At 71.3% G+C, this 110,848-nt stretch carries 109 protein-coding genes and 1 riboswitch (1 of these 110 cut by a window edge); of the genes, 57 read left to right on the top strand and 52 right to left on the bottom strand.

Annotated features, from left to right (window positions below; translation table 11 throughout):
• Window positions 1-5, bottom strand: partial view of a GNAT family N-acetyltransferase gene (locus tag ACFSDF_RS00545; RefSeq protein WP_167000602.1) — the 5' end (the start) only. 526 nt of this gene lie to the left of the window's left edge; the window shows 5 of its 531 coding nt (coding positions 1-5); it begins with the start codon at window positions 3-5; its stop codon lies off the left edge, out of view.
• Between the two features lie 58 nt (window positions 6-63).
• On the opposite strand from ACFSDF_RS00545, the gene ACFSDF_RS00540 reads away from it, so the two are divergent.
• Window positions 64-738 carry an alpha/beta hydrolase gene (locus ACFSDF_RS00540; protein WP_167000600.1) on the top strand — a complete coding sequence of 225 codons (675 nt, stop codon included), beginning with the start codon at window positions 64-66 and terminating at the stop codon, window positions 736-738.
• Window positions 739-758: 20 nt separating this feature from the next.
• Window positions 759-1,988 carry a putative protein N(5)-glutamine methyltransferase gene (locus ACFSDF_RS00535; RefSeq protein ID WP_243842824.1) on the top strand — a complete coding sequence of 410 codons (1,230 nt, stop codon included), beginning with the start codon at window positions 759-761 and terminating at the stop codon, window positions 1,986-1,988.
• Here ACFSDF_RS00535 and ACFSDF_RS00530 read toward each other — a convergent pair.
• Window positions 1,973-2,563 carry a DUF1707 SHOCT-like domain-containing protein gene (locus ACFSDF_RS00530; RefSeq protein WP_377155627.1) on the bottom strand — a complete coding sequence of 197 codons (591 nt, stop codon included), beginning with the start codon at window positions 2,561-2,563 and terminating at the stop codon, window positions 1,973-1,975. The two genes, ACFSDF_RS00535 and ACFSDF_RS00530, sit on opposite strands and share 16 nt — an antisense overlap.
• Before the next feature lie 59 nt (window positions 2,564-2,622).
• Here ACFSDF_RS00530 and ACFSDF_RS00525 point away from each other — a divergent pair, with 59 nt between their 5' ends.
• Both ACFSDF_RS00525 and ACFSDF_RS00520 read left to right on the top strand, forming a co-directional pair.
• The gene (locus tag ACFSDF_RS00525; RefSeq protein ID WP_167000597.1) at window positions 2,623-3,135 is read left to right on the top strand and encodes an NUDIX hydrolase; all 513 of its coding nucleotides are present in this window, start codon (window positions 2,623-2,625) and stop codon (window positions 3,133-3,135) included.
• A 33-nt stretch (window positions 3,136-3,168) separates the two neighbouring features.
• Window positions 3,169-3,660: a hypothetical protein gene (locus ACFSDF_RS00520; protein ID WP_167000595.1), complete on the top strand. Its 492-nt coding sequence runs from the start codon at window positions 3,169-3,171 to the stop codon at window positions 3,658-3,660.
• On the opposite strand, the gene ACFSDF_RS00515 is transcribed toward ACFSDF_RS00520, so the two are convergent.
• On the bottom strand, window positions 3,608-4,561 hold the full coding sequence (locus ACFSDF_RS00515) for an AraC family transcriptional regulator (protein ID WP_167000593.1): 954 nt from the start codon (window positions 4,559-4,561) through the stop codon (window positions 3,608-3,610). The two genes, ACFSDF_RS00520 and ACFSDF_RS00515, sit on opposite strands and share 53 nt — an antisense overlap.
• Before the next feature lie 122 nt (window positions 4,562-4,683).
• Here ACFSDF_RS00515 and ACFSDF_RS00510 point away from each other — a divergent pair, with 122 nt between their 5' ends.
• The gene (locus ACFSDF_RS00510) at window positions 4,684-5,514 is read left to right on the top strand and encodes a Rossmann-fold NAD(P)-binding domain-containing protein (RefSeq protein ID WP_377155624.1); all 831 of its coding nucleotides are present in this window, start codon (window positions 4,684-4,686) and stop codon (window positions 5,512-5,514) included.
• A gap of 111 nt (window positions 5,515-5,625) precedes the next feature.
• Here ACFSDF_RS00510 and ACFSDF_RS00505 read toward each other — a convergent pair whose 3' ends face one another.
• The 6 genes from ACFSDF_RS00505 to ACFSDF_RS00480 all read right to left on the bottom strand — a co-directional run bounded on the left by ACFSDF_RS00505 (window position 5,626) and on the right by ACFSDF_RS00480 (window position 13,939).
• Window positions 5,626-8,724, bottom strand: coding sequence for a M14 family metallopeptidase (locus ACFSDF_RS00505; protein WP_377155622.1), 3,099 nt, complete (start codon window positions 8,722-8,724; stop codon window positions 5,626-5,628).
• 101 nt (window positions 8,725-8,825) lie between these two features.
• Window positions 8,826-9,476 carry a response regulator transcription factor gene (locus ACFSDF_RS00500; protein WP_377155620.1) on the bottom strand — a complete coding sequence of 217 codons (651 nt, stop codon included), beginning with the start codon at window positions 9,474-9,476 and terminating at the stop codon, window positions 8,826-8,828.
• Window positions 9,473-10,621: a sensor histidine kinase gene (locus ACFSDF_RS00495; RefSeq protein WP_167249707.1), complete on the bottom strand. Its 1,149-nt coding sequence runs from the start codon at window positions 10,619-10,621 to the stop codon at window positions 9,473-9,475. The genes ACFSDF_RS00500 and ACFSDF_RS00495 overlap by 4 nt, the downstream gene beginning before the upstream one ends.
• Window positions 10,618-11,778, bottom strand: a complete 1,161-nt coding sequence (locus tag ACFSDF_RS00490; RefSeq protein WP_377155617.1) for a hypothetical protein — start codon at window positions 11,776-11,778, stop codon at window positions 10,618-10,620. The genes ACFSDF_RS00495 and ACFSDF_RS00490 overlap by 4 nt, the downstream gene beginning before the upstream one ends.
• Window positions 11,779-11,888: 110 nt before the next feature.
• Window positions 11,889-13,244 carry an FtsX-like permease family protein gene (locus tag ACFSDF_RS00485; RefSeq protein ID WP_167000583.1) on the bottom strand — a complete coding sequence of 452 codons (1,356 nt, stop codon included), beginning with the start codon at window positions 13,242-13,244 and terminating at the stop codon, window positions 11,889-11,891.
• Window positions 13,241-13,939, bottom strand: coding sequence for an ABC transporter ATP-binding protein (locus tag ACFSDF_RS00480; RefSeq protein WP_377155615.1), 699 nt, complete (start codon window positions 13,937-13,939; stop codon window positions 13,241-13,243). The genes ACFSDF_RS00485 and ACFSDF_RS00480 overlap by 4 nt, the downstream gene beginning before the upstream one ends.
• 269 nt (window positions 13,940-14,208) lie before the next feature.
• Between ACFSDF_RS00480 and ACFSDF_RS00475 the strand changes: the two genes are divergently transcribed.
• Window positions 14,209-14,634 carry a hypothetical protein gene (locus tag ACFSDF_RS00475; RefSeq protein ID WP_167000580.1) on the top strand — a complete coding sequence of 142 codons (426 nt, stop codon included), beginning with the start codon at window positions 14,209-14,211 and terminating at the stop codon, window positions 14,632-14,634.
• Window positions 14,635-14,646: 12 nt separating this feature from the next.
• Here the strand turns inward: ACFSDF_RS00475 and ACFSDF_RS00470 are convergent, their stop codons facing one another.
• From ACFSDF_RS00470 to ACFSDF_RS00445, 6 genes are all read right to left on the bottom strand, one after another.
• Complete coding sequence (locus ACFSDF_RS00470; RefSeq protein ID WP_377155612.1) at window positions 14,647-15,267, bottom strand: dihydrofolate reductase family protein; 621 nt, start codon at window positions 15,265-15,267, stop codon at window positions 14,647-14,649.
• Window positions 15,267-15,773 carry an SRPBCC family protein gene (locus ACFSDF_RS00465; protein WP_377155610.1) on the bottom strand — a complete coding sequence of 169 codons (507 nt, stop codon included), beginning with the start codon at window positions 15,771-15,773 and terminating at the stop codon, window positions 15,267-15,269. Before ACFSDF_RS00465 ends, ACFSDF_RS00470 begins: the two co-directional genes overlap by 1 nt.
• Window positions 15,773-16,117 carry an ArsR/SmtB family transcription factor gene (locus ACFSDF_RS00460; RefSeq protein ID WP_377155608.1) on the bottom strand — a complete coding sequence of 115 codons (345 nt, stop codon included), beginning with the start codon at window positions 16,115-16,117 and terminating at the stop codon, window positions 15,773-15,775. The genes ACFSDF_RS00465 and ACFSDF_RS00460 overlap by 1 nt, the downstream gene beginning before the upstream one ends.
• Window positions 16,118-16,156: 39 nt before the next feature.
• Window positions 16,157-17,824: an ABC-F family ATP-binding cassette domain-containing protein gene (locus ACFSDF_RS00455; protein ID WP_243842823.1), complete on the bottom strand. Its 1,668-nt coding sequence runs from the start codon at window positions 17,822-17,824 to the stop codon at window positions 16,157-16,159.
• 144 nt (window positions 17,825-17,968) lie between these two features.
• Window positions 17,969-18,592, bottom strand: a complete 624-nt coding sequence (locus ACFSDF_RS00450; protein WP_167000574.1) for a DUF1707 SHOCT-like domain-containing protein — start codon at window positions 18,590-18,592, stop codon at window positions 17,969-17,971.
• A 63-nt stretch (window positions 18,593-18,655) separates the two neighbouring features.
• Window positions 18,656-19,363 carry a GAP family protein gene (locus tag ACFSDF_RS00445; protein ID WP_167000573.1) on the bottom strand — a complete coding sequence of 236 codons (708 nt, stop codon included), beginning with the start codon at window positions 19,361-19,363 and terminating at the stop codon, window positions 18,656-18,658.
• 138 nt (window positions 19,364-19,501) lie between these two features.
• Here ACFSDF_RS00445 and ACFSDF_RS00440 point away from each other — a divergent pair, with 138 nt between their 5' ends.
• Entirely contained in the window at window positions 19,502-20,218 is a 717-nt protein-coding gene (locus ACFSDF_RS00440; protein ID WP_377155605.1) for a ZIP family metal transporter, read from the top strand.
• Between the two features lie 15 nt (window positions 20,219-20,233).
• Here the strand turns inward: ACFSDF_RS00440 and ACFSDF_RS00435 are convergent, their stop codons facing one another.
• Both ACFSDF_RS00435 and ACFSDF_RS00430 read right to left on the bottom strand, forming a co-directional pair.
• Complete coding sequence (locus ACFSDF_RS00435) at window positions 20,234-21,142, bottom strand: formylglycine-generating enzyme family protein (protein WP_243842822.1); 909 nt, start codon at window positions 21,140-21,142, stop codon at window positions 20,234-20,236.
• Between the two features lie 52 nt (window positions 21,143-21,194).
• Complete coding sequence (locus tag ACFSDF_RS00430; RefSeq protein ID WP_377155603.1) at window positions 21,195-23,267, bottom strand: PhoX family protein; 2,073 nt, start codon at window positions 23,265-23,267, stop codon at window positions 21,195-21,197.
• A 203-nt stretch (window positions 23,268-23,470) separates the two neighbouring features.
• Between ACFSDF_RS00430 and ACFSDF_RS00425 the strand changes: the two genes are divergently transcribed.
• Together ACFSDF_RS00425 and ACFSDF_RS00420 are read left to right on the top strand one after the other, a co-directional pair.
• The gene (locus ACFSDF_RS00425; RefSeq protein WP_167000565.1) at window positions 23,471-25,195 is read left to right on the top strand and encodes a cation:proton antiporter; all 1,725 of its coding nucleotides are present in this window, start codon (window positions 23,471-23,473) and stop codon (window positions 25,193-25,195) included.
• A 20-nt stretch (window positions 25,196-25,215) separates the two neighbouring features.
• Window positions 25,216-25,554 carry a response regulator gene (locus ACFSDF_RS00420; RefSeq protein WP_208322205.1) on the top strand — a complete coding sequence of 113 codons (339 nt, stop codon included), beginning with the start codon at window positions 25,216-25,218 and terminating at the stop codon, window positions 25,552-25,554.
• Window positions 25,555-25,625: 71 nt separating this feature from the next.
• On the opposite strand, the gene ACFSDF_RS00415 is transcribed toward ACFSDF_RS00420, so the two are convergent.
• Entirely contained in the window at window positions 25,626-26,657 is a 1,032-nt protein-coding gene (locus ACFSDF_RS00415) for a LacI family DNA-binding transcriptional regulator (RefSeq protein ID WP_243845055.1), read from the bottom strand.
• A gap of 194 nt (window positions 26,658-26,851) precedes the next feature.
• Between ACFSDF_RS00415 and ACFSDF_RS00410 the strand changes: the two genes are divergently transcribed.
• From ACFSDF_RS00410 to ACFSDF_RS00365, 10 genes are all read left to right on the top strand, one after another.
• On the top strand, window positions 26,852-28,387 hold the full coding sequence (locus ACFSDF_RS00410; RefSeq protein ID WP_167000563.1) for a sugar ABC transporter ATP-binding protein: 1,536 nt from the start codon (window positions 26,852-26,854) through the stop codon (window positions 28,385-28,387).
• On the top strand, window positions 28,384-29,418 hold the full coding sequence (locus tag ACFSDF_RS00405) for an ABC transporter permease (protein WP_167000561.1): 1,035 nt from the start codon (window positions 28,384-28,386) through the stop codon (window positions 29,416-29,418). Before ACFSDF_RS00410 ends, ACFSDF_RS00405 begins: the two co-directional genes overlap by 4 nt.
• The gene (locus ACFSDF_RS00400; protein WP_167000559.1) at window positions 29,415-30,542 is read left to right on the top strand and encodes an ABC transporter permease; all 1,128 of its coding nucleotides are present in this window, start codon (window positions 29,415-29,417) and stop codon (window positions 30,540-30,542) included. The genes ACFSDF_RS00405 and ACFSDF_RS00400 overlap by 4 nt, the downstream gene beginning before the upstream one ends.
• On the top strand, window positions 30,539-31,588 hold the full coding sequence (rhaS, locus tag ACFSDF_RS00395) for a rhamnose ABC transporter substrate-binding protein (RefSeq protein ID WP_167000557.1): 1,050 nt from the start codon (window positions 30,539-30,541) through the stop codon (window positions 31,586-31,588). Before ACFSDF_RS00400 ends, rhaS begins: the two co-directional genes overlap by 4 nt.
• A gap of 94 nt (window positions 31,589-31,682) precedes the next feature.
• Window positions 31,683-32,072: an L-rhamnose mutarotase gene (locus ACFSDF_RS00390; protein ID WP_167249719.1), complete on the top strand. Its 390-nt coding sequence runs from the start codon at window positions 31,683-31,685 to the stop codon at window positions 32,070-32,072.
• 1 nt (window position 32,073) lies between these two features.
• Entirely contained in the window at window positions 32,074-33,237 is a 1,164-nt protein-coding gene (gene rhaI, locus ACFSDF_RS00385; protein ID WP_167249721.1) for an L-rhamnose isomerase, read from the top strand.
• A 5-nt stretch (window positions 33,238-33,242) separates the two neighbouring features.
• Window positions 33,243-35,297 carry a bifunctional aldolase/short-chain dehydrogenase gene (locus ACFSDF_RS00380; RefSeq protein WP_167249723.1) on the top strand — a complete coding sequence of 685 codons (2,055 nt, stop codon included), beginning with the start codon at window positions 33,243-33,245 and terminating at the stop codon, window positions 35,295-35,297.
• A gap of 7 nt (window positions 35,298-35,304) precedes the next feature.
• Window positions 35,305-36,747 (top strand): rhamnulokinase, encoded by a 1,443-nt coding sequence (locus tag ACFSDF_RS00375; RefSeq protein WP_377155597.1) that lies wholly within the window; start codon window positions 35,305-35,307, stop codon window positions 36,745-36,747.
• Entirely contained in the window at window positions 36,747-37,976 is a 1,230-nt protein-coding gene (locus ACFSDF_RS00370; RefSeq protein ID WP_167000547.1) for an alpha-hydroxy acid oxidase, read from the top strand. Before ACFSDF_RS00375 ends, ACFSDF_RS00370 begins: the two co-directional genes overlap by 1 nt.
• A 27-nt stretch (window positions 37,977-38,003) precedes the next feature.
• Window positions 38,004-38,234, top strand: coding sequence for a LuxR C-terminal-related transcriptional regulator (locus ACFSDF_RS00365; RefSeq protein ID WP_167000545.1), 231 nt, complete (start codon window positions 38,004-38,006; stop codon window positions 38,232-38,234).
• A gap of 168 nt (window positions 38,235-38,402) precedes the next feature.
• Here the strand turns inward: ACFSDF_RS00365 and ACFSDF_RS00360 are convergent, their stop codons facing one another.
• On the bottom strand, window positions 38,403-43,067 hold the full coding sequence (locus tag ACFSDF_RS00360; RefSeq protein ID WP_377155594.1) for a family 78 glycoside hydrolase catalytic domain: 4,665 nt from the start codon (window positions 43,065-43,067) through the stop codon (window positions 38,403-38,405).
• 129 nt (window positions 43,068-43,196) lie between these two features.
• Between ACFSDF_RS00360 and ACFSDF_RS00355 the strand changes: the two genes are divergently transcribed.
• The 3 genes from ACFSDF_RS00355 to sigJ all read left to right on the top strand — a co-directional run bounded on the left by ACFSDF_RS00355 (window position 43,197) and on the right by sigJ (window position 45,950).
• Entirely contained in the window at window positions 43,197-44,249 is a 1,053-nt protein-coding gene (locus ACFSDF_RS00355) for a sigma-70 family RNA polymerase sigma factor (protein ID WP_377155592.1), read from the top strand.
• 70 nt (window positions 44,250-44,319) lie between these two features.
• Window positions 44,320-45,069 carry an SDR family oxidoreductase gene (locus ACFSDF_RS00350; protein WP_167000541.1) on the top strand — a complete coding sequence of 250 codons (750 nt, stop codon included), beginning with the start codon at window positions 44,320-44,322 and terminating at the stop codon, window positions 45,067-45,069.
• A complete protein-coding gene (sigJ, locus tag ACFSDF_RS00345; RefSeq protein WP_377155590.1) occupies window positions 45,066-45,950 on the top strand; it encodes an RNA polymerase sigma factor SigJ in 885 nt (294 codons plus the stop codon). Before ACFSDF_RS00350 ends, sigJ begins: the two co-directional genes overlap by 4 nt.
• Before the next feature lie 89 nt (window positions 45,951-46,039).
• Here the strand turns inward: sigJ and ACFSDF_RS00340 are convergent, their stop codons facing one another.
• Entirely contained in the window at window positions 46,040-46,519 is a 480-nt protein-coding gene (locus ACFSDF_RS00340; protein WP_167000537.1) for a hypothetical protein, read from the bottom strand.
• Between the two features lie 97 nt (window positions 46,520-46,616).
• Between ACFSDF_RS00340 and ACFSDF_RS00335 the strand changes: the two genes are divergently transcribed.
• Complete coding sequence (locus ACFSDF_RS00335) at window positions 46,617-47,219, top strand: TetR/AcrR family transcriptional regulator (protein WP_167000535.1); 603 nt, start codon at window positions 46,617-46,619, stop codon at window positions 47,217-47,219.
• A gap of 22 nt (window positions 47,220-47,241) precedes the next feature.
• On the opposite strand, the gene ACFSDF_RS00330 is transcribed toward ACFSDF_RS00335, so the two are convergent.
• Window positions 47,242-48,174: a DMT family transporter gene (locus ACFSDF_RS00330; RefSeq protein WP_167000533.1), complete on the bottom strand. Its 933-nt coding sequence runs from the start codon at window positions 48,172-48,174 to the stop codon at window positions 47,242-47,244.
• A 139-nt stretch (window positions 48,175-48,313) separates the two neighbouring features.
• Here ACFSDF_RS00330 and nhaA point away from each other — a divergent pair, with 139 nt between their 5' ends.
• Window positions 48,314-49,714, top strand: coding sequence for a Na+/H+ antiporter NhaA (nhaA, locus tag ACFSDF_RS00325; protein ID WP_208322204.1), 1,401 nt, complete (start codon window positions 48,314-48,316; stop codon window positions 49,712-49,714).
• Here the strand turns inward: nhaA and ACFSDF_RS00320 are convergent.
• A complete protein-coding gene (locus ACFSDF_RS00320; RefSeq protein WP_167000531.1) occupies window positions 49,682-50,296 on the bottom strand; it encodes a DsbA family protein in 615 nt (204 codons plus the stop codon). The genes nhaA and ACFSDF_RS00320 overlap by 33 nt on opposite strands.
• A gap of 89 nt (window positions 50,297-50,385) precedes the next feature.
• On the opposite strand from ACFSDF_RS00320, the gene ACFSDF_RS00315 reads away from it, so the two are divergent.
• The 4 genes from ACFSDF_RS00315 (at window position 50,386) to ACFSDF_RS00300 (ending at window position 53,589) form a co-directional block, all read left to right on the top strand.
• Entirely contained in the window at window positions 50,386-50,736 is a 351-nt protein-coding gene (locus ACFSDF_RS00315; RefSeq protein WP_167000529.1) for a UBP-type zinc finger domain-containing protein, read from the top strand.
• Window positions 50,737-50,772: 36 nt separating this feature from the next.
• Window positions 50,773-51,324: a TIGR03086 family metal-binding protein gene (locus tag ACFSDF_RS00310; protein WP_167000527.1), complete on the top strand. Its 552-nt coding sequence runs from the start codon at window positions 50,773-50,775 to the stop codon at window positions 51,322-51,324.
• Window positions 51,325-51,355: 31 nt separating this feature from the next.
• Window positions 51,356-52,195 carry a PhzF family phenazine biosynthesis protein gene (locus ACFSDF_RS00305; protein WP_167000526.1) on the top strand — a complete coding sequence of 280 codons (840 nt, stop codon included), beginning with the start codon at window positions 51,356-51,358 and terminating at the stop codon, window positions 52,193-52,195.
• 113 nt (window positions 52,196-52,308) lie between these two features.
• Window positions 52,309-53,589 carry an NAD(P)/FAD-dependent oxidoreductase gene (locus tag ACFSDF_RS00300; RefSeq protein WP_243842818.1) on the top strand — a complete coding sequence of 427 codons (1,281 nt, stop codon included), beginning with the start codon at window positions 52,309-52,311 and terminating at the stop codon, window positions 53,587-53,589.
• Here the strand turns inward: ACFSDF_RS00300 and ACFSDF_RS00295 are convergent.
• Entirely contained in the window at window positions 53,502-54,038 is a 537-nt protein-coding gene (locus ACFSDF_RS00295; RefSeq protein ID WP_167000524.1) for a hypothetical protein, read from the bottom strand. The two genes, ACFSDF_RS00300 and ACFSDF_RS00295, sit on opposite strands and share 88 nt — an antisense overlap.
• A 64-nt stretch (window positions 54,039-54,102) precedes the next feature.
• Window positions 54,103-55,032 carry a DNA-3-methyladenine glycosylase family protein gene (locus ACFSDF_RS00290; RefSeq protein WP_243842817.1) on the bottom strand — a complete coding sequence of 310 codons (930 nt, stop codon included), beginning with the start codon at window positions 55,030-55,032 and terminating at the stop codon, window positions 54,103-54,105.
• 122 nt (window positions 55,033-55,154) lie between these two features.
• Between ACFSDF_RS00290 and ACFSDF_RS00285 the strand changes: the two genes are divergently transcribed.
• The 6 genes from ACFSDF_RS00285 (at window position 55,155) to ACFSDF_RS00260 (ending at window position 61,080) form a co-directional block, all read left to right on the top strand.
• Window positions 55,155-55,979 (top strand): ABC transporter substrate-binding protein, encoded by an 825-nt coding sequence (locus ACFSDF_RS00285; protein WP_208322203.1) that lies wholly within the window; start codon window positions 55,155-55,157, stop codon window positions 55,977-55,979.
• Window positions 55,976-56,872, top strand: coding sequence for a tRNA glutamyl-Q(34) synthetase GluQRS (gluQRS, locus tag ACFSDF_RS00280; protein ID WP_208322202.1), 897 nt, complete (start codon window positions 55,976-55,978; stop codon window positions 56,870-56,872). The genes ACFSDF_RS00285 and gluQRS overlap by 4 nt, the downstream gene beginning before the upstream one ends.
• A gap of 98 nt (window positions 56,873-56,970) precedes the next feature.
• A complete protein-coding gene (locus tag ACFSDF_RS00275; RefSeq protein ID WP_167000522.1) occupies window positions 56,971-58,452 on the top strand; it encodes an NAD-dependent succinate-semialdehyde dehydrogenase in 1,482 nt (493 codons plus the stop codon).
• Between the two features lie 107 nt (window positions 58,453-58,559).
• The gene (locus ACFSDF_RS00270; protein ID WP_167000521.1) at window positions 58,560-59,267 is read left to right on the top strand and encodes a DUF998 domain-containing protein; all 708 of its coding nucleotides are present in this window, start codon (window positions 58,560-58,562) and stop codon (window positions 59,265-59,267) included.
• Window positions 59,268-59,305: 38 nt separating this feature from the next.
• On the top strand, window positions 59,306-59,677 hold the full coding sequence (locus tag ACFSDF_RS00265) for a YciI family protein (RefSeq protein WP_167000520.1): 372 nt from the start codon (window positions 59,306-59,308) through the stop codon (window positions 59,675-59,677).
• A 116-nt stretch (window positions 59,678-59,793) separates the two neighbouring features.
• A complete protein-coding gene (locus tag ACFSDF_RS00260) occupies window positions 59,794-61,080 on the top strand; it encodes an RNA polymerase sigma factor (protein WP_377155583.1) in 1,287 nt (428 codons plus the stop codon).
• Between the two features lie 118 nt (window positions 61,081-61,198).
• Here the strand turns inward: ACFSDF_RS00260 and ACFSDF_RS00255 are convergent, their stop codons facing one another.
• Window positions 61,199-61,636 carry an SRPBCC family protein gene (locus ACFSDF_RS00255; protein ID WP_167000518.1) on the bottom strand — a complete coding sequence of 146 codons (438 nt, stop codon included), beginning with the start codon at window positions 61,634-61,636 and terminating at the stop codon, window positions 61,199-61,201.
• A complete protein-coding gene (locus ACFSDF_RS00250; RefSeq protein ID WP_167000516.1) occupies window positions 61,636-63,240 on the bottom strand; it encodes a phytoene desaturase family protein in 1,605 nt (534 codons plus the stop codon). Before ACFSDF_RS00250 ends, ACFSDF_RS00255 begins: the two co-directional genes overlap by 1 nt.
• A 118-nt stretch (window positions 63,241-63,358) precedes the next feature.
• Here ACFSDF_RS00250 and ACFSDF_RS00245 point away from each other — a divergent pair, with 118 nt between their 5' ends.
• Both ACFSDF_RS00245 and ACFSDF_RS00240 read left to right on the top strand, forming a co-directional pair.
• Complete coding sequence (locus ACFSDF_RS00245) at window positions 63,359-64,804, top strand: FAD-dependent oxidoreductase (protein ID WP_377155580.1); 1,446 nt, start codon at window positions 63,359-63,361, stop codon at window positions 64,802-64,804.
• A 65-nt stretch (window positions 64,805-64,869) separates the two neighbouring features.
• Complete coding sequence (locus ACFSDF_RS00240; protein ID WP_167000512.1) at window positions 64,870-65,247, top strand: VOC family protein; 378 nt, start codon at window positions 64,870-64,872, stop codon at window positions 65,245-65,247.
• Between the two features lie 9 nt (window positions 65,248-65,256).
• Here ACFSDF_RS00240 and ACFSDF_RS00235 read toward each other — a convergent pair whose 3' ends face one another.
• Window positions 65,257-67,239, bottom strand: a complete 1,983-nt coding sequence (locus ACFSDF_RS00235; RefSeq protein ID WP_167000510.1) for an ABC transporter ATP-binding protein — start codon at window positions 67,237-67,239, stop codon at window positions 65,257-65,259.
• A 98-nt stretch (window positions 67,240-67,337) separates the two neighbouring features.
• Here ACFSDF_RS00235 and ACFSDF_RS00230 point away from each other — a divergent pair, with 98 nt between their 5' ends.
• Together ACFSDF_RS00230 and ACFSDF_RS00225 are read left to right on the top strand one after the other, a co-directional pair.
• Window positions 67,338-67,901 (top strand): type 1 glutamine amidotransferase domain-containing protein, encoded by a 564-nt coding sequence (locus ACFSDF_RS00230; protein WP_167000508.1) that lies wholly within the window; start codon window positions 67,338-67,340, stop codon window positions 67,899-67,901.
• 80 nt (window positions 67,902-67,981) lie between these two features.
• Window positions 67,982-69,076, top strand: a complete 1,095-nt coding sequence (locus ACFSDF_RS00225) for a dipeptidase (RefSeq protein WP_243842816.1) — start codon at window positions 67,982-67,984, stop codon at window positions 69,074-69,076.
• Here the strand turns inward: ACFSDF_RS00225 and ACFSDF_RS00220 are convergent.
• Together ACFSDF_RS00220 and ACFSDF_RS00215 are read right to left on the bottom strand one after the other, a co-directional pair.
• A complete protein-coding gene (locus tag ACFSDF_RS00220) occupies window positions 69,060-69,899 on the bottom strand; it encodes an SDR family oxidoreductase (RefSeq protein WP_167000506.1) in 840 nt (279 codons plus the stop codon). The two genes, ACFSDF_RS00225 and ACFSDF_RS00220, sit on opposite strands and share 17 nt — an antisense overlap.
• A gap of 22 nt (window positions 69,900-69,921) precedes the next feature.
• A complete protein-coding gene (locus ACFSDF_RS00215; protein ID WP_255490670.1) occupies window positions 69,922-70,053 on the bottom strand; it encodes a hypothetical protein in 132 nt (43 codons plus the stop codon).
• An 86-nt stretch (window positions 70,054-70,139) separates the two neighbouring features.
• Between ACFSDF_RS00215 and ACFSDF_RS00210 the strand changes: the two genes are divergently transcribed.
• Window positions 70,140-71,105, top strand: a complete 966-nt coding sequence (locus ACFSDF_RS00210; RefSeq protein WP_167000504.1) for a GlxA family transcriptional regulator — start codon at window positions 70,140-70,142, stop codon at window positions 71,103-71,105.
• A 73-nt stretch (window positions 71,106-71,178) separates the two neighbouring features.
• On the opposite strand, the gene ACFSDF_RS00205 is transcribed toward ACFSDF_RS00210, so the two are convergent.
• From ACFSDF_RS00205 to ACFSDF_RS00195, 3 genes are all read right to left on the bottom strand, one after another.
• Window positions 71,179-73,401: a heavy metal translocating P-type ATPase gene (locus ACFSDF_RS00205; protein ID WP_347877909.1), complete on the bottom strand. Its 2,223-nt coding sequence runs from the start codon at window positions 73,399-73,401 to the stop codon at window positions 71,179-71,181.
• Window positions 73,398-73,613 (bottom strand): heavy-metal-associated domain-containing protein, encoded by a 216-nt coding sequence (locus tag ACFSDF_RS00200; protein ID WP_167000502.1) that lies wholly within the window; start codon window positions 73,611-73,613, stop codon window positions 73,398-73,400. The genes ACFSDF_RS00205 and ACFSDF_RS00200 overlap by 4 nt, the downstream gene beginning before the upstream one ends.
• Before the next feature lie 127 nt (window positions 73,614-73,740).
• The gene (locus ACFSDF_RS00195; RefSeq protein WP_167000501.1) at window positions 73,741-74,031 is read right to left on the bottom strand and encodes a metal-sensitive transcriptional regulator; all 291 of its coding nucleotides are present in this window, start codon (window positions 74,029-74,031) and stop codon (window positions 73,741-73,743) included.
• A gap of 61 nt (window positions 74,032-74,092) precedes the next feature.
• Between ACFSDF_RS00195 and ACFSDF_RS00190 the strand changes: the two genes are divergently transcribed.
• Together ACFSDF_RS00190 and serA are read left to right on the top strand one after the other, a co-directional pair.
• On the top strand, window positions 74,093-74,524 hold the full coding sequence (locus ACFSDF_RS00190) for a PaaI family thioesterase (RefSeq protein WP_167000500.1): 432 nt from the start codon (window positions 74,093-74,095) through the stop codon (window positions 74,522-74,524).
• A 78-nt stretch (window positions 74,525-74,602) separates the two neighbouring features.
• Window positions 74,603-74,692, top strand: a riboswitch (ZMP/ZTP riboswitch).
• 71 nt (window positions 74,693-74,763) lie between these two features.
• Window positions 74,764-76,008 (top strand): phosphoglycerate dehydrogenase, encoded by a 1,245-nt coding sequence (gene serA / locus ACFSDF_RS00185; protein WP_279587725.1) that lies wholly within the window; start codon window positions 74,764-74,766, stop codon window positions 76,006-76,008.
• Between the two features lie 3 nt (window positions 76,009-76,011).
• Here serA and ACFSDF_RS00180 read toward each other — a convergent pair whose 3' ends face one another.
• The gene (locus tag ACFSDF_RS00180; RefSeq protein WP_167000499.1) at window positions 76,012-76,698 is read right to left on the bottom strand and encodes an alpha/beta fold hydrolase; all 687 of its coding nucleotides are present in this window, start codon (window positions 76,696-76,698) and stop codon (window positions 76,012-76,014) included.
• Between the two features lie 50 nt (window positions 76,699-76,748).
• On the opposite strand from ACFSDF_RS00180, the gene ACFSDF_RS00175 reads away from it, so the two are divergent.
• On the top strand, window positions 76,749-77,444 hold the full coding sequence (locus tag ACFSDF_RS00175) for a helix-turn-helix transcriptional regulator (RefSeq protein ID WP_167000498.1): 696 nt from the start codon (window positions 76,749-76,751) through the stop codon (window positions 77,442-77,444).
• A 3-nt stretch (window positions 77,445-77,447) separates the two neighbouring features.
• Here the strand turns inward: ACFSDF_RS00175 and ACFSDF_RS00170 are convergent, their stop codons facing one another.
• The 8 genes from ACFSDF_RS00170 to ACFSDF_RS00135 all read right to left on the bottom strand — a co-directional run bounded on the left by ACFSDF_RS00170 (window position 77,448) and on the right by ACFSDF_RS00135 (window position 84,348).
• The gene (locus ACFSDF_RS00170; protein ID WP_208322200.1) at window positions 77,448-77,987 is read right to left on the bottom strand and encodes a DUF1697 domain-containing protein; all 540 of its coding nucleotides are present in this window, start codon (window positions 77,985-77,987) and stop codon (window positions 77,448-77,450) included.
• Window positions 77,968-78,813 (bottom strand): hypothetical protein, encoded by an 846-nt coding sequence (locus ACFSDF_RS00165; RefSeq protein ID WP_167000495.1) that lies wholly within the window; start codon window positions 78,811-78,813, stop codon window positions 77,968-77,970. The genes ACFSDF_RS00170 and ACFSDF_RS00165 overlap by 20 nt, the downstream gene beginning before the upstream one ends.
• Window positions 78,814-78,837: 24 nt before the next feature.
• Window positions 78,838-78,981 (bottom strand): GPGG-motif small membrane protein, encoded by a 144-nt coding sequence (locus ACFSDF_RS00160; protein WP_167000493.1) that lies wholly within the window; start codon window positions 78,979-78,981, stop codon window positions 78,838-78,840.
• Between the two features lie 109 nt (window positions 78,982-79,090).
• Entirely contained in the window at window positions 79,091-79,810 is a 720-nt protein-coding gene (locus ACFSDF_RS00155; RefSeq protein WP_377155572.1) for a L,D-transpeptidase family protein, read from the bottom strand.
• The gene (locus ACFSDF_RS00150) at window positions 79,810-80,853 is read right to left on the bottom strand and encodes a class I mannose-6-phosphate isomerase (RefSeq protein ID WP_377155570.1); all 1,044 of its coding nucleotides are present in this window, start codon (window positions 80,851-80,853) and stop codon (window positions 79,810-79,812) included. The genes ACFSDF_RS00155 and ACFSDF_RS00150 overlap by 1 nt, the downstream gene beginning before the upstream one ends.
• Complete coding sequence (locus ACFSDF_RS00145) at window positions 80,850-81,746, bottom strand: aldo/keto reductase (RefSeq protein ID WP_377155568.1); 897 nt, start codon at window positions 81,744-81,746, stop codon at window positions 80,850-80,852. The genes ACFSDF_RS00150 and ACFSDF_RS00145 overlap by 4 nt, the downstream gene beginning before the upstream one ends.
• Before the next feature lie 44 nt (window positions 81,747-81,790).
• On the bottom strand, window positions 81,791-82,267 hold the full coding sequence (locus tag ACFSDF_RS00140) for a MarR family winged helix-turn-helix transcriptional regulator (protein WP_377155566.1): 477 nt from the start codon (window positions 82,265-82,267) through the stop codon (window positions 81,791-81,793).
• Between the two features lie 38 nt (window positions 82,268-82,305).
• On the bottom strand, window positions 82,306-84,348 hold the full coding sequence (locus ACFSDF_RS00135; RefSeq protein ID WP_167000484.1) for an NADPH-dependent 2,4-dienoyl-CoA reductase: 2,043 nt from the start codon (window positions 84,346-84,348) through the stop codon (window positions 82,306-82,308).
• Between the two features lie 27 nt (window positions 84,349-84,375).
• On the opposite strand from ACFSDF_RS00135, the gene ACFSDF_RS00130 reads away from it, so the two are divergent.
• Window positions 84,376-84,612: an SCO4848 family membrane protein gene (locus ACFSDF_RS00130; RefSeq protein ID WP_167000482.1), complete on the top strand. Its 237-nt coding sequence runs from the start codon at window positions 84,376-84,378 to the stop codon at window positions 84,610-84,612.
• On the opposite strand, the gene ACFSDF_RS00125 is transcribed toward ACFSDF_RS00130, so the two are convergent.
• Together ACFSDF_RS00125 and ACFSDF_RS00120 are read right to left on the bottom strand one after the other, a co-directional pair.
• Window positions 84,584-85,234: a PadR family transcriptional regulator gene (locus tag ACFSDF_RS00125; RefSeq protein ID WP_377155563.1), complete on the bottom strand. Its 651-nt coding sequence runs from the start codon at window positions 85,232-85,234 to the stop codon at window positions 84,584-84,586. The genes ACFSDF_RS00130 and ACFSDF_RS00125 overlap by 29 nt on opposite strands.
• Before the next feature lie 70 nt (window positions 85,235-85,304).
• Entirely contained in the window at window positions 85,305-86,435 is a 1,131-nt protein-coding gene (locus ACFSDF_RS00120) for an FAD-dependent oxidoreductase (RefSeq protein ID WP_377155561.1), read from the bottom strand.
• Window positions 86,436-86,500: 65 nt separating this feature from the next.
• Between ACFSDF_RS00120 and ACFSDF_RS00115 the strand changes: the two genes are divergently transcribed.
• Window positions 86,501-86,896 (top strand): VOC family protein, encoded by a 396-nt coding sequence (locus tag ACFSDF_RS00115; RefSeq protein ID WP_377155559.1) that lies wholly within the window; start codon window positions 86,501-86,503, stop codon window positions 86,894-86,896.
• 11 nt (window positions 86,897-86,907) lie between these two features.
• Here the strand turns inward: ACFSDF_RS00115 and ACFSDF_RS00110 are convergent, their stop codons facing one another.
• Both ACFSDF_RS00110 and ACFSDF_RS00105 read right to left on the bottom strand, forming a co-directional pair.
• Window positions 86,908-87,492, bottom strand: coding sequence for a YdeI/OmpD-associated family protein (locus ACFSDF_RS00110; protein ID WP_167000474.1), 585 nt, complete (start codon window positions 87,490-87,492; stop codon window positions 86,908-86,910).
• Complete coding sequence (locus ACFSDF_RS00105; RefSeq protein WP_167000472.1) at window positions 87,489-88,061, bottom strand: dienelactone hydrolase family protein; 573 nt, start codon at window positions 88,059-88,061, stop codon at window positions 87,489-87,491. Before ACFSDF_RS00105 ends, ACFSDF_RS00110 begins: the two co-directional genes overlap by 4 nt.
• Window positions 88,062-88,120: 59 nt before the next feature.
• Here ACFSDF_RS00105 and ACFSDF_RS00100 point away from each other — a divergent pair, with 59 nt between their 5' ends.
• Entirely contained in the window at window positions 88,121-88,510 is a 390-nt protein-coding gene (locus tag ACFSDF_RS00100) for a YybH family protein (protein ID WP_167000470.1), read from the top strand.
• 3 nt (window positions 88,511-88,513) lie between these two features.
• On the opposite strand, the gene ACFSDF_RS00095 is transcribed toward ACFSDF_RS00100, so the two are convergent.
• Genes ACFSDF_RS00095 through kdpF form a run of 6 tightly spaced genes read right to left on the bottom strand, consistent with a single transcriptional unit; the run spans window position 88,514 to window position 96,183 of the window.
• Window positions 88,514-89,191: a response regulator gene (locus tag ACFSDF_RS00095; RefSeq protein WP_167000469.1), complete on the bottom strand. Its 678-nt coding sequence runs from the start codon at window positions 89,189-89,191 to the stop codon at window positions 88,514-88,516.
• Window positions 89,188-91,734, bottom strand: coding sequence for a sensor histidine kinase (locus ACFSDF_RS00090; RefSeq protein WP_377155556.1), 2,547 nt, complete (start codon window positions 91,732-91,734; stop codon window positions 89,188-89,190). The genes ACFSDF_RS00095 and ACFSDF_RS00090 overlap by 4 nt, the downstream gene beginning before the upstream one ends.
• A gap of 13 nt (window positions 91,735-91,747) precedes the next feature.
• Window positions 91,748-92,395: a potassium-transporting ATPase subunit KdpC gene (gene kdpC, locus ACFSDF_RS00085; RefSeq protein ID WP_377155554.1), complete on the bottom strand. Its 648-nt coding sequence runs from the start codon at window positions 92,393-92,395 to the stop codon at window positions 91,748-91,750.
• Window positions 92,396-92,429: 34 nt separating this feature from the next.
• Entirely contained in the window at window positions 92,430-94,436 is a 2,007-nt protein-coding gene (gene kdpB / locus ACFSDF_RS00080) for a potassium-transporting ATPase subunit KdpB (protein WP_377155552.1), read from the bottom strand.
• Window positions 94,433-96,094, bottom strand: a complete 1,662-nt coding sequence (gene kdpA, locus ACFSDF_RS00075; protein ID WP_167000461.1) for a potassium-transporting ATPase subunit KdpA — start codon at window positions 96,092-96,094, stop codon at window positions 94,433-94,435. The genes kdpB and kdpA overlap by 4 nt, the downstream gene beginning before the upstream one ends.
• Complete coding sequence (gene kdpF / locus ACFSDF_RS00070) at window positions 96,094-96,183, bottom strand: K(+)-transporting ATPase subunit F (protein WP_167000460.1); 90 nt, start codon at window positions 96,181-96,183, stop codon at window positions 96,094-96,096. The genes kdpA and kdpF overlap by 1 nt, the downstream gene beginning before the upstream one ends.
• 143 nt (window positions 96,184-96,326) lie before the next feature.
• Here kdpF and ilvA point away from each other — a divergent pair, with 143 nt between their 5' ends.
• From ilvA to ACFSDF_RS00045, 5 genes are all read left to right on the top strand, one after another.
• Complete coding sequence (gene ilvA / locus ACFSDF_RS00065; protein WP_377155549.1) at window positions 96,327-97,604, top strand: threonine ammonia-lyase IlvA; 1,278 nt, start codon at window positions 96,327-96,329, stop codon at window positions 97,602-97,604.
• A gap of 174 nt (window positions 97,605-97,778) precedes the next feature.
• Window positions 97,779-98,978 (top strand): CaiB/BaiF CoA transferase family protein, encoded by a 1,200-nt coding sequence (locus ACFSDF_RS00060; protein WP_167000458.1) that lies wholly within the window; start codon window positions 97,779-97,781, stop codon window positions 98,976-98,978.
• Between the two features lie 29 nt (window positions 98,979-99,007).
• On the top strand, window positions 99,008-99,856 hold the full coding sequence (locus tag ACFSDF_RS00055; RefSeq protein WP_167000456.1) for a cyclase family protein: 849 nt from the start codon (window positions 99,008-99,010) through the stop codon (window positions 99,854-99,856).
• Window positions 99,849-101,324, top strand: coding sequence for an MmgE/PrpD family protein (locus tag ACFSDF_RS00050; RefSeq protein WP_182397118.1), 1,476 nt, complete (start codon window positions 99,849-99,851; stop codon window positions 101,322-101,324). Before ACFSDF_RS00055 ends, ACFSDF_RS00050 begins: the two co-directional genes overlap by 8 nt.
• A gap of 25 nt (window positions 101,325-101,349) precedes the next feature.
• Window positions 101,350-102,813, top strand: a complete 1,464-nt coding sequence (locus ACFSDF_RS00045; protein WP_167000454.1) for a dihydroorotase — start codon at window positions 101,350-101,352, stop codon at window positions 102,811-102,813.
• Window positions 102,814-102,877: 64 nt separating this feature from the next.
• On the opposite strand, the gene ACFSDF_RS00040 is transcribed toward ACFSDF_RS00045, so the two are convergent.
• Window positions 102,878-103,912: an MDR family NADP-dependent oxidoreductase gene (locus tag ACFSDF_RS00040; RefSeq protein ID WP_167000452.1), complete on the bottom strand. Its 1,035-nt coding sequence runs from the start codon at window positions 103,910-103,912 to the stop codon at window positions 102,878-102,880.
• A 180-nt stretch (window positions 103,913-104,092) separates the two neighbouring features.
• Here ACFSDF_RS00040 and ACFSDF_RS00035 point away from each other — a divergent pair, with 180 nt between their 5' ends.
• The 7 genes from ACFSDF_RS00035 (at window position 104,093) to ACFSDF_RS00005 (ending at window position 110,407) form a co-directional block, all read left to right on the top strand.
• Window positions 104,093-104,917: a VOC family protein gene (locus ACFSDF_RS00035; protein WP_377155545.1), complete on the top strand. Its 825-nt coding sequence runs from the start codon at window positions 104,093-104,095 to the stop codon at window positions 104,915-104,917.
• Complete coding sequence (locus tag ACFSDF_RS00030) at window positions 104,914-105,873, top strand: VOC family protein (protein ID WP_167000448.1); 960 nt, start codon at window positions 104,914-104,916, stop codon at window positions 105,871-105,873. Before ACFSDF_RS00035 ends, ACFSDF_RS00030 begins: the two co-directional genes overlap by 4 nt.
• Window positions 105,874-105,938: 65 nt before the next feature.
• Window positions 105,939-107,249 carry a DUF4437 domain-containing protein gene (locus tag ACFSDF_RS00025; protein WP_167000446.1) on the top strand — a complete coding sequence of 437 codons (1,311 nt, stop codon included), beginning with the start codon at window positions 105,939-105,941 and terminating at the stop codon, window positions 107,247-107,249.
• 98 nt (window positions 107,250-107,347) lie between these two features.
• The gene (locus ACFSDF_RS00020; protein ID WP_243842813.1) at window positions 107,348-108,787 is read left to right on the top strand and encodes an FAD-dependent oxidoreductase; all 1,440 of its coding nucleotides are present in this window, start codon (window positions 107,348-107,350) and stop codon (window positions 108,785-108,787) included.
• A gap of 89 nt (window positions 108,788-108,876) precedes the next feature.
• Window positions 108,877-109,002, top strand: coding sequence for a hypothetical protein (locus tag ACFSDF_RS00015; protein WP_255490669.1), 126 nt, complete (start codon window positions 108,877-108,879; stop codon window positions 109,000-109,002).
• A complete protein-coding gene (locus ACFSDF_RS00010) occupies window positions 108,999-110,027 on the top strand; it encodes a nitrilase-related carbon-nitrogen hydrolase (protein ID WP_167000444.1) in 1,029 nt (342 codons plus the stop codon). Before ACFSDF_RS00015 ends, ACFSDF_RS00010 begins: the two co-directional genes overlap by 4 nt.
• Entirely contained in the window at window positions 110,027-110,407 is a 381-nt protein-coding gene (locus tag ACFSDF_RS00005; RefSeq protein ID WP_167000442.1) for a hypothetical protein, read from the top strand. Before ACFSDF_RS00010 ends, ACFSDF_RS00005 begins: the two co-directional genes overlap by 1 nt.
• Window positions 110,408-110,848: the final 441 nt, after the last annotated feature.

Genomic DNA, 110,848 nt, shown 5'->3' with positions numbered 1-110,848 from the left:
GGCATGCGGTGACCGTACTCGCGGAACGGCGCACGTCGCGGCGTACGCACTACCGTCGGTGACATGCCCGCGCGCCTCCTTCCGGTCCGTGTCCCGCGCTCTGCGACCGGAGCCGTGCTGGTGCTCCACGGCGGCGGCAGCCGCGAGGACGGCGCGGTCGTCAGCCGCTTCCAGCCGTCGGTGGTGCGGATGGTCCCCGTGGCCTGGCGGCTCGCGCGGGTCGGCCACGGAACCCTCGCGGTCTACCGCCTCCTGAACTCCCACCGTGGATGGGTCGAGGGTCAGAGCCCGCTCGACGACGTCCGGTGGGGGCTCGGGGAGATCCGGGACCGCCACGAGGGCGTTCCTGTCGGGCTCGTCGGGCACTCGTTGGGAGGGCGCGCGGCGCTGCTCTCGGCTGGCGAACCGTCGGTCCACTCGGTCGTCGCTCTTGCCCCATGGGTCTACGCCGACGACGGAACGAAGGTCGATCCTCGGGGGCGTCACCTCATGGTCGTCCACGGGACCGAGGACCACGTCTCCGACCTCGGCCGCGCAGAACGGGTCGTCGATGCGTTGCGGCGGTCCGCCCAGGCGGGCCTCGTGCTGGTGGAGGGTGGGACCCACGGGATGCTCCGCCGTCGAGGTCGGTTCGAGTCCCTCGCCGCCGACTTCGTCGCTGCGACGATGCTCGACCGCGCGCCCACCGAGCCTGCGGTGCGTGACGTCCTCGACGGTGCCGCTCGCGTCCTCGTCTGAGCTGCTGGGAGGATCGGTGGATGAACTCGGTTGGCGACGACCTCGTCGCGCGTCTGCGTGCTGTCGGCTCGGTGTTCGCCGAGGACGAGGCGCGCATCCTCACCGCCTCGGCGTCCAGCCCGGTCGAGCTCGAGGAGTGGACGGAGCGTCGCCTCGCGGGTGAGCCGCTCGAGCACGTCGTCGGCTGGGCGGAGTTCGGCGGGCTGCGCATCCTCGTCGGCCCCGGCGTGTTCGTCCCGCGGGTGCGGACGGAGGCCCTCGCCCGCCGTGCCGCCGCGCTGACGGCCGAGGGCGGGAGGGTGCTCGACCTGTGCTGCGGCTCCGGTGCCGTCGGCGCGGTCGTTGCGCAGCTGCGCCCGGACGTCCGGGTCGTGGCCGCCGACATCGAGCCGGCTGCGGTCGCGTACGCGCGCCGCAACCTCCGGCCCGAGGATGTCTTCGAGGGCGACCTGTACGACGCGCTCCCCGACGATCTGCGCGGCAGCATCGACGTGATCGCGGTCAACGCCCCGTACGTCCCGACCGAGGCGATCGCGTGGATGCCGCCCGAGGCGCGCGACCACGAGCCGCTCGTCGCGCTCGACGGTGGAGTCGATGGTGTCGACGTGCACCGGCGGCTCGCCGCCGAGGCCCCGGAGTGGCTCGCACCGGGTGGCCACGCCCTCATCGAGACGAGCACGTCTCAGGTCCCGTGGACGGCGCTGGCGCTGGCCCGCCACGGGCTGCACGCGCACGTGGCCGACCACGACGACGAGATCGGTACGGCGGTGGTGGCCGGGGTCCCCGTACGCCAGGATCTGCCCGTCGAAGCGTTGCCGCCGTTGGAGTTCGCGTTCCCCGGTCCGCTGCGTGACCGGTTGGCAGGGCTCGTGCTGTCCGGTGCGAAGACGACCACGACGTCGTTGGTGGTCGAGCTCTTCGCAGAGGCGGGTGCGGAGCCGGCCGGTGAGCCGGAGGGGATGCCCGCGGTCGGTGAGCGCTGGCGGGTCATCGACTCTGCCGGTGAGACGCTGTGCGTCGTCGAGACCACCGACCTGCGCATCGTGCCGCTCGGCGAGGTGGACCTGCGCCATGCGCTCGACGAGGGGGAGGGCGACGAGACGCTCGCTCAGTGGCGCGCAAGCCACGAGGGCTTCTGGAACGGATCTGACATGCGGGCGTTCCTGGGTGACCCCGACTTCCGGGTCGACGACGAGACGCTGGTGGTGCTGGAGCGGTTCCGCGTCGTCGCCGATCAGCCCTTCTCGTAGAAGTAGGCGTTGCGTGCGACCAGGGTCCCCATCCCGATGCCGCCGGTGACTCTGATCAGGACGCCGTCGGGCGCGGGATCGCCGCCGCGCTTGTTCTTGATCGTCCCCCACCCGCTGCGCAGGTCGTCGACATCGACGACCCATCCCGGCGGCGGGATCAGGACGAGGTTGCCGGTGCCGCCCTTGACCCCGATCTCAACGACGCGGTGCGGGCAGCGGGCCTCACGGAAGTCGAGCTTGACGTTGCCCATCGCTGGCGAGACGGTGATCCGCGGCGGGACCGTCCATGACCCCGAACGCTTGACGTCGCTGAGCATCGCCGTGAGCGTGAGCTCGCCCTGCACCTGAGCCGGCCCCGCCGCGGCGGCCGGTGACGGCAACGGCGTGTCGGTCGGCAGGTCGGCCACGAGTGCCTCGAGGTCTCGGAACGTCTTCGCCTGGTACGTCTGGTCGAGGCGCTCCCCGAGCTCGTCCGGCTCGAGCCGGCCCTCGCTGGCCGCGTCGCGCAGGATGTCGGCGATGCGTTCGCGGTCAGGATCGCTGGCCCGCAGGTCGCGCGGGTCGAAGGGGTCCATGGGCGACACCGTACCCGCGGGTCCTCCACCTCCCGGCGCGGACCTCGTACGCTCGAGGCGTGCCGATCCCTCCGTACGTCGCCGCGCTCCGTACCCGCATCGGGACCGACCTGCTTTGGCTCCCGGGCGTGACGGCGGTGGTGCTCGACGACGACGGCGGCCAGATCCTGCTGGGTCGACGTGCCGACTCCGGCGAGTGGGCACTGCTCAGCGGCATTCTCGACCCGGGTGAGGAGCCGGCCGTCGGGATCGTGCGCGAGGTGCGGGAGGAGACGGGCGTCGACGTCGTGGTCGAGGCGCTCGCGGCGGTGACGGTCACGGAGAGGCTGCGCTATCCGAACGGCGACGAGTCTCAGTACCTCGACCTGTGCTTCGTGTGCCGTCCGGTCGACGCCGAGTCGGCACAGCGCGCTCACGCCGCGGACGACGAGTCGCTCGAGGTCGCATGGTTCGCGGTCGACGAGATCCCCGACGTGTTCGCGGCGACGTCCGCGGTCCGCCTCGACCGCACGCTCGACTTCATGCTCGCGCCTGCCCGCGGCCCGTGGTTCGGCCGCGCTCAGAACGGATGACGCCACGCCCCCTGCCGTGGGAGCATGCCGGGCATGGATCTTCTGACCCGCGTCACGCTCGCTCTGCTCAGCGTCGCGGCCGGGGTCACGATCGTGGTCGTCGGAGCGACGTACCTCGTGATGTCGTGGATGGCCGCGTACGAAGCCTCCGTAGGCGACGTGCTGGGTGGATCGATGTTCTTCGGGTCGGGCAGCGAGGTCGCGTGGCAGGCGACCCTGATCGTGCTCGACTTCTGGGCCCTCGTGGTGCTCTTCCTGCTCCCGGCCGCACGCCGCGTCCCAGGCACGTGGCGGCTCGCGATCGCGGCAATGCTGTGGTTCGGGATCACGAGAGGACTCACGGCAGGACGGCTCGCGTCCGACGCTGTGCTCCCCTGGGAGTCCGCGTTCGCTGTCGTCAACGCTGTTCTGGCGGCGCTCGCGGTGGTCGGGATCGTGCGCGTCTGGCCGCTCGCCCGCGGTCGGGCCGCGCTCACCGAGCCGCGGCTCGCACCTGTCCCTGCGACCGGTACGCCGTCGGACTGAGGCCGCGCTCGCGCGAGAACGCGGCGCTGAGCGCGAACGGAGACGCGTAGCCGACCTCGCGCGCGATCGCGGTCAGCGTCCGGTCCGTCCGCTCGAGCAGGTCGGCAGCGAGCGCGAGTCGCAGGCTCGTCAGGTAGGCCATCGGTGGCTCGCCGACCACCGCAGAGAAGCGTCGCGCCAGCACCGCGCGGGAGACCTGGGTGTGGGCCGCGAGCGACGCGACCGTCCACGGCTCCGCGACACGCCGGTGCAGCTCTTGCAAGGCCGGACCGACGACGGGGTCGGCGGAGGCGCGGTACCACCCCGGAGCCGCGTCCTCCTGGTCGGCGAGCCACGTGCGTACGGCGGCGAGGACGACGAGGTCGAGCAGGCGGTCGAGGAAGACCTCCTGCCCCGGGACGTCGCGCTGCATCTCCGCGCACAGCAGCGCGACGAGGTCGTAGCTCCACTCGCCGCGTCGCAGCACGACGATCGGCGGCAGCGCGCGCAGCAGCCGCTCGCTCACCGCGGACGCGCGCTCGTACGTGCCGGTGACGAGCATCGTCGCGCCGTCGGCCGCGTTGCCCCACGTCCGAAGGCCGAGCAGCATCTCCTCGGACATCGACCGACCGGCGGCGTCGACGCAGTGCTGGCCGGGCTCGACGAAGACCTGCGGAGGTGTCTGCGGGTCGTCGGCGATCGTGTACGGGTCGGGGCCGCGCAGCAGCGCGAGGTCGCCGGGCTCGAGCAGCGTCGGCGCGCCGGTCGCGGTGACGACCCACGCCGACCCTTGCGCGACCACGACGGCCGACAGCGGCGCGCGGTCGCGGATCCGCAGCGACCAGGGCGGCGCGAAGACCGAGCGCAGCAGGAACGCCCCGTCCGCGCGCGGGCCGTCGAGGAGCCCTCCGACGATGTCCACCCGACCAGCGTAGGCGCTCGTGAGACGTTCGCGTATGGAACTGCCCTTGTCAGCCATGGATCGTCTCGGCGCAGTGCAGTGAGATGGAGTCCTCATCAGCCACACCCACCCAGGAGGAACCCATGTTCAGCACTCACGACGCTCCCGTCCTCGTCGTCGGCGGAGCCGGCAAGTCCGCCCGCCGCGTCGCCTCCCGACTCGACTCTCTCGGCGTCCCCGTCCGCGCGGTGTCCCGTACGACGGCCATCCCGTTCGACTGGTCGGACCCGTCGACGTGGGACGCCGCCCTCGACGGCATCACGGCCGCCTATCTCTCGTACGCGCCCGACCTCGCCTTTCCCGGCGCCGCCGACCAGATCGCCGATCTCGCCCGCCGGCTTGCCGACCACCGGATCGAGCGCGTCGTCCTGCTCTCGGGCCGCGGCGAGGCCGGTGCCCGAGCGGCGGAGCTCTCGCTGCTCGACGCCGTTCCGACCGCACGGGTCGTCAGCTGCTCGTTCTTCGTGCAGAACTTCACCGAGGGCGTCTTCGCGTACGACGTACAGGCGGGCGAGCTCACGATCCCCGTCCCTACGGACGTCCCCGAGCCGTTCGTCGACCTCGAGGATGTCGCCGACGTCGCGGTCGCGGCGCTGCGCGACGACACCTATGCGGGTGAGGTGCTCGAGCTGACCGGACCCGAGGCGATGACGTTCGGCGAGGCGTGCGCGTCCGTCGGCGCCGCGCTCGGCCACCCCGTGAGCCTGCGCGCGATCTCCGTCGAGGAGTTCGTGGCGTCCGTCGTTGCGGCGGGCGAGCCTGCCGAGGTGGCGTACGGGCTGGCAGAGCTCTTCGCCGAGGTCTTGGATGGCCGCAACGTCGCCACCACCGCCACGATCGCGCGCGTGCTGGGCCGACCTTCGACGTCCATGAGCGCTGCTGCACAGCGAGACGTCGCCCAGCTCGCGCACTGACGGGACGCAGTTCGTCTGTGCGCCCGACAGACGAGACGGGCGGTGAGCCTGCCGTCACCGAGCTTCCTCGGATGACGGCGGACCCACCGCCCGTTCGCGCTGCGGAGCCGCCTACTCCAGCAGCGCGTCCAGGGACCTCCCGAGGAGGTCGCTCCGTGCGTCGGCGTCGAGGCCCTCGAGCCCGAAGCCGAACAGCACCGAGTCGTCGGTCATGACGGCTGCGCCCTCGTCGACCGACTGCTGACCGCGCTCCCAGTCGTTCGGGTTGCCCGGCGAACCAGCCGGTGCGCCTGGCACCGTCCAGTCACCGAGGTCGGACTCGAACGACGTGTCGCTGACGGTCGCGCCGCCCACGGTGACGCTCGCGTCGTCGATCCACACGCCGAGGTTGGTGGTGCCCCAGTCGGTGGCGTAGACGATCGCGACCTCGACCTCCTGGCCGGCGTAGGCCGACAGGTCGGCCTCCCAGTCCTGCCAGCCGGAAGAGTTGCCGCTGAACGCGTTCCACTCGCCCGTGGTGCCGGTGGGCTCGCAAGCTGCGTTCATGTAGTGGCCAAGCTGCGGATGGATCTCGGCGACCCAGCCCGAGGTGCAGCTGTCACCGGTGCTCTGCGTGGTGTCGGAGGTGCCGCCGGTGTCCGGCAGCGTCGTCCAGTCGTCGGTCCCGACCGGGCGCACCTCGACGAACAGTGCGTCCCAGTCGGCCTCGACGTCGGCACTGAACTTGAAGTCGACCGAGCCCGACGTCGCCCCGGTCAGGTCGACCGTCGTTGCGAGCCGCTTGTACGACTGGTCGGCCGAGCCTGCGCTCATGAACCACTCGCCGGTGTATGGCGAGTACGGGTCGCCGAACCCGCGCAGCCACGACAGCGGAGCGCTGGACGCGAACTGCGGGAACTCGTCGGCCGGCAGGAAGGACGACGTCGCAACGAAAGCGCCCGTGTGGTCCTGCGTCGCGTCGAGCTGGGCGGCGAATCCGGCGAACGGCCCGTCCTCGTCGCCCGACAGCGCGAACGCCGTCCCGTCGTCGCGCGTGCCACCGTTGTCGACGTACTGGTACGACCCCAGCCAGTACTGGAGGAAGTCGTTGCCCATCGGCAGGCACGGGTAGGCGCCCGGCGTCGTGCACGAGCCGGCCGTCTCCTCGTCGGGGTGGTAGTAGTACGAGCCGTCCGCCGCCTGTGCGTAGAGCGCGTACTTGCCGGCGATCAGCACCTTGCCGCCGTCGTTGAGGTAGTCGCGGACCCGGAGCTCGGTGTCGTAGCCCCACTTCGCCGCGGAACCGCCGGGCTGGCCGATGTTGCGCGGGATGATGTCGTTGCCCGTCTGCCAGACGACCGCGTCGTAGTGCGACAGGACGCCGAGGTCGTGCGGTGCCTTCCGGCCGTTGGCGTCGATGTCGTACACGTCGGTGCTGAAGCCGGCATCGTCCAGCGCCGCTGCGTACGCGGCGACGGCGTTCGGTCCGCCGGTCTGGGCCGGTGATGCGCCGGTGTAGTCCTCGGCGGCGAGGATCAGCACGTCACCGCCGATGTCGCTGGCGACCGTGTAGGAGAACGACTCCTTCGCGCTGCGCAGCGGCTTCACGTTGAGGCCGGTAAAGATCACCTCGACCTTGTCGCCAGGCTTCTGTCCCTTCACCGCGGCGCGGTACTCGGCGTAGTGCTTGTCGTTCTCGCCGCCGTACTTCTCGCCGCCCTTCCACTCCTTCATCGGAGTGATGCCGCGGATGCGCCCGTTGATCTTGTACGTCATGAGCAGGCCCTTGAGCTTGCGCTTGGCCGTGACCGCGACGGTCTGCTTCGTGCCGTACGAGGTCGTGAACGCGTCGGGCCGAATGTCCTTGACCCGCTGGCCGATCGAAGACTTCGGGTCGTCCGGGTCGTGCGCCGACTCCGCGAGCGACAGGGCGAACGGGATGTTCTTCTCGAACTCCGCCTGGACGAGCTCCTCGTCGTCCGGGAACGCGAAGACGCTCGTACATGCCTCGGGCTCCCACTCGTCGTCAGGATCGACCGCACTGGCCGTCGCGCAGGTCGCCATCTCCGGCGTGAACGCGAGCGTGCCCTGCTCCTCGTGGGTGTGGCCGTCGGTGTCGCCGTTGGTGGTGTAGAGCTCGGCGGAGATGTCCGGGTCGTATCCGGGGATCGCCGAGTTGGCGTCGTTGCCGGCGAGCGCGGTGTAGATCTCGTCGTCCGGCGTCGGGGTGTCGACCTGCCACCCGGTGCCGTAGAGCAGCAGCTCTGCGGCCGAGTGGTAGTTGACGAAGAACTCGAACCCGACCTTGTCGACAAGGCCGACGGTCGCCTGCGTCTCGGGCTCCGAGGCCGGCTCCGGGCCGCGGTAGGTGTCGCTGAAGGGCTGCGGCGAGCTGCCCTCGTTGTCGTAGCCCCACTTGAACGGGAAGTTGCGGTTCATGTCGACGCCGTCACCCACGGTGACCTGACCGTCGCCGTTGTTGTCCCGCACCGTCTTGCGCCACTCGCGGTTGCCCTCGGTGAAGGTGAAGTCGTAGCCGTCGGGGTTCTGGACGGGCAGGAACCACAGCTCGGTGGTGTCGAGGATCTTGGTGATCCGGCGGTCCTTGCCGTACTGGTCGAGCATGTGGTGCATGAGGCGCTGGACCATCTCGGGCGTGATCCACTCGCGCGCGTGCTGGGCGGCGCCGTAGAGGACGGCCGGCTTGCTGCCGTCCTTGGTCTTGCTCGCGTTCTTGCCGACCTTGACGGCGAGGATGTCCTGGCCGGTGCCAGACTTGCCGGCCTTCACAAGCTTGGTCAGCTTCGGGTAGGCCCGTGTGGTGGCGACCATGTCGTCACGGATGCCGCCGGCCTCGCTGTAGGAGGTGAACACCTCGTAGCCCGCGGCGGACTGGCGTGCGGAGAGGGTGGTGGCCTTGACCCCGTCGATCTTCTTGAGCTTCAGCGGCACGCCCTGTTCCACGAGCTTGGCGGCCTCGCCGGTCGGGAGGACGACCTCGACCTTCGCCTTGCCGTCACCGGTCGGTGCAACCACATCGTGTCCGCGGTCGACCCCGGCCTCGCCGAGGAGGTCGAGTCCCTTCGCGTCGACGGTGGCCGTATAGATCTCGAGGTCACCTGGCGGGGAGTCCGCGGACGGTGACGCCGGTGGAGACGCGGCGGCCGGAACGGCTGCCAGGAGCCCTCCGACGAGTGCGGCGGTGAACACGATCGCTACAGGACGTCTCATGCTGTGCCTCCACGGGGCCAGGTCGTGTCTTGTCCGACACGTACTGCCGAAAATGTTCCAGTGTCGAGGCACCGTGTCAACGGTTGTGGTGAGCAACCTGCCTAGCGGCCCGCGCCGACGAGGCCCGTCTCGTACGCGATCACGACCGCTTGAGTGCGGTCGCGGGCGCCGAGCTTGGCCAGGACGTTGGCCACATGGGTGCGGACCGTCTCGACCCCCACGATGAGCGCCGTGGCGATCTCCGGGTTGGACATTCCCCGCGCGACGAGCGCGAGGACCTCGGCTTCCCGCGGTGTCAGCGCGGGCCCACCGTACGAGATCCGGGCCGTGCCGTGTCGCAGGGCGATCCGGCGTACGGACTCGGGGAACAGCAGGCTCTCGCCGGCTGCCACCGCGCGCACCGCGGCGACGACCTGGTCGGCATCGGCGCGCTTGAGCAAGAACCCCGAGGCGCCGGCTCGCAGCGCGTCGAAGACGTGGTCGTCGCTCTCGAAGGTCGTCACCACCAGCACGCGAGGCGCCGGGTCCAGCGTGAGCACGAGCTCGGTCGCACGGATGCCGTCGACGTCAGGCATGCGCACGTCCATGCACACCACGTCCGGCGAGAGCGACCGGGCAGAAGCCAGAGCGGCCGCGCCGTCGCCCGCCTCACCCACGACCTCGATCTCTGGATCGCTCTCGAGGATCGCCCGCAGGCCCCGCCGTACGAGGGGCTCGTCGTCGACCAGCAGGACCCGGATCGTCCCGTTCATGGTCGTGGCTCCCTGTCGATCCCGAGCGGGACGCGGGCGAGGAGCACCCACGTCGTCGCGTCGACCGTACCGACCTCGAGCTTGCCTCCGAGCAGCGCCACGCGCTCGCGCAACCCGGCGAGCCCGTGGCCGGAGCGTTGCCCGCGAGAAGTGGCGCGGGCCCCGATCCCGTTGCGGACCTCCACGACGAGGGCGGGTCCGAGGTGCGTCGTGAGCACGATCGCCGTGCCGTCGCCGTGCTTGTGCGCGTTCGTGAGCGCCTCTTGCACGATCCGGTATGCCTCGCGCGAGACGAGCGGCGCGATCCCGGCGGGCTCGGCGAGGTCGGCACGGACGTCCGCGCCCGCGGACACGTACGACGCCACGAGCGCCGGCACGTCGGTGAGCCGCTGCTCGGGAAGGCGGGCGGTGGGTTCGTCGCGCAGCACGCCCAGCGCGTGGTCGAGCTCGTCGAGGGCGTCACGAGCGGTCCGCGCGATGATCTCCAACGACTCGGCGGCGTGCTCGGGATCGCGGTCGACGACGCGGCGTCCCGCGACGGCCTGCAGCGAGATCACGCTCAGCGCGTGGCCGATGCCGTCGTGAAGGTCGCGCGCCAGCATGCGCTGACCGTGCTCGCGGCGGATGCGCTGCTCGGCGACGGCAAGCCGATCGGTGTCGGTCGGGCCGAGGCAGACGACGGCGAGCCTGGCGAGGAGGATCCCGAGCGCGGCGACGGCGGCGAGGATCCCGACCACCGCACCCACCGCCGCGTACCAGGGAAGCTCGCTCGCGGCGAGCGGGATGCCGACGACCAGTGCCGTGCCGGTCAGCCCGCCCAGGAGCACGTGGGCGAGCACGAACCAGGTCGTCCGCCAGCGGTGGCGCCGCGGCTCGGCCGGCTCCTCGACCAGCTCGCCGTCGGGGTCGAGCAGGATGCGGGCCGCCGCGACCTCGACGTCGCGCACGCCGGGGAACAGCGACACCGCGACGAGCAGCGCGACCACGAGGACGACGCCGACCACGCCCACGAACACGTGGGCGGTGGTGCGCCCCACGGCGGCGACGCTGAGACCGAGCAGGCCGAACGCCAGGAACAGCGCTGCGCCGATGAGGAGGAAGACCGTACGGAGCAGCGCCGTCCTGATCGCACCGGCTGCGCTCATGCAGCCATCCTGCCGGGCGAGAGGTCCGCCTGCGGAGCGGGCCGGTCGTCCAGGCGGCGTCGACGGACGTATCCCCAGACCGCGACGGTCAGGGCTGGCCCCCACAGCCAGAACGGGAGGAGGAGCAGCATCCACAGCGCTTCGCGGTCTCCGTCGGCGGCCTGTTCGACGGACATCAGCGCGATCGAGGGTGCCGAGGCGGTCAGGACGAACGCGACCGCATAGCCAGGGACTGCCGCGGCCGCGACGGGAACGGCGCGACCCCCCACGGACGGCATCCAGGCGGGAAAGACGCGGCCCCACGGGCGGAGCAGTCCCAGCGTCAGGACCGCACCGCCGAGAGCTGCCGCACCGAGCATCAGCCCCCACAGCCGCATCGACGGATCAAGGTCTGCAGGCGTGATCGGGCCGGTGAAGAGGCTGTCGGGGACGAGCCAGGTGGCACGGATGGCGACGTACGGCAGAGGGCTGAGGATCGCGAGGACCGTGGCGACGGTGGCGACCCGGTCGAGGCGTGCGGACGGGCGTCTCAGCCGTGCGGTGAGCGGTGCCGCGAGGGGGAGCGTGGCCGCCATCCACTGGACGGTCGCGAGGGCGAGGCCCACCAGGAGCCACGGCCGACTCCCGACCCGGGCGAAGCCGCCGCCGAGCTCACGCACCATCTCGCCGACCGCGTCGGGAGCCAGCGATCCCGAGGCGGCTCCCCACCACGCGACCAGGCCGACTACGACGACGGCCGTCGTACGCGCAGCGGTCGATCGGCGCAGGGCCGCGACGAGGAGGGCGATCGCGACGAACGGGATCGTCATCGCGCACACGTAGCCGACGAAGGAGATCAGCTGCGTGTCCATGCACGACAGCGCGAGCACGACGGTGACCGTCGCGGCGGGGACGAGGAGCCGTTGACGTTGCGCCGGCGTACGGGCCTGGCTTCGGAGTGCGGCAGCGACGGCGAGGCCGAGCACCCCGGCCAGCAGGACGAGGGTCGCCGGGAGCGGGCCAGGGAGCAGGGCGACGACGGAGACGCTGCCGGAGCTGGCGTCGAAAGGGTGGGTGTCGGGCTCGACAAGCCACCACAGGGCCAGGGCGGCCGCGAGGGTCGACGTGACGGCGAGTGCGAGGGGTGAGCGGGCGTGGGCGCCGAGGGCGTTGAGCACGAGGACCTCCTGAGAGGGGATCGGGACTCGTCCAGCCTCGCGACGACGCGCACCGCCGGACTCCTCCGTACGGGGGAGACCGGCGGCGTCGGCGGGGGAGATTCGCGGGTTCAGATCACCACGCGGGCAACTCGGCGGGAGCTGGCCGCGCCGGCGAGGACGAGGGTGGTTGCGACCGCCACGCACAGCAGGTACTGGATGACCACCGACGGCTGCGCCACTGGCTGTGTCCCGACGATCGGGACCATCACGAGGAGCACGCAGACCGTCGCCAACCCGACACTGACCGTGAGCGGGACGAGGGTCTCGCGCATCCGTGCGCGGTCGAGCGTGCGAGGGTCGGTGCCGGCGAGGGTCAGTGCGCGGTACTCGGCGTGCTGCTCGATCACGCGACCCGCCTGCATCACCCCGGTCGACACTGCGGCGAGGACACCCGCGATCGCGAGCGTCAGAAGGCCGCCCGTCTTGAGGTCGGCGATGAATGCCGCCTCGTCGACCCGCCCGCTGTCGGTCGGGTCGAGCAGCGAGAACGTGCTCGTCAGGCCGGCGATGAAGGCCGCGAGAGCGACGCCGCCGACCGAGCGCCACGCCGACTTGGGGGAGTCCGCGATCCGCCGTCCGGCGAGCAGGGTGGGTACGGAGCGCGCCGCGCCCGCCGTCATGCGCCCGGCGATCCAGAGGACGAAGGGGCCGACGAGGTTGAGCGTCGCGAACATCGCGAGCAGCAGCGCCACCAGCACCGCGAGCGCGACTCCGGCTGAGCCGCCGGTGAGCTGCGGCGCGACGATGAGGGCGCCGGCGACGGCGAGCATCACGAGGACCCGCACCGCTCGCATGCCCGGCGGCGTGACGCGCTGGGCGACGCCGAGCGGGGTGATCGCCACCCGACGCAGGCTCGCGATCGCCGAGAGCACCGCCACGGCGAGGACGGCCGCGACCGCGCCGATCATGACCGGCACACCGACCCAGAGCTCGGACAGTCCGAAGCTCCGCCCTTGGAAGCGCACTTGTGCGACCGCCGGCACCAGCACCGCGTACCCGACGAGACCGATCAGGGCACCCACCGCCGCCTGGGCCGCGGCGTCGAGGACGGTCAACCCGGTGACCTGGCTGCGGGTCGCGCCGCACAGTCGCAGCGTCGCGAGGCGCGCGTCGCGTCGTGCCGCCGCCATCCGGGCGGCTGCCGCGCCGAGGGTGGCGAGCGGGACGAGCAGGAGGAGCGCCGCGATGCCGGCGAGGAGCGGGTACTGGATCGCGTAGGGGGTCTCGGGGGCCTCGAGCCCGGCCCGGATCCCGTCGGCTCCACCGGCTCGGTCCCAGAACGCTTGGACCCCCGCGATGACGACCAGCAGGACGGCGGTCGACGTGGCGAAGGCGACGACGGCCAGCACCGCGGTGAGGCGGCGCGGATCCTCATCGCCTGCACTCCGGGAACGAAGCAGCGACCACAGGCGCAGCGTCGTCATCGTGTCGCCTCCACGACGTACTCGCCGGTGACTCGTCCGTCGCGCATCGTGATCGTGCGCGCGCAGTGGCGTGCGACGCCGGCGTCGTGGGTCACGACGACGAGCGTGGCGCCGGTGCTGCGGGTTGCCGACGTGAGGACCGAGAGCACCTCTGCGCCCGTCGCCTGGTCGAGCGCCCCCGTCGGCTCGTCGGCGAACACGACACCGGGCGCGCCCGCGAGGGCTCGTGCGATCGCGACACGCTGTGCCTGACCTCCTGAGAGCTCCCCCGGTCGGCGCATCTCCATTCCGCCCAGCCCGAGATGGCCGAGCCACGCCGCGGCGACCCGGGTGGCCTCGACGCGAGACGTCCCGGCGAGCATCAGCGGGAGCGCGGCGTTCTCGACCGCGGGCAGCTCGGGGAGGAGCTGGCCGGACTGGAACACGAAGCCGAAGTCCGTACGCCGCAGCGCCGTACGACGACGGTCAGACAGTGCCGCGAGGTCGCTGCCCTGCCACGTGACCGATCCTGAGGTCGGGCGGATCACCCCGGCGAGGCAGTGCAGCAGAGTGGTCTTGCCGGAGCCGCTGGGGCCCATGATGGCGACGGACTCGCCGGGGGCGACGGCGAGATCGACGCCGGCGAGGGCGTGGGCGGTGGTGGGGCCTTCGCCGTAGGTCTGGACGAGGTCGCGAGCGACGAGCGGTGCGTTCATGCCGCCACGGTAGGAATTCGCAGGGGTGGGTTTCGTCGGTCTGCGGGACGGGACTGCGGCTCGCGCGTCATACTCCGGTCGGACGGCGAGCGAGGAGGACACGTGGCGGACGGCGAGCTTCTTGCGCAGGCCTACTCGGCGGCCTGGCAGCACCGGGAGACCACCGGCGACGCCTCGCGCTGCTGATGCGGGCATGGACGCGAGGGACGCCTCCCGAGCGTCTCTGGCGGCCGATGCTGTGGAGCGGGGTCACGTCCACCTTGGCCACGGTGCGTCTCCTGTATCGGATGCTGCGGACACCGAAGGAGTTCACGCTCCCGCGCGGGGTGGTCGCGTTCGGCAGCGTGCGAGAGGACGACCCGGAGTATGTCCTCCTCGAGACCCTCCCGTTCCACGAGGAGGCGGGCACACAGGCCGTGCTGGCATGGGCGTGGCCGATCACGCACGACCCCGCCGATCTCGACGACATCGACGACGTGCCCGTCTGGCTCGACGTGATCGAGGGAACTGACGTCGCCGCTGTGATGATCGGCGAGCGCCGTGTCGGCACCACGACGGTGCCCGAGGGGACGTACGACGCGCTCCGACTGCTCGACCGTCGCCAGCGCAGGTGTGTCCCGGACGGTTCGCTCGACCTGCGGCGGCTCCCCGACGGGCGGCTCGTGGTCGAGCACCTCGACGTCGAGCTGCCCTGACGCGCCGAGAGGCTAACGCTGCCGGACGGCGTAGGTCAGGTGGGTCACGTTCCGCGACGACTCCGCGCGGACCTGCTCCAGAGCGACGCGGTCGGCGTCGACGCCGTCGAACAGGCGGACCCCGCACCCGAACAGCACGGGCGACAGCGCGATCGAGAACTCGTCGACCAGGCCCGCGTTCAGATACTGAAGGATCGTCTCGCCGCCGCCTGCGATGCGGACGTCGCGGTCGCCGGCGGCCTCGCGGGCCTGGTCGAGCGCGGACTCGATGCCGTCGTTGACGAAGTGGAAGGTGGTCCCGCCCGGCCGCTGCCAGGGCTCACGCTTCTCGTGCGTCACGACGAAGACCGACGTGTGGAACGGCGCCTGCTCCGGCCACATCGCCTCGCCGGCGTCGAACATGCGCTTGCCCATGACGCTCGCGCCGGTGCGAGCGAACGTCTCGCGCAGGATGTCGTTGTCGCGCCCCTCCTCGCCGCCCTCGCCGAGCAACAGGTTCTCCCGGAAGAACCGCTGCGGGAACACCCACTGCTGCAGCTCCCTCCACTGCTTCCCCATGAGCTCGTCCGAGGACTCGGGCGCGATGAAGCCGTCCAGCGACATCGACACGCTGAAGAACACCGTCCCGGCCATCAGCCCTCCTCTCCCGACCGGGCGGCCTGAGCGACGTAGGCAGCCAGGTTGGCCAGAGTCTGCTCGCCACCCTCGATCGCGTGGAACATCTCGACGGCCTCGGCGCGCAGCTCCGCGGTGGGGAACACCGTGCGCATCTCGATGCGGGTCGCCGGCCCGTCCGGCTCGAACGTCAGGACCGACTCGAAGGCGTTCGGGTCGTCGCGGGACTCACCGTGCAGCATCGCGATCCGCTCCGACGGGACGATCCCGGTCCACGTGATCCACTCCTGGTAGTCCGTCCCGTCCGGTCCGTGCATCACGAAGTCCCACTCTCCGCCGACCCGGAACTCGAACGACCGTGTGGTGGTGGTGAACCCCTCCGGTCCCCACCACTGCGACAGGTGCCGCACCTCGGTGAACGCCTCGAACACCAGCTCCCGTGGGGCGTCGATGACCCGCGTGATGACGATCTCGCGGTCGGCCGTCGCCGACGTCGGCGACGTTCCTTGTCCTGTCGTGCTCATCAGTCGATCCCCTTGTCGTGTTGTTTGAGGTCCTGCACGTAGGCGTCCAGGCGGTCGAAGCTCTCGTTCCAGAACTGCTCGAACCCGCCGGCCCACTCGTGGACCGGGCGCAGCCCGCGGGCGTCAAGGCCGTACAGACGCTGCTTGCCTGCCTTGCGGTCTCGCACCAGCCCGACCTCCCGAAGCACCCGGAGGTGCTTGGACGCCCCTGGCTGCGTCATCCCCAGCTCCTCGGCCAGCTCGGTCACCGGCCGCTCGCCTGTCCGCAGCAGCACCAAGATCTCCCGGCGCCGCGGCTCGGCGATCGCGTTGAAGACGTCCGACGTCGTTGCTGCCCGTGCCATGGGAAGAATCATATACCCATATCGGCATGCGTCAAGCAGTCAGAGCGCGAGCGTCGCGCCGTCCCACTCCCGACGCCACCAGCGGTCGTGGGTGACCAGCACGACCGGGACGCGCGACGCGGCGAGCGCCTCCTGGAGCTCCTCGACGAGCGCGACCGACAGGTGGTTGGTCGGCTCGTCGAGGAGCAGGAGCTGCGGGTGCTCGCTGACGACCCGCGCGAGGGACAGCCGTCGTTGCTGTCCGATCGACAGGTCCGCCACCGGCTTGTCGAGGTCGCGGGGGTGCAGCAGGCCGGTCTCGCGCAGCGCGTCGCGCCACTGCTCGGCCGGCGCGTCGCGGCCGGCGGCGAAGGCAGCGAGCGCGCTCGCGCCGGGATCCGCGTACGCGTCCTCCTGCGGGAGGTAGCCGACCCGCAGCCGACGCTGCCGTCGTACGGTCCCGGAGTCGGGCTCGAGGACGCCGGCGAGGACACCGAGCAGCGTGGACTTTCCTGCGCCGTTGGGACCGACGACCAGCAGCCGGCTGTCCGCGGTGACGTCGAGCGCGTCGAGACGCAGGCGTCCGGCCACCACGACGTCGCGGACGGAGACGAGCACGCCGTCGGCGGGTGCGGCGTCGACGAGTCCGGTGAACGCCCGCTTCTCCGGCGGCGGTTGAACCGGGTGGTCCGCGAGCCGCGCGAGCCGGTTCTCGGCATCGCGGACCCGCCTCGACACCGCGGCGTCCTTGCGCTCGCCGAGGAAGTGGCCGATGAACTTGTCGTTGTCGCGCGGCGCACGGTAGCCCTGGTGCCCGACCTGCCGGCTGCCGTTGGTCACGACCGCCTTCGCCTCCGCGTACGCGGTCTCCCACGCGTCGCGCGCCTGCGCCCAACGCACGCGGGCGGACGCCTTCGCGTCGAGGTACGCCGTGTAGTCGCCGGTGTAGCGGGCCGGACCGGTCGACGTGGTGCCGTCCGGCGCGACGTGGAGGGTCGGGTCGAGGTCGAGGATGCCGGTGCAGGTCGCGTCGAGGAAGGCACGGTCGTGCGAGACCACGACGACCGCGCCGTGCTGCTCGGCGAGCGCGCGCTCCAGGTAGTCCACCGCCGCGTCGTCGAGGTGGTTCGTCGGCTCGTCGAGAAGCATCAGGTCCGCCGACACGACCAGCGCCAGCGCGAGCGCGAGCCGCGAGCGTTGCCCGCCCGAGAGGGTCGAGAGTTGTCGGTCCGAAGGGAGGTCGCCGAGCCCGAGTCCGGCGAGGGCGCGTGCTGCCCGCGCGTCCGCCGACCAGCCGTCGCGCCGCTCGTACTCGTCGAGGACGTCGCCGTACTCCTCGAGCACCGCCTCGTCACCGTCGGTCATCGCGTGCTCGAGCGCGCGCATCCGCGTCTCGAGAGTGCGGAAGTCGGCGAGCGCGGCGTCGGCCGCATCGCGGATCGTGCCGTCGTCGGGGAGGTCGGGGACCTGGCCGAGGTATGTCACATGCGCGGGACGCGTGACCGTGCCGTCGTCGGGCGCCTGGATCCCGGCGAGCACACGCAGCAGCGTCGACTTGCCGGCGCCGTTCTCGCCGACGAGCCCGAGGCGCTCACCGGGAGACGCGGTCAGGGCGACGCGGTCGAGGACGGTGCGCAGCCCGTACGCGACGGTGATGCCGCGGGCGACGAGCGCGCGGCTGGTCGCGGCGGCGAGCGAAGCGGCGGGGGGATGAGCAGAAGAAGACACCGAGGAACCTCGTGGGGTCCGGAGGGGCTCGCCGGGCACGTGGCCTCGGACGCGAGCGGAGTCGGTGTCAGTTCTTCATCGCCCATCCAGGATGCCATGCCGGGTCAACCGATTAACGCTGAGCGAAGAACGCCGGTCGATTGCTCAACGCTCGTCGAGCGTGCCGCGGCGCACCGAGACTCCGCCCCAGATCGCGACCCCGCGGACCCGTACTGTCGGCGAGTTCGGCCCGACCTCGCTGTCGTCGGTCGGACCACCGAAGCCGCCCATGATCCCGATGCCGTCCATCACGACGCGGGTCGTCGGGGCGACCACGACCTCGGCGCCACCCATGATCGCGTTGACGGTGATGACGACCTCGGGTGCGCTGAACCGGGCGCGCCGGGTGTCGATGAGCGCGCCGCCCATCACGGCGGTGACGGTCAGGTGCTGCGGGACCAGCCAGTCCCCGCGCCGCTCGAAGCCGCTCATGATCGCCACCCCACGTTCGCGTGCGGGGCCGGCCGGCACGACCGCATTCACGTGCTGCGCCGGCTGCGCGGGGCGGACCGGGAGGGCCTGCGCGAAGGGCGGCGCATCCGGCAGGTCGGCGGTCAGCGGGACGAGGTCGGCGACCGTGCGGGCCGTGTAGGCGGCGCCGAGCCGCTCGTCGAGCTCGTCGGCGTCGATGCGCCCGTCGCCGGCGGCCGCGCGCAGGATCTCGGCGACGTGCTCGCGTTCGGCGTCGGACACGCGCATCCGCCGTGCCGGGTCCTCGGTGGGCTCCATGCGCAAAAGGCTACGGACACGTGGGTGCGAGAGCCACGGGGGACCAGCGTCGCGCCGGCCAGGTCAGCGCGAGACGAGCGCACCGACCCCGTTCAGGATCAGGAGCACGCCGATGATGCCGAGGAGCCACGCCGTCGCCGAGCCCGCACCACGCTCGGCCCACGTGCCGAAGCGACGCAGCGGCGCGTCGACCCAGCGCGCCGCCACGATCCGGAGCGCGAGGATGACGAGTGCGGGCGTGATCATCACGAGGCAGTACACGACGAGCGTCGCGATCGTCGTGGCCGCGCCCAGGTCGGCGGCCGTGAGTGCGCCGATCGCCGCGAGGTAGGGGAGCATGCTTGCGGCCTCGACCGCACCGGCGGCAAGAGCAAGGACGACGATGCCGCGGCGGGTGCCCAGAGCCGCGGCGATGCGCTCGTGCCAGCGACGAGCGGTCGACTCTGGATCCTCGCCGCGCTTCGCCTTGGCCTTCGGATCGACCCGATAGCTGAGCCAGACCAGCAGAGCACCCGCCGCGATCACCACCACATCGCCCACGACGGAGTCGAGCGCGTCGACGATCGCCGGCCCGACGGCATACGCGCCCGCGGCGAGTGCGAGCCCGAGGACGAGGTAGAAGGCGGCGATGGTGAGGAGGTAGGCCAGGACCCGCCCGAGCTCGCCCCGCCGGGTCACCAGCACGAGCCAGATGGGGATGACGAGGGTCCCGATGCTGGTGCCGTCGACCAGCGCCATCACCAGGAGGAAACCCGCGAGTGAGAGCGTCACTCCCTCAGTCTCGCTGCCTCCAGGCTCATGGCGCATCGGCCGGAGGTCGAGCGACGGCCCCACCTTTGGTAGGGGGCGTACGGCAAAGGTCGCGCGGGAGATTCCCACACGGTGGCGTGATGTGGGAGCGTCGCTCTCATGCTGAGTGCGCTGCTGTGGGGCGTTGTCGCCGCGTCGTCGTTCGTCGTCGGCGGGGTGCTCGCACTGTGGCGCCCGCCGAGGCCGTCGTGGGTCGCCGTCGGTGCCGGGATCGGTGCTGGCGCGCTGCTCGGGGCGGTGTCGTTCGAGCTCATCATCGAGGCGGCGGACCACGCTGGTCGCGAGCTGGTCATCGCCGGGGGGATGCTCGCCGGGGTCGCGCTGGCCACGACCCTGATGCTGCAGCGGGGGCTAGGTGCCGCGATCGCCGACACCCGGCAGGCACCGCCCGAGATCGAGCACCGCTTCGCGACGCTCCTGCTCGCGGTCGCTGCCGAGGCGGTGATCATCGTCGGGGCGCTGCACGGGCACGGCATCACCGCCGCGGTCGTCGTCGCGGTCTTCCTCTGCGGCGTCCCCGAGGCCGTCGTCGGCACCGCGCTGCTCGTCGACGGTGGGGCCAGCGGCGCGCACGTGATGCGGACGTGGATCGCGCTCGTCGGGTACGGCGGGCTCAGTGCCGTGGTCGCGGACCTGCTGCTCGACCTCGGCGGACCCAACGTGGTCGCCGGTGTCCTGTCGCTGGCAGGGGGCGTCGTGATCGCCGACATCGTGGCGCACCTCATCCCGACCGCGTTCATACGGCTGGGCGTGCTCAGCGCCTTCCCGGTGGTCCTGGGGTTCGCGCTGAGCGTGAGCCTGATCGGCGTCGGCTGAGCGGACGCGCTCGGCTCAGGCGTCGGCCGCGCAGCGGAAGCCGACGTGTCCTGTCGAGCTCCGTACGCCGTGACCCTGGCGCGCGGCTGGTCGGTAACGGTGGCAGTACGACGGCGCGCACAGGTGCGACCCGCCCTTCGTGACCATGCGCGTGCCCTCGTCGAGCGGAGCTGCCGGCGCGCAGCACGACGGCGGCGCGACCTCGCCCTCGTGGGTCTGCGACCACGGCGTGCCCGTCCACTCCCACGTGTTGCCGGTCATGTCGAACAGGCCGTAGCCGTTCGGAGGGTAGCTCCCGACCGGCTGGGTCATCCCGCGCTTCTTCGGGAGGTCGTTGCGCCACGGGAACTCGCCGTGCCAGGTGTTGGCCATGACGCGGCCCTTCGGCATGAACTCGTCGCCCCACGCGTAGCGGGCGCCGACCAACCCGCCGCGGGCCGCGAGCTCCCACTCCTCCTCGGTCGGCAGCCGTTTGCCGGCCCAGTGGACGTACGCGACGGCGTCCTCGTACGCGACGTGGACGACGGGGTGCTTCTCGCGGCCGTCGAGCGTGCTGCCGGGACCCTCCGGATGGCGCCAGTCGGCGCCGGGCTGCCAGCGCCACCAGCGCTGCCAGTCGTCGAGCGGGACGGGGCCCTCGGTCGGGGTGAAGACCAAGGATCCGGGCACCAGCGCGGCCGGGTCGGCCCCGGGGAACTCACGCAGGTCAGGGGCCCGCTCGGCGACCGTGACGTGGCCGGTGGCCTTGACGAAACGGCGGAACTGCGCGTTGGTCACCGCACAAGGGTCGATGCGGAACGCCGGGACGGTCACCTCGCGGACCGGCTGCTCCTCGGGGTAGAAGTCTTCGCTGCCCTGGAGGAGGAGGTCGGGCCCGACAAGGACCATGCCCGCGTCGATCGGCTTCGCGGGGCGTGTCGGCATCACGGCGGCCATGCTAGCCGCCGCGGAACCGGCACACCCCGCGCGCGGGACGTCAGCGGCGGGTGCGCCACGCGGCGACGACGGCAGGACGCGGCACCGAGCCCGGACCGTCCGGCCACCGCGACGCCGGAGCATCGACGCTCGCGCCGTCCTTCTCGCCCGGGTGCTGCACGCACACCATCACCCGGTCCTCGTCGATCCACGGGCCGCACGTCTCCGCGCCGACCGGCACCGTGAGGAACTGCTTGACCTGGCCGCGGCGATCGCCGTCGAGCGGCACTGCGAACAGCCCGTCGTGCGAGCCGAGGGCGTTGCCGTCGGTGGAGATCCACAGGTTGCCGTGCGGGTCGAACGCGACGTTGTCTGGGCACGAGATCGGTGAAACGCGCCGCGCGTCGAAGCCGCCCCAGTAGGTGGTCGGGTCCTTCGGGTCGCCGCACACGAGCAGCAGGTTCCAGCTGAACGAGGTCGCCGCTGCGTCGTCGTCGTGCTCGGTGAGCTCGAGGACGTGTCCGTGCTTGTTGGCGTGGCGCGGGTTGACCTCGTCGGCGACCGCCTGGCCGGCCGCGCCACGGTTGCTGTTGTTGGTCAGCGCGACGTACACCTTGCCCGTACGGGGGCTGGGCTGGACGTCCTCGGGGCGGTCCATCTTGGTGGCCCCGACGAGGTCGGCGGCCTGGCGCGTGAACAGCAGGACCTCCTCGGCGGTCATGCCCTTGACGTACGAGGTCGTCCCGCTGACCAGTGGCACCCAGACGCCCACGCCGTCGAACGCGCCGTCGCTCGGCAGCGCGCCCGTGCCGTCGATCTCGGCCTGAGAGGAGTTGCCGAGGAAGCGCGCGACGTAGAGCGTGCCGCTGTCGAGAACGTCGCGGTTGCGGCGGCGCGCGGAGTCGTTGTCGCCGCGCGCCACCGTGCCGGAGGAGACGAACTTGTAGAGGTAGTCGAAACGCTCGTCGTCACCCATGTACATCGCGACGCGGCCGTCGTCGGTGATCCGCGGCTCGGCGGCCTCGTGCTTGAAGCGGCCGAGAGCGGTGCGCTTCTTCGGCGTCGACGTCGGGTCGTACGGGTCGACCTCGACGACCCAGCCGAACCGGTTGATCTCGTTCGGCTCCTTGGCCACGTCGAAGCGGTCGTCGAACCGCTCCCACTTGCGCTCCGTCGCGCCGCCCGCGGCCCCGTACCGCTTGAGGCGGGCGAGCGTGACGGGGTCGGTGACGGTCGCGCCGTTCGCGAAGTACTGGTTGACGTTCTCCTCGGCCGTGAGCCACGTTCCCCACGGGGTGAGGCCGCCGCCGCAGTTGTTGAGCGTGCCGAGGGCCGTACGCCCCCGCGGGTCGGCCTTTGTCCGTACGAGCGGGTGGCCCGCGACGGGACCGGTCAGCTCGAACGCGGTCTGGGTGTGGAACCGGCGGTTGAGGCGGTGGCCGAGCACCGGCCTGAGCGCGCCCGTGCCGCGCTCCTCCTCGACGACGACCACGCTCAGGCCGTGCGCCGCCCAGCCGATCTCGACCTGCTCACGCGTCGGGTTGGCGGCGTCGTACCCGCGGTGCATCATCTGCTCGCTGGTGTACTCGTGGTTCACGACCATGAGGTGCTGGCCGCGGCCGAGGCGGAGCAGCCCCAGGAAGTCGTTGTTGAAGCCGAACTGCTTGCGCTGCGCGTCCGCGCTCTGGCGGTCGACGTCGAAGGCGGGGACGCCCTTGAAGAGCGGGTCGCCCCACGCCATCACCACCGCCTGCGCGTAGCCCGGCGGGACGGTGACCTGGTCGAGCGTGTTCGGGTCGACCGGTACGAAGTCGAGGCCCTTGCCGCTCGCGCCGCCGTGGTCGGAGCTCTTCGCGCCGGCTCTTGCGGAGACGGACGGCGTGGCGGCGGCGGGGCCTGCGGCGCCGAGCGAGAGGCCGGCGGCGGCAGCGCCGACACCGACGACCGCCCCGGCGCGCAGCAGGCCGCGGCGCGACATCGCGGTGGCGACGTCACCGAAGTACGCGTTGTCGGACGTGTTGGGTGCGTCGTGGGCGCACGCGTCGCCGCAGCGCATGCGGCAGGTGAGGGCCGCGCGCCCCGACGCGCATGGCGAGCCGGAGGACGGGCTGAGGAACGGCAGCAGTGGGGGCACGGTGGTCTCCTGGCGTCGTCGAAGAGCGGACGCTGGCACGCTAGGAATCTGGAGCGACCGCATCCCTACGCTGGCGCGAACGCGCGGTGAACACTCGACGGCGCGCACCTTCGTGCATCGGCTGTGCATCGATGCTTGGCAAACGTGAGGTGATGCCGAGAAGCAGGGATGATGGGCTGAGCTGACCGCACGAAGGAGCGCGCGTGGACTATCTGCTCGTCGGCATCGCAGCGATCGTGTGCATCGTCGCGGTCACCGTTCTCTCGCCCCGGGTTGGAGTCGCAGCCCCGCTCCTGCTCGTGCTCGTCGGCGTCGCGATCAGCCTCCTCCCGTTCGTCCCCGCGATCGAGATCTCGCCGGAGGTCCTGCTCGCCGGCGTCCTCCCGCCGTTGCTCTACTCGACCGCCGTGTCGATGCCGGCGATGGACTTCCGTCGTGACTTCACGGCGATCAGCGGGCTGTCGGTGATCCTCGTCCTGATCAGCGCGGTCGTCCTCGGCCTGTTCTTCCGCGCGGTCATCCCCGGCATCGAGCTGTCGACCGGGATCGCGCTCGGCGCCATCGTCAGCCCCACCGACGCGGTCGCGACGTCGATCGTGCGTCGGCTCGGGGTCTCACCGCGGGTGGTCACGGTGCTCGAGGGCGAGAGCCTGCTCAACGACGCGTCCGCGCTCGTGCTGCTGCGCTCGGCGATCGCGGCGACCGCAGCCTCGGTGTCGGTGTGGGGCGTCGCCGCCGACTTCGTGTGGGCCGTCCTTGCCGCCGTCGCCATCGGCGTGCTCGTGGGCTGGCTCAACCTCGTCGTGAGGCGCCGGATCACCGAGGCCCCGCTGAGCACGGCGATCTCCTTCGTCGTGCCCTTCGTGGCGTACGTCCCCGCAGAGCACTTCGGCGCCTCCGGGCTCGTTGCCGCCGTCGCCGCAGGTCTGGTCACCGGCCGGGGCTCGCCGAAGTACCTGAGTCCGCAGGACCGGCTGTACGAGACGTCGAACTGGCGCACGATCGAGCTGCTCCTCGAGGGTGGTGTCTTCCTGCTCATGGGCCTGGAGCTGTACGGCGTCCTCGAGGACGTGCAGGACGCACACGACAGTCCAGCGAACGCGCTGGTGGTCGGGTTCGCCGCCGGCGCGATCATCCTCATGATCCGGTCGGCGTACGTCCTCCCGCTCCTGCTGTCGGTGCGCCGCAAGCGCCGCAACGCATCGGAGTACCGCCAGAAAGTGGAAGGGCTGCAGGAGCGCCTCGACCAGGGCGAGGTCGCCCCGCGCGGGGGCGCTCACGAGCAGCACATACGACGCCGTATCGGACGCGCCCTCGCCGATGTCGACTACCTGACCGCCGTCCCGCTCGGCTGGCGCGAAGGCGTGGTCCTCGTCTGGGCCGGGATGCGTGGCGTCGTCACACTTGCCGCCGCGCAGTCGCTTCCGCACGACACCCCCGAACGGGCGACGCTCGTGCTCGTCGCGTTCGTCGTCGCCGCGGGCACCCTCCTCGTCCAAGGCAGCACGCTCCCGTGGGCGGTGCGGATGCTGGGGCTCGCGAGCGACGAGGCCGGTGGGCGCGACCCCGACCTCATGCAGCTGGAGGGCGAGATGAACCGGGCTGCCTCGACGCTTCTGGACTCTGCGGACCTCCGACGCCGGGACGGGACGCCGTACGACGACGAGGTCCTCCGCCGCGTGCGCGCGACGCTGCGGCGCGAGGTCGCGGGCGACGAGGAGGAGGCCGCGGAGTCCGCGCGCATCCGCGACGAGGTCCGTGAGCTGCGGCTCCACACCATCGCGGCCGAGCGTGCCGCCCTCCTGCGCGCACGCTCGCTCGGGACGTACAGCTCGGCAGCGCTGTCGGAGGCGCTCGCGATGCTCGACGCCGACCAGATCAGCCTCGAGCTGAAAGCCGCCCCCGAGCACGGCGACGACAACACCTGAGCACGGGCACGGCCGACCGCGTGCGGCGCCGGTACGGCGAGACGTACCGCATCGTCCGTGCGGAGTCCGGCGCCCGTGCGCTCGAGGCGCTCAAGGAGCTGCGGCTGCGCGGTGAGGAGGTCGCGGTGATCCTCGCCGACCATCGCATGCCGCAGATGACCGGCATCGAGGATTGCGACGACGCAGGTCTCCACGTTGGTCGACGCCGCCAAGCAGTACTCGCAGCTCGACCGCGCGCCGTTCGTCCGTACCGACGTGCACGAGCTGATCGACGCGACGCTGGTGACCTCACGGTGGAGTCCGAGCCCGGCGATACGCGGTTCACGGTCCGCATCCCGTACGACGCCCCCGCGATGTGACGCCTTACCCACCTTTCGCGGCGCAGATTCGGTGGACAAGGCGTCACATCGCGAAGGTGGACGGCAGTGAGTCAGCCCAGGGTTGAGGCGCGGGCGACCAGCTCGGGGGCGAAGACGATGTGCTGGTGGTCCCCGCGACCACCCGCCTCGATCTCGGCCAGCAGCAGCTCGGCGGCTCGGCGCCCCATCTCGCGCGACGGCTGCCGGATCGACGACAGCGGGATCGCCGCCGACGCCGCGTAGTCGATGTCGTCGTAGCCGATGAGCGCGACGTCGTCGGGCACCCGGAGCCCGCCGAGCGTGAACGCCTGCAGCATCCCCATGGCGATGAGGTCGTTGGCGGCGAACACGGCGTCGGGTCGTTCGCTGGGCGGCAGGGCCACGATGCGCTCGCCCTCGACCAGCGCCGGAGCGACGTTCATCCCGGCGATCTCACGGTGCTCGAGGGTGGCGCCCACGACCTCGGCCACCGCCTGGGTCGCACCCTCGAGACGGTCGCGCACCTGCTCGATGTCGGTCGAGGCGCCGACGAACGTGAGGCGGCGACGCCCGATGGACAGCAGGTGCTCCGTCGCGAGGTGGCCGCCCTGGACGTCGTCGACGGAGACCGAGCTGTACGACTCCGTCGACGCGAGGCGGTCGACGAGGATCACGGCCATCCCGCGAGCGCGCAGCCGGTCAAGGCGCTCGAGCACGTCGCCGACCGGGGAGATCAGGAGGCCGTCGACCCGCTGCTCCTCGAAGAGGTCGAGGTACGCGCTCTCACGGGCGGCGTCCTCGGCGCAGTTCGCGAGGAGCACGCTGCGCGAGCGCGCCGTGACCTCGTCCTCGACCCCCTGGGCGACGTCGGTGAAGAACGGGTTGCGGATGTCGAGCACGATGAGGCCGACCGAGCGGCTGTGGCCCTGGCGGAGCTGGCGAGCGGCCTCGTTGCGGACGAACCCGAGCTGCTGGATCGCGGCGAAGACCCTCTCGGCGGTCTGCGCGGAGACCTTCGTAGGATGATTCAGGACATTTGAGACGGTGCCGACCGAGACGCCGGCGAGTGCGGCGACGTCGCGCAGGCTGGACGCGGGCGTGGGCGCAGTGGGTGACTCGGCCACGACGTCTCCTCGTGTCGCAGGGATGTGCGCGAAGCAGTCTGTCGCACGGTGTGTGCAGTCTGCCACTGAATCGTTTCAAAGTCGCGCTTGACCCTGTGAGCGGGCTCATATACGTTGTGAACGCCACGTTAATTGAAACGATTCAAACACGGCCTCTGTGAACGGCGTGTGTACGGAAGTCGGTGAGGAAGTCGATGGCCACAGCTCCCCCCGGGACGGTCGCGCTCGCACTGCGCGACGTCTCGAAGACCTTCGGGCAGGTGGTCGCCCTGCGCTCGGGCAGCCTGACCGTCACCACGGGGTCGATCCACGCGCTGGTCGGGGAGAACGGCGCTGGCAAGTCGACGATGGTCAAGATCATCGCCGGCCTCTACCGTGCGGACTCCGGCTCGTACGAGCTGTTCGGCGAGTCGGTCGACTTCCGTACGACAGCCGAGGCCAAGGACGCGGGCGTCGCGGTCATCTATCAGGAGCCGACGCTCTTCCCTGACCTCAGCGTCACCGAGAACCTCTTCATGGGCCGGCAGCCCCGCAACCGCTTCGGCCGCATCGACCGCAAGGCGATGGACACCGAGGCACGTGCGCTGTTCGCACGGCTCGGCGTCGCCATCGATCCCGAGCGTCCCGCTGATGGGCTCTCGATCGCCGACCAGCAGATTATCGAGATCGCCAAGGCCATCTCCCTCGACGCCCGCGTCCTCATCATGGACGAGCCCACGGCGGCGCTGTCCGGCATCGAGGTCGACCGGCTGATGACGATCGCCCGCTCGCTGCGCGACGAGGGCCGCGCGCTCGTGTTCATCTCGCACCGCTTCGACGAGGTCTTCGCGCTCTGCGACACCATCACGGTGATGCGGGACGGCTCGTACATCTCGACCGACCGCATCGAGGACGTCACCATCGACGACGTCGTCCGCCGGTTGGTCGGACGCGAGGTCGGCAACCTCTACCCGAAGCAGGCAGCCGAGATCGGCGAGGTCGTCTTCGAGATCGAGGGACTCAGCCGCGCGGGCGTCTTCCACGACATCGACCTCCAGGTCCGTCGCGGCGAGATCGTCGGACTGGCCGGTCTCGTCGGCGCCGGGCGCAGCGAGATCATGCAGGCCGCCTTCGGTGTCGACCCGTACGACTCCGGCGCGGTCAAGGTCAACGGCAAGGCCGTGCCGGCGAGCGACCCGGCCGCGGCCATCCGCCTGGGTCTCGCGCTCGTACCCGAGGATCGCCGCAAGCACGGGCTCGTCCTCGAGTCGACCATCACGCGCAACATCACGATGGCGATCCGCCGGCGCCTGAGCCGCGGCGGTCTGCTCTCGTCGCGCGCCGAGAGCGCCACGGCTCGCGAGTGGGCGGCGCGGCTCGAGGTCAAGACGAGCACGCTCGACACCCTCGCGGGCACCCTGAGCGGTGGCAACCAGCAGAAGGTCGTCCTCGCGAAGTGGCTGAGCACCGCGCCTGACGTGCTGATCGTCGACGAGCCCACGCGCGGCATCGATGTCGGCACCAAGGCAGAGGTGCACCGGCTGCTGTCGACCCTCGCCGGCGAAGGCCTGGCTGTCGTGATGATCTCGTCGGAGCTCCCCGAGGTCCTCGGGATGGCAGACCGGGTCGTGGTCGTCCACGAGGGGCGCATCACCGCAGAGCTGAGCCGCGACGAGGCGACCCCCGAGGCCGTCATGTTTGCCGCGACCAACACCGCCGCGGCGACGAACACCAAGGGAGCGTCCGCATGAGCACCGCAGCCCCCACGGCCCCCACGACGCCGAAGCCGTCCGCAGGCGCCCGGGTCCGCAAGATCCTCCAGGCCCGCGAGACCGGCGTCATCATGGCGTTCCTCGTGGTCCTCGCGGTCACCACCGCCATCAACCCGTCGTTCCTGTTCAGCAAGGACGGGTGGCGCGACCTCTTCCTGACGCCGTCGATCCTCGTGGTCCTCGCGGTCGGCCAGGCGATCGTCATCATCACCCGCAACGTCGACCTGTCCGTCGGCTCGATCCTCGGGCTCGTGGCGTACGCGACCGGGCGGATGTTCGTCGACACCGGGCTGCCGATCGTCGTCGTCCTGCTGCTCGCGGTCCTGCTCGGCGTCGGGCTCGGCCTGATCAACGGCGCGCTCGTCGCCTTCGCGAAGGTGCCGGCGCTCGTCATCACGCTCGGCACGCTCTACATCTACCGCGGCATCATGATGTCGTGGGCCGGCTCGGACCGGATCAACGCCTCCGACATCCCACGCGACCTGCTCTCGTTCGGCACGTCGTCGATCCTGGGCATCCCGTCGCTGGCCTGGATCTCGTTCGTCGTCCTCGGCATCGCCGCGTACCTGATGGGGCGCACCCGCGGCGGCCGCGAGATGTACGCGATCGGGTCGGATCCCGACGCCGCCACCCTGTACGGCCTCAAGAAGACCAAGCGCACGCTCCTCGCGTTCGCCGCGTCCGGCGGCCTCGCGGGGCTCGCGGGCGTCCTGTACGTCGCGCGCTACGGCACGATCAGCTCCGGCGCCGGTCTCGGCATCGAGTTCGAGGCCGTGGGTGCTGCCGTCATCGGTGGCGTTGCGATCTTCGGCGGCAGCGGCACGATCTTCGGCGCGGCGGTCGGCGCGTACCTGCTCATGACGATCAACCGCGGCCTCCCGATCCTCGGTATCCAGGACTTCTGGCAGCGCGCGGTGGTCGGTCTCCTCATCATCGCTGCGATCGTCCTCGACAAGGTGCTTCGCGAGCGTCAGCACAAGAAGCTGCTCGCAGAGAGGGATGCCGCATGACCAGCCTCCTCCACCCCTCCGACGCCCCGGCGCAGCAGGGCACCCGGACTTACCGCGACCACCAGAGGCCGCTGTGGCAGCGCGCCCTCCTCAACCGTGACGTCGCGGTGTGGGCGGCCCTGGTCGCCGTCTATCTGTACGCGTCGGCGACCGTGCCGTTCTTCGACCGGCCGATCACCATCACGTACCTGCTTCTCGACGTCGCGCCGATCCTGCTGATCGCGCTGCCGATGACGCTGGTGATCATCACCGGCGAGATCGACCTCTCCGTCGCGAGCACCGTCGCGCTGGCGAGCGTCTCGTTCGGCGTCCTGTACGACAAGGGCACCCCGATCCTCGTCGCGGCGGTGGCGGCGCTGCTGGTCGGCGTTCTCTGCGGTGCGTTCAACGGCTTCCTGGTGACCGTCGTCGGACTCCCGTCGCTCGCGGTCACGATCGGCACGCTCGCGCTCTACCGCGGTGTCGCGGTCGGCCTGCTCGGGACGACGGCGGTCACCGACTTCCCCGACGCCTGGACCGACTGGGCGCGCGGTCGCATCGGCGAGTCCGACATCCCGTCGATCATGATCCCGTTCGCGGTGCTCGCGATCCTCTTCATCCTGCTTCTCCACTTCACCGCCTTTGGACGTGGTGTCTACGCCATCGGTCTCAACGAGGGCGCAGCACGGTTCTCGGGCATCCGTGTCGAGCGGACCAAGCTCATCTTGTTCGTGCTGACCGGCGTGGTGTCCGCGCTGGCCGGCATCTACTACACGCTGCGCTACGGCAGTGCCCGCGGCGACAACGCCAACGGGATGGAGCTGCAGGTCATCGCCGCGGTCCTTCTCGGTGGAGTCTCGATCTTCGGCGGACGAGGTGCACTGCCCGGCGTGATCGCCGGCGTGCTCCTCATCGGGGCGATCGGCAGCGCATTGCGCCTTGCCGACCAGACCGCCGACGTCATCAACATCGTCACCGGCCTGCTGCTGGTCGTCTCGGTCGTGGGCTCCAGCGCCCTCGGCTGGGTCAGCAGCAGGCGACGACGGCGTGGCGCCCCCGAACCGCAGTCATCAACGACCAAGACCGGCAACACCCTCCCCGACACGGACTCACCGGTCGGCGAACGAGAGAGAGAATCCCGATGACCACAGCAACGACGAGGCGACGTGGCGTCGCCCGGTTCGTCCCGGCCGTCGCCGCCGTGCTCGGCCTGAGCCTGGTGCTCACGGCCTGCGGCGGAAGCGACGACGAGGGCGGCTCCGGCGACGGCGGCAACGGCGACCTGTCGGTGACCTTCCTCCCGAAGAACCTCGGCAACCCCTACTTCGACGCGTCCTCCACGGGCGGCGAGGCGGCTGTCAAGGAGTTCGAGGGCACCTTCAAGGAGGTCGGCCCGTCCGAGGCCACCCCCGATTCGCAGGTCAGCTACATCAACACGCTGACCCAGCAGGGCACTGGCGCGATCGCCATCTCGGCGAACGACCCCAAGGCGATCGGCGACGCGCTGCAGGAGGCGCGTGACGCCGGGACCAAGGTCGTCACCTTCGACTCCGACACCGATCCGGAGTACCGCGATCTCTTCGTGAGCCAGGCCGACGCGAAGGGCATCGCCTCCAAGCAGGTCGAGCTCATCGCCAAGGCCATCGGCGACCAGGGCAAGATCGCCGTCCTCTCGGCGTCGGCGAACGCGACGAACCAGAACGAGTGGATCCGCCTCATGGAGGAGGAGCTCAAGGCGAACCACCCGAACATCGAGCTCGTCGAGACCGTCTACGGCGACGACGACGACCAGACGTCGTTCGACAAGACGGCCGCGCTGCTCCAGAAGCACTCGGACCTCAAGGGCATCGTCTCCCCGACCACGGTCGGCATCGCCGCTGCGGCCCGCTACCTGTCGGACTCGCAGTACAAGGGCAAGGTCGCGCTGACCGGTCTCGGCACCCCGGACCAGATGCGTGAGTACGTCAAGAACGGCACCGTCGGCTCGTTCGCGCTGTGGAGCCCCGAGGATCTCGGCTACCTCACCGCGTTCGCCTCGAAGGCGCTCATCGAGGGCGACATCGAGGGCAAGGAAGGCGACACCTTCGAGGCCGGCAAGCTCGGCGAGTACACCGTCGGCGCCGACGGCGTCGTCGTGCTCGGCGAGCCGCTCGAGTTCAACAAGGACAACATCGACGACTTCAACTTCTGAGTCGTCGACCCAAGACGTGGTTCCCGGCCTCCCCGGCGGCCTGGGGAGGCCGGGACCACCACCCGCACGACACACACCAGATCTCGGAGGAACGATGCGACGCGTCTGCTTCCAGCTGCAGGTCCGGCCCGACCGGATCGACGAGTACAAGCGCCGGCACGCTGCAGTGTGGCCCGAGATGCTCGAGGCCCTGCACGCCGCCGGCTGGCACAACTACTCGCTGTTCCTCCGGCCCGACGGGTTGTTGATCGGCTACCTCGAGACCGAGTCGCTCGAGGATGCTCAAGCACGGATGGCCGCCACCGACGTGAACCGTCGCTGGCAGTCCGAGATGGCCGAGCTCTTCGAGGACCTCGACGGAGCCCCAGACGAAGGCTTCCTCGAGCTGGAGGAGATCTTCCACCTCGAGGACCAGCTGGCCGCCCCGCGCGAGGCGGCCGCCCCGACCGCGTACGAGACCCGTACGCATGGAGAGAGCAACTGACATGACGAACTTCGCTGACATCTCGTCGCGGCTCGCGGAGCAGGAGATCGAGGTCCCGTCGTGGGCCTACGGCAACTCCGGCACCCGCTTCAAGGTCTTCGGCACGCCCGGCACGCCTCGTACGCCCGAGGAGAAGGTCGCCGACGCGGCGACCGTCCACCGCTTCACCGGACTCGCGCCTCGAGTCGCGCTGCACATCCCGTGGGACGAGGTCGACGACTACGCCGCGCTGCGCCGGTTCGCCGAGGACCAGGGCATCGCTCTCGGCACGATCAACAGCAACACCTTCCAGGACGACGACTACAAGCTCGGCGCCCTGACGCACACCGATGCCAAGATCCGCCAGAAGGCGATCGACCACCACTTCGCGTGCATCGACGTGATGAACGCGACCGGCTCGCGCGACCTCAAGATCTGGCTCGCCGAGGGCAGCAACTACCCCGGCCAGGCCGACATGCGTGGACGCCAGGACCGTCTCGCCGAGTCGCTCGCGGCGATCTATGCGCGGATGTCCGACGAGCAGCGCCTCGTGCTCGAGTACAAGTTCTTCGAGCCGTCCTTCTACCACACGGACGTGCCGGACTGGGGTACGGCGTACACGCAGGTTGCGGCGCTTGGTGACAACGCCGTCGTCTGCCTCGACACCGGCCACCACGCGCCGGGCACGAACATCGAGTTCATCGTCGCGCAGCTGCTGCGGCTGGGGAAGCTCGGTTCGTTCGACTTCAACTCGCGCTTCTATGCCGACGACGACCTGATCGTCGGTGCGGCCGACCCGTACCAGCTGTTCCGCATCCTCTTCGAGGTCATCCGCGGCGGCGGTTACGGCAACGACGGCGACACCGCCTTCATGCTCGACCAGTGTCACAACATCGAGAAGAAGATCCCGGGCCAGATCCGCTCGGTGCTCAACGTCCAGGAGATGACGGCGCGTGCGCTGCTCGTGGACACTGCGGCGCTGACCGTGGCCCAGGAGGACGGCGACGTCCTGCTCGCGAACGAGATCTTCATGGACGCCTTCTACACCGACGTGCGCGCCGACCTCGCCGCATGGCGTGAGACGCAGGGCCTGCCGGCGAACCCGATGCAGGCCTACCTCGCCAGCGGCTACCAGGACCAGATCGAGGCCGAGCGGGTCGGCGGGACCCAGGCCGGATGGAGCTGATGACCATGTCCACGACTGAACCTTCTACGACTGGCACCGCGAAGGCGCTGATCGAGCGCTCGAACCGCCTCGGCGCCGATCCGCGGAACACCAACTACGCCGGCGGCAACACCTCGGCCAAGGGCACCGAGACCGACCCGGTCACGGGCGAGGCCGTCGAGCTGCTGTGGGTGAAGGGCTCCGGGGGCGACCTCGGCACCCTCAAGGAGTCCGGTCTCGCCGTCCTGCGCCTCGATCGCATGCGCGCGCTCGTCGGCGTCTATCCGGGCGTCGACCGCGAGGACGAGATGGTCGCGGCGTTCGACTACTGCCTGCACGGCAAGGGCGGTGCCGCCCCGTCGATCGACACCGCGATGCACGGACTCGTCGACGCCGCGCACGTCGACCACCTCCACCCCGACTCCGGCATCGCGATCGCGACCGCCGTCGACGGCGAGGCGCTCACGGACACGATCTTCGGCGACAAGGTCGTCTGGGTCCCGTGGCGTCGTCCCGGATTCCAGCTCGGCCTCGACATCGCCGAGATCAAGGCCAAGAACCCGCAGGCCATCGGATGCATCCTCGGCGGCCACGGCATCACCGCCTGGGGCGACACCTCCGAGGAGGCCGAGCAGAACTCGCTGTGGATCATCCGCACCGCGGCCTCGTACATCGAGGAGCACAGCAAGGCCGAGCCCTTCGGACCCGCCCTCGACGGGTACGCCGCGCTGCCCGAGGCCGAGCGTCGTACGAAGGCCGCCGCGCTGGCACCGACGATCCGCGGGATCGCCTCGCAGGACCGGCCGATGGTCGGCCACTTCACGGACTCCGACGTCGTGCTCGACTTCCTCGCGCACGCCGAGCACCCGCGGCTCGCCGAGCTCGGCACGTCGTGCCCGGACCACTTCCTCCGTACGAAGGTCAAGCCGCTCGTGCTCGACCTCCCCGCGGACGCGTCGGTCGAGGACTCGATCGCGCGTCTGACGGAGCTCGCGGTGTCATACCGCGAGGACTACCAGGCCTACTACGACCGCAACGCGGTCTCGGACAGCCCCGCCATCCGTGGCGCCGACCCGCTGATCGTGCTCGTGCCCGGCGTCGGCATGTTCAGCTTCGGCAAGGACAAACAGACCGCGCGCGTCGCCGGCGAGTTCTACATCAACGCGATCAACGTGATGCGCGGGGCCGAGGGCCTCTCGACGTACGCGCCGATCGACGAGTCGGAGAAGTTCCGCATCGAGTACTGGGCGTTGGAGGAGGCCAAGCTCCAGCGCATGCCGAAGCCGAAGCCGCTGGCCACCCGCGTCGCGCTCGTCACCGGCGCCGCCTCCGGCATCGGGCGCGCCACGGCGGAGAAGCTGGCCGCCGAGGGCGCCTGCGTGGTCATCGCCGACCTGTCACTGGAGAAGGCGCAGGCGGCAGCAGCTGAGATCGGCAGCACTGACGTCGCGGTCGGCGTCCAGGTCGACGTGTCCGATGCCGCTGCTGTCCAGGCGGCCGTCGACGCGGCGGTGCTCGCCTTCGGCGGTGTCGACCTCGTCGTCAACAACGCCGGCCTCTCGCTCTCGCGCTCGCTGCTCGAGACCACCGAGAAGGACTGGGACCTCCAGCACGACGTCATGGCGAAGGGCTCGTTCCTCGTCTCGCAGGCCACCGCCAAGGTGATGATCGCGCAGCAGATGGGCGGCGACATCGTCTACATCTCCTCGAAGAACGCGATCTTCGCCGGCCCGAACAACGTCGCGTACGGCGCGGCCAAGGCGGACCAGGCCCACCAGGTGCGGCTGCTGGCCGCCGAGCTCGGCGAGCACGGCATCAAGGTCAACGGCGTGAACCCCGACGGCGTCGTCCAGGGCTCCGGCATCTTCGCCAGCGGCTGGGGCGCCAACCGTGCCGCGGTCTACGGCGTGGAGGAGAAGGATCTCGGCAAGTTCTACGCGCAGCGCACGATCCTCAAGCGCGAGGTGCTGCCGTCGAACATCGCCAACGCGGTCTTCGTCCTCTGCAGCGCGGAACTGAGCCACACGACCGGGCTGCACATCCCCGTCGACGCAGGCGTCGCTGCCGCGTTCCTGCGCTGAGGCGGGCATGACTGAACCTCTCCGTGTCGCAGCGGTCGACCTCGGTGCCACCAGCGGACGTGTGGTGGTCGCCGAGGTCGGCCTCGGCGGTGTGCGGCTCGAGGTCGTGCACCGCTTCGTCAACACCCCCGTACGGCTGCCCGACGGCCTCCACTGGGACGTGGTCGGCCTGTTCCGGGAGATCGTCACCGGTCTGCGCTCCGCGGTGCGGACCACGCCCGAGCTCGTCGGCCTCGCGGTCGACAGCTGGGCGGTCGACTATGCGCTGATGCGCGACGGCCGGATGGTGTCGACGCCGTTCCACTACCGCGACGCGCGCAACCTCGCCGCGGTGGAGCAGGTCCATGCCGTGGTCGACCCGGCGGCGCTGTACGCCCGCAACGGGCTCCAGCACCTGCCGTTCAACACCGTCTTCCAGCTGGCCGCCGACGGCGACCACCTGGAGCGCGCAGACACGCTTCTGCTCGTACCCGACCTGATCGGCCACTGGCTGAACGGGCACGTCGGCGCGGAAGTCACCAACGCGTCGACGACCGGTCTGCTCGACGTCTCCACCGGCGGATGGGACACGGACCTGGCGGCGATGCTCGGCTTCTCGTCGGGGATCCTGCCGCCGCTCACGCCGCCCGGCACCACGCTCGGCGGGCTGCTGCCGCACGTGCGCGAGGAGCTCGGTGGCCACGACCTGACGGTCACGACGGTGGGCTCGCACGACACCGCGTCCGCCGTCGCCGGCACCGTGCTCGGACCCGACGACGCGTACGTCTCCTGCGGCACGTGGGGGCTCGCCGGTCTGGAGCTCGAGCGCCCGGTGCTCACCGAGGACGCACGGCTGGCTGGGTTCACCAACGAGGGCGGCGTCGACGGGCGGATCCGTTTTCTCCACAACGTGATGGGCCTGTGGCTGCTCAGCGAGTCCGTCCGTACGTGGGAGCGCGAGGACGGGCGGTCCCTCGACTTCGCGGGCCTTCTCGCTGCCGCGGGCGATGCCGAGGCGCCGATGCTCTTCGACGTCGACGACCCGCGCTTCCTCGCGCCAGGGGACGTGCCTGCGCGCGTCCGGGCGTACGCCGCCGAGCACGGGCTGCCTGCGCCGGAGGGTCGCGCCGAGATGGCGCGCACGATCCTCGAGAGCCTCGCCGAGGCGTTCGCGACGACGATCCACCGTGCCGCCGACCTGGCCGGGCGTCGCGTGCGACGGATCCAGATCGTGGGGGGCGGAGCGCTCAACACGCTGCTCTGCCAGCTCACCGCCGACCGCTCCGGCCTGGAGGTCCTCGCCGGTCCCGTCGAGGCCACGGCCTTGGGCAACGCGCTCGTCCAGGCCCGTACCCTCGGCGGCGTCGAGGGAGACCTCGACGCGCTTCGCGCGCTCGTCGGCGCGAGGCTCGACCAGCAGCACTACCTGCCTCGCCCGCTCCACCGCACCACTCTTCGAAAGGTCTTCTGATGGAACGCCGCGCCCCCCGCCCTCGCGACCTCCGGCCGCTGCTGAAGTTCAAGAAGCCGACGCTGTCCCCGAAGGAGCGTCGCCTCGCTGCCGCGCTGACCATCGAGGACCTGCGGGCGATCGCGAAGCGTCGTACCCCGAAGGCCGCTTTCGACTACACCGATGGCGCCGCCGAAGAGGAGCTGTCGCTCGCCCGTGCCCGCCAGGCGTTCCGCGACGTGACCTTCCACCCGCGGATCCTGCGCGACGTCTCGACGGTCGACACCTCGCGCACCGTCCTCGGGTCCACGTCGGCGCTGCCGTTCGGGATCGCGCCGACCGGGTTCACGCGGATGATGCAGTCCGAGGGCGAGTACGCGGGCGCGTCCGCCGCCGGCGCGGCAGGCATCCCGTTCGCGCTGTCGACGATGGGTACCGCCTCGATCGAGGACGTCCGCGACGCCAACCCGCACGGGCGCAACTGGTTCCAGCTGTACATGTGGAAGGACCGCGATCGGTCGATGGCGCTGGTCGACCGCGCGGCCGCCGCCGGGTACGAGGCACTCGTCGTCACCGTCGACGTCCCCGTCGCAGGCGCACGGCTGCGCGACACCCGCAACGGGATGACGATCCCGCCGACCCTCACGCCTCGTACGGTCGTCAACGCGATCCCGCGGCCGGCGTGGTGGATCAACTTCCTCACCACCGAGCCGCTCGCGTTCGCCTCGCTCGACCGCTGGTCGGGCACGGTCGCCGAGCTCCTTGACACGATGTTCGACCCGACGGTCACGTTCGACGACCTCGCCTGGATCAAGCAGCAGTGGAAGGGCAAGCTCGTCGTCAAGGGCGTGCAGAGCATCGAGGACGCCTCGCGGCTCGCCGAGCTCGGCGTCGACGCGATCGTGCTGTCCAACCACGGCGGCCGCCAGCTCGACCGTGCGCCGGTGCCGTTCCACCTGCTGCCCGAGGTGGCCCGCGAGGTCGGCGGTGCGACCGAGATCCACCTCGACACCGGCATCATGTCCGGCGCCGACATCGTCGCGGCCGTGGCGCAGGGCGCGAACTTCACAATGATCGGCCGCGCCTACCTGTACGGACTCATGGCTGGCGGGCGCGAGGGCGTCGACAAGACCATCGAGATCCTCTCCACCCAGATCGAGCGGACCATGCGCCTGCTCGGCGTCCGTACCCTCGACGAGCTCCAACCCGAGCACGTCACCCAGCTCGAGCGGTTGGTCCCGAGGAGGTAGCAGGCGATGAGGGGGACGGGGGGAACGATGACACGCGGCGGTCACCAGCGGCGTACCGCACCACCGGGGCCGCTTGACCACGACGACCTCACGCTGCTTGCGCTGGTCGCCCAGGGGCTGACTGTGGAGGCAGTCGGGCGGCGGATGCTCCTGTCGGAGCGGACGGTGCGCCGGCGGCTCCGTACGGTGTGCTCGGCGCTGGACGTCTCGACCCCGATCGAGGCCGTCGTCTGGGCCGTCCGCCGCGACCTCATCTGACCGCCCCGGGTCCCTTTCTGGCCGCCCCGGGTCCCTTTCTGGCCGCCCCGGGTCAGCGCCGACCCGGGGCGGGACGGGAGTGACCCGCGAGGCGCAGAGAGTGACCCGGGGGAGAACGGGGGAGGGTCCCCGGGCCGGGTGGCTCGGGGACCCTCCGTACGAACGGCGTCACGACACGGGCAGCGACCACACGTCCGCGATCGACGGGTCGTAGTCGGCCCCCGTGTCCTGGAACCGGACGCGCACCACGCCGTCGGCCGTGAGGTCCGGACGGTCGACGAGGACCTGGTACGTCTGTGTGCCCGCACCGTCCTCCGTACGTCGCGCGTCGTGCGCGTGTACGACCTCCCCGTCGACGACGATGTCGTACGTCTTGCGACGCGCGCCGTCGTACGTCTCGATCGCCCGCAGCACGAACGCCTTCCCCGCAGGGACGGCGAGGTCCATCTCGAACCAGCCGCCCGGGTACGAGGAGTGCGCGTAGCGCCGGGTCAGCCCCGCCTCGACGTTCGTGCCGGAGTGCTGCGACGCCGTCAGGCGGTGCGCCTGCTCCGACGAGGCGAGCCCGACGTCCACGTGGTCGACCGCGCCCTGCGGCGGCGTCGCGAGCGTGACCCCCAGCGACGCCGTCGCCTTCTCCGCCTCGGTCGCTCCAGTCGACACCGTCAACGCGAACGGTCCAGCGGTCACCGTCGTCGGCACCGCCACCGCTACAGGGACCTCGGCCGTCGCGCCTGCGGGCACGGAGTACGCCGTCGGCGCGGGCGACGTGACACCCGGACCCGACACCGTCAGCTCACCCGAGGCCGCCCGCGCGCTGTGGTTGCGCACGACCGCGGTCACCGTGACCTCGTCCCCGGCCGTCGCCGTCCCCGGCGTGACCGACGCGGAGTCGAGCGTGAGCGTCGGCGACACGACGACGTCCGCCGCGACCGGGAGCGTGGCCGTGCCCCAGCTCTGCCGGTAGGAGACCGTACCCGCCAGAGCCTCGGTGCCGACCGGAGTGCCGGCCGGGACCTTCACGTCGTACAGGTGCGTCAACGTCTTGCCGGCACCGACCGATCCCGGTCGTCCACCGACCGCCTTCACGGACCAGCCCGACGTCGACGTCAGCGTGCTCGCGACGTTCGGCAGCGTCTTCGGGCCGGTGTTCTCCAGCGTCACCGCCACCCGGACGGTGTCACCGGCGAGGTGCACCGTCCCCTCCGGCGCCGCCTTGGCGACCGCGCCGACGATCACGCCGGAGGCAGCCGACAGGTGCGCGTCGATCCGACCCAGCGTGACTTTCAGCGCAGCGGCGGTCGGCTTGTCGACGAGTCGCAGCACGCGCTGCAGGTCGACCCACAGCTCGAGTGCGGACACGGTCGCCAGCGCCTGGTGCGTCCGAGCGGCAGCGCCGTCGCGGTCACCGGCAGCTCGGGCTGCCCGCGCCTGCTCGACCTGTCGGTCCAGCGTGGCGACCTCGCCCTGCAGGTGCCGCTTGAGAAGCGCCGTGAGCTTGCCCTTCGTCGCCAGCGCGTCGACCTGCCCGGCCAGCACGTCGACGTCGACCGCGGCCTCGCCGAGCTCACCGAGCGCACGGTCGATCCCGAACGCGTAGTCGCCCGACCCGACCTCGTACACGGCGTGGCCGTCCTCGAACCGGACGAACCTCACCCCTTCGGCGGACTCCGCAGCCGCGCCGCCCTCGGTCACCGCCCAGCGGCTCTCCGTCGGCACCCGGACCTCCGCCGTCGCGTTCTCCGGCACCGACACCTCCAGGTCGAGCCCGCCGGCCACCTTCTTCCACGCGCTGCGGACCTTGCCGTAGCGGGTCTGGACCGAGAACGCCGCGTGGTCGATCCCGTCGCCGGGCTCTGGCGCCACGAGCACCTTGCGATAGCCCGGCTCGAGCGCGGACACGCCCGCCATCGTGCGGTACATCCACTCGCCGACCGCGCCGTACGCGTAGTGGTTGAACGAGTTCATGCCGACGTCGTTGAACGTGCCGTCGGGGTTGATCGAGTTCCAGCGCTCCCAGATCGTGGTCGCGCCCTTGCCGATCTCGTACCCCCAGGACGGGTAGTCCTCGTTCTGCAGCAGCCGGTACGCGATGTCCGTACGCCCGGCCTTGGTGAGCGCCGGCAGCAGCCCGTCGACGCCGAGGAACCCGGTCGACAGGTGGTAGTCGCGCCGCTCCAGCGTCTCGACGAACTGGTCGACCACCGCGTCGCGCCGGTCGGCCGGCTCGAGGTCGTTCATCAGCGTGAGGATGTACGAGGTCTGGCTGTCGCCCTTGACCGTCCCGTCGGCGCTGATGAACGCGTCCTGGTACGCGGCGCGGATCGCCTCGTACCGGTCCTGCAGCTCCGCCGCGTCGGTGTCCTTGCCGATCGCCTCGGCCATCTGCGCGAGCTCGCGGGTGCTCTTGGCGACGAACGCGGTGTCCAGCACGTCGGCCGGCGTCGGGTCGTCGAGGTTCAGCCAGTCGAGGTAGCCGCCGGCCGAGCGGATGTGGTTCGTCGAGTCCGCCGCGAGGAAGTCGACGTACTTGCGCATCATCGTCCAGTTCTCACGGACGACGTCGAGGTCGCCGTACGCCTGCCAGAGCGTCCACGGCACGTGCACGCCCGCGTCCATCCAGCCGGCCGACTCGTACCCGCCGTCGAAGCGGCCGGGCACGATCGGTGCGACGCCCGGCAGCGAGCCGTTCGCGCGCTGCGTGTCGCGCAGGTCCTGCAGCCACTTGTCGAGGAACGTCTGCGCGTCCATGTCGTACACGGCCGTACGGGCGAACACGTTGATGTCGCCGGTCCAGCCCATCCGCTCGTCGCGCGCCGGGGTGTCGGTCGGGATCGAGAGGAAGTTGCCGCGCATGCCCCACACGACGTTGCGGTGGAGCTGGTCGACGAGGTCGGACGACGTGTCGAGCGAGGACGTGAGCTCACCGTCCGTGCCGACGACGACGCCCACGAGGTCCTCGGCGTCCGGCGCCTCGTCGACGCCGCTGATCTCGACGTAGCGGAACCCGTGGAACGTGAACGCTGGCTCGTACGTCTCAGGCCCGTCCGAGCCGAGCGTGTAGTAGTCGGTGGCCTTCGCGCTGCGCAGGTTGGCGGTGTAGAGCGTGCCGTCAGGGTTGAGGACCTCGCCGTGCCGGATCGTGACCGTGTCGCCCTTCGCGCCGTCGAGCGTGACGCGGACGTGGCCGACCATGTTCTGCCCCAGGTCGTACAGGTGGACCCCCTCGGTCGGCGAGTCGAGGCGCTTGGCGTCGGTGAGCTCCTGCGTGACGCGGACCGGTGTGGTGGTCTGCGGCTCGAGCGTGTCCTTCGGCTCGTTGCGCGTCACGACGTCCGACCAGCCGTCGGCTTCGTACGACGCCTCGTCCCAGTCGCCGATCGCGTCGGCGCGACGGCGGTCGTACGACTCGCCGTCGAGGAAGTCGGCCTCGCGGACCGGCCCGTCGGTGGTGCTCCACGTGCCGTCGGTGCCGACCGTCGTGGACGTGCCGTCGGTGTAGTCGACGCGCAGCTGCGCGATCAGCGAGGTGTCGGTGCCGTACGTGTTCGCCCCGAACATCGCGATCTTGCCGGTGTACCAGCCGCTCGCGATCTCGGCGCCGAAGGCGTTGTCGCCGCGGCGCACGAGGTCGGTGACGTCGTAGGTCTGGGAGTCGATGCGCTTGTCGTACGCCGTCCAGCCGGGCGCGAGCTCGTCGTCGCCGACGCGCTCCCCGTTGAGGCGCAGGCGGTAGACGCCACGCGCTGACGAGTAGACGCGGGCGCGTTCGACGTCCTTGTCGGCGAGCGCGAACTCCGTGCGCAGCAGCGGCACCGGGTCGTCGCGGCGCAGCCACGCCTCGGGCCCGGCGGCGTCGACGGTGAGCGCTCCGCCTGCGACGGTGCCCGCGGCGAACGTACGGTCGCCGGCGGGGAAGGTGGTGTCGACGAGCGCGGTGCCGTCCTTCGCGGTCACGACGACGTCGTGGACGCGGCCGGTCTCCGGCCCGCTGGTACGGAAGCCGACCGAGCCGGGTCCGGCGAACGTCGCGTCGGTCCGCTCGTCGAGGAGCGTGCCATCGACCGACGTACGGATCGTCGTGCCGTCGACCTCGATGCGGTAGCGGTGCTCGGCAGCGAAGTCGAAGCCCGCGGGGAGCGCCGTCGCGGGCAGCACGCGGTAGGCGCCGTCCTTCACGTGCGGACGCAGGGACTTGTCGGCCTGGCTGAGCTGCCACATGTACGCGTGCTCGGTGTCGCGTCCACGGAAGTAGACGCCGAGTGCGCCGGTGATCTTCGAGGCCGTGAACTCGATCGCGTAGTCGGTCCACTCGGGTCCGAGCTCCTCGCTCGGGGCGCCGATCCACGACGCGGTCCACTCGTCGGCGTCGAGCACGCCCGTCTCGAAGGTCGCGGGCTCGCTCCACGCAGAGGCGGCACCGTCGTCGTCCCAGACGCGGACCGACCACACGTACCGGGTCTGCGACGCGAGCGTCGGGCCCCCGTACGCGACCTCGACCGACTCGCGCGAGCTGGTCTTGCCGCTGTCCCAGACGTCCGGGTCGGAGAGGCGGGACCGGCTGCTCGCGACGCGGACCTGGTAAGCGGACTGGGTGACGGCGCGGCGCGCTGCGTCGAGCTGCCAGCCCAGACGCGGGGCTGCACCGTCGATGCCGAGCGGATTCTCGGTGCTGTTGACCTGCAGCGCGCCGACCGTCGGCGGCGCGGCGGAGGCGGTGGCGGGTGAGGCGCCGTAAGCAGAGGCGCCGGATGCGGTGGCGGTGGGGGCCTGGAGGCCGACCACCATCGCCGCGGCGGCGAGGAGGACGAGGGGGCGGGGACGAACGGCCACGATGGCTCCTTCGTTGCGGAACGTTGGAACGTTTCAACTAGACGGTAGGGTGACCTGCATCACGTGGCTACGCCTGTGTCCGCTTTCGGTCACGGGCGCCAGCTGCTCAGGGCGGCGCATTGAAGACCGTTGTCGAGAGAACTGTCGGATGCGTACGGTTTCCTGAGGCGTGCAGCGAGATCCGCTGCTGCCACGTGCCGAGGGGGCACCATGACGGCCGTTGCGACGACTGAGCTTGATCTCGAAGGACATCGACGCGAGCTCACCGGATACTGCTACCGCATGCTCGGCTCAGCGTTCGATGCCGAAGACGCCGTGCAGGAGACGATGGTCCGCGCGTGGCGGAGCCTCGACAAGTTCGAGGGGCGGTCCTCCCTGCGTTCGTGGCTCTACCGCATCGCCACCAACGTCTGCATGGACTCGCTCGGCTCCGGTCAGCGCCGCGCTCGCCCGATGGACCTGTCCGCGACCGCGTGGCAGCCGGTCGTCGACTCCCTCGCAGCCCAGCGCGTAAACGAGGCGTGGATGGAGCCGATGGCCGACGAGCGGATCCTCCCCGACTCGGCGGACCCTGCGGAGATCGCCGCCGGCAGGGAGTCCATCCGGCTCGCGTTCGTGGCGGCCCTGCAATATCTCCCGCCGCGCCAACGTGCCGTGCTCGTGCTTCGCGAGGTGCTCCGCTGGAAGGCCGCCGAGGTCTCCGAGCTCCTCGACACCACCGTCGCCTCGGTCAACAGTGCCCTCCAGCGGGCCCGTGCGACCCTCGCCGACGCGCAGGGCGAATCGGGTGAGGGCTTCGACCCGCTCGACGAGGATCAGCAGGAGCTCCTCGACAAGTACGTCGACGCCTTCGAGGCGTACGACATCGACACCCTCGTCACGCTGCTGCGCGAGGACGCGACCCAGAGTATGCCGCCGTACGAGATGTGGCTCCAGGGCCGTGACGACATCCGGACCTGGATGCTCGGGCCCGGGGCGGAGTGCCGGGGGTCGCGGGTGGTCCGCCTCACCCTCAACGGCTCCCCGGGGTTGGCGCAGTGGCGAGCCGCGCCCGAGGGGGGCTACGTTCCGTGGGCGTTGTACGCCCTCGACGTCCGAGACGGCATGGTCACCAACATCTCGACGTTCCTCGACACCCGGCTGTTCACGCTGCTCGGCCTCCCGGAGACGCCGCCCGAGTGAGCAGATGTCACGTTCTCGTGGCCTGCGTCGTCTTTCTCGCAGAGACGACACCGCACGGAAGGAGCGCGTCATGAGAGTCGCCGTCGCCGGAGGCACCGGCATGCTGGGTGCACAGGTCTGCGAGGCCCTGGCCTCGCGAGGACACGAGGCGCGGGCGCTGAGCCGCTCGAGCGCCGACTTCCCCGTCGACCTGAGCACGGGTGAGGGGCTGCGAGAGGCGCTCGCGGGCTGCGACGCAGTCGTCGACGCGAGCAACGGGCAGGGCAAGGCCGCTCAGGCGGTCCTCGTCGACGGGTCGCGCCGGCTGCTGGATGCAGAGGCTGCCGCCGGCGTCGGACACCACATCGCGATCTCGATCGTCGGGTGCGACCTCGTGCCGTCGTTCGGCTACTACCGCGCCAAGGTCGCCCAAGAAGGCGTCGTACGCTCCGGGTCCGTGCCGTGGACGGTGGTCCGGGCGACGCAGTTCCACGGGTTCCTCGACATGGTCTTCGGCGCCGCTGCAAAGGTCGGGCTGCGTCCGTCGTCGTCGATGCCGCTGCAGCCCGTCGACGTGGACGATCTCGCCGACGTGGTCGCCGGGGTCGCCGAGGGCACGGGCGAGGGGCGCACGCTCGAGGTCGTCGGTCCCGAGGTCGTGTCGCTGCGCGACCTCGGGCGGGCGTGGCGCCGCGCTTCCGGACGCGGCCGCGTGCCGCTCCGCATCCCGTTCTGGGGCAAGACCGGGCGGGCGCTTCACGACGGTGCGCTGACGTCGGTCGACCCGTACGCCCGGGGCAAGGTCGGCTTCGAGTCATGGCTCGAGCGTCGGTACGCATGACCCTCGACGACCTCGCCGCCGACTTCGAGACGCATCGCGCCCACCTCGAGCGCGTGGCGTACGCGGTGACGGGTTCGCGCGCGGCCGCGGAGGACTGCGTCCAGGAGGCGTGGCTGCGACTGCAGTGCGCGGACTCCGAGGCCATCGACGACCTTCGGGCGTGGGCGACGACCGTGGTCGCGCACCTGGCGCTCGACCACCTGGGGAGCGCGCGGGTCCGCCGTGAGCAGTACGTCGGGACGTGGCTGCCGGAGCCGGTGGTCGAGCCCCTTCCGCCGTTCGTCGCGCCGCCACCGGCCGACCCGGCCGACCGCGTCACGCTCGACGAGTCGCTGAGCATCGCGCTGCTCGTCGTCCTCGAGCGACTGTCTCCGGCCCAGCGGGTTGCCTACCTGCTGCACGACGTGTTCGGGATGTCCTTCGACGACGTGGCCGACGTGGTCGGACGCTCACCCGCCGCCGTCCGGCAGCTCGCCGCACGGGCTCGCAAGGACGTCCGCGAGCGGGCTCCGAGGGCAACCCCGTCGGTCCACGAGCAGCGCAAGGTCGTCACGGCGTTCGTCGCGGCGTGTGCGGGCGGCGATCTCGCGGCGCTCGTCAGCCTGCTTGACCCGGACGTCGTGATGCGCTCCGACGGCGGCGGCAAGGTTCCGGCCGTGCGTGACATCCAGCACGGTGCGGAACAGGTAGCCCGCATCCTGTTCGGGTTCCTCCGACGTCCACCCCTCGAGGTGCGCCCCGTCCTCGTCAACGGGTCCTACGGCATCGTCATGTGTGACGCGACGGGTGCGTGGTCGGTGACGTCGTTCGTGGTGGTCGGCGGCCGGGTGGCAGCCGTCGACATCGTCCGCAATCCCGACAAGCTCAGCGACGTGCACTGAGCCTGCGGCGGCTGGGCCCCGCCGCGCTCGCCCCCACCGGACGTCATACGAATCGGGGGTTCTGACCCACGATCCGTATGACGTCCCGGCTAGTGCGGCAGGAGGGACATCGCGCGCCGGCGCCAACCGCACTGCTCGCTGCCGCGCCGTACCGTCGTCGGGAGCGTCCACCGCGAGGGCAGCTCGGTCGCCATCGAGCGGCGGGTCCGCCGGACGTGCTGCGCGTGGGCCCGCACCAGCTCGGGATGGTCGGCGTAGGCGTCGAGCACGCGCGCAGTGCCCGGGAGCGCCGTCGCGGTCTGGGTCCACAGGGCGTCGACGGCCTCCTGGTCGCCGTACGCCCCGTTCTCCATCAGCGTGTCGAGTCGCGCGTCGAAGGTCCGCACCCACTGGGCGTGCGCCTCGAGCAGCAGCGTCTCGAGCGAGCCGAAGGTCTGCGTCCTCGCGCGGCGCACGGCGTCCTGCAGCGTGGCCGGGTCCTTCTCGACGGACGAGGTCAGGGTGCGGAGAGCGCGCTGGCGCTGGGTGGTCCGCTCCCAGGCGGAGCGGGTGGTCGTGGAGCTCGTCATCTGGGTCTCCTCCCATGAAGATCAAGGTCGACCGACGCAGTGCTTGTGACGTTCTCTGCGTCGGTCACATACACAGTGTATGTCTTATCCTGGGAGTATGTCACGTCCCCGCAGCAGGCGCGAGCAGTACTCCGATGAGACGCGTGAGGCGTTGCTCACGACGGCCGCGGGCCTGTTCGCCGAGCGAGGATTCGCCAAGACCGCCCTGTCCGAGGTGGCATCGGCGGCGCAGGTGACCCGAGGCGCGGTCTACCACCACTTCAAGGACAAGCAGGACCTCTATCGCGCCGTCCTCGAGCGCACCGAGACCGACGGCATGGCGGCGATCCGCGAGGCCTACCTCGTGCACGAGGACCCGGTTGCAGGCGCGCTGGCGGCGATGAACGCCTACCTCGACCACGCGGTCGACTCCGACTACGCCGAGATCGTGCTTCGGCAGGGGCCGATCGCGCTCGGTTGGGAGGAGTGGAAGGCGTGCGAGGAGCAGTACGCCGCGGGCCTGATCGAGCAGATCATCACGGCCCTCGTCTCGGCGGGGAGACTTCCGCCGCTGCCGATCGCGACGACGGCGGCGATCACGTTCACCATGCTCGGAGGCTGCGGCATGGCGCTCGCCGCCGCGGCGCCTGAGGACCGTCCACGCGTGAAGGACGAGTGCTCCGAGGTGCTCGCACGACTGGTCGCTGGACTGCTGGTCTGACCTGCGGCGTCCGAGGGGCTGCTCAGCGGGGGGCGCGGCGGCGCATCCGCGTGATCGCGACGCCGAGGAGGCAGAGCACTCCGCCAGTGAACCCGAGTGCGGTCGGGACCTCCGACAGGAACAGCCAGGACAGCAGGATCGCGGTCGCAGGGGCGGCGTACGTCGTCGCGCTGGCGGGCCCTGCGCCGACGCGTCGCAGCGCGTATGCCCACGTCGTGAACGCCAGCGCCGTCGGGAACAGCCCGAGATAGGCCACGCCGAGGATCGCGCCCGTCGAGGCGTCGCGCGCCTCGGCCACGAGCTGGCCGACGAACGGCAGGCACACCACCACGCCGATGACGCAGCCGAGCCAGGTGACCAGCAGCGGGCTGACGCTGCCCATCACCGGCTTCTGCAGCAGCACGCCCGCGGCGTACAGGACGGCGGCCAGCACGCAGAGCACGACGCCGACGAGCTCGTTGCCAGAGCCGTCGCCGCCTAGGGCGATCAGGGCGACGCCGGAGAACGCGACCGCGAGCCCGAGCACGAGGGTGCGGGGGAAGCCCTCGCCGAGGAACAGGCCGGCGATCACGGCGATGATGATGGGCCCGAGCTGGACGAGCATCGCTGCCGTGCCGGCGTCGATGTGGCGCTCGCCGGCGTTGAGCGCGATGTTGTAGGCGCCGAACCACAGGACGCCGTAGCCGAGGATCAGCCACGCCGTGCGTCCGCGGGGCATCGCCTCGCGGCGGGTCGCGGAGAGCTGTCGCGGGACGAACAGGACCGAGAGGGCGAGAGCGGCGACGAGCAGCCGGCCGAGCGAGAGTGCTCCGGGTGAGAAGGTCTCGCCGATCGCGCGGATCCCGACGAACGCCGAGGCCCACAGCACCACGGTCACGACGAGTGCGGCGAAGGAGAGGTCGCGTGCGGCGTGCGAGGTCGTGCTTGTGTCGGTGTCGTCCGTAGAGGTGGTCACGAGCCGACGTTACGGAGCGGGACCGACAGTGCGCCACGCGATAACCGCCAGGTGCAGGGACAGATCGCGCCAACGTCCAGATCGCGGCACGCGCGCCCGTACGGACTCGCCGCCGCGCCTGCTCTGCGAGGCTTGACGCGTGAACGATCCGATCCCCACCGGAGTCCCGACGAGGCCGGGCCCCAAGCCCCACGTCGTCGTGCCGTACCCCCGGCTGTCGGCAGGCCTTCGACGCTATCTCTCGACCGAGTCCGGCGGAGCGATGCTGCTGCTCGCGCTGTCCGCGGCCGCGCTGGTCTGGGCCAACGTCGCGGGCCACTCGTACGAGGAGTTCTGGTCGACGCCGGCCAGCATTGCGATCGGCGACGGGAGCATCGACCTCTCGCTGCACCACTGGATCAACGACGGCGCGATGGCGATCTTCTTCCTCGTCGTCGGCCTCGAGGTCAACCGCGAGTTGACTGTCGGCGAGCTGCGGAGCTTCCGCGCGGCGTCGGTGCCGCTGTTCGGCGCGGTCGGCGGCCTGGCGATCCCGATCCTGCTCTTCATCCTCGTCAACCCCTCCGGTGCGGACTTCGACGGCTGGGGCGTCCCGATGTCGACCGACACCGCATTCGTCGTTGGCGTCCTGGCGCTGGTCGGCCCCCGGTGCCCGGACCAGCTGCGCGTGTTCTTGCTGACGCTCGCGATCTTCGACGACATCGGCGCGATCGCGCTGCTCGGCATCTTCTACTCCGACGACGTCTCGTTCACGGCGCTCGCGATCAGCGCGGCGCTCGTCGCTCTGCTCGTCGCGATGCGGTGGGTGGGCATCTGGCAGGTCGCCCCGTACCTTTTCGTCGGGGTCGCGCTGTGGCTGGCCGTCCTTGAGTCAGGACTGCACCCGACCCTCGCCGGCGTCGCGGTCGGCCTGAGCGTCCCCGTCCGCCACAGCTCGCGTACGGAGGAGGTGCGGCTGCGGCTGATGTTCTATGGGCGGGCGCTGATCGAGGACCGGGACGCGACGCGCTCGCGGCTGGCCGTCAGTGCCGTACGCTCCGCCGTGCCGACCGCCGACCGCCTCCAGGACGCGCTGCACCCGCTCAGCTCGTACCTCGTCGTCCCCGCGTTCGGACTCGCCAATGCCGGCATCGTTCTCAGCGGTGACGCGCTCAGTGATGCGCTCGGCAGTCCCGTCACGCTCGGCGTGGTGCTCGGCCTGTTCGTCGGCAAGGCGCTCGGCGTCGTGGCAGGTGCGGCGATCGCGCTGCAGACCGGACTCGGCACGCTGCCCGGGCGGGTCCGGTACGGCCACCTGATCGGGGGCGCGTTCCTGTGCGGCATCGGGTTCACGATCGCGCTGTTCGTCAGCGAGCTCGCGTTTGCCGACGAGGCGCTGCGCAACGAGGCGAAGATCGGCATCCTCGTCGGCTCGCTCGCGTCGGGACTGGTCGGCGCCGTGATCCTCAGGTTCTTCGGCGAGCGCATGTCGTTGTGCTCGCCGGATGAGGAGGACGGCCCGCCGCCGCTACCGGACGGACCGTGGCGATCCCCGGCGTGACAGGCCGAGCGCCTTGCGCAGGTCGGGCACGGTGACCCCGTCGAGGTACGGCTCGCCGTCGAGGAACAGCGTCGGCGTGCCGTGCACCCCGAGCGCGATCCCGTCGGCGTAGTCGCGACGGACCGCGTCGGCGTACACCTGCGCGGCGTCGCCGACCAGCGTGCTGGTGTCGAGGTCGAGCTGCTCGCCGTACGCGAGGATCGAGGCGTCGTCGAGCCGGTCCTGGTGCTTGAACAGCAGTCCGGCCATCGGCCAGAACGCGCCCTGCTGCCCGGCGGCCTCGGCGGCGAGCGCGGCGGTCAACGCGAACGGGTGCACCGTGTAGAGCGGGAAGTGCCGCCACACCAGGCGCACCTCGCCGTCGGAGCCTGAGATGAGGTCGTGCAGGACGGGCTTCGCGGCGCCGCAGTACGGGCACTCGAAGTCACCGAACTCGACGATGGTGTGCGGGGCCTCCGGGTTGCCGTACGACCAGCGCTCGACGAACTCCTCGGTCTCTCGCCCGTCGACTTCGGGCACGTACGGCGCCGTGGTCGGCGCATCGTGCGGCTCGTGGGCGTCGTGAGGCTGCTCCGGTGCCATACCGTCCATGGTGGCACGGCTTCGGCGGGCCCGGCGGCGTCCTCCGGCGTAACCTGGCGGGACCGCTGCGCCGACGGGAGGGCGATCTGATGACCGAGGGGATCGACGTGGACGTGACGCCGAGCGGGCCGGGATGCGTCGAGTGCGAAACCGCTGACCCGCGGGGCTGGTGGTTCCACCTTCGCCGCTGCGCGCAATGCGGGCACGTCGGGTGCTGCGACTCCTCACCAGCCCGTCATGCGACCGCCCACTGGAAGGCGACCGGCCACCGCTACGTGCAGTCGTTCGAGCCGGGGGAGGACTGGTTCTACGACTACCAGGACGAGACCCTCGCAACGGGCCCGGACCTCGCACCCCCGACCTCGCACCCCGCGGACCAGCCGTCACCAGGGCCGGCCGGGCGCGTGCCGCCCGACTGGATGGCGCACGTCCCGCGTTGAGGGGGAGTGTCTGCGCCTTTCCCTACGGTCGGAGCCATGACTGACGAGACTCCCGCCGACCGCTACGCCCGCCTGCGTGAGCGGTTCGGCGCGACCCTGCGGGGCGTGCCCGACGACGCGTGGGACAACCCGACGCCGTGCGAGGACTGGTCGGTCCGGGCGCTGGTGCAGCACGTCGTCGACACCCAGGGTCTGTTCGAGTCGTTGGTCGGACGCACGATCCCCCCGGCGCCGAGCGACGGCCTCCGCGCCGCGTACGACCACGCCACCGGCACCGTCCTCGCCGACCTGCGCGACCCGGAGGTGGCAGGCACCCCGTACGAGAGTCCGATCTTCGGGGCGACGACATTCGAGGCGATGGTCGACGGGTTCCTGAGCTTCGACTTCGTCGTCCACGGGTGGGACCTCGCCCGCGCCCTCGGCGTCGACGACACGATCCCCGACGCCGACATCGCGTGGGTCCGCCGCCGCACCGACACGCTCGGCGACCTCATGCGCACCAGCGGCCAGATCGGCACCGAGGTCGAGGTCGGCCCCGACGCGTCGCCGACCGAGCAGCTCGTGGCCTTCCTCGGGCGACACCCGTAGCCCCGGCGTCGCCGCGCGCTAGCGTGATCCCATGGCCGAGATCCTGCGCTACACCGCGTTCTCCGACGACCCCGCCGGCGGCAACCCTGCGGGGGTCGTGCTCGACGCCACCGGCATGAGCGCTGACGAGATGCGCGCGACGGCTGCGGATGTCGGCTACTCCGAGACGGCCTTCCTGGTCCCGCGCGACGGCGACGGTCGGACGTACGACGTGCGCTACTTCGCTCCGGCGTCCGAGGTCGCGTTCTGCGGGCACGCCACCGTGGCCACCGCGGTCGCGCTCGCCGATCGGATCGGTCCCGGGCCGCTGGCGTTCCACACGCCGGCGGGCGAGATCGCGGTCGACACCGTCGAGCGCGACGGCCGGCTCTGGGCCACGCTGACCAGCGTGGAGCCGCAGGTCGAGCCGGCCGACGCCGATCTCGTCGACGACGTGCTCGACGCGCTGGGCTGGTCCCGCGACGACCTCGACTCGCGCTATCCGCTCTCGCGCGCGAACGCCGGTGTCTGGCACCTCGTGCTCGTGACCCGAACCCGCGTACGGCTCGCCCGGCTGTCGTACGACCTGCCGCGGCTGGCGGCCCTCATGCGCGAGGCGGACCTGACGACGCTCCAGCTCGTCTGGCCCGACCACTTCGGCACGTTCCAGTCGCGCAACCCGTTCCCGGTCGGCGGCGTCTTCGAGGACCCCGCGACCGGGGCCGCGGCCGCCGCCTTCGGCGCCTACCTCGCCCACCACGGGCTCGTCGCCTCCGACGCCGCATTCTCGATCGAGCAGGGCGTCGACATGGGGCGTCCGAGCCTGATCCACGTGAACCTGAGCCCCGATACGTCGCGTGTACGGGTCAGCGGCAAGGCGGTCGTGCTCTGAGCACGTCGGGCGCCGAAGGCCCACGCGTCAACGGCCGGATCTCGTACTGGATGGACAGCCTCGGGCGCACCGCACCCACACGTCCTCCGCTCACGCACGACCACCGTGTCGACGTGGCGATCGTCGGCGGCGGGCTGACCGGACTGTGGACGGCGTACTACCTCGCCAAGGCCGATCCGAGCCTGCGGATCGCGGTCCTCGAGAAGGCGCTGTGCGGCTACGGCGCGTCCGGGCGCAACGGCGGGTGGCTGACCGCGGCGATGGCCGGCTCGCCGGAGCGGTACGCGCGTACGCACGGCCGCGACGCCGTGGTCGCGCTCGCCGAGGAGATGAAGGGGTCCGTCGACGAGGTGATCGCGGTCGCTGCCGCCGAGGGTGTCGACGCCGACATCGTGAAGGGTGGCGAGCTCACCGTCGCGTGCAGTCCGGCGCAGGACGAGCGGCTGCGCGCCGAGCACGAGCACGCCCTCACGTGGGGCGACCACGACCACCAGCTCCTCGACGCCTCCGCGCTCGCCGGGCGCGTCCGGATCGCCGAGGCCGTCAGCGCGCTGTGGACCCCGCACTGCGCCCGCCTCCACCCGGCGAAGCTCGTGACGGGTCTTGCCGAGGTCGTCGAGTGGCTCGGGGTCGAGATCTACGAGGACACGGAGGTCGTGGCGATCGAGCCGCGTCGCGCCGTGCTGCGGGCCGGGCGGGTGGACGCGACCTACGTCGTCCGCGCGACGGAGGGGTTCACCCCACGCCTGCCCGGGCTGCGCCGCACCTGGCTCCCGATGAACTCCGCGATGATCGTCACCGAGCCGCTCGGCGACGCGGTGTGGGACGCGATCGGGTGGGACGGCTACGAGACGGTCGGCGACATGGCGCACGCTTACATGTACGCCCAGCGCACCGCCGACGGGCGGATCGCGATCGGCGGCCGCGGCGTCCCGTACCGCTACGGCTCGCGCACCGACCATGACGGCGCCACCCAGCAGGCCACGATCGACAGCCTGCGCGCGATCCTCGCGCAGCGGTTCCCGCAGGCGGCCGGCGCGAGGCTCGACCACGCGTGGGCGGGCGTGCTCGGCGTCCCCCGAGACTGGTGCGCGGCTGTGACGCTCGACCGTACGACAGGGCTGGCCGCGGCCGGCGGCTACACCGGCCACGGGGTGACGGCCACCAACCTCGCGGGGCGGACGCTGCGCGACCTCGTCCTCGGGGAGCCGACCGCGCTCACCGCCCTTCCGTGGGTCGGCCACCGCACGCGTCGGTGGGAGCCCGAGCCGTTGCGGTGGCTGGGGGTTCAAGCGATGTACGCCGCCTACCGCGCCGCGGACCGTCGCGAGGACAGGCGCGGCGGCCCGACCTCGTGGATCGCCCGGGCCGCCGACGTCGTCAGCGGCCGCTGAGCCCGCAGCGTCGTCTCGGCGAGGTCGGCCGCGGTCCGCTGCCGTACCGCCAGGTCGTGCCGTCCCAGCGCCAGGCCCGCTGCGGCGCACGCCCACACCCCGGCCACGAGGCCGGGTGCGAGCAGGGCGATGTCGTCACGCAGCAGCAGCGGGTCCACGGCCACTCCCTCGCTGAGGGCGCGAGCGGCCCACTGCCAGACCACGCAGAGGAGCGAGGCGAGCAGACCGATGAACGCCCAGGCGGGGTACGGGGTCGCCAACGCCTGACGGTGACCGTCTCGGAGCGCGACGGCGCCGGCCGTCGCGTACCACAGCGCCGTGGTCGCGACCGCGGAACCGATCGTCGCGTCGGGGGTGTCACCGGCCAACGTTCCGACGGCTCGTCCGAGGACGACCCATACGGCGACGAGGGCGGCGACCCTCCACGCGACGTCCCCCAGGCGTCGCATGCCGTCATCATCCCCCGCGCGGGCGCGGTCGGCAGGTCGGTTGCGCAGGGTCGCGCAGGGCGGCTCAGCGCGTGCGGTGGTCCATCCGGGTGATCCGCGGGCCGCGACGCGGTCGCCCGAGCACCCCGTCGGCGTACAGCAGGTGCACGACGCGGCCCCGGTGGCCACGCCACGGCTCGAGGATCTCGAGCATCCTCGCGTCGTCCACCGGTGCGCCGTCGAACGTGGTGCCGACATCCTTGGCCAGGTTGTAGTCGCCGACCGAGACCGCATCGGGGTCGCCGAGACGCAGCGTCACCTCCGCCGCCGTCCACACCCCGACACCGGGGAGCGAGCGCAGGCCGGCGGCGACCTCGTCGTACGGACGGTCGACGAGCCGCGCGAGGGCCGTGGCGCGCTCGGCGACGCGGATGACGGTGCGGGAGCGTGCGGGATCGACGCCGGCGCGGTGCCACACCCACGACGGCAGCGTCCGCCACTGCTCGGGCGGCAGCGGGACCGACATCGGCCGTGGCGTCGGGCCGGGTGCGGGCTCGCCGTGGGCGCGCAGCAGGCGGCGCCATGCGGCGAACGCGTCGACGCCGGGGACGCGCTGCTCGAGGATCGCGGGGACGAGCACCTCGAGCACGCGACGCTGGCGGGGGAAGCGTAGCCCGGGGTGGCGCTGGCGGGCTCGGGCGACGAGGGGGATGAGCGGATCGAAGCCTGTCCAGTCGTCGTCGGCGCCGAGAAGCGTGGGGGCGTCGGCGACCAGGGTGCCGGAGCCCGGCCCCCAGGCCTCGACCCGGATCTCGTCGTCGACGGACGTGACGCGGTAGGTAACGGCGCCGTCGGGCATCCGGCTCGCACGCCACACCGCACCGTCGGGGGTCACGTGGTGCGCAGGGTCGTACGGGCCCTTGGCGAGCATCGCGAGGGTACGGCGCACGTTGACGGGCCCGTCCGGACGCCAGGTGCGGACGGCGTCGGGGCGCGGGGGACCGGACGTGCTCACCCTTCGATCGTGGCACGCGATCCTGACAGGCCGGCGGCTGTGGGATCCGTCACGACCAGCCCTCGCGCCTGTCGCCGCCGGTCAGGGCGTGCGTAGGATGCCCGGTCTATGAGGGAATCGTCATGAGCGGCATCGTGTCCCTGCTGCCGGCCGCCACCGACATCGTCCTCGCCCTCGCCCTGGGCGACGACCTCGTCGCGGTGACTCACGAGTGCGACGAGCGGGCCCGTACGGGGCGTCAGGTCGTCGTCCGCGCCGGCCACACCCGCTCGGTCCTCGACGTGGACGCGTTGGCCGGGCTCGACCCGGCGCTGATCCTCACCCAGGACCTCTGCGCGGTCTGCGCCGTCCCCGCCGGCGATGTAGACCTTGCGCTCGCACGGCTCGGCTCCGACGCGGCCGTCGTCACGCTCGACCCGCACTCGCTCGCCGACGTCCTCGTCGGCATCGCAGAGGTCGCGCAGTGCGCCGGGGTCCCGCAGCGCGGAGAGGCCCTGGTCGCGCAGCTGCGCAGCCGTCTCGCGGACGTCTGCCTCGCCGTCGAGGGGCGCGAACGGCCGCGCGTCGCGGTCGTGGAGTGGACCGACCCGTTGTATCTCGCCGGCCATTGGATCCCGGACATGGTCGCGCTCGCGGGCGGAACCTGCGCAGCGGGTCATCCCGGAGCACCGTCGCACCCGACCGGCTGGAAGACGCTGCGCACGGCCCGGCCGGACATCGTGGTGGTCGCGCCGTGCGGGTACGACCTGGACGGCGCCGCCAAGCAGGCCGAGGAGGTCGCCGCGCGCGTGGCCGAGATGGTCGGGCCGGTGCCGGTGTGGGCGATCGACGCCGACGCGCTGGTCGTACGGCCGGGGCCGCGGCTCGTGGACGGCGTGGAGGCGCTTGCGTCGGTGCTGCACGCGGGTGCGGTGGCCGAGCACGCCGGCGTCCGGCGGGTGGCGTGAGCGGGCGGTACGCCCCGAGCCCTTCGGGGGACCTGCACATCGGCAACCTCCGTACGGCGCTGCTCGCGTGGATGTTCGCCCGTTCGACCGGACGGGGATTCCTCATGCGTGTGGAGGACCTCGACCGCGTGCGCGAGGGGGCCGAGGAGCGCCAGCTCGCGGACCTCGCCGCGCTCGGGATCGACTGGGACCCGCCGGTCGTCCGGCAGTCCGAGCGCCGCGCCGTCTACGACGAGGCGGTCGCCGCTCTGGTCGCGCGCGGCCTGACGTACGAGTGCTTCTGCACCCGCCGCGAGATCGCCGAGGCGGCGTCCGCGCCGCACGGGACGCCGGGCCTCTATCCGGGGACGTGCCGCCGGCTCAGCGAGGCCGAGCGCGAGGAGCGCCGCGCCGAACGGCCCGCCGCGCTGCGCCTGCGTGCGGGCGTCACGCAGTTCACGGTTCGCGACCTGCTCCACGGCGCGTACACGGGTCCGGTCGACGACCTCGTCCTCGTCCGCAACGACGGCGTCCCCGCGTACAACCTGGCGGTGGTCGTGGACGACGGTGCGATGGGCGTCGACCAGGTCGTACGAGGCGACGACCTGCTGGCGTCGGCACCTCGTCAGGCCTACCTCGCGGCACTCCTCGGCCTCACGCCGCCGGTCTACGCGCACGTGCCGCTGGCGCTGAACGTCGACGGCAAGCGGCTCGCCAAGCGCGACGGCGCCGTGACGCTCGCGGACCTGCACGCGCTCGGATGGAGCACGGCCGACGTGGTCGCGACGATCGCGGACTCGCTCGGCATGGCCGCGCGCGACGCGGCGGGGATGCTGGCGGGGTTCGACCCCGCGGCGCTGCCCCGTACGCCCTGGGTGTTCGTGCCCCCGTCCGCGCCCCCGTCCGCGTGGTGAAAGCAACCTGACCGAATCGCGGGCCCAGAACGGTCAGGTTCCTTTCACAGCGCGGACGCGAGAGGATCGGCAGGAGAGCCACGTACGAGGAGGTCGTCATGCCTGTGGACGGTGGAGTGCTTCAGGGTCGCGAGGCCGAGGTCGTCGCCGGGGTGCACCCCCAGCTGTTCGTCGCCGGGAAGTGGCGCGACGCCGAGGGCGCCAAGACCTTCGCCGTGCACGACCCGTCGACCGGCGAGACGATCGCGCACGTCGCGAACGCGTCGGTGGCCGACGGGCGCGCCGCACTCGATGCCGCCGTCGCCGCGCAGGACGACTGGGCCAAGACGCCGCCGCGCGACCGCGGCGAGATCCTCCGTAAGGCGTTCGAGATCATCACCGAGCGCGCCGACGATCTCGCGCTGCTGATGACGCTCGAGATGGGCAAGCCGCTGTCGGAGTCGAAGGCCGAGATCGCGTACGGGGCGGAGTTCTTCCGCTGGTTCTCCGAGGAGGCCGTGCGCATCACCGGCCGGTACGCGGTCGCGCCCAACGGGGCGACGCGCCTGCTCACGCTCAAGCAGCCGGTCGGCCCCTGCCTGATGATCACCCCGTGGAACTTCCCGCTGGCGATGGGCACCCGCAAGATCGGCCCGGCCATCGCCGCGGGCTGCACGATGGTCGTCAAGCCGGCCGCGCTGACGCCGCTCACGATGCTCGCGCTCGCCGACATCCTCGTCGAGGCCGGGCTGCCCGAAGGCGTCCTCAACGTCATCACCACCCAGTCGACCGGCGAGGTCATGGAGCCGCTGGTCCGTGACCCGCGCCTGCGCAAGCTCACGTTCACCGGCTCCACCGAGGTCGGGCGCCGGCTCATCGAGCAGAGCGCCGAAGGCATCCTCCGGGTGTCGATGGAGCTCGGCGGCAACGCGCCGTTCCTCGTCTTCGAGGACGCCGACCTCGACCGCGCGGTCGACGGCGCGATGCTCGCCAAGATGCGCAACATCGGCGAGGCGTGCACCGCGGCCAACCGGTTCCTCGTGCACGAGTCCGTGGCTGACGAGTTCTCGCGGCGCCTGTCGGAGCGGATGGGCGCGATGTCGGTCGGACGCGGCTCCGAGGAGGGTGTGCAGGTCGGTCCGCTGGTCGAGGAGAAAGCCCGCACGAAGGTTGCCGAGCTGGTCGCGGACGCCGTCGGGTCGGGCGCGGAGGTGCTGACCGGCGGCGAGGTGCCGGAGGGGCCGGGGTGGTTCTATCCGCCGACGGTGCTCGCCGGTGTCTCGACGGATGCGCAGGTCTTCCGCGAGGAGATCTTCGGCCCGGTCGCGCCGGTGTTCACGTTCTCCTCCGACGAGGAGGCACTGCGGCTGGCCAACGACACCGAGTACGGCCTCGTCGCGTACGCGTTCACCGAGTCGCTCGAGCGTGCGGTGCGGGTGTACGAGGGGCTGCAGACCGGGATGGTCGGCATCAACCAGGGCGTGGTGTCCAACCCGGCCGCGCCGTTCGGCGGCGTGAAGTCGTCGGGCTTCGGCCGCGAGGGCGGCGCCGAGGGGATCGACGAGTACCTCGAGGTGAAGTACGTGGGGCTCGCGCTGTAGCGCGGGAAAAAACTTCTGTGGTCGCTGTAGAAGTCGGCCGCCGTCGTTCGTGGAGGTCGTGAGAGGCCGACGCGCAGGGCGGCGGCCGACAACCGCAGGAGACCACGATGGCCACCACGACACGCACACCCGAGACCCACGGCACCACCCGTACGCACAACGACTGCGACCCCGCGACCCGCGTCACCAGGTCGCTCCTCGGGTACGGCGTGCTCGCCGGCCCGTTCTACGTGAGCGTCGCGCTCGCCCAGGTGTTCATGCGGGACGGCTTCGACCCGGCAGTCCATCAGTGGAGCATGCTGGCGCTCGGCGACCACGGCTGGATCCAGATCGCGAACTTCACCCTCACGGGTCTCATGCTCGTCGCCTTCGCGGTCGGCCTGGGGCGGGCGCTGACCCCTGGACGCGGAGCTCGCTGGGCCCCGCGCCTCGTGGCGGCGTACGGGATCTCGCTGGTCGCGGCGGCCGCCTTCCGCGCCGACGCGGCGTACGGGTTCCCGGTCGGCACCGCCGAGGGGCCTGGCGACATCTCGTGGCACGGGACGCTCCATCTCGCCGCGGGTGCAGTCGGCTTCACCTGCCTCGCCGTCGCGTGCTTCGTGCTGGCCCGGCGCTACACGGCGGACGGGCGTCTCACGCGGGCCGTCTTCTCGCGGATCGTCGGAGTCGTCTTCCTCGCCGGCTTCGGTGCTGTTGCCGTCGGCGCGGGCGCTGCCGCCGCTAACCTCGCGTTCACCGCCGCCATCGTCCTCGTCTTCGGGTGGATCACCGCCGTCGCGCTGGACCGCTACCGCCGCACCGTCTCCCCGTCCTGACCAGAACCCACACCAGAACCACTTCGAAGGAGATCACCATGCGTTACCTCGTCATTCTCGACGGAACCCCGCCCGAAGGCCCCCCGCCGCCCGAGCTCATGGAGGCGATCATGACCCTCGGTGCCGAGGCGACCAGCTCGGGCGCGATGCTCGACAACGCCGGGCTCGCCCCAAGCGCGTTCGGCGCCCGTGTGGACCTCACCGGCGGCGAGATCACCGTCGCCGACGGCCCGTTCACCGAGGCGAAGGAGCTCATCAGCTATGCGCTGTACGAGGTCCGTACGAAGGAAGAGGCGGTCGAGTGGGCGCGCCGGTTCCTCGCGGTCCACCAGGAGCACTGGCCCGCGTGGGAGGGGAGTGCCCGCGTCGTGAAGATCTTCGGCCCGGAGGACTTCGCGCCCCCCGCCTGACCCCCGTCCCCGCCCCGCCCCACGATTTGACGGGTTGCCCACCACTTTCTTGCCGAGAACGGTGGCTAGCCCGTCAAATCGTGGGGCGGAGCGGGGTGTGTGCTTGGATCGGCGGTGTGACATCCGGCGAGGGGGCGGCGCGCGCTGCGGTCGAGGCGGTGTGGCGGATCGAGGCCGGCCGGCTCGTCGCCGGACTCGCACGCGTGACCGGTGACGTCGGGCTCGCCGAGGAGCTCGCGCAGGATGCCCTCGTCGTCGCGCTCGAGCAGTGGCCGACGGCGGGCATCCCGCCGAACCCCGCAGGGTGGCTGATGACCACCGCCAAGAACCGCGCGATCGACGGCGCGCGGCGTCGCGCCACCTACCAGCGCAAGCTCGAGCAGGTCGGACGCGACACCGAGATCGCGACGCACCCCGGCGACGAGGTCGAGGACGCGCTCGACGACGACATCGGCGACGACCTCCTGCGGCTGATCTTCACCGCGTGCCATCCGGCGCTGTCGGTGGAGTCCCGCGTCGCGCTGACCCTGCGGTGCGTCGGCGGGCTGAGCACGAGCGAGATTGCGCGCGGTTTCCTGATCCCGGAGAAGACCGCGGGCCAACGCATCTCGCGGGCGAAGAAGGCGCTGACCGACCGCGGCGTCGTCTTCGCGATGCCCGATGCGGCCGAGCGGGCAGCACGGCTGCGCTCGGTGAGGGAGGTCGTCTTCCTCATCTTCAACGAGGGGTACGCCGCGCAGGCAGGCGACGACTGGATGCGCCCGGCGCTGTGCCACGAGGCGCTGCGCCTCGCCCGGTTGCTCACGACACTCGTACCGGATGATCCCGAGGGTCACGGGTTCGTCGCCCTCCTTGAGCTCCAGGCCTCACGCCTCCCGGCCCGGACCACTCCCGCCGGGCATCCCGTCCTCCTCCTCGACCAGGACCGGCGGCGCTGGGATCGCACGCTCCTCCGTCGAGGGCTCGAGGCGCTCGCCTGCGCGGAGGAGCTCGCGAGCGCCCCCGGACCGGACGGGCCCGCGCTCGGCCCGTACGCGATCCAGGCCGAGATCGCCGCCTGCCACGCGCGTGCGGCACACGCGGACGACACCGACTGGAGGCGCATCGCCGCCCTTTACGTCTTTCTGCGGCACGCCTGGCCGTCGCCGGTCGTCGAGCTCAACCGCGCGGTCGCCGTCGGTTTCGCCGAAGGTCCCGAGCGGGGGCTCGCCGTCGTCGACGCGATCGCCGGAACGCCCGCGATGGCCTCGTACCCGCAGCTCCCCGCGGTCCGCGCCGACCTGCTCGCCCGCCTCGGTCGCACCACGGAGGCACGGGAGGCGTACGAGCAGGCGGCTGCGCTGTCGGGCAACCTGCGGGAGCGCGAGGTGTACGCCGCGAAGGCCACTGCCCTGTCCGGCTGAGCCTTTCGCGTGTGGCGCTCCGAGCTCCTGCACGACCGGCTCCGGGGTCGCGTTCCCCCATGCGGACTCGCGGCGCTGGGTCACGAGGGCGACCAACGCGGCGAGCACGGCCGCCGCGCTAGCGGCTGCGGCCCTCGGCCAAGTAGGCCAGCCGACGCAGCGCCTCGCGGTTGCGTGCGCGCAGGCTGAGCGCCTCGACCGGGCCGGGCAGGAGCTTCGCGGGCCCGCTGACGGTGTGCTCCTCCATCTCCACCGTCGTCGTCCCGTCGCGATCGCGGAGGGTGAGACCGACGTATCCCTCGCCCATGGGCCACGCGCGTACCTGCAGCTCGAGTCGCTTCCCAGGCTCGCACGCGAGGACGGAGGTGGTGTCGTCGATGAGTATCGGCCACGTGCCGACCGAGTGGTAGATCTTCGTCCCGGGCGAGGGGAAGCCCTCGTCGACGTCGCGGATGCGTGAGGCTCCGACGACCCAGGACGCGTACGTCCAGCCGTCGGCGAGGACGGCGAACACCTGGTCCGCAGGGGCGTGGATCTCACGGGTGACGAGTGTCATCATGGGCTCCTTCTCGAGGCTCGCAGCCGGCGCAGCAGCGTCGGCTCGGCGAGGACGGCGCGGGCCGCGTTCGCGCCGGGCGCGCCGTGGACACCGCCACCGGGATGGGCGGATGCGGAGGCTAGGAAGAGCCCCGGGACCGGGGTCGATGCGCGGCCGTTGCCGGGGACCGGTCGGAACACGAGCTGCTGGTGGATCGCCGACGTGCCGCCGTTGATCGCGCCGCCGACGAGGTTCGCGTCACGGGACTCCAGCTCGCGCGGTCCGAGCACCCGACGCGCCACCACGCGGCTCGCGAGGTCAGGCGCGTACGCCTCCAACCGCCGCTGCACGCGATCGGCGAACCGCTCGACCTCGTCGTGATCCCACCGCCCCGTGAGGCCCTCGCCTCCGGCGTCGTGGCGGACCTCCTGCGGCACGTGCGTGTACGCCCACAGCGCCTCCGTTCCTGCGGCCGAGCGCGTCGGGTCGGCAGTTGACATCTGCCCGACGACGAGGAATGGCTCGGCCGGGATCGTGGACCCCGCGATCTGGGCGTGGGTCTCGGCCATCGCGGTGACGGAGTCGGCGAGATGGACGGTGCCCGGGGCGGTCGGTGGTGGCGACGACCACGGCACCGGCCCGTCGAGCGCCCAGTCGACCTTGACCGTGCCCGGGTCGAGTGTGAAGTGGCGCATCCGCCGCCGCAGCCGCGCCGGGAGGTCGTCGACCGAGATCAGCTTGCCGTACAACGAGGACGCCACGACGTCGGCGACGACTGCGCGGTCCGCCCGTACGGTCTGGCCGTCGTCGAGACGCACGCCGACCGCCTGGCCGTCCTGCAGCTGCACGCGCTCCACGCGTGTCGAGGTCCGGACCTCGCCGCCCAGGGACACGAATCGCGAGGCGAGTGCGGCGGTGAGCTGCCCGGCGCCACCGCGGGGAACGGGGAACCCGACCGTCTGGCCGAGCATCGTCATCAGCAGACCCATCAGGCCGGACCCGGCGGCGTCGGTGGGGATGTCGGCGTGTCCGGCGTTGCCGGCGATCAGCAGCGCCGCCCCTGGGCCTCGGAAGCCGTCGCGCCCGAGCGCGGTCGCCGGCTCCAGCAGGCGCCGCACGTAGTCGAGGCCGCCGACTGAGCGCAGCGCCCACAGGGTCCGTACTCCTGCGCGCACGGGCGGGAACGGCGACGTGAGCGCGTCGACCACGGCGTCGCCGACGTGCGCCCAGTCGCCGACCCACTCGTGCCAGAGGTCGCCATCGCCCGTTCCGAGCGCCTCGAGGGACCGAGCCGTCGCGTCGACGTCGCGGTGAAGCATCACCCAGGCTCCGTCCGGGAGCGGGTGCCCGAGTACGGCAGGAGCGTGGCTCCACTCGAGCCCGTAGCGCTCGAGGTCGAGGCCCCGCATCGCCCGCGACGCCGCGGCCAGCGGATAGAAGGAGCTGAAGGTGTCGTGCACGTAGTCGGGGTGAACGTCCCGCGCGCTGCGGACCGCGCCGCCCAGATCGGACTGCGCCTCGAGGACGACCACATCGAGCCCGGCGTCAGCAAGCAGGTTGGCCGCGACCAGACCGTTCGGACCTGCACCGACGACCACCACGTCGTACGCGTTCGTGCCCACGTCGACTCCTCGTGCACTCGTGGATGGCGGCGTTGAGGCGGTACCCGCCGGCGGGCGACCCAAAACATCGACTGCCCTCGACGCGGTTGGGTACCGGAGGTCCGACGGAAGGATCCCGATGCATTCCTGGTGGGACGACCAGAACCCTGACCGCCCGACGTACGAGCCGCTCACCGACGACCTCGCTTGCGACGTCGTCGTGGTGGGCGCGGGCCTGGTGGGGGTGACCACAGCGCTGGCGCTGGCCCGTGCGGGCACGTCGGTAGTCGTCGTCGAAGCGCGAACGGTGGCGGCTGGAACGACGGGCGGGACGACCGGCAAGGTCAGCCTGCTGCAGGGGACGCGGCTCTCGACGATCCAGCAGCACCACGCCGAGAGCCTGCGCGGGTACGTCGGCGCGAACCGTGCCGGGCAGGACTGGATCCGCGCGTACTGCCAGACCAGCGGTCTGTCGTACGACGAGCGTGACGCGGTCACCTACGCCACCACGGCCGCTGGTGAGCGTCGGCTGCGCCAGGAGCAGGAGGCATGCGTAGAGGCCGACCTGCCTGTGGTGTGGGACGGCGAGCCTGGCTTGCCGTACGAGGTGCGCGGGGCGATCCGGTTGGTGGGGCAAGGACAGGTCGACGCCGTTGCACTGACCGCCCGCGTCGCTGCCGATGCCGTCGACGCCGGTGCGCGGATCTTCGAGGGCACTCGCGTGCTCGGCGTGGAGAGGGGACCCCGCCGCCGAGTCCGAACCGCGCACGCGACGATTGAGGCCCAGGACGTCGTGCTCGCCACCGGCACACCGATCCTCGACCGTGGGGGATTCTTCGCAAGGCTGTCGCCGAAGCGGTCGTACGCCGCCGCGTTCCGCACCGAGGGCCCGGCGGTCGACGCCATGCACCTGTCGATCGACGCCCCGACGCGGTCGTTGCGGACGTCGACACCGGACGGATCCGTGCTCCTGGTCGGCGGCAACGGGCACACGACCGGGCGTGCGCGTTCGGAGGCCGCGAAGCTCGACGAGCTGGTCGCGTGGGCACGAGAGACGTTCGGGGTGGGGACACCGCTGGCGACCTGGTCGGCGCAAGACTACTCCCCGACGGGCGGGCTGCCGTACGTCGGACGTCTGCTGCCGGTCGACCCGCACGTCCACGTCGCGACCGGGTTCGACAAGTGGGGGATGGCGATGGGCGCTGCCGCAGGCCTCGCGCTCGCCGGGGACCTCCTCGGTGAGGCGCCAGGCTGGCGCGACTCCGTACGGGCCTGGCGGCGACCCGCCCTCCGGGACGCGACGACGGCGGCGGTGGTCAATGCGGAGGTCGGGGCCGAGCTGGGCAAGGGCTGGGTGTCGGCAGCACTGTCGCGCGACGAGGACCCGCCGTCCGTACGGGGGCTTCCGCCGTGCGCGGACTCCGGAGACGGCACGCGGCTGAGCGCGGTCTGCACGCACCTCGGCGGGGTCGTGGAGTGGAACGACGCCGAGCGCACCTGGGACTGCCCGCTGCACGGGTCTCGGTTCGCCGACGACGGATCGGTGATCGAGGGGCCGGCCACGCGACCGCTGCGGCGCCGCTGAGTTCGCGCGGCCCGAGCGGTCCACCGTACGAGGGCCCGTCCATGGGCCCGGGACAGGAGAACGTCATGCTCGCCGAATCACCCGCCTTCCAGGGCTTTTCCGTCGACGACATTCCGAAGGCCCGTGACTTCTATGCCGATGTGCTCGGTCTGGACGTCGACGAGGAGGACGGGATGCTGCGGCTCCACCTCGCCGGAGGTCGCGACACGCTCGTCTATCCGAAGGGCGACCAGCACGAGCCGGCCTCGTACACGATCCTCAACTTCCCGGTGCCCGACGTCGAGGCCGCCGTGGACGGACTGAGCGCGCGCGGAGTCGTGTTCGAGAAGTACGAGGGGACGCCGATGGCGACCGACGAGAAGGGAGTGTTCCGCGGGGGCGGGCCGCTCATCGCGTGGTTCACCGACCCCGCCGGCAACGTGCTTTCCGTCATCCAGGAATAGCTCGCGAGCCTAGAGGGGGACGTCGGCGCGGACGTGGCCTTCGCGGTCGCGGACGCACGTCCCGTCCCGGAACAGCACGCCGTCGCGGAAGCGCCCTTCCACCTCGCCGCCGCCGAACTGCTCGACGTACAGCCGCGAGTACAGCCCGCCCTCCGCGAGCAGCTCGGCGTGCGTGCCCCGCTCGACCAGCCGGCCGTCCTCGAGGCCGAAGATCACGTCGGCGTTCTGGATCGTCGAGAGCCGATGCGCGATGGCGATCGTCGTACGCCCGACGGTCGCGCGCTCCAGCGCGTCCTGCACCAGCCGCTCCGTCTCCGTGTCCAGCGCCGACGTCGCCTCGTCGAGGATGAGCACGCGCGGGTTCATCAAGAACACGCGCGCGATCGCGATCCGCTGCTTCTCGCCTCCCGACAGGCGGTAGCCGCGCTCGCCGGTGATCGTCTCGTACCCCTCGGCGAAGCTCATGATCCGGTCGTGGATGTTGGCGTCGCGGGCAGCCTGCTCGACCTCCGCAGGTGTCGCACCCTCCTTGGCGTACGCGATGTTGGCGAAGATCGTGCCGTGGAAGAGGTACGGCTCCTGCGTCACCATCCCGACGGTCGTTGCCAGCGAGTGCTCGGTCGCGTCCCGGACGTCCACGCCGTCGATGAGCACCGCGCCCTCGGTGACGTCGTAGAAGCGCGGCACGAGGTACGTCATCGTCGTCTTGCCCGACCCCGACGGTCCGACGATCGCGGCGAGCTGGCCCGGTTCGACCGCGAGCGAGACCTCCCGCAGCGTCCAGCGCTCCTCGGTGACCGGGTCGTGCTCGTCGGTGCCACGAGGCGGGACGCCGAGCAGTCGCGGCGGCGGATAGCGGAACGACACCGCGCGGAACTCGACCCGCCCGCCCTGCCCGGTGTCGGGCAGCGGTCGCGCGTCCGGACGCTCGATGATCGCGGGCTCGAGGTCGAGGTACTCGAAGATCCGGCGGAACAGTGCGAGCGATGTCTGGACGTCGAGCGTGACCCGCATGAGCTGGATCAGCGGCATCTGCAGGCGTGACTGCAGCGTCGTGAAGGCGACGAGCGTGCCGGCGGTGAGTCCGCCGCCGGAGAAGTCCATGCGTCCGGTGAGCATGAAGCCGGCGACCAGGTAGATGATCGCCGGGGTGATCGCGAAGAACGTCTGCACCATCGCGAAGAACGTGCGGCCAGTCATCGCCGCCGTCACCTGCAGGTGCGTCTGGCGCTGGTTCTCCTCGCGATAGCGCAGGGTCTCGCTCTCGGCGCGGTTGAACACCTTCGCCAGCAGGATGCCGGAGACCGACAGCGCCTCCTCGGTGATGGCCGTCATCTCCGAGAGCGACTCCTGCGTCTTGCGGGCCAGTCGCTGCCGCCGTCGCCCCACCCGGACCTGGATCACCACGAACAGCGGCATCAGGATCAGTGTGATGAGCGTCAGCTGCCACGACAAGATCACCATCGCGACCAGCGCCGAGCTCACGGTCACGACGTTCTGCAGGATCGTGGTCGCGGTGTCGGTGAGCACCGTACGGACGCCGCTGACGTCGTTGGCCAGGCGCGACTGGATCGCGCCGGTCTTGGTCGCGGTGAAGAAGCCGAGCTCCATCGTCTGCAGGTGCGCGAACAGCCGGCTGCGCAGGTCGGCCATCGCCGAGTTGCCGATGGTCGACGTGAGGTAGTTCTGCCCGATCCCGATCAGCGCGGTGACGATCGGGATGAGGCACAGCCCCGCGACGAGCCAGCCGAGCAGCCCCAGGTCAGCGCTGCCTCCGTCCACCGGGAAGAGGGCGTCGTCGAACACCGCCTTGGTGAGGAACGGCGCCAGCGAGCTGAGGATTGCGCCGGTCACGACCGCGAGGGCGACCAGGAGCATCTTGCCCTTGTACGGAGCCAGCAGCTGCGCAATCCGTGGCAGTACCCGCGACGCATCTGCCCGTGCGTCGGCGCGACGTTCGGCCCGCGCGGCCTCCTCGATCTCCGACCTCATGGGACGAGCCTAGGTCCGCGTGCGGCACGTGACCGGGTGTGAAGTCGCCACGATCGGGTACCGAATGCCCGAAGCCACCCGGAGCGGAAGGGAGCACGATGACCGACCCGGATCTCAACGGTCGCCGCGTCCTGGCGATCGCGACCAACTACGGAGTCGAGCAGGACGAGCTCGTCGTCCCGGTGGAGCACCTGCGCGCGAGGGGTGCACACGTGGACGTCGCCGCCGTCTCCGACGAACCGATCGAGACGCTGGTGGGCGACAAGAACCCCGGCAAGACGGTGAGTCCGGCGACGACGCTGGCCGACGTCGACGCCTCGGCGTACGACCTCCTGCTCGTTCCTGGCGGCACACTCAACGCCGACTCGCTGCGCCTCGACGGTGACGCCGTCACGATCGTCAAGGCGTTCGCTGGCAGCGGCAGGCCGATCGCCGCGATCTGTCACGGCCCGTGGGCGCTGGTCGAGGCGGGCGTGGTCGACGGTCGGCGCCTGACGTCGTACGCCTCGCTGGCCACGGACATCCGCAACGCCGGTGGGTCCTGGGTCGACCAGGCGGTGGTCAGGGACGACTCCGGCAGTCCCGTCCTGGTGACCTCGCGCACACCGAAGGATCTCGACCCGTTCCTCGGCGAAGTCGGTCGCGTCCTCGCCGGCACCTGACCTGCGCGCGGGCCTTGTGCGCGACACGCTCACGCACGAGGCCCGCGCGTGGCGCCCCCCGCGTACGAGAAGGTGGGACGGTGACGTCTCCCCTTCCTGCGGCGGCCCTCGCCGACACGACCGACCTGACCGTACGCGAGGCGCTGGGGCGTGCCCTGGTCTTCGACGGGCACAACGACCTCGCCTGGGAGTCGCGCACCGCGGCCTCGTACGCGACCGACGGCCTCGGGACGCGCGACCCGCACGGGCGCTTCCAGACCGATGTGCCGCGGCTGCGTCGGGGAGGCGTCGGGGCGCAGTTCTGGTCCGTGTACGTGCCGACCGACCTCGACGGCGCGGACGCGGTGGAGGCGACGCTGGAGCAGATCGACTTCGTGCACCGCCTGGTTGAGGACTATCCGGAGGACTTCGCGCTCGCCCGTACGGGGGATGACGTCCGCGCCGCCTGGGCGGCAGGAAAGATCGCGTCGTTGCTCGGAGCCGAGGGTGGGCACAGCATCGACGGGTCGCTCGCCGTGCTGCGGACCTTCGCGCGGCTCGGCGTCGCCTACATGACGCTCACCCACAACGACAACACCCCGTGGGCGGACTCCGCCACCGACGAGCCGGTGCACGGCGGGCTCACTGACGTCGGGCGTGACGTGGTCCGTGAGATGAACCGTCTTGGCATGCTCGTCGACCTCTCGCACGTGGCGCCGGCGACGATGCACGACGCACTCGACGTGACCACGGCGCCGGTGGTCTTCAGCCACTCGGGCTGCCGAGCCGTGACCGAGCACCCGCGCAACGTCCCCGACGAGGTCCTCGTCCGGCTGCGCGACAACGGAGGCGTGCTGATGGTGGCGTTCGTGCCGAGCTTCCTGAGCGAGGAGTGGGCCGCGTGGCGCCACGACGGCGAGACCGGGCCCGAGCCGGTCGTCGGCGTGGATGCGGTGGTCGCGCACCTCGAGCACGCACGCGACGTGATGGGGGTCGAGCACGTCGGGCTGGGCGGCGACTACGACGGCTTCGCCGTGTTCCCTGCCGGGATCGAGGACGTGTCGGGCTATCCGCGGATCCTCGAGGCGCTCGCCGCCCGCGGCTGGAGCGCCGACGAGATCGCGGCGGTGGCGGGAGGCAACGCGCTGCGCGTCTTGGACGCGGTCAGTCTGGACGCGGTCAGCGACGGCCGCTGAAGACCTCCGCGACCGACAATGCCGGTCGTCCGAGCAGGTCGGGAATGTCGCTCGTCACGTGAGCGAGCTCGCCGTCGCGGATCGCGGTGTAGGTGCTGATCCAGGCCTCGACCATCCACCGCGGCGCGCCGTAGTGTGCCCGCGACGCGAACGCCTCTTCGATGGTCTCGTCCACGTACGTGACCGGCACGCCGGTGGCCTCGGAGAGCAGCGCGGCGACCTCGCCGAGCGTGAGCGCCTCCGGTCCGGTCAGCGTGTACGCCCGCCCGACGTGGCCGGTCGGGTCGGCGAGGACGTGCGCGGCCGCAGCGGCGACATCGACCTGGCTCACGGACGCGACCCGCCCTTGGCCGCCAGGCCCGCGGATGGCCCCGTCCGTCGCGAACGCCCGCAGCGCCTCCGTGTAGAGGTTGTCGCGCAAGAAGGTCCACTCCAACGGGGTCGCCTTGAGATATTCCTCGGTGGCGCCGTGGTCGCGGGCCAGCAGGAACGTCGCGTCGGCCCCGGCGCCGGCGAACGACAGATAGACGACCTGACGGACGCCCGCAGCGACGGCGGCATCGATCGCGGTCTGGTGCTGCTGGACACGGTCGGCCGACTCCGTGGCGGACACGAGGAACAGCGTGTCCACGCCTTCGAAGGCGGTGAGGCATGCGTCCCCGTCGTCGTACGACGCGACCGCGACGTCCGCTCCGGGCAGGGACGGTGCCCGGCTCGGATCACGGACGACGAGCCGGATCGGCAGCCCCGCATCGGCGAGGTGGCGTGCCGTCATCCCTCCGACATGGCCGCTCGCGCCGGTGATCGCCCGCAGCGTCGTCATGCGGCGATCGTGTCACGGCCGATCAGCGCCCGCTGTGCACGCGCATCGCGTCGAGCTCGGCACCGATGCGCTGGCGGTCACGGTTGCCGTTGCCCGTCCGGTAGGCCGGGAATCGCGGGGTGTGGGTGCTGTGGTGCTTCTTGAAGAACCTCATGGCACTCAGTTTGCGACGAGCGAGATCCTGCCACCAGTGGCGGAAAGGTCATTGACCATGAAGATCCTGCCACGTACGGTGAGGGGATGATTCGGACAGTGGCAGCCCTGGTCCTCGACGACGTCGCGACCTTCGAGCTCGGCGTCGCGTGCGAGGTGTTCGGGATCGACCGGACCGAGGACGGCGTGCCCCCGTTCGACTTCCGCATCTGCGGTCCGGAGGCGGGCGTCCCGCTGCGGCTCTCGGTGGGCTCGGCGGTCGTCCCCGAGCACGGGCTCGAAGGCCTGCGCGGTGCCGACCTCGTCGTCGTCGTCCCGTCGTGGCGACGGACGGGCGAAGAGCTCACCGACATGGACCCGGTGATCCTCGACGCCCTGCGCGCCGCTCACTCCGACGGCGCGATCATGCTCAGCATGTGCAGCGGGGCCTTCATCCTCGCGGCCGCCGGGCTGCTCGACGGCCGGCCGTGCACGACCCACTGGCGGCACGCGGCGCACCTGCGCGAGATGTACCCCGTGGCGAAGGTCGACGAGGACGTCCTCTTCGTCGACGATGGTGATGTCGTCACGAGCGCGGGCACCGCCGCCGGCATCGACGCGGCGCTGCACCTCGTACGCCGCGAGATCGGCAGCGACGCCGCCAACGCCATCGCCCGCCGCATGGTCGTCCCGCCGCAGCGCGACGGGGGTCAGCGGCAGTTCATCGAGCGGCCGGTGCCGACGTGCAGCGACGACGTGTTCGCCGAGGTCCTCGACTGGATGGTCGAGCACCTCGACGAGCAGCAGCCTGTCGCCCGGCTGGCCGAGCTGGCCGGCTTGTCGACCCGGACGTTCGCACGGCGCTTCTCCGCCGAGACCGGGACGACCCCCGTGCAGTGGCTCGTCCAGCAGCGGATCTTCGCCGCACGGACGCTGCTGGAGTCGACCGACCTCGACGTCGACCATGTCGCGCACCGGTGCGGGTTCTCGTCGGCGACGCTCCTGCGGCACCACTTCCGGCGCCTCGTCGGCGTCACGCCAGGGGAGTACCGCCGGACCTTCGCGACCGTCTGAGCACCGCGACACCCGGACGTCATACGGAGGGAGGGTCGGAACCCACGATCCGTATGACGTCCGGGGTGTGCGGTCAGAGGCGGCGCAGGCGCAGCGAGTTCGTGACGACCAGCACCGAGCTCGCCGCCATCGCCGCACCCGCGATCAACGGGTTGAGCAGCCCGGCCGCCGCGAGCGGGATCGCCGCGACGTTGTAGCCGAACGCCCATCCGAGGTTCTGCTTGATCGTGCGCAGCGTCGCGCGCGACAGCTCGATCGCCTGAGGGGCCAGCCGCAGGTCACCCCGTACGAGGGTGAGGTCCGACGCCTCGATCGCCACGTCGGTGCCCGTACCCATCGCGATGCCGAGGTCGGCGGTCGCGAGGGCAGGGGCGTCGTTGATGCCGTCGCCGACCATCGCGACCGTACGGCCCTGGGCCTGCAGGTCGGCGACGACCCGCACCTTGTCCTCGGGCATCACCTCCGCGACCACCTCGGTGATCCCCACCTCGGCGGCCACCGCGTCGGCGACCGAGCGGCGGTCGCCGGTGAGCAGCACCGGGTCGAGGCCGAGTGCGCGAAGCTCCGTGACGGCCTGTGCCGACGTGGGCTTGACCCGGTCCGCGACCGCGACCACGCCGCGTACGGTCCCGTCGATGGCCACGTGGACGGGAGTGGTCGCGGGGTCGACCTCGGGCAGGTCGTCAGGGACGAGCGCGCCCTGCTCGATCAGCCACGGCAGCCGCCCGACGAGCACCTTGCGATCCTCGACCACGCCTCCGACACCGAGCCCGGTGGTGGTGACGAACTCGTGCACCTCCGGGAGGTCGCCGGCTTCGCGCGCCGCGGCGGTGACCGCGCGGGCGAGCGGGTGCTCCGACGCGGCCTCGACCGCACCGGCCAGCCGCAGGACCTCGGCTCCGTCGTGACCTGGTGCGGCCGCGGTGGCGACGACATGCATCGCGCCCTCGGTCACGGTGCCGGTCTTGTCGAGCACGATCGTGTCGACCTTGCGCGTCGACTCGAGGATCTCGGGACCCTTCACGAGGATGCCGCGCTGCGCGCCCCGCCCCGTACCGGCGAGCAGCGCCGTCGGCGTCGCGAGACCGAGCGCGCAGGGGCAGGCGATGATCAGCACGGCGACCGCCGCGGTGAACGCCTCGTTGACCGTCCCGCCCACGAGGAGCCACCCGGCCCACGTGCCGAGGGCGAGCACGATGACGATCGGGACGAAGACCGCCGAGATGCGGTCGGCGAGCCGCTGGACCGGCGCCTTGCCGCTCTGTGCGTTCTCGACGAGCCGGGCCATCTGCGCGAGCTGTGTGCCCTCGCCGACCGCGGTGGCACGGACGAGGAGGCGACCTCCGTCGGCGACCGTGCCGCCGACGACGCGGTCGCCCGGTCCGGTCTCCACCGGCACGCTCTCTCCGGTGAGCATCGAGGCATCGATCGTCGCGGACCCCGAGACGACCTCGCCGTCGGTGGCGACCTTCTCGCCGGGACGGACGACGAACGTGTCGCCGATCGCCAGGTCGCCGATCGGCACGGCGACCTCGCGGCCGTCGCGCAGCACCGTGACCTCCTTGGCCCCGAGCGACAGCAGCGCGCGCAGCGCGGCACCGGAGTCGCGCTTGGCGCGGTGCTCGAGATAGCGGCCGAGCAGGAGGAACACGGTGACGACGCTCGCGACCTCGAGATAGATCTCGTCGGGGCCCGAGCCCTCGGCGAACCAGCTGATCTCCATGCGCATGCCGGTCATCCCGGCGTCGCCCCAGAACAGCGCGTAAACCGACCATGCGTAGGCGGCGGTGACGCCGAGCGAGATGAGGGTGTCCATCGTCGCGGCGCCGTGCCGGGCGTTGATCCACGCGGCACGGTGGAACGGCCACGCGCCCCAGACCGCGACAGGTGACGCGAGCGTGAGGGTGAGCCACTGCCAGTTGTCGAACTGCCAGGCGGGGATCATCGAGAGCACGAGCACCGGCGCGGACAGCAGCGCGGAGATGATCAGGCGCTGGCGCAGCGAGGTGAGCTCGGGATCGTCGACGGGCTTGTCGGTTCCGCCGTCAGTCTCGGCCGTGGCCACCGCGCGGACGGGCTCGGCGGTGTAGCCCGTCTTCTCGACCGTCGCGATCAGGTCGGCGACGTCGACGAACGCGGGAGCGGAGACGTACGCCCGCTCCGTCGCGAAGTTGACCGACGCCTCGACCCCGTCGAGCTTGTTGAGCTTCTTCTCGACGCGTGCAGCGCAGGACGCGCAGGTCATGCCGCCGATCTCGAGCTCGTACGGGACGAGGTCGGTCGCGCCCCCGCTCACGAGACGACCTGGTAGTTCCCTGCCTCGTCGACCGCGGCCGCGACGGCGGCGTCGTCCAACGGGGCGGTGCTGGTCACGTGGACGGTCGAGGTGCCGCCGGCGACGAGCTCGACCTCGACGGCCTCGACTCCGTCGAGCGCGCCGATCTCCTCGGTGACGGCGCCCGCGCAGTGTCCGCAGGTCATCCCGGTGACGGAGTAGGTCTTCTTCATGACGTGTTCCCTTCGTGGTGTACTGATACGGGGTAGGGGTATGGTCTCGACAGGGCTCGACCGGCGGGTGTCCGGCTCGACCGGCGGGTGTCGGGCTCGACCGTCGGGTCCTGGGCGGCGTCGGGAGCTAGGAGCGGACGAGGCGGGCGATGGCGGCCGATGCCTCGGCGATCTTGGCCTCGGCGCCATCACCCGAGGCGATCGCGTCGTGGACGCAGTGGGCGAGGTGCTGGTCGAGCAGGCTCAGGGCCACCGACTCCAGCGCCTTGGTGGCGGCGGAGACCTGGGTCAGGACGTCGATGCAGTAGGTGTCCTCCTCGACCATGCGTTGCAGGCCGCGGACCTGGCCCTCGATGCGCCGGAGCCGCTTGAGGACGGCGTCCTTGTCGGCGCTGTAACCGGGTGCGTGGGTGTCCATGCCGTCGACCATACCCCTAGGGGGTATCAAGTTCAAGAGGGTCGGGGAGCACAATCGTCGGATGACTGATGCAACCACGTCTGAGCCCGGCCTCGGCGGTGTCCTCGGCTTCTCGTACGACGAGGTGTCCGGCGATCGCGTCGTGGTCACCTGGACCGTCGGTCCGGAGCACCTCCAGCCGTTCGGGATCGTGCACGGCGGCGTCTACTGCGCGGTCCACGAGAGCGCCGCGAGCACGGCGGGCCAGGCGTGGCTGCGCGACAAGGGAATCGTCGTCGGCGTGAACAACAACACCGACTTCCTGCGTCAGGCGCATGCCGGCGACGCCCTGCGTACCGTCGCGACCCCGATCCACCGCGGCCGCACCTCGCAGCTGTGGGAGATCTCGACCACGAACGTCGAGGGCAAGCTTGTCTCGCGCGGCCAGGTCCGCCTCGCGAACCTCGACGGCTCGCCGCCAGCGGAGTTCCTCGCGCACCTCGGCGGAGCCTGACGAACGTCTCGACCTCTGCGCTGCAATGACGGCGCGAATGTCGAGACGTACGTCGGGAGTTCGCGCGACCGCCTACACTGAACGGGTCGCGACTGGCGTTCAGGTGGATACCACCGGGGAGCGACACGACCAACGAAGACCGCGGGACCGTTCGCCTGGGCCCTGGGTCGACCGCCACCAGCCGGTGGGACGACCTGACCAGGAGGACGTTGCCCGTGACGACACAGACGCTCTACACGATGACCGCTGACCTTCCCGTGACCACGCCCCGGCTCAACGACGGCGACATCCGCGTCCTGCTCCTCGAGAACATCCACGAGGACGGCGCCGAGTTCTTGCGCGCCCAGGGCTACCAGGTCGAGGCCCGCAAGGGCGCCCTCGGCGAGGACGAGCTGATCGAGGCCGTGCAGGGAGTTCACCTGCTCGGCATCCGCTCGACCACGTACGTCACCGAGCGCGTCCTCGCCCACGCTCCCGACCTGCTCGCGATCGGTGCCTTCTGCATCGGCACCAACCAGATCGATCTCAAGGCCGCTGCGCAGCGTGGGGTCACGGTCTTCAACGCGCCATACTCCAACACCCGCTCGGTCGTCGAGCTCGCGATCGGCGAGATCATCTCGCTGGCGCGTCGCCTCAACGAGAAGACCAACGACATGCACGCGGGCGTCTGGAACAAGTCCGCCCAGGGCAGCCACGAGATCCGCGGCCGCAAGCTCGGCATCGTCGGCTACGGCAACATCGGCAGCCAGCTCTCGGTGATCGCCGAGGCGCTCGGCATGCAGGTGTACTACTTCGACGTCGCCGACAAGCTCGCCCTCGGCAACGCCAGGCGCTGCGCGACCCTCGACGAGCTGCTCGAGACCGTCGACGTCGTGACGCTGCACGTTGACGGCCGTCCCGGCAACGCCGGGCTGTTCGGTGCCGAGGAGTTCGCGCGCATGCGCCCGCGCTCGCTGTTCCTCAACCTCTCGCGCGGCATCCTCGTGGACACCAAGGCGCTACGCGCCCACCTCGAGTCCGGCCACATCGCGGGTGCCGCGGTCGACGTGTTCCCGGTCGAGCCCAAGAAGCAGGGCGACCCGTTCGAGTCCGACCTGCGCGGCCTTCCGAACGTCATCCTCACCCCCCATGTCGGCGGCTCGACGATGGAGGCGCAGCAGGACATCGGCCGTTTCGTGGCCGGCAAGCTCCACACCTACCTCGCCGAGGGGTCGACCGACCTCTCGCCGAACATGCCGCACCAGCAGCTGCCGTCGTACCGCGACCACCACCGGCTCGCGCACCTCCACCACAACGTCCCGGGGGTGCTGTCGGCGATCAACGTGATCCTCGGCGACCACGGCGTCAACATCGAGGGGCAGACGCTCGGGACCCGCGGCGAGATCGGCTACGTGCTGACCGACATCGACAAGCAGCTCGAGCCCGAGACGCTCAACGCGCTCGGCACCTTGCCGGAGACGATCCGGCTCCGCCAGCTGAGCTGACTCTCACCCGCGCGCGTCGAGGAACCGGGTGACGGCGCGGGTGAACGAGGCGGTGTCCTCGAGCATCGGGAGGTGGCCGGTGTCGAGACTCGCCTGCCACGGGGAGCCGAGGTTCGCGGCGAACCGGCGCTGGAGGGCCGGGGCGATCTCGCGGTCCTCGAGCGTCGTCACGTATCCGCGGGGCAGTCTCAGCTCGCCGTCGCCGACCTGCCCCCGGTAGAGGCCGACCGCTTCCGGGACGAACGCGTCGACGATGCGCTCCGCCGTACCGTCGTCGAGCCCGGTGGTCAGGCCTCGGCGGATGGCGCTGTCCGGCGGTCGCGTCCCCGCGAACCGCATCGCCAGACTCAGCACGTGGCGCTGCGGGAAGGGCATCGACGACACGAACGACCCACCCGGTCGCGGGACGACGGCGCAGACGGCGAGCAGTGCGCGGACCCGCTCCGGCGCACGGCGTGCCAGCTCCGCCGCCACCACCGCGCCCGCCGAGTGCGCCACGACCGCGAACCGCTCCCACGGGGCGGCGCCCAGTGCGGCCTCGACGTAGTCCGCCAGCGCGGCTCCGTCACGGGACGGGCGCGGTGCGACCGCCGTCGGGCGTGGGGCGAGCAGCTCGCGCGTCCCCTCCCAGATCCAGGAGGGCAGGCCGGCGCCGCTGAGCAGGAGCACGGGTTCGTCCGAGGAGGTCATGGATCCATCCTCACGGGCAGTCTTGTCATCCTTATGTCACCATTTCTCGGGTGAACCGCACCGATCGGCTGTACGGGATCCGCGAGGAGCTGCGCCGTGCCGGGACGCGGGGACGCACGGCCGAGCAGCTCGCGGCGACGTACGAGGTGAGTCCTCGTACGATCAAGCGCGACGTCGCGGCCCTCCAACATGCGGGCTTCCCGATCTGGGCACGCCTGGGCCGCCACGGTGGCTACGTGGTCGACCCGGCAGCCACCCTTCCGCCGATGAACGTCACCGCCGCCGAGGTGTCGGGTCTGGCCGCCGCGATCGCCGCGCACCGGGGCCAGCCGTTCGACGGGCAGGCCCGTACGGCCCTCGCCAAGGTGCTCAGCGTGATGGAGCCGAAGGCGCGGCTCGGCGCGACCGCGCTCACCGAGCGGGTGTGGATCGACCGTGCTGACACCGCCGGCGACCCGCGCTCACGGCGCGCCGTCGAGCAGGCGCTGCATGAGCGTCGCGTCCTGTCGCTGCGCTATCGCGACGCCGACGACACCGTGACCGACCGTCGGGTCGATCCGCAGATCCTCGCGTTCACTCGGGGCTCGTGGTACCTGGTCGCACGCTGCCGACGTCGTGACGACCTGCGCTGGTTCCGGCTCGACCGGGTCGAGCGCGCGAGGGTCACCGCGCAGGTCGCGGTCGACGTCCCGGTCGAGAGCATCGGTACGCCGCCGCCCACCGCCGCACCCGTCGCGGACCTGTGAGGGTCACTGCGCCATCGCGGCGAGCTTCTCGACCGTGCGGAGGTTGCGCCCGGTCCCGGGGACCCCGGCGAGCTTGAGGAGGCGCGGCGCGGTGACCGCGCTGCGCCCCGCGCCGTCGGCGTACCAGAGGTGCAGCTCGCGCCCGAGCACGCGCAGGCGGTCGTCGCCGAAGTCGTACGCCTCGACCGCCTCGGCGGCCTTGCGTGAGGGTGCGATGGTGAAGAACCAGACGTGGCAGAACTTCGGGTCGTGGATCTCGAACGGGTACGCCTCCTGTGCAGCCCGAAGTTCAGCCCCTGTCCGCGCGACCGCATCGGTCGTGACGCCCATCTGGTCGGCGATCCCCTTCGCCAGCGCGGTGCCGAAGTCGTCTGCGTCCCCGGGCGGGACGCAGACGAGGTTGCCGCTGTTCACGTACGTCGCGACGTCTTCGGCGCCGAGGTCGGACGCGAGCGTACGGAGCTCGGCCATCGGGACCTTGTTGCCGCCGACGTTCACGGCTCTGAGGAGGTAGGCGACCTTCTCAGAAGTCGAAGCCGCCACCGAAGTCGAACCCTCCGCCGTCACCGCCGCCGCCGAAGTCGAACCCGCCGCCGTCTCCGCCAGCATCTCCACCCGCGTCTCCACCGCCGTCGCCACCGGCATCTCCGCCGCCGTCGCCGCCGCTCTCGCTGCCGTCGCCGTACTCGGCCGCGTCGAGGCCCGCGTCCGAGGCGAACATGCCGCCGAGCATGGTGCCCATGAACAGTGCGGGCATGAACGCGAAGGCCGAGAAGTAGCCGGCGGCGTACGGCGCGTAGGCCGGGCCGGCCTGCCAGTAGGGGAGGCGCTGCGGGCCGACCATCACCTTGCGGGTGTCGGGCTCAGCGCCGGCCTTGACGCGCTCGGCGTCGAGGGCGCAGGCAGGGACCTCGCGAACGGTGCCGCCGTCGGGGGAGAACTGGACGTCCTCCACGGACAGGCCGTGCCGCGGGTCGAAGAAGCACATCGCCCGCTTCGCAGGAAGCGGGCTGTTGGTCACACGGGCCTCGACGCACGCGATGGCGTAGCGCCCGTCTTCGAGGATCTCGGTAACGTGCCGGACGTCCTCGGGCTTCTGGAGGGCGTCGACCGCGGACTTCGCGGACTCGTACGCGTCGAGCGCCCGTTGGTAGTCGGCCTGCGCGCCCTCGTCGAGGGGGGCACCGACCAGGTCTGCGTCGAGCTTCTGGAGCTCCTCGCCGAGGGCGGTGACGTCCTCGAACGCGGTCTTGCGAACCGCCTGCACCTGGTCAGCGAGCTCAGACTGCTCGCGTGCCTTCGTCTTGCGACGGTCGCTGACCAGGTACAGGGCAATCGCGGCGATGACGACGAGGATCACGAGCTCCATGCCGCCAGCCTACGGGTTCTTTGGTTAGCCGAACACGCTCACGCCGCCCGGGCCGACAAGAAGGCCGACGACGATGAGGACGATGCCCCAGAGCATCTGCTTGCGAACAAGGGCGACAATTCCCGACACCACGAGGATGACGGCAAGGATCCAGAGCAAGAACGTCATTGCTTCACTCCGTTCTCCGGGCGGGGGGCCCGGCTCATGTGCAACACACAGTCGTCACACGTTTGTGACCGTAGTACAGGTGCCCTGCGTCAGCGGGTTCAAACGCCGTTTAGCGACCTATTGCGATGACTGGTTGCCTGTCGGGCCGTAGACGTTTCAGGACGTATCGGATGAAGCGGGAGGGAGCGGACACACATCCGGCGGTCGCGCCCTTGCCGTTCGCGTGCAAGAAGATGCCCGAGCCGCGATAGCGGACCGCGCGGGGCGGGCGGTTGAAATCGACGACGACCGACCACACGTACTGCTTGCGGTAGTCGCGCAGTCGCTCCGAGGCGTTGCGGTGCGACGCCGGCAGCCACCAGCGGAAGCCGCCGGACGCCTTGTTGCGCAGCGTGTTGTAGTACGCCGAGCGGTTGTCCTGCACCCAGTAGTCACCGCGACGCACCTTCCGGTACGGCAGCCGGCTACCGGTCGGCTTCGCCCGGAGACCGAACGCCTCCGTCATCGTGAAGGTCCCGAGGGGCGTCGTCCCGGTCGACTGCTTGCGCTTCGACGCGGCGACCAGCCCGCCGTACCCAATCCGACCGTTGGTCGACCGGCGCTTCGCGACCCACTGGCCGTCACGGCGGACCCAGTACGTGACGCGTGCGCGGTACGAGCGCGTGCGGTTGACGGTCACGACCTGCGTCGTGCCCGCGCGAAGGTGGACGGTGACGCCGTCGAGGCGCACGGTGTCCGCGGCACGGGCGGTGCTCGCCGCGGCGGTCGTGGCCGGGACCGCCGCAAAGAGGGCGGTGACGGCGACGAGCGTGACGGCGCGGGGGGTCATCACCCCACGATGCGCCCGTCGGGCGAGCCGCGCCACCCCTCTCCAGGACGGGCCACCAGCACCCGGGCGTCGCCGACGAGGCGCCACGGGCCGAAGGCGGCGGGGACGACGAGCGACTGGCCGCCGCCGACCGGGAGGGAGCCGGCGCCCTCGATCACCCCGGTCCCCGAGAGCACGACCAGCGCAGCGAAGCCGGCAGCGATCTGAGAAGACTCGCCCGGGGGTGGGGCGAGAAGGTGGAGCCGGAAGTACGGGTCGCCCGCCTCCGGCAGCAGCGGGACGGGAGCTCCCGTACGGGCGGTGAGGTCGTGACGGACGGTGAGTCGCGCCAGGTCGTCTGCCCCGAGCGCGGTCGTCGACACCGCGTCCATCGCGAGGTCGAAGCCGAGCCCGAGGTGCGACTCGTCGCGCGTCGAGGTCGTGATCGACCACTCCAGCAGGATCGAGAAGTCGGTCGGCTCCTGCACCTCGGCGACGAACACGCCGGCGCCGATCGCGTGCGGGGTGCCCGCCGGGACCACGAAGCCGTCGCCGGGTCGTACGGGGATGCGGTTGAGGTGGCTCAGCAGCCAGTCTCCGTCCTGCGCGTCGCGGCGCGCAGCGAGCTCGTCAGGTTCGACGTCGCCGCTCCAGCCGAGGTAGACCACCGCGTCGTCGGCGGTCTCGAGCACGAGCCACGCCTCGGTCTTGCCGTACGGGCAGTCGAGGTGCTGGGCCGCGAACGCGCGGTCGGGGTGGACGTGGACGGGGAGCCGCTGGCCGGCGTCGAGGAGCTTGAGGAGGATGCCGGTGTCGCCGCCCCGTACGGAGTCGGTGCCGACCCAGCCGACGGGATCGGCTTCGACGAGGTCGCTGAAGAGCGCACCGGCAGCCGTACGGGCGAGTCCGACCGTCGGGGAGTCCGCACGCGACACGGTCGCGCCGACCCACTCCTCAGGGCAACGCTCGACCGGCGGGAGCCCGCGGAGGGCGGCGATGCGTGCGCCGCCTGCATAGAAGTGGTGCACGAGGTTCGGCTGGAGGAGCTGGGGGGTCGCGGTCACGGCACCGGCTTATCACGCGCGGCGGTCCACAGGGACCACCACTGGCGGCGGGTCATCGCGTCGGCGACCTGCTCTGCGTCGGCGCACGCGCGGATGCGGCCGGGGTCGGTCGTGCCGATCACCGCGACGATGTCGGCCGGGTGCTTGAGGAGCCAGCCGAGGACGACGGCCTCCGGAGTGGTGCCGAGCGCGTCGGCGTACCGGCGCACCAGCACCGCCGTCGCCTCGTCCTCCGGGCCGCGCGGACGTCCGGTGTAGCGGCCCTGGGCGAGTGCGCCGTACGCCTGGACCGTGATGCCGAGGTCGATGCAGCGCTCGAGCGTCCCGGCGACCGGCGTGTACGACGTCGCGTCCGGGTGGTTCACGAGGACGCCGGCCTCGATCAGGTCGCGGTGGTGCAGCCCGAGCTCGAGCTGGTTCACGTCGAGCGGCTGTCGTACGGCCGTGCGCAGGTGTCCGATCTGGGTCGCGTCCATGTTGGAGACGCCGAACGCCGCGACCTTGCCCTCGGCGACGAGCGTGTCGAAGGCGTCCGCGATCTCGGCAGGACGGGCGAGCGGGTCCGGTCGATGGAGGAGGAGGCGGTCGACATGGTCGGTGCCGAGGCGCGCGAGGCTGTCGTCGACGGAGCGCAGGAGGTGCTCGCGCGAGAGGTCGTACGCGTTGCCGCCCTCCGCGCCGCCGAGCACGATCCCGCACTTCGTCTGGATCTCGATCTCGTCGCGCAGCCCGAGGTGGCGGGCGAGCACCTCCCCGAACACCGACTCGGACGTGCCGCCGCCGTAGATGTCGGCGTGGTCGAACAGCCGGATGCCGATCTCGTACGCCGTCGTCACCGCCGCGTCGGCACGCTCGAGGTCGGCGAGCCCCATGCAGCCGTACGCGAGTCTCATGCCCCCATCTTCACCGCTTGGGGCCCGCTGCGCGCAGCGCCACGTCACTCAGGGATGTTGCCGTCCCCGCCGAGGTTCGTGACGACGCGGCGCAGCACGTTGATCATCGTCACGTAGTCCTCATCCGAGATGCCGTCGAGCGTCTGTTCATGGACCCGCGCGTTGCGCTCGCGGGCGCGTTCGAGTCCGGCCACGCCGGCGTCGGTCAGCGTCATGGCGCCGCCGTCCTCGCGGAGCCATCCGCGCGCGACCAGGTCGTCGTACACCTCGTCGAAGTCGATCCCGAGGTCCTCGTACGGCGTGAGCCGCTCGGTCAGGGTGGGGCGCGTCCAGCGGCCGGGGTCGCCGGCGGCGTGGTTGAGCGTCCACCAGTGCGGCTGCGTCAGGTCCTCGGTCGCGAGGGCGTCGCGAAGCCCGCCGACGACGCGGCGGTACGCGTCACCGGTCCAGGCGCCGATCGGCTGCTTCGCGATCACGTCGGCGGGGTAGTCCCGCAGGTCGTCTTGCGTGCTCGTCGTCATGCCGTCAACGTAGAACCTCAAGCGCACTTGAGATCAATTCAGAGTCGCGCGGCGAGTTCCGTGGCCTGGCGGATCGCGCGTTTGGCGTCGAGCTCGGCCGCGACGTCGGCGCCCCCGATCACGTGCACGCTCACGCCGGCTGCACGCAGCGGCTCCGCGAGATCGGTCACCGACTCCTGCCCCGCGCACACGACGACCGTGTCGACCTCGAGGACGTGCGCGGTGCCGTGCTCGTCGCGGATGTGCAGCCCGGCGTCGTCGACGAAGTCGTACGTGATGCCGCCGAGCATGTGCACGCCGGAGTCCTTCAGCGTGGCGCGGTGCACCCAGCCTGAGGTCTTGCCGAGGCCCTTGCCGAGCGGTGCGGGCTTGCGCTGGAGCAGCCACACCTCGCGCGGCGGGACGGGCGTGACCTTCGTGCCGACGCCGCCCGGCTCGAGCGCCGGATCAGTGACGCCCCAGCGGGCCATCCACGCGTCGAGCGGCTCGTCCGCCTGATGGAGCAGGAACTCCGCGACGTCGAACCCGATGCCGCCGGCGCCGATGATCGCGACCTTCGCGCCGGCCTCGACGCGGCCGTCGATGACGTCGGCGTACGAGGCGACGCTGGCGTGGTCCATGCCCTTGATCTCCGGCACCCGCGGTACGACGCCGGTGGCGATCACGACGTCGTCGTACGCGCGCAGGTCGTCGGCGGTCGCCCGCGCCCCGAGCCGCACGTCGACGCCGGTGACCTCGAGGCGTCGCGCGTAGTAGCGCAGCGTCTCCGCGAACTCCTCCTTGCCCGGGATCAGACGTGCCAGCCGGAACTGGCCGCCGATCTGGCCGTCGGCCTCGTACAGCGTGACGCCATGTCCGCGCCCGGCGAGCTCGGTCGCGGCGGCGAGGCCCGCGGGGCCGGCACCGACGACGGCGATCTGCTTGCGGCGCAGCCGGGGGACGGGCAGCAGTCGCAGCTCTGTCTCGTACCCGGCACGGGGGTTCACCAGGCAGGTGCAGCGCTGGTTCTTGAACGTGTGGTCGAGGCAGGCCTGGTTGCAGCCGATGCAGGTGTTGATCTCGTCGGCGCGGCCCTGCGCGGCCTTGGTGACGAACTCGGGGTCGGCAAGCATCGGGCGTGCGAGCGAGACCATGTCGGCCTGGCCCTCGGCGAGGATCTGCTCGGCGATTTCCGGGGTGTTGATCCGGTTCGAGGCGATGACGGGGATGCCGACCTGGGGGCGCAGCTTGCCGGTCACCCACGCGAACGCGCCGCGCGGGACGGACGTGACGATCGTCGGAATGCGCGCCTCGTGCCAGCCGATGCCGGTGTTGAGCAGCGAGGCGCCCGCCGCCTCGATCCTGTGGGCGAGCTCGAGCGTCTCGTCCCAGGTCTGGGAGTCGTCGACGAGGTCGAGCAGCGAGATGCGGTACTGGACGATGAAGTGCGCGCCGACCTCCTCGCGGATGCGGCGCACGACCTCGACGGGGAAGCGCATCCGCTTCTCTGCGCTGCCTCCCCAGGCGTCCGTACGGTCGTTGGTGCGGGCCGCGAGGAACTGGTTGATGAGGTAGCCCTCGGACCCCATCACCTCGACGCCGTCGTACCCGGCACGCTGCGCCAGCTTGGCCGCGCGCACGAAGTCATCGACGGTCCCCTCGACCTCGCGGGTGCTCATCGCGCTCGGCTTGAACGGGGTGATCGGCGACTGCTTCGACGAGACACCCTTGGAGAACGGCGAGTAGCCGTACCGGCCGGCGTGCAGCACCTGCATGAGGATGCGGCTGTCGTGCTCGTGCACCGCCTCGGTGACCGTACGGTGCTTGTCGGCCATCCGCCGGCTCGCCATGGTCGAGCCCATCGGCGACAGCCAGCCGCGCCAGCTCGGGGCGTACCCGCCGGTGACGAGGAGCGCGGCGCCGCCCTTGGCGCGCTCGGCGAAGAACGCGGCGAGCTTGGGGATGTCACTGGCTCGGTCCTCGAGCTTGGTGTGCATCGAGCCCATCATCACGCGGTTGCGCAGCGTGAACCCGGCGACCTCGAGGGGGCGCAGGAGGTGCGGGTACGGGGTGGTCGGCTGCTCAGGGCTGCGTTCAATCATCGGGGACCTCTGGTGTCTACTGGAAGGGTGATCTCTCGACGCGCTGCGTGGTTCCTGGTGCTCGCCGGGCTGTTCAACATCGTGATCTGGCCGCGGTTCGGCATGGCCATCTGGAACGACGAGCGGGCGTGGGAAGGCGCGATCGGTGACAGCACACCGACCGGGTTCTTGTGGGTGCACGCGGTGCTCATCGTCGCGGCGGTCTCGATCGCGGTCGGCGTGCTGTGGGTCGCGGTCACGGCGCTGCGCTCCCGCCGCCGGTAGCCCCGCCCTCCGCTGCTTCCGCCGGTCGAGCCGCCTCCGCCGGTCGAGCCGCCTCCGCCGGTCGAGCCTGTCGAGACCCCGCAGCCTGTCGAGACCCCAGCAGCTCCGCGACCTCCTCGCACCACGCGAGCCCGGCCTCCTCGAGAAGGATGCCGCCGCGCAGCACCGCGTACTGCGCCCGCTGCCCCTCGTCGAGCGCCGCGACGTCGGGGAACGTGCGAGCCGCGTCGGCGCGGTAGTAGGCCAGCCGCTCGCGGTGCGCGTCGGAGCGGCGGGCGATGTCGGCGAGGATCGCGTCGCGGTCGCCGAACGGGAGCCCGCGCAGCTTGACCGCGAAGTCGCTGCGCGCGGTCTCGATCGGGCTCGGCTCGCGTGACCACTCGCGCAGGGCGTCGCGCCCCTCGTCGGTGATCACGTAGATCTTCTTGTCAGGGCGGCCCTCCTGCGGCACCGCCGTCGAGGCGACCAGGCCGCCGGTCTCCATGCGACCGAGCACCTTGTAGATCTGCTGGTGGCTCGCCCTCCAGAAGTGGCCGATCGACTTGTCGAAGCGGCGCGTCAGGTCGTACCCGCTCGCCGAACGCTCGGCGAGCGAGACGAGGATCGCGTGCTCCAGGGCCATGGCGAGGAGTATATGCATCTCGATGCACTGCGTCGAGATGCACCCATGTCACATCCCCCGACCGGCAAACTCAGGCGGCGGCCCGGGCGCTCACCGTACGGAGGGCGGCGCGGGCGGCGACGCGTCCGGCACGGTTGGCGCCGATGGTCGACGCCGACGGTCCGTACCCGACGAGCTGCACCCGGTGGTCGCGCGCCGCTGTCGTCGGGGTGTGGGCGTCCACACGGGCGACGAGCCGCACGCCGCCCGTGTCCTCGCGCAGGTGCAACGGCGCGAGGTGCCCGAGCACGGCACGGAATCCCGTCGCCCACACGATCACGTCGGCGCGCTGGAGCGATCCGTCGGCCATCCGGACGCCGTCGGGCTCGATCCGCGTGAACATCGGGTGGCGCTCGTACGCCCCGAAGGTGGCGGCCCGCTGCTCCTGCGGACGAAGCAACAGCCCGGTCACGCTCACGACGCTCTGCGGCGGCAGGCCGCGTGTCACCCGGTCCTCGACGAGCGCGACCGCCGCCCGCCCGGCCTCGGGGTCGAAGTCGTCGCCACGCCAGATCGGCTCCCGCCGGGTCACCCAGGTCGTCGATGCGGCGAGCGGCGCGACCTCCCCGAGGATCTGCACCGCCGACGCGCCACCCCCGACCACCACGATGTCGAGGTCGGCCAGGTCCTCCGGCCCCGCGTAGTCGACGGTGTGCAGCTGTCGCCCGCGGAAGGTCCCGGCCCCCGGATAGCTCGGCCAGAACGGTCGCTCCCAGGTCCCGGTCGCGTTGACGAGCGCACGCGTACGCCACGTGCCCGCATCGGTGACGACGAGGAGGTCGCCGTGGGAGTCGCCGGGGACGGCGTCGCGGACGGAGCGGACCCGCACCGGTCTGACCACGGGCAGCGCGAACCGTTCCTCGTACGCCGCGTAGTACGCCGGGACGAACTCCTGCGCCGGCGCCTCGCCGTCGGCGTCCGGGACGTCGAGCCCGGGAAGCATCGCGATCCCGTGGACGCCGCGCATCGTCAGGGTGCGCCACCGGTGCTGCCAGGCGCCTCCCGGCGCAGCGTTCGCGTCGAGGACGACGAAGCGGGCTCCGAGGCGGGCTAGGTGGTACGCCGCGGACAGTCCCGCCTGTCCCGCCCCCACGACCACGACGTCGACCGTACGGGCGTCACCGGGTCGAGACGGTACGACGGCAGCGGGGGAGGTGGTCACGTACGGGTCAACCGCGACACGGCGGCCGGTGTTCCGAGGCCCCCGTCACGGCTAGCGTGGGCCGCATGACGGACCCCCACTCCGACCCGGACCACCTCGCGTTCGTCCACCTCCACCACGTCCAGCTGGCGATCCCGCGAGGCGGGGAGGCGGAGTGCCGGGCGTTCTGGCGCGACGTGCTCGGCATGCACGAGCTCGAGAAGCCGCCGGTCCTTGCCGCGCGTGGCGGCTGCTGGTTCCGTTTGGGCGGCGTCGAGGTCCACCTCGGGGTCGAGGACGACTTCGAGCCGGCACACAAGGCCCACCCTGGCATCCTCGTCGCGCGCATCGACGACGTTGCGGCCCGACTGGTCGCCTCCGGCACCGACGTGACGTGGGACGACGGGTTCCCGGGGCACCGGCGCTTCTATGCCGCGGACCCCTTCGGCAACCGGCTCGAGTTCTTGCAGCCCGACGCCTGAAGCCCGCGTGCTCAGCGGTCGCGCGCGGCGATGCCCTGGGCAGCGAGCCGGACGACCTCGGCGATGCGCGCCTCGCGCGTGGCCGCACGCTTGGCGTCGACGAGCCAACGGAGGATCTCCTTGCGCCGCCCGGGCGTGAACGCGTCGAACTGACGCCGCGCCTCGGGGTCGGCGTCGAGCGCAGCGGCAAGGTCGTCAGGGACCTCCATCGCCTCCACGCTGTCGAGGTGCGACCACGACCCGTCCGCCTTTGCGCGGTCGATCGCCGCCTGACCCGCCGGGGTCATGCGTCCGGAGGCGACGACGCGGTCGACACGCTCCTTGGACAGGCGGCTCCACACCGAGCCCGGCCGCCGGCGGGTCATCCACAGCATCGAGTGGTCGTCGTCGAGCCCTTTGGCCTGGCCGTCGATCCAGCCGAACGCCAGCGCCTCCTCGACCAGCGCCTCGTACGACAGCTCCGGCCGCTCGGTCTCGCGCCGTCGCCAGACGATCCACACGCCGGGGTCGGGGTCGTCGTGGTGCTCGGACAGCCAGGAGCGCCACTCCTCTGCGGAGTCCATCGGCAGCCGGGGTGCGTCGCTGAAGCTGCTCATCTCTGCGGCAGCTCTGCGAGGAAGGCCAGCACCCGCTCGCGCAGGAGCGCAGCCGCATCGGCGTCGTGGTCGACGTTGCCGACCTCGGCGAACACGTGCCCCGAGCCGGGATAGCGGAACACCTCGGCGCCCGACGCGGCAGCGAACGGCGCGACCTCCGCGTCCCAGTCCATCCACGGGTCGTCGGCCATGCCGTGCACCTGGACAGGGAGTCCGTCGGGCCACGGCGTTTCGAACGCCTCGACCGGCAGCGCTGCGTACAAGAGGAGCGCGCCTCGTGCGCCCGGTCGGGTCTGTGCGTACTCCTGGGCGAACACGACACCGAGGGACGCGCCGGCCCAGACCACGTCGGGCGGCAGCCCGGCGACCCCCTCCGCGGCACGCCGGCGCAACTCGGGACGTCCGACCTCGTCACCGTGCGCCACTCCCTCGTCGACCGTCGGGAACGTCCGGCCGGCGAAGACGTCAGGAGTGTGCACGAGCGAGCCAGTCGCGCGAAGATCGTCGGCGAACGCGAGAAAGCCGTCGGTCTGCCCCAGGGCGTGGTGGAAGAGCACGATCTCGGTCATGCCGTCACGCTAGACCTCCGCACCGACAACTGTCAGCGCTCGTCCGTAGCCTCGAACACATGTCCACCGCGCCTCGTCTGGCTCCCGTGAAGAGCCGTCCCGCTCCCCGCACGCCCGACGCGCTCGGTGCCGAGCTCGTCGACCGCCTGCACGCCCGCGACGTCGACGGTCTGGTCGCCCTGTACGAGCCGTCGGCCGTCCTCGAGCTGCCCGACGGCTCGGTGGCGACGGGTCACGACGAGATCCGGGCGTTCTACGAGCGGACGCTCTCGAGGCACGCGGCCGTACGGGCGGGGGTTCAGCGCCGTCCCCTCGTGCAGGGCGACCTCGCGCTCACGACCACCGTGCTCCCGCGCAGCGCCGGGGCCGGTGGTGCGACGTGCGAGGTCGCACGCCGGCAGCCCGACGGCACGTGGCGGTGGATCATCGACCGCCCGAGCGTGCGGTGAGGCTCACCCGACGAAGCGATAGCCGAGACCGGGCTCGGTGATGAAGTACGCCGGGTGTGCCGGGTCGTCCTCGAGCTTGCGGCGGATCTGCGCGAGATACACCCGCAGATAGTGAGTCTCGCGCTCGTACGCGGGTCCCCACACCTCACGGAGCAGCTCGGCCTGCCGGACGAGTCGGCCCCTCCGGCGCAGCAGCGCAGCCACGATCCGCCACTCGGTGGGCGTGAGGTGAACCTCGACGCCGTCCTTCGTGGCGGTCCCGTCGTCGACATCCAGGACGAGGTCACCGACCGCGACACGTTCGGTCGACGACGGCGTGGGCGCGCCCCGGCGGACCGCGGCGCGCAGCCGCGCCAGCAGCTCCTCCATCCCGAACGGCTTCGTGACGTAGTCGTCGGCTCCGGCGTCGAGCGCCTCGACCTTGTCGTCGGACTCGTGCCGTGCCGACAGGACGACGATCGGGACCGCGCTGGCCGCACGGATCCGGCGGATCACCGCCACGCCGCCGAGGTCGGGGAGCCCGAGGTCCAGCAGCACGACGTCGGGCTCGCGCTCGGCCGCGATCTGCAGCGCGGACCGTCCGTCCCCGGCCGTCTCGACCTCGTAGTCGCGGGCACGCAGGTTGATCCGCAGGGTGCGCAGGATCGCGGGGTCGTCGTCGACCGCCAGCACGAACGTCATCGCGTCTCCTCCTCGGGGGTCGCCGGGCTGCGCACCACGGCCTGGGGGAGCGTCAGGACGAACGTGAGTCCACCGCCCGGTGTCTCCTCCGCCTCCAACCTTCCCGACATCGCCTCGGTGAGGCCACGCGCCACAGCGAGCCCGAGGCCGACGCCGTCGCCCTGCGGGACGTCGCCGAGTCGCTGGAAGGGAGCGAAGAGGCGATCGAGGTCGGAGTCGTCCACGCCCGGGCCGTGGTCGACGACGCGGATACAGGTGCGCGGTGCGCCGTCGGACTCGACGTAGCCCGAGACCTGGACCAGGACACGGCTCGTGGTGTGCTTCAGCGCGTTCTCGCAGAGGTTGGCCAGCACCCGCTCGAGGAGCCCGGGGTCGGCGTAGGCGGGCGGGACGCCCTGCTCGCCCCGCACCTCCACGCGGTCGGCGTCGGCCAACGGGGCGACGGCGATCCGGGCCAGCTCGACCACGTCGACGTCGGTCGCGAGCACGGTGAGCGCGCCGGTGCGCAAGCGGCTCATGTCGAGGAGGTTCGCGACCAGCGCGTCGAGACGGTCCGCGGACTCCTCGATCGTCATCAACAGGTCTGCCTCGTCCTGCTCCGACCACGTGATGTCGTCGTTGCGCAGGCTCGTCACGGCTGCCTTGATCGCGGCCAGCGGACTCCGAAGGTCGTGGGAGACGGCGGCCAGCAGCGCCGTACGGGTCCGGTCCGCCTCGGCCAGCTCGTGGGCCCGCGCGTGCTCCTCGGCGGCGTGGGTGCGCTCGATCACGACGCCGGCGTGCGCGGCGTACGCCGTGACGAGCCGCCGGTCGGAGGCGTCGAGCGTGCGTCCCCGCAGGACGAGGAACGTCGACTCGTCGATCGGCACGTCCACGTCGGCGTCGGCCACACTCTCGGGGGCGTCGCCGTGCGCGACCGTCGTCGCCCAGCCGTCGCCGGTACGGGTGAGGATCGCCGCACCCCTCATCCCGAACACCTCGGTCGCCTGGGCGAGGAGGGCGGGCAGGCTCTCGCCGGCGCGCAGGAGGCTGTGCGAGAGCACCGAGAGGGCGTCGGCCTCCGCGGACGCGCGCCGCGCCTGCGCCGCACGGCCGGCGGCGAGGTCGACCACGGAGGCGACCGCGACCCCGACGACGACGAAGACCGCGATCACGGCGACGTACTGTCCCTGCGCGATCGTGAGCGTGTGGACGGGGGCGACGAAGAACCAGTTGAGAAGGATCGCCGACAGCACCGCCGCCAGCATGGCCGGGACCAGCCCGCCGACCAGCGCCACCACGACGACGACGCTCAGCATGAGCATCGACTCCAGCGTGAGGTCGTGGAGATCGTTGGTCGTGTAGAGCAGGAGGGCGGTCAGCGCCGGCGCGACCAGCCCGAGGACGTAGCCGAGGATCGTGCGCCCCCGCCCGAGGTCGGGGCGCCGGTCACGGTCGCGGGCACCACGCCGTGCCTCATCGTGGCTCACGATGTGCACGTCGATGTCGCCCGATCCCGCGATGACCCGCTCGCCGACACCGGGGCGGAACGCCGCCGACCACCGGGGTCGTCGGGACGCGCCGATGAGGATCTGGGAGGCGTTCTCGGCGCGGGCGAACTCGAGGAGACCGCCCGCGACGTCGTCCGCGACCACCGTGTGGAAGCTGCCTCCCATGTCGTGCACCATCGCGTGCTGGCGTGCGAGCTGGTCGGGGGACGTCCCCGAGAGGCCGTCGCGGCGGGTCACGTAGACCGCCATCCACTCGCCGCGGGTCGTCCGGCCGGCGATGAGCGCTGCTCGACGCAGGAGCGTCGGTGACTCGGGCCCGCCGGTCACGGCCACGACGATGCGTTCACGGGTGGGCCAGGTCGCGTCGATCCGGTGCTGCTGGCGATAGCGCGCCAGCCCCTCGTCGACCTGGTCGGCGACCCAGAGCAGGGCGAGCTCGCGCAGCGCTGACAGGTTGCCCTCGCGGAAGTAGCGGGAGAGCGCCGCGTCGACCTTGTCGGCGGCGTACACGTTGCCGTGGGCCAGACGTCGTCGCAGCGCCTGCGGGCTCATGTCGACGAGCTCGACCGCGTCGGCGCTGCGGACGACCTGGTCGGGGACGGTCTCGCGCTGGCGGATGCCGGTGATCGACTCGACGACGTCGTTGAGCGACTCGAGGTGCTGCACGTTGACGGTCGTCACGACGTCGATGCCGGCGTCGAGGAGCGCCTCGACGTCCTCCCACCGCTTGACGTGGCCGGCGCCGGCGACGTTGGTGTGCGCGAGCTCGTCGACCAGCGCGACCTCGGGGCGGCGGGCGAGCACCGCAGCGAGGTCCATCTCCTCGTACGTGGAGCCGCCGTAGGCGAGACGTTGTCGGGGGACGACCTCGAGGCCGTCGAGCTGCTCGGCTGTGCGTACCCGCCCGTGCGTGTCGACGTAGCCGACCACGACGTCGGTGCCGCGGGCGGCGCGGCGTCGTCCTTCGTCGAGCATCTTGTAGGTCTTGCCCACGCCAGGAGCGGCTCCGAGATAGACCCGGAGCCGCCCGCGGCGCGTGGGCGGGTGGTCCATGCCCGCCATCCTGTCAGCCCTTCGCGGCGTCGAGGATCGCAAGGTTGAGCAGCAGGACGTTGACGCCCTCCTCGCCGAGGAAGCCGAGCGTGCGCCCGGCGGTGTGCTCGGCGACGAGGTCGCGCACGGTCGACTGCTCCAGGCCGTGGGCCTCGGCGACGCGCGCCACCTGGAGGTCGGCGTACGCGGTCGAGATGTGCGGGTCGAGTCCGGAGCCGGAGGCGGTGAGGGCGTCGGGCGGGACGTCGGACGGCGCGACACCCTCCTCCTCGGCGACGGCGGCCCTCCGCTCCTCGATCAGGGCGAGGAGGTCCGGGTTCGACGGGCCGAGGTTGCTGGCGGCGCTGGCGAGCCCGTCGTACTCGGTGGCCGACGGGCGGGTGTGGAACAGCGTCGGGTCGTCGAACGTCTGCCCGATGATCGCGGAGCCGACAGGGCTGCCATCGACCTCGACGATCTGCCCGTTCGCCTGGTCATGAGCGACGACCAGGCCCACGGCCCAGACGGCGGCGGGATAGCCGATCCCGAGGATCACCGTGAGGACGAGCAGGATGCGCAACCCGGTGGCGGTCTGGCGCAGGAGTCCGGTGCCGAGCGGGACGCGGGCGGGTGCTGGGTCGGAGTCGCGGTCCGGGGAGGTGGTGGTCGTGGTGGTGGTCATGCGTGTGTCCTTCGATGGGCTCAGTCGTACGGGCTCAGAGTGCGGAGCCGAAGAGGCTCGCGAGGAGGAGGTCGATGATCTTGATCCCGAGGAAGGGCGCGATCAGGCCGCCGAGTCCGTAGACCAGGAGGTTGCGGCGCAGCAGGCCGGCCGCCGTGGTCACGCGGTACTTCACGCCCTTGAGCGACAGCGGGATCAGCGCGACGATGATGAGCGCGTTGAAGACGACCGCCGAGAGGATCGCCGACTCGGGGCTGTGCAGCCGCATGATGTCGAGACTCTCGAGGCTCGGGTACGCCGCGACGAACATCGCAGGGATGATCGCGAAGTACTTGGCGACGTCATTCGCGACCGAGAAGGTCGTGAGCGCACCGCGCGTGATGAGCAGCTGCTTGCCGATCTCGACGATGTCGATGAGCTTCGTCGGGTCGGAGTCGAGGTCGACCATGTTGCCGGCCTCTTTGGCGGCCGACGTACCCGAGCTCATCGCGACGCCGACGTCGGCTGCGGCCAGCGCGGGGGCGTCGTTCGTGCCGTCACCCGTCATCGCGACCAGGCGGCCGCCGGCCTGCTCCTGACGGATGAAGGCCATCTTCTCCTCGGGCGTCGCCTCGGCGAGGACGTCGTCCACACCGGCCTCCGCGGCGATCGCCTTCGCGGTGATCGCGTTGTCGCCGGTCACCATGACCGTACGGATGCCCATCCGGCGCAGCTCGGCGAACCGTTCGGCCATGCCGGGCTTCACGACGTCCTTGAGGTGGACCACACCGAGGACCTGTCCCGCACCGTGCGGGGGACGGACGGCGACGACCAGCGGCGTGCCGCCGTCCGCGCTGATCCGCTCGACGGCCGACTCGACGCTGGGCGGCAGTGCGGTCTGGTCGAGCCAGGCGAGGACGGCCGACGCGGCGCCCTTGCGGACCACCGTCCTGTCGGCGAGGTCGACCCCGGACATGCGGGTCGATGCGGAGAACTCGACGACCTGCGCCCCGGCCGGGAGCGGCACGTCAGGAGCACCCTGCGTGAGGGCGAGCTCCACGATCGAACGACCCTCGGGCGTGGGGTCGGCGAGGCTCGAGAGCCGTGCCGTGTCCCGCAGGACCTCGCGGTCCAGACCCGCCTGCGGGACGAAGGACGTCGCGCGCCGGTTGCCGTACGTGATCGTGCCGGTCTTGTCGAGCAGCAGCGTGCCGACGTCGCCCGCGGCCTCGACCGCACGCCCCGACATCGCGAGGACGTTGACGCGGACGAGCCGGTCCATGCCGGCGATACCGATCGCCGAGAGCAGCGCCCCGATCGTGGTCGGGATCAGGCAGACGAGCAGCGCGACGAGGACGAGCGTGCGTTGCGGCGCACCGGCGTAGTCGGCCATCGGCGCCAGCGTCGCCACGGCGAGCAGGAAGACGATCGTGAGGCTGGAGAGGAGGATCGTCAGCGCGTTCTCGTTGGGGGTCTTGCGCCGCGATGTGCCCTCGACAAGCGCGATCATCGTGTCGAGGAACGTGCTGCCGGGGGCCGCGGTGATCTTCACGACGATCCGGTCGGACAGCACGGTGGTGCCGCCGGTCACCGCAGATCGGTCTCCGCCGGCCTCGCGGATCACGGGTGCGGACTCGCCGGTGATCGCGGACTCGTCGACCGACGCGATGCCCTCGACGACGTCGCCGTCGCCGGGGATGACCTCGCCGGCCTCGACGACCACCCGGTCGCCGATCTTGAGGTCGGTGCCGGGCACCTCGGTCTCGATGCCGTCGCGCTCGAGGCGGCGCGCGACGGTGTCCTTGCGGGCAGCGCGCAGCGACGCGGCCTGCGCCTTGCCGCGCCCCTCGGCGACGGCCTCGGCGAGGTTGCCGAAGATCACCGTCAACCACAGCCAGACCGCGATCGCGATCGTGAAGAAGTCGGGGTCGGCGAGCGCGAGGACGGTGGTGAGGACGGACCCGACGAGCACCACGAACATCACCGGGTTGCGCCACATGTGGCGCGGGTCGAGCTTGGCCAGGGCCGTGGGCACCTGGCTCACGAGCTGGGAGAGGGTCATGCGAGGGCCTCCGCGATCGGACCGAGGGCGAGCGCGGGGAAGTAGGTCAGTCCGGTCATCACGAGGATGACCCCGACCAGCAGGCCCGCGAACAGGGGAGTGTGGGTGGGAAGGGTGCCGGCGGTCGCGGGGACCTTTCCCTGGCGCGCGAGCGAGCCGGCCAGGGCGAGGACGAACAGGATGGGCACGAACCGGCCGAGCAGCATCGCCGCGGCGAGCATCAGCTGGAAGAACGTGGACGTGACCGTGATGCCGCCGAACGCGCTGCCGTTGTTGTTCGCCGCCGACGTGAAGGCGTAGACGACCTCGGAGAAGCCGTGGCCTCCCGGGTTGCCCATCGCCGCCGCGGTGCTGGGCAGCGCGATCGCGATCCCGACACCGACGAGGACGAGGGTCGGCGTGGTCAGCGTGTAGAGCGCGACGTAGCGCATCTCGGTCGACCGGATCTTCTTGCCGAGCAGCTCGGGCGTACGACCGACCATGAGGCCCGCGACGAAGACCGCGAGGATCGCCATCACGAGGACGCCGTAGATCCCGGCGCCGACACCGCCCGGCGTGACCTCGCCGAGCATCATGTTCACGAGGACGGCGCCGCCGCCGGTCGGCGTGTACGAGTCGTGGGCGGAGTTGACCGCGCCGGTGGACGTTCCGGTCGTCACCGTGGCGAAGAGGGCCGACGCCCATTCCCCGATCCTGGTCTCCTTGCCCTCCATCGCGGCGCCCGCAGCTTGGGCGGAGTCGCCGTGCGCGCCGACCTCGGCCCACGTGGTGATCGCGAGCGAGGTGAAGAAGAGGCCGGCCATCGCGCCCAGCACCGCGTACCCCTGCTTGCGGTTGCCGAGCATCGTGCCCAGCGTCCGGGTGAGGGCGACGGGGATCAGCAGCATGAGGAAGATCTCCAGCAGGTTCGAGAAGCCGTTCGGATTCTCGAAGGGGTGCGCCGAGTTGGCGTTGTAGAACCCTCCGCCGTTGGTGCCGAGCTCCTTGATCGCCTCCTGGCTCGCCGCCGGGCCGGTCGTGATCGTCTGCTGCCCACCGGTGATCGTGTCCACGACCTGGTCGGCACCGAAGCTCTGCACGGTGCCCGCGATCACGAGCAGCACGGCTCCGATGAAGGCGATCGGGAGGAGGACCCGCAGGCTCACGCGGACGAGATCGACCCAGAAGTTGCCGAGCTGGTCCGAACGGTTTCTCGTGAAACCACGGATGAGCGCGACGGCGACGGCGATGCCGACGGCAGCCGAGACGAAGTTCTGCACGGCGAGGCCGGCGGTCTGGGCCGTCCAGCCGAGCGTCGACTCACCGGCGTACGACTGCCAGTTCGTGTTGGCCACGAAGGAGGCGGCCGTGTTGAGTGCCATCTCCCACGGCATGCCGTCCATGTCGCGCGAGTACGGCAGGAAGGACTGCAGCACCAGCAGGAGAGAGAGGAGGACCAGGCTCACGACGGAGAACCCGATGACGGCGAGCGCGTACGCGCGGGTGCTCTGCGTCGCGTCCGGGTTGACGCCGGCGAGCCGGTACAGCGGGCGCTCGACGCGGCTGTGCCGCGGGCTCTCGAGCGTCCGGGCGATGTAGTCGCCGAGGGGTCGGTAGGCAAGGGCCAGCAGGCCGACCACGGTGAGCAGGCTCAGCACGCCTGCGAGACCGTCGCTCATCAGAACCGCTCCGGGTGGATGAGGGAGGCGACCAGATAGCCGATCAGAAGGGCCACCAGGGTGATCAGGAGGCCGGTGTCAAGACTCATGAGGTCGAGTCAACGTCGCCGTCTCGGCGATCGGTGCGGCCTTGACGTGACCTTGACCGGCGTTGACGCGATCTTGATGCGCGGCGCCACGGCGCCTCACCCGGCTGCCGACGGGACCTTGCGGGGTCCCTAATGTGGACGGCGTGCCTGTGACCGCCGACGACATCGAAGCCGCGTACGCACCCGTCTCGCGGGTCGCGATCCGGACCCCGCTCGAGCGCGCCACCCGGCTCGGCGAGCGGACGGGGGCCGACGTGTGGGTCAAGCGCGAGGACCTGCAGGCCGTTCGTTCGTACAAGCTGCGCGGCGCGTTCCACATGATCTCCCGCCTCACCGCCGAGGAGCGTGGACGTGGCCTCGTCGCCGCGAGCGCCGGCAACCACGCGCAGGGCGTCGCCTACGCGGCGCGGGCTCTCGGCGCCACCGCCCGCATCTACCTGCCCCGCACCACGCCGCGCCAGAAGCGCGAGCGCATCGCCGTCCTCGGTGGCGAGCACGTCGAGGTCATCGTCGGGGGCGACACGTACGACGCGGCGAGCGCGGCCGCGTCCGCCGATGCGGCGCGCAGCGGAGCCACCGTGGTCCCGGCCTTCGACCACCCGCACGTGATCGCGGGACAGGGCACCGTGGCCATGGAGGTCGTGACGCAGTACGAGGCGCAGGCGGCGTCGGGGTCCGCGCCGGACGTGGTCGTGGTCCCGGTCGGCGGCGGCGGCCTGATCGCGGGGATGGCGGCGTGGCTCGCCGCGCGCCACCCGCAGACCCGTGTCGTGGGGGTGGAGCCGTCAGGCGCGGCGAGCATGGCTGCCGCGGTGCAGCACGGTGGTCCGGTGACGTTGGACGAGGTGGACGCGTTCGTCGACGGCGCCGCGGTCCGGCGCGTGGGCGACCACGCCTATGCCGTGCTCGCGGCGCTGGCGCGCGACGGGCACCCGGTCGAGCTCGTGTCGGTGGACCCGGGGCGCGTGAGCGAGGAGATGCTCGACCTGTTCGAGGTCGATGGCGTAATCGCGGAGCCTGCGGGCGCGCTGGCGGCCGCGGCCCTGCGGCTCCCCGGAGTCGTGGCGCCGGGCGAGTCCGCCGTCGTCGTGGTGTCCGGCGGCAACCATGACGTGAGCCGCTACGCCGAGGTGATCGAGCGGGCACTCGTGTCCAAGGGCGTCAAGCACTACTGGCTCGTCGACTTCCCGCAGGAGCCGGGCGCGCTGCGTCGCTTCCTCGACGTGGTGCTGGGGCCGGACGACGACATCACGCTCTTCGAGTACGTGAAGCGGCACAACCGTGAGACGGGGCCGGCGCTCGTCGGCATCGAGCTCGGCTCGCCCGCAGAGCTGCCGGGGCTCGTCCAGCGCCTCGCGGAGTCGCCGCTGCGCGCCCAGAAGCTGTCGCCGGACGACCCGGCCTTCCAGTTCCTCGTCTGAGACGCGCCGCCACCCACCGCCCTGCCTGGAACTATGTTCCAGGCACGACACCCGTTGACCCCTGCACGCCTTCGAGACGTGTGCAGGCAGGTTGACGGCGATCCGCGCGCGCCCCTACGCTGTCTGAAACAGCGTTCCATTTTGTGGAACGTCCGGGTGGAAGGATGCTCACGGATGTCGGACGGCCCGCTCACCGGACTTCGCGTCATCGACGCGTCGTCGATCCTCGCAGGACCGCTCTGCTGCCAGATCCTCGGCGACTTCGGTGCCGAGGTGATCAAGATCGAGCACCCCGAGCGCGGCGACAGCATGCGAGGGCACGGCGAGAGCAAGGACGGCGTGCCGCTGTGGTGGAAGGAGATCTCGCGCAACAAGCGCACGATCGGCCTGAGCCTCTCGGCACGCGAGGGCGCGGAGGTGTTCGAGCGCCTGGTCGCGACCGCCGACGTCGTCGTCGAGAACTTCCGCCCCGGCACGCTGGAGCGCTGGGGCATCGGCCCCGAGCGGCTCCTCGAGATCAACCCGGGGCTGATCCTCACCCGCATCACCGGGTTCGGGCAGACCGGCCCGTACGCGTCGCGCGCGGGCTTCGGCACGCTCGCCGAGGCGATGAGCGGCTTCGCGCACCTCACGGGTCAGCCTGACGGTCCGCCCACCCTCCCGGCCTTCGGGCTCGCCGACTCGATCTGCGGCATCGCCGCGTCGTCGGCGGTTTCGATGGCGCTGCTCGAGCGCGAGCGCAACGGCGGTCGTGGCCAGGTGATCGACCTCAGCCTGCTCGAGCCGATCATGGCGGCCGTCGGCCCCGGACCCACCGTCTTCCAGCAGCTGGGCACCGTCGGCCGCAGGAACGGCAACCGCTCGCACCACAACTCCCCACGCAACACCTACCAGACCAAGGACGGGCACTGGGTCGCGATCTCCACCAGCGCCCAGGCGATCGCCGAGCGCGTGCTCCGGCTGGTCGGACACCCCGAGGTGCTGGACGAGCCGTGGTTCGCCTCCGGCCACAGCCGCGCCGAGCATGCGGACCTGCTCGACGGCTACGTCGGCGGGTGGATCGGTGCACGCACCCGCGACGAGGTCGTCACGGCGTTCACCGAGGCCGGTGCCGCCGTGGCGCCGATCTACTCGGCGAAGGACCTTGCCGAGGACGTCCACGTCCGCGAGACCGAGATGCTCGTCGAGGTCGACGACGCCGACCTCGGTCCCGTCCTGCAGCACAACGTCATGTGGCGCATGTCCGAGACCGCAGGTCGGATCCGCTTCACCGGACGTTCCCCGGGCGCCGACACCGACGCCATCTTGTGCGACGAGCTCGGCGTCGACGCCGACCACGTCGCCGAACTCCGTAGCCGCGGCGTCGTGCGATGACGCCGCGCCCCGTACTCGACGAGGAGCACATGACCACCACTCCGGGCACCGCCTCGACCACCGACCGCCTGCTCGACGTGCTGCAGAGCGGCGTCCGGGTCATCGACCTCGGCCGTCAGCTGACTGTGGGCATGCCGCAGTCGCCGAACCACCCCGCCTACTGGCACGCCCACCCGCGTCGCCATGGCGACATGGTGCGCGCGGACGGCGGGTCGGCGGCCAACGACATCATCTCGATGGGCACCCACGTCGGCACCCACATCGACGCGCTCGTGCACGTGTCGCAAGACGGCAAGCTCTACGGCGACATCGACGTCGCCGACGCACTCGAGGGGGGTCGCTACGTCGAGCTCGGTGCGCACACGATCGCCCCGATGGTGCGTCGTGGGGTGCTCCTCGACGTGCCGCGGACCGTGGGCGTCGGACGGCTGGAGCCTGGCTACGAGATCACGGTCGCCGACCTCGAGGCGACCGTCGCGGCGCAGCAGACGCCGATCAACGAGGGCGACGTCGTGCTCGTGCGCAGCGGCTGGGGGCAGCACTTCGACTCCGGCGACGGCGCGATGTACCGCGGTCTGGACGCCGGCGTGCCGGGAGTGGGTGCGGCGGGCGCGCAGTGGCTCGCCGATCACAAGGTGCACGCCACCGGCGCCGACACCATCGCGTACGAGTGCCTGCCGCCGGGTGCCGGGCACGCCACGCTGCCGGCGCACCGCGTCCTGCTCGTGCAGAACGGCATCTACATCATCGAGGCGATGGACCTCGAGCAGCTTGCCGCCGAGCAGGTCACGAGCTTCATGTTCGTGCTCGCCCCGCTGCCGCTGTTCGGTGCGACCGGGTCCCCCGTACGCCCGCTGGCGGTGGTCGGTCGTGACTGAGGCGCCGGCACGACCCGCGCAGGCCACGCCCGCGCAGGCGACGACCGAAGCCGAGACGCTCGGCCAGGAGATCGCGCGCTTCGCCGTCTCGGCAGCACGCGACAGCATCCCCGCCGCGGTGACCGCGAGCGCGAAGCAGCGGATCCTCGACGTCCTCGGGCTCTGCGTCGCCGCGCACCGGCTCGACACCAGCGCCGCGATCGTGGCGTACGTCGCCGACCAGGGCGGCCACGCGCAGGCGAGCGCCGTCGGTGTGCCCGATCGCGTCACGGCCGCGCAGGCCGCGCTCGTCAACGGCGTCCTCGCGCACTCCCTCGACTACGACGACACCCACCTGCCGTCCGTGCTGCACCCCAGCGCGAGCGTCGTCCCGGCGACGCTCGCCGCGGCCGAGCACGCCGGCGCCGACGGGGCGCTCGCCGTCCGTGCGGCCGCGGTCGGGATCGAGGTGGCCGTCCGTCTCGGCATGGCCGGCTACGACCACGAGCTCGGCAACTCCGTCTTCTTCGAGCACGGCCAGCACGCCACCTCGATCACCGGGGCGATGGGCAGCGCCGTGGCGGCCTCGCTCGCGTACGGGGCCGACGAGCAGGGCGTCCTCGACGCACTCGGCATCGCGGCGTCGATGGCGGCGGGCATCATCGAGGCCAACCGCACCGGTGGCACCGTCAAGCGCCTGCACTGCGGGTTCGCCGCCCAGGCCGGCGTGAGCGCGGCGCAGCTCGTCCGGCACGGCTTCACCGGACCGCCGACGGTCATCGAGGGACGCTTCGGCTTCCTCGAGGCGTGGCTGCACGGCAGCCGCCCCAACCTGGACGCGGTCACCGAGGGGCTCGGGACGAGCTGGGCGGTCCCGGACATCTTCTTCAAGCCGTACCCGGCCAACCACTTCACGCACACCTCCGTCGACGCCGGGCTCGCGCTGCGCGCCCGTGGCGTGCGCCCCGAAGACGTCGCGAGCATCACGATCGGTGCACCCACCGCGGTGATCCGGACGATCGGTGCGCCGCTGGAGACCAAGCGTGCTCCGCAGACCGGCTACCAGGCGCAGTTCAGCGGCCCGTACGCGGTCGTCGCCGGCCTGCTCGGCGGTGGCGGTCTGGGCACCGGCCTCGACGACTACACCGACGCGCTCGCCCAGGACCCGGTGCGCCGTGCCCTGATGGCGAAGGTCGACGTCGTGCCGGACGCACGGTGCGACGCGATCTATCCGCACCAGTTCCCCGCCGTCGTGACCGTGACGACGACGTCCGGCGAGACGCTGGTCGAGGAGGTCCTCACCAACCGGGGCGGCCCGGCCCGCCCGCTGACCGGCGACGAGCTGGCCCGCAAGTTCCGTGACAACGTCGAGGGTCGCCTCGACGAAGACGCCGCGAACCGCGTACGCGCGCTCGTGGAGACGCTCGACGAGCAGCCTGCCGTCGCGTCCGTCCTGCAGCCCCTGACCGCCCTAACCTTCTCCTCGTGAGACGACGAGACCTTCGGAGGACCCCATGACCGACCTGGACCTGGTCATCAAGAATGCCGATGTCGTACTGAGCGGCGAGTCGGCCCCGCAGCGGGTCGACATCGGCATCGCCGGCGGGCGGATCGTCCGCCTCGAGCCCGACCTCCCGACCGAGGGCGCCCGCGTCGTCGATGCGACGGGACGCACGGTCTTCCCCGGCGTCGTCGACGCCCACCAGCACTGGGGCATTTACAACCCGCTGCGCGAAGATGCGGCGAGCGAGAGCCGAGCGTGCGCACAGGGCGGCGTCACGACGGCGCTGAACTACATGCGCACGGGGCAGTACTACCTCAACAAGGGAGGGACGTACGCCGACTTCTTCCCCGAGGTGCTCGAGCAGACCAAGGACAGCGCGATCGTCGACTACGCGTTCCACCTCGCCCCGATGACGAAGGGGCACATCGACGAGATCCCGTCGCTCATCAAGGAGCACGGGGTGACGTCGTTCAAGATCTTCATGTTCTACGGCAGCCACGGTCTGCACGGTCGCTCGACCGACCAGAGCGAGTTTCTGATGACCCCGGAGGGGGAGCGGTACGACTACGCCCACTTCGAGTTCATCATGCGCGGCATCCAGGCGGCGCGTGAGCAGTTTCCCGACATCGCCGACGAGATCTCGCTGTCCCTGCACTGCGAGACCGCCGAGATCATGAGCGCCTACACCAAGCTCGTCGAGGAGGACGGCTCGCTCTCCGGGCTCGAGGCCTATCACGCGTCGCGGCCGCCGCACTCCGAAGGCCTCGCCGTGTCAATCGCCTCGTACCTCGCGCACGAGACCGGCCTGCCGACGATCAACCTGCTCCACCTCACCTCGCGCAAGGCGGTCGAGGCCGCCGTGCTCATGGCCAAGACGTTCCCGCACATCGACTTCCGCCGTGAGGTCACCGTCGGCCACCTGGTCGCCGACTGCCACACCGCGCACGGCGTCGGCGGCAAGGTCAACCCGCCGCTGCGTCCGCGCGAGGACGTCGAGGCGCTGTGGGACTACATCGCCGACGGGACGATCGACTGGGTCGTGAGCGACCACGCGTGCTGCCGCGACGAGCAGAAGTTCGGCGCCGACCGTGACGACGTGTTCCTCGCCAAGTCCGGCTTCGGCGGAGCCGAGTACCTCCTCGCCGGCATGCTGACCGAGGGCCGCAAGCGCGGCATCGGGTTCGACCGCATCGCGCAGCTGACCGCGACCAACCCGGCTCAGCGCTATGGCCTGGGCGGCCGGAAGGGCGCGATCGCCGTCGGCATGGACGCCGACCTCGCGCTCGTCGACCTCGACCGTACGTGGACGGTGCGTGCCGAGGACTCGGAGTCGACGCAGGAGTACACGCCGTTCGAGGGCGTCGAGCTCACCGCGAAGGTCACCGACACGTTCGTGCGCGGCCAGCAGGTCTTCACCGACGGCGTGGTGACGGCGCAGGGCGGCGGTCAGTACCTGTCGCGTCCGGCACGCTGATCCGAGCGGCTGGGCTGCGGTCATCGCTGACGGCGACGACCGCAGCCCAGCCCGGCTCCACTTCTCAGTGGTGCGTCGGCTGAGCGACCTCGACCACGACCTTGCCGATGTTCTCGCCGGCCATCAGGCGTGCGAACGCCTCGGGTGCGTGCTCGAGCCCGTGCACGCGGTCCTCGAGCACCGTGAACGATCCGTCCTGGATCATCGCCGACACGGCCGCGACCTGGTCCGCGATCAGGTCGGTGTGGTCGTAGACGACCATCCCGTGGACGACGGCTCGGGCGGCCATGACGGCGCCCGCCCGCAGGCGCGTCGGGCTCGCCCCGTTGGTCTGGTCGATCAGCCCGATGAGCGAGACGCGCGCACCTCGCGCGAGGTGCTCGGCGACGCCGTCCAGCGTCGCCTGGTCAGCCATGTGCAGGTAGCCGTCGATCCCGGAGGGGCACGCCTCGTGCAGCGCGTCGAGCCAGCCGTCGCGGCGACCGACGACCGCGGCGTCATACCCGAGCCGCTCGAGGGCGACCGTCGCTTTCGCGTCGCTGCCGACCACGGCGACCGTGCGGGCGCCGGCGCCGCGGGCGAGCGCGGCGGCCACCGCGCCGACCCCGCCGGTCGCCGCGGTGACGACGACGGTCTCGCCGGGCTGGGGGCGCACGTGGCGGACATGGGCGGCGTACGCGGTGAGTCCGGGCATCCCCAGCGGTCCGAGGACGGCCGACAGCGGGACGCCTGCGGTCGCCCGTACGGGGACGAGCCCGCTCGCCGAGACCACCGCCTCGGCGGCCCACCCGGTGCTGGCCATCACGAGGTCGCCGATGGCCAGGCCGCTGTCTCCGGGATCGACGATCTCGGCCACCGCCGTGCCCGGCACCACGCCGCCGATCGGCAGTGCGGGCTCGGCGAGGTGGCCGTCGCCGAGGACGGACCGGATGTACGGGTCGAGCGAGAGGTCGAGCGCGCGGACGCGGACCTCGCCCGGTCCCGGTGTGCGTACGGAGGTCGTCGTGACGGCGAAGTCCTCGGGACGAGGGACTCCGTCCGGGCGTCGCGCCAGCGTGACGGCGGGGACATGTGCTCCGGTCGCGGTCGTGATCGACACGTGGGCTCCTCTGTGGGGCGCAAAAGGTGGGGGACTCCGCTCTGAAACGGCGTTCCAGACAGGGTAGTGCCATTGACGGCGGCTGGTGATCCGTCTAATCTCGGAACAGCGTTTCGGCCAGCGAAACCCGCGAGTGGCACCCCGGACGGTGACAGCGCGACATCCCGGTGAAGGAGAGTAATGACCCTGCTCGGTATCCGTGAGGCCGTCGTCGCCACCGCCGACCTCCCTGCCGCCGTCGCGTTCCTCCGTCGCGCCTTCGGGTTCGAGGTCGTCGAGGAGACCGACGGCGGGGCGCTTCTCGCTGCGGCCGGTGCGCCCGCGGGTCGGCTGCGCCTCGTCGCGCAGGATGCCGTGCCGCAGGACGCCGCCGCGTGGGACCTGGGGGTCCGCCTCCTGGGCATCTACAGCCGCGACCTCGAGCAGACCGTCGAAGCGATCGAGTCGGCCGGTGGAGCGTCGCGACGCCCGGTGAGCTATCCGTACGGAGCGGCCACGCTGTCCGAGCTGGTCGGCTACGGCCGCGACGGCGTCTGGTGGACCGTCCCGCAGGCCGTCACCGGCGCCCACCGCCCCAGCGACGCGTACGCGGCGGACCCGCAGCGTCTCCACTCCGAGCTCCACAGCGTGGTCCTGGTCGTCGACGACCACGACGACGCCGTGGCCTTCTTCGAGGCCGGTGGCCTCGGCACGGTCTTCGACGGCACGATGGCCGGCTCGGAGTTCGAGGAGCTGGTCGGGATGCCGGCCGGGGCTGAGCTGCGCCTGACCTTCATGGGCGGACCCGAGCACCGGCCGGCGCGGCTCGAGATCATGTCGTTCACCGGTGTCGCAGGGCAGCGGACGGACGCCGGCGGTGGCGTCCAGCGCATCGTCTACTTCTGCGACGACGTCGCGGCGACGCGTGAGGCACTGATCGCCGCCGGCGCGGAGCAGGCCGACGACGGCACGCTGCGTGGCCCTGCCGGGCTCGAGATCGCCCTCGTCCAGGAGGAGAACCGATGAGCAGCACCCTGGTCGGCGGCGTCAACGCCGCGTTCCTCGGCGTCAACGACCTGCAGGCGCACCTCGACCTGTACGTCGGTCAGCTCGGTTGGGAGATCGCGTCCGAGGGGACGCTCCTGGCCGACGAGGCCGAGCGCCTGTGGGGCGAGGGCGTCGGCGCTCTGCCGTACACCGAGCTGAGGGCCGCCGGAGCGGGCCACGGCCGCCTGATCCTCCTGCGGGTCCCCGACCAGGACGCGCCGGAGCACCCGATGCAGGCCGACACCGGGCTGATCGCGATCAACACCTATACCCGTGACATCACGCAGAGCCATAGCGACCTCACCGGGGCCGGTCTGCGGTTCCGTACGCCCCCGGCCACCTGGGCGGTGCCCCTGGGAGACACGCTCGTCTCGGTGACCCAGGGCTTCCTGCTGGCGCCCGAGGGCGTCGACGTGGTCTTCGTCGAGCCGGCCGCCGCGCGCGGCACGGCCGCGTGGGACGCCGATCCGGACCGTCACTACACCGAGCTCACCTCCGTCGTGTGCCACGTGCCCGACTTCGAGGCGGAGGCGGCCTTCTGGGGCCCGGACGGTCTCGGGCTCGACAGCTGGTACGACGTCTCATTCACCCACCCGGGCCTCGACGAGATGGCGCAGCTGCCGCCCGGGTCGACGATGCGCCTGTCGTTCCTGGCGGGACCGACGACGGCACGCGTGGAGGTCACCCGGCTGGACGATCAGACGCTGGGGGTGGACCGCCGTGCCGTCCAGCGCACCGGACAGCACCTGGGCCACACCGGGTGGCTGCTCGTGGTGGGCGATTTGGACGAAACACTGTTCCAAGTGCGCCGCCTCGGCGGTAGCGTGCTCTCCGAGGCGCACCGCGCAGCGGGGGCGATCTTCGGTGGTGGACGAGTCGCGTTCGTCGACACCCCGAACGGGCTCCCCGTCACCTTCGTCGAGGAGACGGGGTAGGTCCCGGTCCCTCCGGCCCGGCACGGGCGACCCGAACCGAGAAGAGCGAGAGAGAAGGAAAGACTGTGCGACCTCATGTTGAGCTGATTCAGGAAGACGACTACGTCTGGCACGCCGCGGAGCTGCCCGGTGGCGAAGGGCGGGCCAGCGAGCGGCGGCTGTCGGTCGACGAGGAGGACGGTTCGTCCTCGCTGCGCGTCGACTTCCACACCGACTGGGGCCGTGGTCCGGGCATCCACCACGCCAACACCGAGTACTACGTGCTCGAGGGCGAGATCGACTACGGCGGCCGCAAGATCGGCAAGGGCGGCTACGTGTACGCGCCCAAGGGTGTGCCGATCGACTACCTGCGGATCGCCGAGGGCACCAAGATCCTGCACTACCGCGAGTACGGTGACGCCGGGTTCGACCCGGTCGAGGCGCTGGCCGGTGCGCCGCGCTGGGCCGACGCCCGCGAGGACGTCATCGTCATCGACTCCGACGCGATGCAGTGGGACGCGGTGCCGAACCCCGGCCCGATGCCCGGCCTGTTCATCAAGTACCTCCACGTCGATCCGACGACCGGGTTCTACACCCGGCTCGTGCACGCGCAGGAGGGCTGGGCAGACCACCGTCTCGCGCACCACCCGTGCTATGAGGAGGCGTACACGACCCAGGGCCACATGGAGTACAACTTCGGCACCCTGGATCTCGGCACCTACTTCTTCCGCCCCGCGCGGGTCAAGCACGGTCACTTCACCACCATGGAGGGTGGCGCGACCTGGCTGCTGCGCTCGGACGGCGAGCTGGCCAACTGGTACACCCAGAACGAATGGGTGATGTGGGGTGGCGAGGGCGTCAACTACGGTCCCGAGGGACTGGACGAGACGCCGCACCCGGCGACCCGGTGGGCGCACTCGACGCACGCGATGGCGCAGCCGTGGCGCACCGACGAGGACATGCGTCAGCTGACCGCCTCGTGGCAGTTCCAGAAGGACCAGGGCCAGTACGACGCGCCGGTCGCGCATCACGGCTCGGGCGTCGACAAGGCCGCGATCGCGATCGCTAAGGCGATGGACGCCTACAACCTGCAGGGCGGCCACGACGGCCACGGCGACGGTCACAGCCACGACCACGACCACAGCCACGACCACGAGCACGACCACGAGCACGACCACGACCACGAGCACGCCGAGCCGGCGCGTGAGTCGATCAACCTCGACTGGGGCTGGGTCGGCAAGGCCACCGAGCACGCCGACGAGCGCACCGACACCCAGGCGCACAACTGGGGCGCGGGACGGGTCTGGAAGGCCGGCGACCCGATCCCGGCGCCGATCCTGTCGAGCATGCCCGTCCGCAGCCGCTCGCGCGGCCGCTGGGACGGCGACGGCATGTGAGCGTGTGGTCCGCCCCGCGCTTCGGCGCGGGGCGGACCACGCCCTTTACGGACCGCGCGAATGACGATCTGCCGACTCTTGCTCGGCGTCTACGAGGAGTGAGTTCCATCAGCACCGAGTCCCGCTTCGATGTCGTGGTGGTGGGTGCCGGCACCGCAGGCATCCCGTGCGCCATCCACGCCGCGCAGGGGGGAGCACGTGTGCTCCTCGTCGACAAGGACGCCCGTGTCGGGGGGACGTTGCACGTCACCGGTGGCCACATGGCCGCCGGAGGGACGCGCCGCCAGGCGGAGAAGGGTGTCGAGGACTCCGCCGAGGCCCACCTGGCCGACATCCGCCGCATCACCCGCGGCACGGCCCGCGACGACCTGATCAGCATCGTGGCCATGAACGCCGCCGACACGATCGAGTGGCTGCAGGACCGCGACTTCCCCTTCGCTCCAGAGACGCCGAGGCTCGTGTACGGCCACGAGCCGTACACGGTCGCACGGACGTACTACGGCAAGGACGAAGGGCTCTCGGTCTTCGAGGTGCTCAAGGAGGAGCTCGACCGTACGGTCGCCGAGCACGACCTGACCGTCTGGACCAAGACCCCGGTCGTGGAGCTGCGTCAGGACGAGACCGGTGCCGTCGTCGGCGTCAGCGTGCTGCGCGGCAGTGACGAGATCGCCGTCGACGCCGACGCGGTCGTGCTCGCGACCGGTGGCTACGCCGCCGAGCCGGAGCTCTTCGAGGAGCTCGAGGGGGCGCCGTTGGTGTCGGCCGCAGCCAAGACCTCGACCGGCGACGGGTTGCAGCTCGGCCTGGCAGCCGGTGCCGGACTGCAGGGTGCGGGCACCCACCTGCCGACGTTCGGTGGTCTCCCGGACCCGCAGAACCCCACGCGCGCCAACTGGAACGACCGTCAGCGCCTCACCAGCGAGCGGCCGCCGCGCGAGATCTACGTCGACCTGCACGGCAAGCGCTGGGTGCGCGAGGACGAGGAGTCCATCGACGAGAAAGAACGGGCGCTGGCGACGATCGCGGACCAGACCTTCTGGACGATCTTCGACGACGCGGCGCTGGCGCTGTCCACGGGCGACCTCAACGAGATGATCGTCGGCAAGGATCCCGACCAGGTGCGCGCGGTCGTCGACACCCGTCCGGGGCTCCACTCGGCGGACACGCTGGCCGAGCTTGCGGACAAGGCGGGGATCGACGTCGAGGGGCTTGCGACGACGGTGTCCGACTACAACGCGTACGTCGCCGCGCAGGACGATCCTGAGTTCGGGCGCACCTATCTGCCCGCCCCGATCGAGAAGGGCCCGTTCTACGCGCTTCGCAACCACGCGATCACGTTGGTGACGTTCCAGGGCCTCGACATCGACGACTCGTTCGCGGTGCGCTCCAACGGTGGCGACCCGATCCCGGGTCTCTATGCCGTCGGCGAGGTGATCGGTGCCGGCGCGACATGCGGCAACACCTTCTGCAGCGGCATGCTCATGACTCCCGCACTGACGTTCGGTCGCCTGCTCGGTTCGCGGCTCGCCGAGCGCTGATGTCGTCGCCCGTCACGGGGCGAATTACCTGACATATCGCGGAAACCTTCCCCTCGGAGCCCCTTGTTGTCAAGGATGAGCACATCGATTTGAAATGGCGTTTCGCTCACCGGAAAGGGGATATCGGCATGTTTGAGCACGCCGCGATGCAGGAGGCGTCGCTGACGGCGACGCCGATCGGCCAGGCGGTCGACGAGGCGAAGGCACTGGTGTGACAGACGCCCCGCGCTACCGCGCGCTCGCCCTGCAGACGGCGTGCCACTCGGTCAACGACTGCCCCGACACCGCGTCCGCGCGGTCGACGATCCGGGCAGGCATCGACCGGCTGCACCGCGAGATCACCGCCTCGGTGGCGACCTCCGGCGCCGACACCAGGCTCGTCGTCCTCCCGGAGTACGTCCTCACCGGGCCCCCGCGCGGGGAGTCGGTCCCGCAGTGGGCGGAGCGTGCCGCGCTCGCGGTGGACGGGACGGAGTACGCGCGGCTCGGTGAGGTGGCCGCCGACGTCGGGGTCTATCTGTCGGTCAACGCCTACGAGCTCGACGAGCACTTCCCCGACCTCTACTTCCAGGCATGCGTGATCTTCGACCCGGCGGGCGAGGTCGTGCTGCGCTACCGGCGGCTGAACTCGATGTGGTCGGTGACGCCGCACGACGTGCTCGACCGCTACCTAGAGCTGTACGGTCCGGACTCGCTGTTCCCGGTCGCCGACACGCCGATCGGGCGGCTGGCGCCGATGGCGTCGGAGGAGATCTTGTATCCCGAGGTCGCACGGTGCTTCGCGGTGCGCGGCGCGGAGGTCTTCGTGCACAACTCGTCCGAAGTCGCCTCGGCGCTGCTGTCGCCCAAGAACATCGCCAAGCTCGCGCGCGCGGTGGAGAACAGCGCGTACGTGGTGTCGGCGAACACGGCCGGCCTGTACGGCAGCGGGCTGCCGGAGATGTCGGGCGACGGGTCGAGCAAGGTCGTCGACCACCGAGGCCTCGTCCTCGCGGAGGCGGCGTCCGGTGCGTCGATGGCGGCGAACGCGGAGATCGATCTCGGCGGGCTGCGGGCCTTCCGGCGGCGGGTCGCGATGGAGAACGTGCTGGCGAGGCAACGGTTCGAGCTGTACGCGCCGACGTACGCGGGAACGGTCGTCCACCCCGCGAACCAGCTCGACGGAGTGCCGTCACGCCAGGACTTCCGGGCGACCCAGCAGCGCGTGATCACCGACCTGGTCGACCGGGGAGTCATCTGATGACGATCAACGACATCCTGCGCGAGAAGGTCGCCGGGGTGTGGGCCGGGACCTACACGGTGCTGCAGCCGGACGGCACCGTGCTCGAGCGCTTCGACAGCCGGCAGGAAGGCCGGATGGAGGGAACGGCCTGGACCGAGCGTGTGACCTACCTGCGCGAGGGTGAGGACCCGTACGAGCACTGGTACTCCGCGACCGTGGATGGTGACGAGGTGGCGTTCCGCAACACGAATATGTGGGGCGAGACCAGCCGGGTGGGTGCCGAGGCCGTGATCTTCTCGTTCGGCCGGCACGAGCGACCCGACGAACGCATCATAGAGGAGCGTCGCGTCCCCGGGGCCCTAGCGGTCGAGTGGGATCCGAGCGCCGCCGGCGTATGAGCACCGACGACGGGCGTCGCAGCCTCGCTCGGTGACCGGGTGCACGTCGCGGGACGGCCAGCGGGCTCGATCCCGCGGACTGGGACGAGACCCTGGCGATCAACGTCAACTCGGGTGCCGGCCTCACCGGCTATCGCGACGGGTGCGGCCTACGCGGCCTCGAAGTTCGGCCTGAGGGGCCTCTCCGACGCCCTCCGGCAGGAGGTGGCTCCGCTGGGGGTGAGACGGCCGTCGCCGTCGCCGCAAGGTTTGCCCAATCGGTCGCGTCATGAGGACGCGACCTCTGAAGAGAGGAACGAACGATGAATCCCTGGGACGAGGAGTTCCCGCTGCTGACCCGTCACCTTGGTGAGTGGGAGGGCGAGTACGTCCACCTGGATCCCGATGGCAACGAGGTTGATCGTCATGCGTCGCATCTGCGGATGTGGGTGCCGGAGGACG

The sequence above is a fragment of the Mumia zhuanghuii genome (genome assembly GCF_042681565.1).
Taxonomy (GTDB): domain Bacteria; phylum Actinomycetota; class Actinomycetes; order Propionibacteriales; family Nocardioidaceae; genus Mumia.
This window is presented reverse-complemented; position numbering and strand designations above follow the sequence as displayed.

Bases quoted from the DNA above. Each gene is read 5' to 3' on its own strand.
- ACFSDF_RS00540 (WP_167000600.1), top strand. From the start codon at position 64: ATGCCCGCGCGCCTCCTTCCGGTCCGTGTCCCGCGCTCTGCGACCGGA.
- ACFSDF_RS00535 (WP_243842824.1), top strand. From the start codon at position 759: ATGAACTCGGTTGGCGACGACCTCGTCGCGCGTCTGCGTGCTGTCGGC.
- ACFSDF_RS00530 (WP_377155627.1), bottom strand. From the start codon at position 2,563: ATGGACCCCTTCGACCCGCGCGACCTGCGGGCCAGCGATCCTGACCGC.
- ACFSDF_RS00520 (WP_167000595.1), top strand. From the start codon at position 3,169: ATGGATCTTCTGACCCGCGTCACGCTCGCTCTGCTCAGCGTCGCGGCC.
- ACFSDF_RS00510 (WP_377155624.1), top strand. From the start codon at position 4,684: ATGTTCAGCACTCACGACGCTCCCGTCCTCGTCGTCGGCGGAGCCGGC.
- ACFSDF_RS00505 (WP_377155622.1), bottom strand. From the start codon at position 8,724: ATGAGACGTCCTGTAGCGATCGTGTTCACCGCCGCACTCGTCGGAGGG.
- ACFSDF_RS00500 (WP_377155620.1), bottom strand. From the start codon at position 9,476: ATGAACGGGACGATCCGGGTCCTGCTGGTCGACGACGAGCCCCTCGTA.
- ACFSDF_RS00495 (WP_167249707.1), bottom strand. From the start codon at position 10,621: ATGAGCGCAGCCGGTGCGATCAGGACGGCGCTGCTCCGTACGGTCTTC.
- ACFSDF_RS00485 (WP_167000583.1), bottom strand. From the start codon at position 13,244: ATGACGACGCTGCGCCTGTGGTCGCTGCTTCGTTCCCGGAGTGCAGGC.
- ACFSDF_RS00480 (WP_377155615.1), bottom strand. From the start codon at position 13,939: ATGAACGCACCGCTCGTCGCTCGCGACCTCGTCCAGACCTACGGCGAA.
- ACFSDF_RS00470 (WP_377155612.1), bottom strand. From the start codon at position 15,267: ATGGCCGGGACGGTGTTCTTCAGCGTGTCGATGTCGCTGGACGGCTTC.
- ACFSDF_RS00465 (WP_377155610.1), bottom strand. From the start codon at position 15,773: ATGAGCACGACAGGACAAGGAACGTCGCCGACGTCGGCGACGGCCGAC.
- ACFSDF_RS00460 (WP_377155608.1), bottom strand. From the start codon at position 16,117: ATGGCACGGGCAGCAACGACGTCGGACGTCTTCAACGCGATCGCCGAG.
- ACFSDF_RS00450 (WP_167000574.1), bottom strand. From the start codon at position 18,592: ATGGAGCCCACCGAGGACCCGGCACGGCGGATGCGCGTGTCCGACGCC.
- ACFSDF_RS00440 (WP_377155605.1), top strand. From the start codon at position 19,502: ATGCTGAGTGCGCTGCTGTGGGGCGTTGTCGCCGCGTCGTCGTTCGTC.
- ACFSDF_RS00435 (WP_243842822.1), bottom strand. From the start codon at position 21,142: ATGCCGACACGCCCCGCGAAGCCGATCGACGCGGGCATGGTCCTTGTC.
- ACFSDF_RS00410 (WP_167000563.1), top strand. From the start codon at position 26,852: ATGGCCACAGCTCCCCCCGGGACGGTCGCGCTCGCACTGCGCGACGTC.
- ACFSDF_RS00405 (WP_167000561.1), top strand. From the start codon at position 28,384: ATGAGCACCGCAGCCCCCACGGCCCCCACGACGCCGAAGCCGTCCGCA.
- ACFSDF_RS00400 (WP_167000559.1), top strand. From the start codon at position 29,415: ATGACCAGCCTCCTCCACCCCTCCGACGCCCCGGCGCAGCAGGGCACC.
- rhaS (WP_167000557.1), top strand. From the start codon at position 30,539: ATGACCACAGCAACGACGAGGCGACGTGGCGTCGCCCGGTTCGTCCCG.
- ACFSDF_RS00390 (WP_167249719.1), top strand. From the start codon at position 31,683: ATGCGACGCGTCTGCTTCCAGCTGCAGGTCCGGCCCGACCGGATCGAC.
- rhaI (WP_167249721.1), top strand. From the start codon at position 32,074: ATGACGAACTTCGCTGACATCTCGTCGCGGCTCGCGGAGCAGGAGATC.
- ACFSDF_RS00380 (WP_167249723.1), top strand. From the start codon at position 33,243: ATGTCCACGACTGAACCTTCTACGACTGGCACCGCGAAGGCGCTGATC.
- ACFSDF_RS00375 (WP_377155597.1), top strand. From the start codon at position 35,305: ATGACTGAACCTCTCCGTGTCGCAGCGGTCGACCTCGGTGCCACCAGC.
- ACFSDF_RS00370 (WP_167000547.1), top strand. From the start codon at position 36,747: ATGGAACGCCGCGCCCCCCGCCCTCGCGACCTCCGGCCGCTGCTGAAG.
- ACFSDF_RS00365 (WP_167000545.1), top strand. From the start codon at position 38,004: ATGACACGCGGCGGTCACCAGCGGCGTACCGCACCACCGGGGCCGCTT.
- ACFSDF_RS00350 (WP_167000541.1), top strand. From the start codon at position 44,320: ATGAGAGTCGCCGTCGCCGGAGGCACCGGCATGCTGGGTGCACAGGTC.
- sigJ (WP_377155590.1), top strand. From the start codon at position 45,066: ATGACCCTCGACGACCTCGCCGCCGACTTCGAGACGCATCGCGCCCAC.
- ACFSDF_RS00340 (WP_167000537.1), bottom strand. From the start codon at position 46,519: ATGACGAGCTCCACGACCACCCGCTCCGCCTGGGAGCGGACCACCCAG.
- ACFSDF_RS00335 (WP_167000535.1), top strand. From the start codon at position 46,617: ATGTCACGTCCCCGCAGCAGGCGCGAGCAGTACTCCGATGAGACGCGT.
- ACFSDF_RS00320 (WP_167000531.1), bottom strand. From the start codon at position 50,296: ATGGCACCGGAGCAGCCTCACGACGCCCACGAGCCGCACGATGCGCCG.
- ACFSDF_RS00315 (WP_167000529.1), top strand. From the start codon at position 50,386: ATGACCGAGGGGATCGACGTGGACGTGACGCCGAGCGGGCCGGGATGC.
- ACFSDF_RS00310 (WP_167000527.1), top strand. From the start codon at position 50,773: ATGACTGACGAGACTCCCGCCGACCGCTACGCCCGCCTGCGTGAGCGG.
- ACFSDF_RS00305 (WP_167000526.1), top strand. From the start codon at position 51,356: ATGGCCGAGATCCTGCGCTACACCGCGTTCTCCGACGACCCCGCCGGC.
- ACFSDF_RS00295 (WP_167000524.1), bottom strand. From the start codon at position 54,038: ATGCGACGCCTGGGGGACGTCGCGTGGAGGGTCGCCGCCCTCGTCGCC.
- ACFSDF_RS00285 (WP_208322203.1), top strand. From the start codon at position 55,155: ATGAGCGGCATCGTGTCCCTGCTGCCGGCCGCCACCGACATCGTCCTC.
- ACFSDF_RS00275 (WP_167000522.1), top strand. From the start codon at position 56,971: ATGCCTGTGGACGGTGGAGTGCTTCAGGGTCGCGAGGCCGAGGTCGTC.
- ACFSDF_RS00270 (WP_167000521.1), top strand. From the start codon at position 58,560: ATGGCCACCACGACACGCACACCCGAGACCCACGGCACCACCCGTACG.
- ACFSDF_RS00265 (WP_167000520.1), top strand. From the start codon at position 59,306: ATGCGTTACCTCGTCATTCTCGACGGAACCCCGCCCGAAGGCCCCCCG.
- ACFSDF_RS00255 (WP_167000518.1), bottom strand. From the start codon at position 61,636: ATGACACTCGTCACCCGTGAGATCCACGCCCCTGCGGACCAGGTGTTC.
- ACFSDF_RS00245 (WP_377155580.1), top strand. From the start codon at position 63,359: ATGCATTCCTGGTGGGACGACCAGAACCCTGACCGCCCGACGTACGAG.
- ACFSDF_RS00240 (WP_167000512.1), top strand. From the start codon at position 64,870: ATGCTCGCCGAATCACCCGCCTTCCAGGGCTTTTCCGTCGACGACATT.
- ACFSDF_RS00235 (WP_167000510.1), bottom strand. From the start codon at position 67,239: ATGAGGTCGGAGATCGAGGAGGCCGCGCGGGCCGAACGTCGCGCCGAC.
- ACFSDF_RS00230 (WP_167000508.1), top strand. From the start codon at position 67,338: ATGACCGACCCGGATCTCAACGGTCGCCGCGTCCTGGCGATCGCGACC.
- ACFSDF_RS00220 (WP_167000506.1), bottom strand. From the start codon at position 69,899: ATGACGACGCTGCGGGCGATCACCGGCGCGAGCGGCCATGTCGGAGGG.
- ACFSDF_RS00215 (WP_255490670.1), bottom strand. From the start codon at position 70,053: ATGAGGTTCTTCAAGAAGCACCACAGCACCCACACCCCGCGATTCCCG.
- ACFSDF_RS00210 (WP_167000504.1), top strand. From the start codon at position 70,140: ATGATTCGGACAGTGGCAGCCCTGGTCCTCGACGACGTCGCGACCTTC.
- ACFSDF_RS00200 (WP_167000502.1), bottom strand. From the start codon at position 73,613: ATGAAGAAGACCTACTCCGTCACCGGGATGACCTGCGGACACTGCGCG.
- ACFSDF_RS00195 (WP_167000501.1), bottom strand. From the start codon at position 74,031: ATGGACACCCACGCACCCGGTTACAGCGCCGACAAGGACGCCGTCCTC.
- ACFSDF_RS00190 (WP_167000500.1), top strand. From the start codon at position 74,093: ATGACTGATGCAACCACGTCTGAGCCCGGCCTCGGCGGTGTCCTCGGC.
- serA (WP_279587725.1), top strand. From the start codon at position 74,764: ATGACCGCTGACCTTCCCGTGACCACGCCCCGGCTCAACGACGGCGAC.
- ACFSDF_RS00180 (WP_167000499.1), bottom strand. From the start codon at position 76,698: ATGACCTCCTCGGACGAACCCGTGCTCCTGCTCAGCGGCGCCGGCCTG.
- ACFSDF_RS00165 (WP_167000495.1), bottom strand. From the start codon at position 78,813: ATGGAGCTCGTGATCCTCGTCGTCATCGCCGCGATTGCCCTGTACCTG.
- ACFSDF_RS00160 (WP_167000493.1), bottom strand. From the start codon at position 78,981: ATGACGTTCTTGCTCTGGATCCTTGCCGTCATCCTCGTGGTGTCGGGA.
- ACFSDF_RS00155 (WP_377155572.1), bottom strand. From the start codon at position 79,810: ATGACCCCCCGCGCCGTCACGCTCGTCGCCGTCACCGCCCTCTTTGCG.
- ACFSDF_RS00145 (WP_377155568.1), bottom strand. From the start codon at position 81,746: ATGAGACTCGCGTACGGCTGCATGGGGCTCGCCGACCTCGAGCGTGCC.
- ACFSDF_RS00140 (WP_377155566.1), bottom strand. From the start codon at position 82,267: ATGACGACGAGCACGCAAGACGACCTGCGGGACTACCCCGCCGACGTG.
- ACFSDF_RS00135 (WP_167000484.1), bottom strand. From the start codon at position 84,348: ATGATTGAACGCAGCCCTGAGCAGCCGACCACCCCGTACCCGCACCTC.
- ACFSDF_RS00125 (WP_377155563.1), bottom strand. From the start codon at position 85,234: ATGGCCCTGGAGCACGCGATCCTCGTCTCGCTCGCCGAGCGTTCGGCG.
- ACFSDF_RS00115 (WP_377155559.1), top strand. From the start codon at position 86,501: ATGACGGACCCCCACTCCGACCCGGACCACCTCGCGTTCGTCCACCTC.
- ACFSDF_RS00110 (WP_167000474.1), bottom strand. From the start codon at position 87,492: ATGAGCAGCTTCAGCGACGCACCCCGGCTGCCGATGGACTCCGCAGAG.
- ACFSDF_RS00105 (WP_167000472.1), bottom strand. From the start codon at position 88,061: ATGACCGAGATCGTGCTCTTCCACCACGCCCTGGGGCAGACCGACGGC.
- ACFSDF_RS00100 (WP_167000470.1), top strand. From the start codon at position 88,121: ATGTCCACCGCGCCTCGTCTGGCTCCCGTGAAGAGCCGTCCCGCTCCC.
- ACFSDF_RS00095 (WP_167000469.1), bottom strand. From the start codon at position 89,191: ATGACGTTCGTGCTGGCGGTCGACGACGACCCCGCGATCCTGCGCACC.
- ACFSDF_RS00090 (WP_377155556.1), bottom strand. From the start codon at position 91,734: ATGGACCACCCGCCCACGCGCCGCGGGCGGCTCCGGGTCTATCTCGGA.
- kdpC (WP_377155554.1), bottom strand. From the start codon at position 92,395: ATGACCACCACCACGACCACCACCTCCCCGGACCGCGACTCCGACCCA.
- kdpB (WP_377155552.1), bottom strand. From the start codon at position 94,436: ATGACCCTCTCCCAGCTCGTGAGCCAGGTGCCCACGGCCCTGGCCAAG.
- kdpA (WP_167000461.1), bottom strand. From the start codon at position 96,094: ATGAGCGACGGTCTCGCAGGCGTGCTGAGCCTGCTCACCGTGGTCGGC.
- kdpF (WP_167000460.1), bottom strand. From the start codon at position 96,183: ATGAGTCTTGACACCGGCCTCCTGATCACCCTGGTGGCCCTTCTGATC.
- ACFSDF_RS00060 (WP_167000458.1), top strand. From the start codon at position 97,779: ATGTCGGACGGCCCGCTCACCGGACTTCGCGTCATCGACGCGTCGTCG.
- ACFSDF_RS00055 (WP_167000456.1), top strand. From the start codon at position 99,008: ATGACCACCACTCCGGGCACCGCCTCGACCACCGACCGCCTGCTCGAC.
- ACFSDF_RS00045 (WP_167000454.1), top strand. From the start codon at position 101,350: ATGACCGACCTGGACCTGGTCATCAAGAATGCCGATGTCGTACTGAGC.
- ACFSDF_RS00035 (WP_377155545.1), top strand. From the start codon at position 104,093: ATGACCCTGCTCGGTATCCGTGAGGCCGTCGTCGCCACCGCCGACCTC.
- ACFSDF_RS00030 (WP_167000448.1), top strand. From the start codon at position 104,914: ATGAGCAGCACCCTGGTCGGCGGCGTCAACGCCGCGTTCCTCGGCGTC.
- ACFSDF_RS00005 (WP_167000442.1), top strand. From the start codon at position 110,027: ATGACGATCAACGACATCCTGCGCGAGAAGGTCGCCGGGGTGTGGGCC.